Raw genomic sequence first — 115,343 nt, 5'->3', positions numbered from 1 at the left:
AAATTAATTAAGGTTAATTAATATTTTCTCATCTATATTAAAAAAAAATAGGCTGTCACATTGGTGACAGCCTATTTTTTTTACTTTATTTCCATTACACTAATGGCATATCCTCCACCGGGAGCCGATAACTGCGCTATTTTAGATTTGCTAGTTACCGTCATTTTTCGAATGGTATAGGCTTGCGGATTCGTTTTGTAATGCGCCTCTTTTGCGTCAGCATAAATGGTAGCAGTATATTTTTTTCCTTTGTCAAGGAAATCTAAAGTTATAGTTGAGGTACGAGGCGTTTCCCCATTTACATTTCCAATAAACCAACTGTTGGTTCCTTTTGCTTTTCTAGCCACAGTGATGTATTGTCCTGGCTCTGCTTCAAGATATTTACTGTCCGACCAATCAATAGCCACATCTTTGATAAATTGAAAAGCATCAGGAAATTGGTTGTAATGCTCAATTAAATCAGCTGCCATTTGCAAAGGACTGTACATGGTTACATATAACGCGAGTTGGTTAGCAAGTGTGCTGTTAACATGAGAATCATTATTTGGGCTGAATTTTTTAATATCCATTTCAAAAATTCCTGGGGTATAATCCATTGGTCCGCCAATTAATCGTGTAAAAGGTAAGATGGTAACATGGTTGGGTTTTGATCCACCAAAGGCTTGAAATTCGGTTCCTCTAGCTGATTCGTTACCAATCATATTAGGATAGGTTCTATAAATTCCAGTAGGACGCACCGCTTCATGTGCATTAATCATAATTTTATAGTCGGCAGCTTTTTCAACTACATATTGGTAATGATTAATGGTAGATTGACTGTAGTGATGCTCACCTATTGGTAAAATAGGTCCTACATAACCACTTTTCACCGCTTCATATCCATTGTCATTCATGAATTGAAACGCTTTGTCTAAATGGCGTTCGTAGTTTCGGGTAGATCCTGAGGTTTCGTGGTGCATAATCATTTTGACACCTTTGGATTTGGCATATTCGTGAATTCCCTTAACATCAAAATCAGGGTATGGCGTTACGAAATCAAAAACATAGTCTTTGGCATGGCCAAACCAATCTTCCCAACCTTCGTTCCAGCCTTCTACTAGCACGCCATCAAAACCATTAGCCGCTGCAAAGTCAATATATTCTTTAACGTGCTTGGTTGTAGCTCCATGCGTACCATTTGGTTTTGCCTCTGAATAATCAGTAATCCCAAGTTGTATCGATGGAAAATCATTAGTGTACGACCATGAGCTTTTACCAGTGATCATTTCCCACCAAACACCAACATATTTCACTGGTTTAATCCACGAAGTGTCTTCTATTTTACAAGGATCATTTAAGTTTAATGTCATTTTGGATGCTAAAATTTCTCTGGCATCATCACTAACAATAATTGTTCTCCATGGTGAGTGTGACGGAGCTTGCATATATCCTTTGTCTCCTTGCGCATCCGGGGTCAAATGCGACTCGAAAATCATGGTTTTATCATCTAAATTTAAACTCATGCAGGAATAATCGATCAAGGCTGCTTCATGTAAATTGATGTAAAGTCCGTCAGCAGTTTTCATCATTAGAGCTGTTTGCACTCCTGTATCCGAAAACCAAGTTTGTGAAGCGTTGTCACTTCTTGCTTGTCTAGATAAGTTTCTGATTTCAGATAATTTAGAGGTTGTGTAATCGTATTCCTGAGTATCGTAGTCCCCAGAAATCCAATACGCAGTATGATCTCCAGCCATTGCAAATTGTGTTCTTTCTTCTTTGATTACAAAGTAAATTAGATTTTTTTGAGTTGGAAATTCGTATCTAAAACCAAGACCGTCGTCAAATAAACGAAAACGAATCACAATTTGTCGGTCGGTTTCGTTTTGATTCAAAGTAACAGCCATTTCATTATAATGGTTTCTAATCTCAGCTACTTCTCCCCAAACAGGTTTCCAGTTTTCGTCGAATGTACTATTTTGAGTATTGACGATAGTGAAATTATTTAGCAAAGAGTTTTTGTCGAAGAGTAATTTTTTCTCCGTTTCAGCAGTACTGTACTTTAAATCATACTCCAATGTTTTTTTATCACTTTTTAGCTCGAGACCCAATTTACTTTGTTTTATTACGGCTTTGCCTTTGTAATTTAAACTGTAGGTAGGAGTACCGTCAGCGAGCAATTTAAACTCCATTTGGAATTGTTGGTTGGGCGATTTTAACTCTTGAGCTGATGCGTTGCCAAAGAATGCGACCGTGATCAGAACTGATAAAAGATACTTTTTCATTTTCTTAAAGGTAAATTACTAGTTATTTTATTGGTATGATAATCATGAAAAACTCAAAACGGTAGACCCTAGACTTTATCGCAATTAAGTACAAAGCAATGAATTTGATCATCGAGTTTTCGAACATTAAAAATAGGCGCTTTACGGCAGTAAGATTTTCTCCAATTTAAAAAAGTAGATAATAATCCAGATTTATAAAAGTAAATACCAAACAATCAAATAGTTATAAAAAATAGTAAATAGAAAAAAGTGGCGACTTTAAAAAGCAAAAAACCTGATTTGCATCAAATTTATTGCGAAATAATCATTTTTACTTCAATCTAGGTTTTGAAATTTGTGCCAATGCGCATTACTTTAGCCTCAAATTCCTCTCGTGGACCAGCTGCTTTATTTTTAAGTTGAGAGCGATAATTATAAATTGTAGAAATGGAATACCTCAAAAAAACAGCAATTTTAGCACTGTCTTTTATTCCTAATCGAATTAAAGCAAAAATCCTCATTTCGGTATTTAGCAACTCCTCATCTTTTAGTTGTGTTAATTCGGTATCGATGAGAAGTGCTTCAAATTGCGGAATGAAATCTGGAAATAATTGTAAAAAGGTTTGATCAAAATTCTGGTAAAATTCCTTTAATTCTGCTTCAATGAACTGTTCGGATTTAATAGCATCTAGTAGTTGATTCATTTTTCCTGCTGTTGCCATCACGTTCAATTTTTTGCGATAGCCTTCCAGTTTTCCAATATAATCCGAGCATTGATCCATATAGCGACCAATGTATATTTCTTTGACCAAATTAGTTTCGGCTAGGCTGTTGTTGGTTTCATTTAATGCGGCGTTAGCTGATTGCAAAGCCGTATTTAAATTGATCAACTGAACATTGGCGTCGTTCAATTCTTTTTGAGCTGTTTTTAATTTTTTCATTTGCTTGAAAAGCTGGAAAAGAACAAAGAGTAGGCCAAGAGTCAGAACACTAATACTACCTAAAAAAAGCAGTAACTGTTTTTGATTGGCTTTGTTTTGATGTTGATACGCACCACTAATAATGGGAAGCATTTTCGAAATTTCGTAGGTTCGTAGTCTAGCATTACAAAACAACGCATCCTCAAGAGAGCGTTGAATGTAGCGATAGGAACGATCGATATCGCCTTGTTCATAGAGTAGAAAAGCCAAATTACGCAAAGAAATATTTTCTTTCTTAGAAAGTTCCAAATCAGATATGGCCGAAAGAATAAGCCATTTTTTTTGTTCCTCGACTTTACCTTGTTTTTGATAAATTGTCGAGATGATGTAGGCAAAAACCGCACGGTTGGGATCGCTTGCTTTTAAATTTTTATACGGAATCGTTAACTCCTTCAGGGCTTGTTCGTATTTTCTTTTCTCAATTAAGGATTCAGCTAAATTAATAGTGTAGTCTGAAGAGGGCTTTTTGATATACACTAATGCGGAGTCACGGTATTTTTGAACCCAATCGAGGTACTGTTTTTTTTCGTAATCTGAGCTGGCATAGTCTGCCATATAGCTGTAAATGCTCCGGTTGTTGTTGTAGTAGATTCCTTTTAAAGCAGACTTGTTTTCTAATTTAATAGTTGAAAGCACATCCATAGCTTCCTTGTACATGCCTAAAGTTCCCATGATGGAGGTAAGGTCTAAATTAGCTTCTTGTACTTTTTGTAAATTATTCAACTTGTTCGCAATGGCGACCTTTTTTCGGGCGTATACCAAGGCCGAATCTGATTTATAAACACGGTATTCATCAAATAACTGATGATAAATAGCTTCTTTTTGCAGTTGAGACAAAGTAGGAGTAATTTGGTTTCTTAGAGAATGTATTTTTGATTCTTTTTGATTCGAATGGTACTCTTGTTGGTCAAGTACTTGATCCAGTTGTTTCAATAAGCGAGCTGTGCTTTCTTGGGAGAAAACAATTTTTGGTAAAAAAAACAGCAACAACAATAGGATGCGAAGCATTTCAGCAGACTTTTATTCCCGTAAAAATATACAAATTATCCTAATGGTTAGTTTTGATTGTGCTCTTTGGTGTCAAACCGGTACAGATATACTAGCGATTAGGGAATTGCGAGCAGGATTTAAATTGTCTTGATAGGAATCAGGACTAAGTTATGAGTGATGCTTATGGTATGCTATTTGTTAATAAAAACGCATAAATTATTTAAGTCGCCTACAAATCATTAAATTTGTAGCTTATTCAATACTATGTTAGAAAAAGAAGTAATAAATTTCGAAAAAACAGCCATTGTAGGTATTGTAACTCAAAATCAAAGCGAAGAGAAACTCAACGAGTATCTTGACGAACTAGAGTTTTTGACGTACACTGCTGGTGGGGAAGTTGTAAAGCGTTTTTCTCAAAAAATGGAACGACCAAACCCTAAGACCTTCGTTGGAACTGGAAAAATAGAAGAGATTCATCATTATGTGAAGGAAAACGGAATCTCTACTTTAATTTTTGATGACGAACTATCGCCTTCACAACAAAAAAATATTTCAAAAATAATTGTAGAATGTAAGATTCTAGATAGAACACACCTTATCCTAGATATTTTTGCACAACGCGCCGAAACTTCGTACGCAAGAACGCAAGTTGAGCTTGCGCAATGTATTTATATGTTGCCAAGATTATCTGGACTTTGGACGCACTTGGAACGCCAAAAGGGAGGAATTGGAATGCGTGGACCAGGAGAAACTGAGATTGAAACTGACCGTCGTATTGTAAGAGACCGTATTGCTTTATTGAAAGATAAAATCAAAGCAATCGATAAACAAATGGGCACCCAACGCGGAAACCGTGGATCCATGGTGCGTGTCGCTTTAGTAGGATATACCAATGTGGGGAAATCTACTTTGATGAACGCCGTTGGAAAAAGTGATGTTTTTGTAGAGAATAAATTGTTTGCTACACTAGACACCACGGTTCGAAAAGTAGTGATTAAAAACCTACCTTTCTTACTTTCAGACACCGTTGGATTCATTCGTAAATTGCCTACGCAGTTAGTTGATTCTTTCAAAAGCACACTAGATGAGGTTCGTGAAGCTGATTTGCTATTGCATGTGGTTGATATCTCGCATCCTGATTTTGAGGATCATATTGCCTCAGTAAATCAAACGTTGTTAGACATTAAAGCTAACGATAAACCGGTTATTATGGTCTTTAACAAGATCGATGCCTACAAACATCTAACCATCGATGAAGATGATTTGATGACAGAGAAAACTACCAAGCACTACACATTAAAAGAGTGGGAAACCACTTGGATGAGTCGCGTAGGCGAGGAAAATGCTCTGTTTATTTCGGCTACGAACAAAGAGAACTTCGAAGAGTTTAGAGAACGCGTTTACGAAGCCGTAAGACACATCCACATCACACGCTTCCCGTACAACAAATTCTTGTATCCTGATTACAAAGATGCTGTCGAGAAAGAAGTCGATGAAGACAATGAAGAGGAATAAAATGGTTCCTAAAATATAAAAGCTAGAAATCCCTTTTGATTCATCATTAGGGATTTTTTTTGGGCATGCCCCAACTTCCACTCCGTTACAGTTGGGTCGGGCTGTACGTTACAATCTTTTATTGCGCTACGCTCCATAAAAGGATTTTCACTGCCATCCCTCATGCGAGATCACAGAAACCAAAAATTGCTAAAAAAAAGGATGTAATAAAATTTAACTATCAGGATTTTCAATAAGATTCTCAAAAAGTAATCCGCCTTTGTACATACCTTTCAAAACAGGGTGTATGTCTTTTCCTAATTGAGTCAAGCTGTATTCCACTCGAGGGGGAACTTCTGGAAAAACCGTACGGTGAATTAAACAATCGCTCTCCAATTCCTTAAGTTGTTTCGACATCATGCGCTCGCTAATATCAGGCATTAAGCGTACGAGTTCGCTATATCTTTTATCCCCCTGAAAAAGATATAATATAATCGTACCCTTTCTTTTTCCTTTAATCGAATTTATAAAAGTATCTATAGGGCAATAACTTTTTTTCATTTTTTTTGGGTTTAAAAAGGCAGTAAAAATGCAAATCAGAACAAAATGTTCGTAGGTGCATACTTTGTAAGCTATTGTTTGCGACTGCTTTTTGTTCGAACTTTGTTATAAATGTAATACAATCATTTAAAATAACTACCATGAATTCAACAACAACATATAAAGCATTTAGAGTCGAAGAACAAGACGGAAAGTTTGTGTCAGCAATCCAAGAACTCGCTTTTGAGACTCTAGCACCCAACGAATTATTGATAAAAGTAGCGTATAGCTCCTTGAATTACAAGGACGCCTTATCTGCAAGCGGCAATAAAGGAGTAACAAGAAATTATCCGCATACTCCAGGAATTGATGCAGTGGGTGTAGTTGTAACATCAAATTCATCCAAGTTCAAAGTCGATGAAAAGGTAATTGTAACAAGTTACGATCTCGGTATGAATACCAATGGAGGTTTTGCTGAGTACATACAAGTACCAGCTGATTGGGCTGTTGCATTACCCGAAAATCTTTCGATGAAAGAAGCCATGATTATAGGTACAGCAGGATTAACCGCTGGAATGTCAGTTTACAAACTGAGTGAGATGGTAAAACCTAATGATGGTACTATTGTTGTTTCGGGCGCAAGTGGTGGAGTAGGTTCTTTAAGTATCGCGATTTTAAAAAAACTAGGGTATCAAATTACTGCGATAACAGGCAAAGAATCAGAAACTGATTATTTAAAAAAGTTAGGTGCTGATACGATTGTTACCCGAAAAGATTTTGAAGAATTAGACAAAAAACCACTTTTGAAACCCGCTTTTGCTGGAGCAATTGACACCGTAGGAGGGGTTATTCTTGAAAACATGATAAAATCGGTCTATCCAATGGGAGTGATTACCTGCTGCGGAAATGTCGCTTCGCCAAAACTTGATCTCACCGTTTTTCCCTTTATTCTAAGAGGAATAGCACTTGTTGGTATTGATTCTCAAAATTACCCTATGAAGTATAGAGAACAAGTGTGGAATAAATTAGCAAATGAATGGAAAACAGCTGCTTTCGCAGCAACTTGTAATGAAATAGCGTTGGACGAATTAAACGAAAAAATCGTACTTATGCTTGAAGGTAAATTAAAGGGAAGAACAGTTGTTAAAATACAATAACAATCTTACTTTAATAAACGGATAAAAAAATGCCCTTTTGATTTTATCAAAAGGGCATTTTAAATAAGTAGGGCTAAGGATTAAAAACCGTAGTTTACTCCTAAACCAAATAATTCGCGTACTTGAACTGCTTTCACGGAGTTGTCATCATATATCGCTTGCAGTGCTACGTTAGCGCTTAGGTATTTATTGATTTTCATCACCACATTCATTTGGTAATCGATATCTACGTTTTGCGGATTATCTAAATAGTTGGAATACATGTTTAATCTATTCTCAATAGATACATTCGTCATTAAATTAAATTTGTAGTAGGCAGTGATACTAGCTCCAAATTCAAATCGCGAACTATCTCCTTGCAATACACCAAACGAAGGTCCGAATTCTGTAAAATGGCGGTGTACAAAAATAGCTTTAGCCGCTGCTGGTGCGAAATTAACGCTCAAATTATCGCTTTTTTTCCACAACATACCCGGTCCCATTTGAAAATAGGCAGGTGAGAAAAAGTGCGAAATGCGCATCTCATTATTATCCAACCCAGTATCCATCTGACTTTTAAAGTTAAAGTAAGCTGAATAATACCAATTAGGAGCCTTAGATTTTTTCCCCCAAATAGAGTTTAATTCTAAACGGTCATCCGTTTTAGCTGTTTTCTCATCTCCTTTGATCTTACTTAAACCGTAGGCCAAGATAAATTTGTTGTCCCAAACCACATCGTCTTTCTTATAATTCAAATCATAATTCAGACCAAAATTCCCTGCAATATTTGAGGTTCCACCACCTAGCCATTGCTTGTTGTAGCTAGACTGGTTAAAAAGTAATGAAATAGTTCCTTTCGCTGTCCATAATTTTGTTGAGTCCTTCGCAACTTCTTGTGCCGTAACCGATGCTATGGTAAAAAGTAACACAAAAGTTAGTAGTAATTTTTTCATATAAATTGTTTTGAACCGCGAATATAATAAAAATAATTAGATGAAGTAAAGTCATTGTGTGTTGATATACAGCTGTTTGTAAAATAGTACTAAGCGATTTTCTTCCCTATTTTTTCTTAATATATCTATGAAATCCTTTTAGTGGAACTATCTTAAGATAGCTTATAAATAATTGAATATCAAATAATTGTTTGAAAAATAACGTAAAGTATTATCTCGTATTTGCATCCGAACTAAGATTTATTGTCCTAGTAAAGTAGGTAGGACTCAAACCAGTTGCTAGGCTGTGCAGTTTTTAGACCAATGGTTAATAATATCGATAATCAACCCTAGAAAAGTGTTTTTTTCCTTTTTTAAACTAAAAAAGCGCAACTCTAAAAGAGTCACGCTTTGTATATTTTATTTTTTTGAAGCTTTATACAATGGTACTGCAGAGCAAGCTTCACCATACATAATGCTTCGGGCAAAAGGTTGTAGGTGGTGCGCCGCTAGGATGTACGCCCTTGTAGGTACTGGTTTTTTAGAGCAACCTTTAATAATAGTTGCTTTATTTTGATATTGAGAAAAATCTACAGCAGGAAGTATAGCTTCATATAACGAAGCATTTAAATCTTCGATGGTGCCATTCACTATTTTTTTGGCATATGGTGCCAATTGTACAGCAACTAGTATGGATGCCCAAGCAGGAACAATAGCATCAGTACTGCAATTAATAGCCACATAATGATCTTGGTATTGCGACCAATCATGGTTTTTAAGGTGCTCTCTAAAGTCTTTTTCTCTTAAAAGAAATCCTTCAACCAGCCATTGCGCAATATCAATTTGTGTTCGAACGCCTGCAGGATAATAATCTTCAAGATCAAATACCTCCAAAGCACTCGCCGCCACTTTATTTATTATTTCTTCCATTTTTTTAAGTCTGAAAGTCTGAAAGACGAAAGTCATAAAGTAACTGGATAGCGACTTTATGACCTTTGACTTTATGACTAGTTTATAGCATTCCTAATTCTAGTTTTGCTTCTTCACTCATTAGGTCTTTACTCCATGGCGGATCAAAAGTAATTTCTACTTCTGCATCTTTCACGTTTTTGATTGATTTCACTTTGTCTTCCACTTCACGTGGTAAACTCTCGGCTACTGGGCAGTTAGGAGAAGTCAATGTCATTAAAATTTTAACTTCATAATCCGTATTTACCATCACATCGTAAATCAATCCTAATTCGTAGATGTCTACTGGAATCTCTGGATCGTATATCGTTTTTAATGTTTTTACAATTGCTTCGCCTAATGCGTTAGTGTCTATTTCTTGTTCCATTTTATTTTTTATTTATAATTTTAAAACATATAAGGCATATAAGTTTCTTTTTAGGAAAAATATAAGTCAATATAAGCTTTGCTTTATATTTATTTTTAGAACTATATAAGTCATTTAAGTTTCTTTTTAGGGAAATATTAATGAATAGGAGTTCTGCTTTTGGTTATTTTTTTAAAACATATAAGTCACATAAGCTCCTTTTTGAGGAAAATATTAGAGCATATAAGTTTTTTTTGTCATATTTTTTTAAACCATATAAGTCATATAAGTTTCTTTTTAAGGAAAATATAAGTGAATATGAGTTATGCTTTGTATTGTTTTTTGAGCTGTATAAGTCATTTAAGTTACTGTTTTAAGGTAAATGTGATGGAATATAAGTTGTATTGTTCTGTTGATGTTTATTCTTCTAGTTTATTGTATAATGCATTCACCAGAGTTTTTTGACCTTCATAAAATATGTTTTTTACATTAAAATTGATCATCAATCCGATTGGTGCCTTTAGTAAATTCATATAGGTCAGTAGTTGAGCATCAAATATGGGATGTATTTCAGCTACCGCTTTCAATTCAACAACTAAAATATTTTCTACAAATAAATCACATCTTAGTTTAGAATCTAATTCATGACCTTTGTAGTTTATAGGAACCTGTAATTCAGAAACAAAACTTATGTTCCGCAGTTCTAATTCCTTCCTGAGGCATTGATGGTAAATACTTTCCAAAAGACCTGGGCCAATATTTTTATGAACTTCAATAGCAGCACCGTTAACTTGGTAAACTAAGTCTGTTAGATAACTTCTGGTTATATGCACTTTAGTAAGATTTATTTATTCTTATAAAGTTAGTATAATTTGATTAAAAACTTATATGACTTATATGTTTAAACCAAAAATTAGTTTTTAGCATCAAATGCCAAAGCATACATTTTTATATTCTTAATCATCGATACCAATCCGTTGGCGCGAGTAGGAGATAAATGTTCTTTAAGGCCTATTTGATCAATAAATTCCATGTCGGCTGCAATGATGTCTTTAGGATTTTGGTTTGAAAAAACGCGGATCAATATTGCAATTATTCCTTTGGTCAAAATGGCATCACTATCGGCAGTAAAAACTACAGTATCGCTATTTTGCTCTCCTTGTAGCCACACTTTCGACTGACACCCTTTGATTAAATTGTTATCTGTTTTGAATTCTTCTTTGATCAAAGGTAAATTTTTACCTAGGTCTATAATGTATTCATAGCGTTGCATCCAGTCGTCAAACATGGAAAATTCTTCAACTATTTCGTCTTGTATATCTTTAATCTTCATCGTCTTGCTTTACAAATGTGTTAATCTTTGTTACTAATTTTTTTATTTCTACTGGTGGAAATCCATGATCAAAACCTTTAGTCTCATAAACAACATCTTTATATGTTATTTTTAAATTGGCAATAGCAGCGCCGTCATAAAATCGTTTTTCAGTAGGAGATTTTAGATCTTTAATTTCCTCTAAATTGATGTCATCAAATAGCTTAATCAAGGTTTTCCAATCGGCATTTGAGATTTTTGCGGGAGCCACTTTCTCTTTTCCACTTCTATCTTTTGATACAGTGACCATTTGTTTTTCAATGGTTACTTTCTGGTAAAAACCTCTTGTATTAGCAGTGTATTCAATCACTGCGGTATTGATATCTTGCTTGTCAGCACTATCGCAACCTTTACCTAAGAAAAGAGTAAGAAATAATAAAGAAAGTAGTTTCATAATTTGTTGTTTAGGATAGCATCATTTGTGCTTTTTTCAAGGCTTCAACTAAAGCGTCAATTTCTTCTTTGGTGTTGTAAAAAGAAAAAGAAGCACGAATTGTTCCCGGAATGTTAAAATAGGTCATAATAGGCTGTGCACAGTGGTGTCCTGTACGAACAGCTATTCCTAATTTGTCAATTATCGTACCAATGTCATACGGGTGAATTCCTTCGATGTTAAAAGAGATTACCGACGTTTTTTCTTTGGCAGTACCAAAGATTTTTAGGCCTTCGATTTCTAGCAAGCGTTTGGTTCCATATTCTAGCAACTCCAGTTCTTGTTGTTGTATGTTGTCAAAACCAACCTCGTTCATGTAATCTATAGCGGTTCCTAAAACAATTCCACCTGCAATATTGGGTGTTCCTGCTTCAAATTTATGAGGCAGTTCAGCATAAGTTGTTTTTTCGAAAGAGACTTCTTTAATCATTTCACCACCACCTTGGTAAGGAGGTAGCTTGTTAAGCCATTCTTCTTTACCATACAGAATTCCGATTCCTGTTGGTCCACATATTTTATGTCCAGAAAAAACGTAAAAATCACAATCCAATTCCTGTACATTTGGTTTTAAATGCGGAACTGCTTGCGCACCATCAATTAAAACGGCAGCACCTACTTCGTGTGCTTTATCAATTATGTATTTTATTGGGTTCACCGTTCCTAAAGCATTCGAAATATGGTTTACCGTAACTAGTTTGGTTTTGTCTGACAGTAATTTGTCATATTCTGACATGATTAGTTCTCCCTTATCGTTCATAGGGATTACTTTTAATATTGCTCCTGTTCTTTCACAAAGCATTTGCCATGGTACAATATTGCTATGGTGTTCTAAAGCCGAAACTAAAATTTCATCTCCTGGTTTTAAAATAGCCGTAAATCCGTTAGCTACTAGGTTTATTCCAAAGGTAGTGCCCGATGTAAAAAGCACTTCGTGTAAATGCTTAGCATTAAGATGATTTTTAATTTTACCACGAGAAATTTCATAAGCATCCGTAGCGAGTTGGCTCAGCGTATGAACGCCTCGATGGATATTGGCATTGATTTCTTGGTAATATTTAGAGATGGCATCAATGACTACTTGTGGCTTTTGAGAAGTAGCTCCGTTGTCAAAATACACTAATGGTTTTCCGTTTACTTTTTGAGAAAGGATTGGGAAATCGGTTCTTATTTTTTGGATATCTAGCATAATTATTTAGAATAAATTCTGATCACAAAAGTACGGAATATATACCATTTTGAAATTACGAAAGCCAAGTTTTTAATAGATTCTTATGATATAGCAATAGCTAAATTTAGATACAACTTCTAGCAATAGAATGCTTACAGCTGAGAAGTTTTTAATAAATTGCTTAAAAATTAGTGAGATGAAAAAAAGTGTGAAGATTATTGGTGTGGTTCTACTTATTGCCCTTTTCTATCTAGGTTTTACGACCTATCCAAAATTAGATTTAATCTCGGGCTTTTCAGCCAAAAGTGTAGCATCGGGACATTTTATTGATAATCGCTCTAAGGACATGATTGAGAAAGGTGATAATGACATTAACCTAATTGATTTAGCGACTAACACCATTGATGAGGCAGGAAAATTTACAACTGCATCTGTTTATGGATTGAAGGAGCGCAAAGCAATTTATCGTGAAGGTTTAGGAGCAACTTTGATTGATGACAGTTTTGACGCTAGCAAGCCGTACAATGTGCCTAAGCGAAGTAAAATCGCCAACAATTTAACCTATCCATATGGCGATGTAGAGCCAAAAGATACGGTTTTCACCAATGTTGATTATACTAAATTAAATGCAGCCGTTGAAAATGCTTTTGATGCAAAAGGTGTCATTAAAAAAAGAACTCGTTCCTTACTAGTAATTTATAAAGATAAAATCATTGCTGAAAAATACGATACCGGTTTTAACAAAGACAGCAAGTTACTTGGTTGGTCTATGACCAAAAGTATTACGGCAACTATTTTTGGGATCCTAGAGAAACAAGGGAAGTTTGATGTTAGTAAACCAGCTCCAATTCCAGAGTGGAAAAACGATGCTCGCAAAAAAATCACGACTAGTGATTTATTACACATGAACTCGGGCTTAGCCTGGGAGGAGAGTTATGATAAAATATGTGATGCTACGCAAATGCTGTTTCAATCCGCTAATATGGGTCGGGTTCAATTGGAAAAGGACGTGGCTTATGAACCGAACACGCATTGGAATTACTCCTCCGGTACTACTAATTTATTGTCGTACATTTTACGTAATCAGTTTAAGACGCATCAAGAGTATTTGGATTTTTGGTATGCGGAATTGATTGATAAAATAGGGATGAAGTCCATGCTTGTGGAAACGGATATGGCGGGTAATTTTGTGGGTTCGTCCTACGGATGGGCAACTACGCGTGATTGGGGAAAATTTGGTTTACTCTATTTACACAAAGGGAATTGGAATGGAGAACAGTTATTTAATGAGAGTTGGGCGAAATATGTTGCAACGCCTACAAATGATTCCAATGGTGGCTATGGTGCCCACTTTTGGTTGAATGCAGGAGGTCGTTATCCGGATGCACCTAAAGACATGTACTCTGCTAATGGTTTTCAGGGGCAGAAAGTTTTTATAATTCCGTCTAAAGATTTAGTGATCGTAAGGCTTGGGTTAACTGATGAAAGCCAATTTGATATAAACGAAGTGTTGGAAGGTATTTTGGGGAGTTTTAAAAAGTAGTTTTTAACCACGAAGACTCAAAGGATAACGTAGCGTAAACCAGGTTACAATTGGTAAACTGAGTATCAGGAAAAAAATTAGTTTGTAAACAACCATTTGTCAAATCGAGCGGAGTCGAGATTAACCAGGTATTGGTGATTGTTGTCAATTTCAGAAATGGTTCTCGACTCCGCTCGAACTGACAGTAGAGTCCGAAGGTTTATTAGAGATTCAGGAAAAATTTTCCGCTATTACCACGTTAAAGGGAAATAGTGTTTTTGTGAAAACTACTTTATGTCAAATCGAGCGGAGTCGAGATTGAGTAGTCGTTCTGGACTTTGCTAGAACTGGTAATCTTATTTTTTCTAGCCCCGATAGCAGTGGAAATCCTTTTATTGTTTTCCTTTAAAACAATAAAAGATTAAAACGAATAGCGGGATTAGCTCCTAAAAAAAATAACCCTTTCTAAGTTAAAACTCGGAAAGGGTTAGGTGTTTTATAAACGTGATTATTACAAATCGAATCCTATTTTCACGCCTAATTTGTTGGCGATGATCTTAGTGATTCGTTGTTTTAATTCTGGTATTTTGATGCTTTCGATTACGGCATTCGAGAAGGCGTACATTAATAATGCTTTGGCTTCTTTTTGCGGGATTCCGCGTTGTTGCATGTAAAACATAGCAGTTTCATCGAGTTGACCAATCGTACAACCATGTGAACATTTAACATCATCAGCAAAAATCTCCAACTGTGGTTTAGCGTTGATGGTTGCTTTGTCGCTTAAAAGGATGTTATTGCTTTTTTGGAATGCATTTGTTTTTTGAGCTTCGCGCTCAACAAATATTTTTCCGTTGAAAACTCCATTGGAGCGATCTGAGAAAATTCCTTTGTAATCTTGGTGACTTTCGCAGTTAGGCGTAGCGTGTTGCACAAGTGTGTAGTGGTCTACGTGTTGCTTTTCGCCAATAATTGTGATTCCGTTTAAGTAACTTACGATGTGCTCACCAAAATGGTAAAAATTCAAATTGTTTCTCGTTAGGTTTCCACCAAAACTAAAAGTGTTTACGGCAACGCTGCTTTCTTGCTGCTGAGAAACGTAGGTGTTATCGATTAAGTTAGCGGTAAGGTTGTCATTTTGGATTTTGTAAAAATCGACGATGGCATGTTTTTCAGCAAAAATCTCGGTCACTGAATTGGTCAGTACCGGGTTGTCGTTCAAACTTTGGTGACGCTCAATAATTTGTACTTGTGCATTTTCGCCAACAATTACTAAATTACGAGGTTGTGTCATTAAAGCGGCTTCGCTACCTGTTGAGAAATACATGATTTCGATAGGTTTGTCAGCTACTTTGCTTTTTGGAATATTGATGTACGCTCCTTCATTGGCAAAAGCGGTATTTAGAGAAGTCAAACTTTCCTCTTTATTCGCAATTTGGTTGAAATAGGTATCAATTACTTCTTTGTATTTTGGTTTGTTTAAAACCGAAGCCATTAAACATACGTCGATTCCTTCGTGGGTTGTTGCCGACAAATGGGAACTAAAAACGCCATCGATAAAAACTACTTTATAGGTATCTATTTCATGTAAAAAATATTTTTTTACATCGGAATATTGGATGTTATTTTCGGTTTTTGGAAAAACGGTAAAGTCATTTTTTAGGATGCTATTTAACGAAGTATATTTCCATGCTTCCTCTTTTTTGCTTGGGAAACCTTTATTTTCAAAGTTTTTTAGGGCAGCGGTGCGTACATCATGAAGTTCAGCGTGAACATCGATGCGCTCTTCGAATGCCATAAAAGACGATATTAATTTTTCTTTCAATTCCATTTTTGTGTAAGTCTTAAAGTCGTAAAGTTGAAAGTCGTAAAGTCGAATGCATTGAAGCTTTCAGATATTTAACTTTCGACTTTTGACTATTTTTTTATGCTTCTTGTTCCTGTTTGATCCAGTCGTATCCTTTTTCTTCAAGCTCTAAAGCTAAAGAGGCATCACCAGATTTTACAATTTTACCGTTTAATAAAACGTGTACAAAGTCAGGAACGATATAGTCTAATAAACGTTGGTAGTGCGTGATTACGACTACGGCATTTTTATCGCTTTTTAGTTTGTTAACTCCATTGGCAACAATTCGAAGTGCATCGATATCTAGTCCAGAATCGGTTTCATCAAGGATAGCGATTTTAGGTTCTAGCATTGCCATTTGAAAAATCTCATTACGTTTTTTCTCTCCACCAGAAAATCCTTCGTTTAAAGAACGTGATAAAAATTTACGGTCGATCTCTAGTAATTCTGATTTTTCACGGATTAATTTCAACATTTCGTTAGCTGGCATTTCGTCTTGCCCTTTTGCTTTACGAGTTTCGTTGATCGCTGTTCTAATGAAGTTCGTCACCGATACTCCCGGGATTTCAACAGGGTACTGAAAAGAAAGGAAAACACCTTGGTGCGCTCTTTCTTCGGGAGCTAATTCTGAAAGGTCTTCACCATCCAAAATAATCTCACCACTTGTTACTTCATAGTTTTCGTTTCCTGCTACGATTGAAGCTAAAGTACTTTTTCCGGCACCGTTAGGTCCCATTATAGCATGAACTTCTCCTGCTTTTACTTCAAGGTTGATTCCTTTTAGAATTTCTTTGTCCCCAATTGAGGCGTGTAAATTTTTTATACTTAACATCTGTTAGTTTTTGTTTATTCGTAATGACCTTTTAATGATAAAATGTCTAAAATTTCAATTGTATTTTCTTCGGTAACTTGATATATAATGCGATGTTCTTTATTTATTCTTCTGGACCATTTGCCAATAAGTTGATGTTTCAACTGTTCTGGTTTTCCGATTCCCTCAAAAGGATGAAGTTGAATGTCTTTAATTAGTGCAGTAATCTTATTCATTATTGCTTTATTACCTGACTTTTTCCAAAATTCTCTATCTTTTTGAGCTTTATGAGAATAAATTACTTCCATAAATCTTCCGTTCTAATGGCAATCCCTTTTCCGTCCTTGATACTTTGTTCTGCTTCCAAAATCTCTTGTACAAAGTCTGGGTTATAAGGTTTTTCTTTTTTCTCAATAATTTCAAAGCCAAGTGATTTCGCCAATGATTTCAATACTGGAAAATCTTTTTTCTTTACGTTTTTTAAAATAATATCCATAGCACTAAACTTTAAACTAATTCTTATCCTACACTTCCTTCAAGAGAAATTTCCAATAGTTTTTGTGCTTCAACAGCAAACTCCATGGGTAATTTATTTAAAACCTCTTTGCTGAAACCATTTACGATAAGCGCAATTGCTTTTTCGGTAGGAATTCCACGTTGGTTGCAATAGAAAACTTGGTCTTCACCAATTTTACTAGTTGTTGCCTCGTGTTCAATTTTTGCCGAAGGGTTTTTGCTTTCGATATAAGGGAATGTATGTGCACCACAATTATTACCCATTAACAACGAATCACACTGTGAAAAGTTACGTGCGTTTTCAGCACGCGGACTTATTTGTACTAAACCTCTATAGCTATTTTGTGATTTACCTGCTGAGATTCCTTTAGAGATAATAGTCGATTTAGTGTTTTTACCTAAATGGATCATTTTAGTCCCTGTATCTGCTTGTTGGAAATTATTGGTTACTGCAATCGAATAAAATTCCCCAACTGAGTTGTCTCCTTTTAGGATAACCGACGGGTATTTCCATGTTACTGCTGAACCGGTTTCTACTTGTGTCCAAGAGATTTTTGCGTTGTTCTCGCAAATTCCTCGTTTGGTAACAAAATTATAAACCCCACCTTTTCCTTCTTTATTTCCAGGGTACCAGTTTTGAACGGTAGAGTATTTAATTTCAGCATCTTCTAGCGCGATTAATTCCACAACTGCAGCATGCAATTGGTTTTCGTCACGGCTTGGTGCAGTACAGCCTTCAAGGTAACTTACATAACTTCCTGCATCAGCAACAAGTAAAGTTCTTTCAAACTGACCCGTTCCTGCTTGATTTATCCTAAAGTAAGTCGAAAGTTCCATTGGGCAACGTACTCCTTTTGGTATATAACAAAAAGATCCATCAGAGAATACCGCCGAATTTAATGCAGCATAAAAGTTATCTTTTTGAGGTACAACAGTTCCTAGATATTTACGAACTAATTCAGGATGCTCTTTGATAGCCTCCGAAATACTCATAAAAATGATTCCTTTTTCGCCTAATGTTTTCTTAAAAGTAGTCGCTACTGAAACCGAATCAACAACGATATCCATAGCAACATTATTCATCATTTTTTGCTCATCTACTGAGATACCTAACTTTTTGTACATCTCTAAAAGTTCAGGATCTACATCGTCTAGCGTCTTGTTTGGGTCAACTGCTTTTGGAGCTGAGTAATAAGAAATAGCTTGAAAATCAGGTTTGGCATAATGTACATTTGCCCATTCAGGCTCTGTCATTTCTTGCCACGCACGAAAAGCTTCAATACGCCAATCGGTCATCCATTGCGGCTCCTCTTTTCGTAATGAAATAGCGCGAACAATGTCTTCATTTAATCCAATAGGAAAAGTGTCCGATTCTAATTCGGTGTAAAATCCGTACTCGTATTCCTTGTTTTCGAGTTCGATTTTTAAGTCGTCTTCTGTGTATTTGCTCATTCTGATTTAAAGATTTAAAGATTTAAAGATTCAAAATTTGAACATTAAACTTTATTATTTGTGTAAAAAATTAAAGAGAGAAACTCTCGCCACAACCACATGTTCTTGTTGCATTTGGATTGTTAAAAACAAATCCTTTTCCGTTTATTCCACCTGAGAATTCTAAAATAGTTCCAGCTAAATAAAGGAATGATTTTTTTTCTACAGCAATAGTTATCTCGTTGTCTATAAATATTTTATCGTTTTCGTCTTTGGTTTTGTCAAATTTTAAATCATAGGACAAACCAGAGCATCCGCCACTTTTCACACCTACGCGTACGTAGTCTGTGGCAGCATCAAAACCATCTTCTTGCATCAAGTCGATAATTTTCTTTTTGGCAGTATCAGAAACTTGTATCATTGATAAATTGATTTTGTCTAAATTAACTGCAAAGATACTATATAAAAACCTTTTTCCATAATAGATAACATTTTTATAACTAATGTACAAATAGAAAAAGTCTATCTAAATCAATCTAAAGCAACTCAATTTTTATAAATTGCATTCGATTTGAGAAAATAAGGTTTTGGCCTGCCGGAGCATTATTTTTTAACAAAAAGGCAAGAAAATCAGTTTCTTGTTTCATTCTCAAATTTTAATCTTTCAATTCAAAAAAATGAAACTATATCCTATCGAAACCGGAAACTTTAAGCTAGATGGTGGTGCCATGTTTGGCGTAGTGCCAAAAACCATTTGGAATAAAACCAATCCCGCTGACGCCAATAATTTAATTGATATCGCTGCACGCTGTTTATTAATTGAGGACGATAAACGCCTAATATTAATTGACACTGGAATGGGAAATAAACAATCGGAAAAATTTTATGGTTACTATTCTCTTTGGGGATCGCATTCATTGGATAAATCTTTGGCAGAGCATGGTTTTCACCGTGACGATATCACTGATGTTTTTATGACGCATCTGCATTTTGATCATTGCGGTGGAAGTGTGCAATGGAATAAAGACAAAACGGGTTACGAACCTGCTTTTAAAAACGCCAAATTTTGGAGTAACGAAAATCATTGGGAATGGGCTACAAAACCTAATCCCAGAGAAAAAGCATCGTTCCTATCCGAAAATATTTTGCCAATGCAGGAAAGTGGACAGTTGAATTTTATCAAAAGACCTGATGGTGACTACTTGGAAGAATCGGAATTAGGTTTTGGGATTTTCTTTGCCGATGGTCATACTGAGAAGCAAATGATTCCGCACATCAAATACAAGGACAAAACAATTGTTTTTTGCGCTGATTTATTGGCTACAGCCGGACACATTCCCGTGGCGTACGTGATGGGTTATGATACGAGACCTTTGTTAACCATGCCTGAAAAAATTAAATTTTTGAACGCTGCCGCAGATAATAACCATTATTTATTTTTGGAGCACGATGCCCACAACCAGATTATTACAGTACAACATACTGAGAAAGGTGTTCGATTGAAGGATGTTTACTCTTGCGAACAAATCTTAACTTAGTGTTAATCGTGCTGTGATTGTAACAAAATCACTTATTTTAGACCAATATTTTAAATCTTATTAATACTATAAATAATGAATACCATTAAGCCTATTTGCCTTTCGGCTATTGCACTTGTCGTTTTAGCAGGTTGCGGAACACAAAAACAAGTGGCGAGCTACACTGCTATGACTGCTGTTTCGGCACCATTAAATGTTAAAAAGAAAAGCCCACTAAAAGAAATTGAGTTAAAACGTTGGAGTCATTTAGATATCGTAAATGATACTATCCCAGGAATGAGCGTTGACAAAGCCTACGCTGAATTATTGAAAGATAAAAAAGGCGTTCCTGTAATTGTAGGAATCGTTGATTCAGGTGTAGATATTGAGCATGAAGATCTAAAATCGGTGCTTTGGACTAATACAAAGGAAATTCCTGGAAACGGAATTGATGATGACAAAAACGGATACGTTGATGATATTCATGGTTGGAACTTTCTTGGTGATATCACTAAAGAAAATTTAGAATACGAAAGAATTATTAAAGATAAAAATCTTGTAGACGAAGCTACATATCAGGCAGCAAAAGCATTAAATGATAAAAAAGTTGCTGATGCAGTTGCCGTTAAAACACGTTCAGAAAACATGATTGCTTCCTTAACAAAAAATGACGCCATTTTGGTGAAGTTTTTAGGGAAACCAGTTTACACACTTGCTGATGTAAATGCGATTACTTCTGAAGATGAAACGATCAAGGAAAGTAAAAAAGTAATGCAACAAATGCTTTCTTATGGTTTACCAGTAGCAGATTTAAAAGAGGCAGTTCAAAAACAATTAGATGGTCAAATTGCTCTAGTAAATGGAGACAACCTAAAAACAGACTACAGAAAAGTTGTAGGTGATAACCCAAATGATATTACCGATACTAAATACGGGAATGCAAACGTAATGGGTCCAGACAAGGAGGAAATCCTTCATGGTACGCACGTAGCAGGAATCGTGGCTCAGGTAAGAGGAAACAATATAGGTGGCGATGGTGTTGCTAATAATGTGCAGATTTTAACGGTTCGTGCTGTGCCAGATGGTGATGAGTACGATAAAGATATTGCTCTTGGAATTCGTTACGCAGTAGACAACGGTGCTAAAGTAATCAACGGAAGTTTTGGAAAAAGTTTTTCCCCACACAGACAATGGGTTTATGATGCAATTAAATATGCTGAGAAAAAAGATGTTTTGATTGTTCATGCAGCAGGTAATGACGCAAAAGACATCGATTATGCTGAAAACTTCCCTAATGATTCAGAAGACAAGAAAACGGAATTTGCCGATAACATGATTACTATTGGAGCTCTGAATTTTGAATACAGTGATAAAGTAGTTGCTCGTTTCTCAAACATCGGGAAAGTAAATGTAGATGTTTTTGCTCCTGGAGTTCAAATCTATGCAACGACACCAAATAATAAATACCAATATTTAGCAGGAACTTCTATGGCAGCGCCTAATGTTGCTGGTGTAGCGGCTTTAATTCGTTCATACTATCCTAAATTAACAGCTTCACAAGTAAAACACATTTTGATGGATTCAGGTGTGGCAATTACAACTGATGTCGTTGTTGGTGGTAACCCTAAAGACAGCCGTTCTTTTTCTACTTTATCGCAATCAGGTAAAATTGTAAATGCTTACAATGCAATCTTGATGGCAGATAAAATGTCAGCAAAATAAATCCAAGACTATTAATTTAATGGGAGGGCCGCGGCTCTTCCATTTTTTATTTTAAACCAATGAAGAAAATACTATTACTTACCCTCGTTACTTTAAATTTTGGTTCAATAATGGCCCAAAGTACTACTTATTGGCAACAACATGTCGATTATAAGATGGACGTCGTTATGGATGTCAAAAATTATCAATACAAAGGAACACAAGAATTAGTGTACACGAATAATTCTAGTGATACTTTGCGTAAAGTATATTACCATTTATTCAACAATGCATTCCAACCGGGTAGCGAAATGGATGCACGATTGCATACCATCAAAGATCCTGATGCTCGAATGGTAAATAAAGTTACCGTTGATGGTAAAGATGCTAAGGTAAGCCGAATCGAAGGCTTGAAGCCAAATGAAATTGGTTTCTTAAAAATCGCTAACTTCAAACAAGACGGTCTTGTTGCCGAAGCTAAAACGGTAGGTACGATTCTAGAAGTGACTTTGGCTAAGCCAATTTTACCCAACACAAAATCGACTTTCACCTTGAATTTTGACGGTCAAGTGCCAGTTCAAATTCGTCGTTCAGGGCGAAACAATTCTGAAGGAGTAGAGTTATCAATGACACAATGGTATCCTAAATTAGCTGAATTTGATTTTGAAGGATGGCACGCTGATCCGTATATCGCAAGAGAATTTCACGGTGTTTGGGGTAGTTTTGATGTAAATATTACTATCGATAAAGACTATGTTTTAGGTGGTACGGGTTACTTACAAAATCCAAACGAAATTGGACATGGCTACCAAGAAGAAGGTGTAGTCATAAACACTCCAAAAAAGACAAAAACACTAACTTGGCATTTTGTGGCGCCTATGGTACACGATTTTGCTTGGGCTGCTGATAAAAATTACATGCACGATGTAGTAAAAGGACCTAACGATGTAGCGATTCACTTCCTATATAAAAACTATCCAAAAACAGTCGAAAACTGGAAAAAACTACAGCCAATGATGGTGAAAGTAATGGATTATTTCAATAAAAACGTTGGAAATTATCCGTACAAACAATACTCCTTTATACAAGGTGGTGATGGTGGTATGGAGTATGCCATGTGTACCTTAATGTTAGGAAATGGAACGCTTGAAGGAATTTTTGGTACTGCAACACATGAGTTAGGACACTCTTGGTTTCAGCATGTTTTAGCTTCAAACGAGTCTAAGCACCCTTGGATGGATGAAGGTTTTACTACTTACATTTCTGATTTGGCCGAAAATGAATTATCGGATAAAAAAGTAGCAAATCCTTTTGCGGGTAATTACAGAGCTTATTATAGCTTAGTAAACTCAGGAAAAGAGCAATCACAATCAACGCATGGTGATCGTTATGATGAAAACAGACCGTACAGTATTTCATCGTATACAAAAGGAAGTATATTTTTGTCTCAATTAATCTACGTGATTGGCGAAGATAAATTACAAGAAACGGTAAAACGATATTTCCATGATTTTAAATTCAAACACCCAACACCTAACGATATCAAAAGATCGGCAGAGCGTGTATCTGGCGCAAACTTAGATTGGTATTTAGTAGATTGGACCGAAACAACTAATACGATTGATTACGGTATCAAAGCCGTGACTGAAAACGGAAACCAAACAACGGTAAGCCTAGAGAGAATTGGTAGAATGCCAATGCCTATTGATTTATTAGTAGAATATACTGATGGAACGATGGAGAGTTTTTATGTGCCATTGCGAATGATGAATTATGAGAAAGCGAATCCTAATCCTGCGGTAAAACGCACTGTTTTGAATGACTGGACTTGGGCGCACTCGAATTATGATTTTACTATCGCTAAAGCAAAAGGGACAATCAAAAAAATCACTATTGATCCAAGCGGTTTAATGGCTGATGTGAAACAAGACAACAACGTTTTTAAACAATAAGCGTTTTTTAAAGTAAAGTATAAAAATGAGTGTTACCTACAACGAAGCTGCTAAAGCTATTGAGATAAAAGACGGATTAAAGAGTCATCAATTTTTAATGAAGGTTTTAATGATAATTCTCCTTATAAATGCAATCTTAAATTTGTCAAATGATAAAATTGCGTTTGGTTTCATGAAAGTATTGTGGCTAGTTCTAGGAATGTTTGCAGTAGTGATTCTTCATAAATATATTTTCAAAAAAACCGGTAGCGAGAAAATACCCGCTGATCAAATTAAAGGGCTAAGCGAAAGTGTTTTCTTAGGACGTAAAAAATACTTTATCGTATTGCAAAACGGAAAACAACGCGATTTGCTAGCTGTAAAATCAGATGCTGAAATGGCACAAGTTCGAAAGCTGTTCACGAAAAACGGATTACCAACATAAAAACGAAAAGGCTGCAATTTTTTGCAGCCTTTTTTTATGATTTAAAAAAGAGCCTATTGTCATAACAATAGGAAACACTAAATTTGTAACAAACGATTTTAGACTTAAAATATGAATCCAACGATAACGATTATTGGCGCAGGAATTTCGGGACTATCTGCAGGTTTGCATTTGCACCGCAAAGGTTTTAATGTAAATATTATTGAAGCTAGCGATAGAGTAGGAGGCCGAATCAAAACAGATATCGTTAATGGCTATAGACTCGATCGAGGGTTTCAGGTTTTGCTTACGGCTTACCCCGAAGCGAAACAATTGTTGGATTACGATGCCTTACAGCTTAAAACTTTTTTACCCGGAGCAACCGTATTGTATGATGGCGGACAGTTTGAAATTGCCGATCCCTTTAGGAGACCTTCGGCTTTATTAGCCACCGCTTTTGCACCCGTGGGTTCGCTCAAGGACAAATTCAATACGTTCATTTTAAAGAATAAATTAATCGCTAAATCCATAGAAGGAATCTTTGCACAACCTCAAAAATCGACTGTGGAGCAGTTAAAAGACTATGGTTTTAGCAGCAAGATGATCAATCGATTTTTCAAACCTTTTTTCTCGGGTATTTTTCTCGAAAACAATTTGTCGACACCTAACCGGATGTTTGATTTTGTGATGAAAATGTTTTCTGAAGGCGATGCTGCAATTCCCGCTTTGGGTATGGAAGAAATTCCAAAACAACTAGCAAGTCAATTGCCTGCAGCTTGTTTTACGTTTAACACTAAAGTAGAAGATATAAAAGGGAATACTATTTACACAATCTCAGGTGCCGAAATACAATCAGACATCATTATTATTGCTACCGAAGCTACTGAGTTGATTTCAAAATTTAAAAGCAGTGTAGAAACCAAACACCATTCGGTTACCAATGTTTATTTTGAAGCAACAGTAGCACCTACCAACAAAGCGGTGGTTATTTTGAACGCTTCCGCAAAAGATAAAATCGTTAACAATGTAACGGTAATGACAAATGTAAGCCAAGCCTATGCTCCCGCTGGCAAAGTACTGATTTCGGTTTCTTGCAATGGAATTCTGGATCTTAGTGATGAAGAACTAGCGCAAAATATTAAAACCGAATTACAACCTTGGTTTGGAAATCAAGTTGCAAATTGGTCACATTTAAAGACGTATAAGGTGAACTATGCCTTACCTAATTTAGCGGTTTTAAAAGACGATTTAACAGCAACCGATATGAAAATCAGCGATACTTTATACTGTTGTGGTGATCATTTAATGAATGGCTCCATTAACGCTGCTATGAAGTCAGGACGTTTATTGGCTGATTTGATTGTAAAGGAGCAAAGTAGTACTTAATGAATCAAAAATTTTTAATTAGGATTAAACTCAATTGCCAAAAGTGAAATACAAATGTGAAGATAGTGCAGACAGGAAACGTATAACGAGCAGACTATTCGCAGAGACAATTGGAGTATACTCTTCAATTACTGTTGGTAAACCATGTAAATAAACGGTACAGTTATGAAAGACACCTACTACATCATAGGTTTTATTTTCCTGCTAACATTGAACTGCAATGTGAAAAGTAATAGAAAAAGTTCAGCAATTGTCGCAAACAGTGTTGTAAGTAATGATACTTTAAATGATAAATACGAGGTTTTGAATGACTTTTTGACTAAAAGAATTAAAAACAAGTCAAAAGCTGTCATCATTTTTAGTGAAAAAATTAACACTAATACCACTTTAAAATGGTTGTTCCATAATGATATATATGCAGTCTCTTCCGAAAATTTTCAGTTTAAAAATAGAGATGTAGAAATTTTTAATGATTTTGATTGGGAAACGGCACGAAAGAAATACAGCAAAAATTTTACAGCAAACGATATAAAAACCAAAAAATATAATATTGGCTCTTGTTGTTGGTTGCCAGAAAATTTTAAATATAAAAATCTAATTTTTGAAGAGTTAAGTACTAATTCAATTGAATACATGAAAAAATACATGATTCAAACTGAAGACTATGAGTATTATAGTTTTTCGGAACCTATTTTTTATAAAAATAATACTTATCTTATCTTTTCATTCGATCATGGTTTTGTGAGGACTATAACTAGCTTAACTACAAATCTAATTATTTATAAGAAATACAACGGAAAATGGATTCTGACTCATATCGGTAATCCTGACTTTATAAGTTAATCTAATCAAAATTAAAAATTTTCCACTGAGTATGCAAAATCCCGCAAAAACTAAATTTTGCGGCATTTTGTGTTATTAGATATTTTTAATCAAATTCTCCAACATATCAGTAGTCATCGATTCGAAATCAAATTGATACTTTATACTGTTGTGGCGATCATTTAATGAATGGTTCGATTAACGCTGCTATGAAGTCAGGACGTTTATTGGCTGATTTGATATTTACAGAAAGCAAAAAAGAATAAAATGTGTGGACTTAAATACTGAATTAGACTTCACATTAAAATAATTAATCAATAAAAACTCGCTATATTGATCATATAGCGAGTAAGGAAGTAATTACTCGACTAACTAACACTTGAACTACCTCCCAAAGTCATCTTGGAGACGTACAATATCCTCTTCATCTGAGGGATTGTTTGGGTCAGTATGTTGCCATATTTCTGCTACAACTCCCCAAGACTCTAGTCCAATTAATCGATGTCTTTCTCCTATATCCATTTGTATAAATGCACCTGAACTAAGTTCTTGGATTTCGCCTTCTTCATCAGTCAAGCTGGTTTTTACGCCTACTTTTCCTCCAATGATTTTCCAAATTTCAGATCTTCTATAATGGTATTGCCAAGACAATCTTTTATTGGGTGCCACCACTAAAATTTTTGGACTCAGTTTATTGGTGATTTGTATTTCTGACATTTCAAGATTCGGAAAAAATAATGTAGCAAAAGCACTCGCTTGCTCTTCTTCTATTACAAAAAATCCTCCCCAAGGCCTTGTCACGTCTTGTTGAACAATCGTGAAGTTTTCTGATTTTATAATGGCAGCAACTTTTTCAAAGATTGCGTTTTTATCCATAGAACCGTCTAAGTTGAAATTCATTTTAGTTGTATTTTAAATTTTAGTATGCTCTTTTATTAGTCGATATCCTAATGCAGTTAAGTGTGTCGCGGCATTTTGCATGGCATCCTCCGTGGTCACTCCCGTTTCCATAATAGAATGAATACTGCTAGGATGTAGATTTTCTTGGATAAGTTTTTCATCTTTTACAATTCCTGATATAATTGAAAAGGGAATTTTATTTTTAAGTGCTCGTTCGCTAATTCCTTTGATTACTTTGCCTTCAATTGTTTGTTTGTCAACAGAACCTTCGCCGGTAATAATTAAGTCAATAGTGTCTTTTAATAGCGCATCAAAACCAGTTTGCTCCATTACAAAATCAATTCCGGATTTTATTTTGGCATCCAAAAAACAAACTGCTCCTGCGCCTAAACCACCAGCAGCTCCAGCTCCTTCAATTGTTGCAACTGATTTGTTGAGGTGTTTTAGAACTTGAGTGCTAAAATGTCGAAGTCCGCTATCTAATAATTGAATTTCTTCTTCTGATGCGCCTTTTTGACTCCCGTAAACATAAGCAGCACCATTTTTACCGAACAATGGGTTTTTGACATCACATACTACGGTGCAGTTGATTTCTTTTGGATCAAATAATAAATGACTGTCCGCAATAGTATCAATATTCAATAGTTCCTTGCCAATAGGATGAACCAACTCATTTTTTGAGTTATAAAGCTGATAACCCAAAGCGGTCGCCATCCCTATTCCTGCATCATTTGTTGCGCTTCCGCCAATGAATAAAACAATATTTTTATATCCTTTTTGAACAGCATCAAGGATGAGTTGTCCAGTACCAAAAGTAGAAGTGTAGTAGCAGTTTTTTTCATTTTCTTCCAATAGTTGTAGTCCGGAAGCATTTGCCATTTCAATATAAGCAGTGTTTGCAGATACTTTATAAGTAGCTTGAATTTTCTTAAACAAAGGATTCATTACAAATACGGAATTGGTTTCTAGTTTGAAATAATTCTGCAATATATCTAATGTTCCCTCGCCACCGTCAGCCAGTGGATGTTTTATAGTTTCAATTAGTGGATTCGCTTTTTTAATTCCATCTTCTATAGCGTTACAAACCTCCATAGCAGACAATGAGCCTTTGAATTTATCGGGTGCGATTAAAACTCTCATTTTGTAATTTTTTTAATTCGTGTATGTAGCAGTAAATAAGATTAAAAAAAGCAGCACAATTTGTTTCCTCCTCATGCTGCACCATTAACCACTCAATGTATTTTATGAATTGAAATACTTTAATTTCAATCTATTTTATAGATGCTAATATATCTGGTAAAGCAAAAGACAAAGCAAGAATTGCAAAGAAAAATATTGTTAATAGTAGTATCTCTTTGGTGAATAAATCTTCTTTGCGTACGGTAAAGACTATATTAGAATCCGTATTTTTTTCTGTTTTATAGATGGCACTTGTTACTAAAGCTAAGGCGAAAGTGATAACAAAACCGGTCAGGTTAAACCAAATCCAGAAAATATCATCAAAAAAGTATTTGATTGTAACGTTGATTAACACACCTCCTACGATTCCCACATTCATTCCAATATAATTCACTCTTTTAACCAAAATAGCGATAATGAAAGTAGCCAAAATAGGTCCGTAAAATTGGGATGAAATCATATTAATCAATTCGATCACAGTGCCTCCATTATTTCCAAAAAGATAGGCCGAAGCAATGCAAACAAAACCCCAAAATACGATGGCAATCTTGGAGAATTTCATGTACTTAACTTGGCTTAATTTTACTTTACCTCTGTTAAATAGATCTTCTACCGTTACCGCTCCTAGAGAATGAATCGTAGCACTCACTGAAGACATCGCAGCCGATAAAATTCCAACAATCAAAATTCCAATCAAACCGTGTGGTAAATATTTCATGATAAACACGGGCAGCATTAAATCTGGTTTGATTCCGTTTTTTAAGAATTCCTCAGGATAATGTTGTTTGGTTACCACAGCAATTTCGCTCATGAAATCAGGTGTTAAATGTACTAATGCCCCAATGATTAATCCCATGATACAATAAGTCAACACCACCGGAAAACGCAATAATCCATTTGTCAGTAATATTTTCTTTGACGAATTTTCATCTTTGGCGGATATTAATCGTTGTGCCTGAGTTTGGTCTGTTCCATAGTATGACATGTATAAAAACAAACCTCCTAGTACCATTGGCAATAGCCCGTAAGTACCTCCATCAAATCCTAGATTAGGAATATCAATTACTTGCAATCTTTCACTATCAAAACCTGTGAAATTTGGGTTTGCTTTTAATAAATCCCATCCGAAATAGATACAAATAAGCAACCCGCCAAAAAGGATTACCATTTGAATGGCGTCACCCCAAACGACTGCTTTCATACCGCCCATATAGGAATACACAATAGTAATAATGGTTATTAAAATAATGGTGTAGTGGAAACTAATGTTCAATACCGATTGCAAAATAATGGCAATGGTATACACTCCAACTCCCGTTGATAATGACCTACTTATTTGAAAAACAATACTGAGTATAATACGAGTAGAGGTTGAGAATCGTCTTTCGACAAATTCATAAATACTTACAATATTTGAGCGATAAAGTGGTGGAACTATAATCAAAATAATTCCAATCATCGCCAATGGCACCGCCAACTCAAAGGTCAACCATTTCATTCCGCCTCCTTGCGCTAAACCAACAAACGCTGGAGCCGAAATAAAACTAATGGCCGAAAGTTGGGTTGCCATTGCGGATAAACTCAACGGAAACCACCCCATGCTTTTTCCTCCAAGGAAATAATCCTTTGCATCTTTGTTCTCTTTAAACAAAAATCCTAATCCTAAAAAAGCAACTAAGTAAACAATAATAACAGTGTAGTCTAACCAGTTCATAATGATTGTTTTATTAATTAATTATTCAGTATATCTAGAAACAAGGCAGCGCTCCAAGAGAAATTCCCTCCTCCGTAACCTTTTGCTCCTTCTGTATATTCTGATTTTCTAGCGTCAAAATACTCGTAGAAACCTACTTTTGTTAGTATTTCAATACTATCTGCTTTTACTCTAGCGGCAATTTCATCATAGCCGTAATCCTTTAAACCATTGTATAAAATCCAGTTTAAGTTAATCCAAACGGGGCCTCTCCAATATTTTTTTGGATTAAAACGCTCACTTGTTGGGTCGAATGAAGCACATAAGTACATGTCGTCACCACCAAATTTAGTCATCATCGTATTAATTATTGTTGCCGCCTGTTCCTTGCTTGGAATTCCAGCAAACAAAGGCGAAAATGATGACGAACTTACAAAACGGATTGGTTTTTCGTTTCTTAAATCATAATGAATATAAGCACCTAATTCGGCATCGTATAGTTTTTCATTAAAAGTACGAATACTTTTTTCTTGCCATTTTTTTAGTTGTGCAACTTTATCGTCGTTCCCACCTATTAATTGATATAAGTTAATCAAAGCATCATTAGATTTAATTAACATGGCATTAAATAAGGGATCTTGAACCAAAAACGGAGATAATTCGGCAATTTTGGCATCGTCATAATTATGCTCTTTTGCAATTTCGATAATGTGCAAATAATGATCGTATTCTCTTTTTGAAGGTCTTTGTGATGCATCAACATGTGTGGTGTCTCTACGTTCAAAAGTATATTCTGGTGGGTTCATAGTCAACCAAATATCATCCCAGATTGGAGAATTATCGGTTCCTGATTCCCAATTGTGGTAGATGTATACTAAACCTTCGTTTTGAGGATCTCTTTTGGTATAAAAATAATGATGATTGTCGTAAACTTTATCAATATTTTCTTTGATGAAGCTTAATACGTCTGCTTTGTCTGTCCCAATTTCGTACATTTTTTCTAATGTAAAACCTAGAACGGGTGGTTGTGTCATTCCTGTCGAAGGATAGGCGTCATTGGACTCTGGATGTAATTTTGATAAATGAAAATCACGTCCTGGAAAGTAACTATCGGTTTCAACATGAAAAACAATATGCGGGATAAATCCATTTCCCCATTGAGAATCTAGAAGCGTTTTCATTTCTTTTTTGGCTTTAGCCATATCATAATGTGCAAAACCGATGGCTATAAAGCCTGAATCCCATTTCCATTGAAATGGATACAATCCTTTGCAAGGAATTGAATATCCTATTTCTTGAAAATTCTCATTTAATATATTTTTGGCTTCTTTAATTAAATCCTTTTCCATATTTTTTATTAAAATAAGAATGCCTTGATGAATGAATACCAAGGCATTCTAGATACTATTGTTTTAGAAAGTAAATGTCAAGTTCATCAAAGCAGTTCTAGGAATAATAGGTCTTCCTACAAAAAATTGCTCATCTGTTTGGTTGTCTCCAAGTCTTGGAGAACCTTCTGTAATTCCAGCAGAATTAAATAAGTTGAAAGATTGAACTCCTATTCTAAGCGTTTCGTTATCCGATCCAACATTGAAAGTATAGCCTAAACTTAAATCAACGATTCCAAAACCTTGCAATTTGATTGTGTTTGCATCATTTGTGAATTTATCACCAGCATAGTTATAATCAAGATTTGCGTCAAAGTTTGATTTATCATATGACAATCCTAGTTTTGTCATTACATTAGGTTGTCTAGCCAATTTGTTTCCTACGAATGTTGGATTGTTTTCAGATTTTGTTAATTCGTGTTTTTGGTAAGTTAAGGTTCCGTTGAAAGCGAATCCTTGGGCAAATCTCCAGTTCCAGGTACTTTCGACACCGTATGATTTGGTGTCTTGTAAATCTACCTTTTCAATAAATCCACCTGCATTGTTTGGGTCATTGATAAATTGAACATTTCTTCTATCAGATAAATTGGCTGAGTATAATGCTACAGTACCAGACAAAGTTCCTTTACCATATTTCAATCCTGCTTCGGCTTGAATGATTTTCTCAGGAGAGTATGTATTTGGATTACCTAGAGCATCAAATTTCACTGAACGTAATTCTGGGAAGAAATACCCTTTAGAAAAGTTACCATAAACGCTAGTACTTGTACTTATTTTGTACAATGCTGCTAATGAAACTGCATAATCACTTGTAGAAACATGCGCACGTTGGTATGCTCCACTTCCCCAAATTACTTTGTCAATTCCGGCAATTCCAGTAGCCGTTGGAGAACCAGCCATATTGTATTCTTTGGTTTTTTCATTTTCAATAGTACCCGAAGCTGTTTCGTGTCTGAATCCGATATCGAAATTCCATTTCTCTAATTTGATTTGATCTGTTAAGAAAAAAGCCAATTTATTACTTGTAATGTTTTTATTAGAATAAGATGTCGCAGTGTTTGTTACTCCGTTTACTGTATAACCAGAAAGGTTTACTAATCCTGGACGGTTGCTGTATTCACTTAAATAACTAGTAGTGATATTCAAATCGCCTGCTGATGATCGAGACATAAATGTTCCCGCTGTAACAGTATGAATTCCCATTTTGTTGATTACTTTAATCTCAGATACTAATTCGTCTAACGGACGAACTCTATCTACAATTCTGTTTTCGAATAAAAGCGCAGAAGCTGGTAAAGCAACACCATTTATAGTGGTGAAATTCCCTGTAGTTAAACCTCTAGTTGCTTTGTATTGATCTTGCGTTTCAACCACTTTTGCACCCGTAATACCGCTACCATCGGTGAAAAAGTTAAATTGATTCTGATATTGAGATTTTCTAATTTTTGCATCAATGCTAAAAGTATCTGAAAAATCATGTACAAAATTGGTCATGAAATAGCCGCCTTTTGTAGCAACACCATCTTTTATATTTGAGGTAAACATTCCGTTTGGAGTAGCATAGGAAATATCAGAAACAGCAGCTGTTTGCAAGGTCAAGATCTCTTTTCCATCATTTCCAATAGGTCTTGTTCTGCTTCCTCCTTGTAATGGGTAAGGCAAGAAGAATTGTACTTTGTCATCAATTACTTGTCCAGAAAATGTAATTGTACTTTTGTCAGTTACCTTTTTTACATTAGCACGTATTTGGTATCCTTCAGTTGGCAATCCTGTTTTGATTGGTCCTTCATCATAACGATAAAACCCTGTTACGGCATAGAATAAATTAGAATCTTTCCCGCCTAATTGACCGCTAGACAAGAAATCTGCTTTGTATCTAGAATTTGTCCCTATTTCGGTTTTCAAAATATTTTTTGGAGTAGCTGAACCTGTTTCACTTGTATAGTTAATAATACCCGCTACAGATCCTGCTCCATATAATACAGATGAACCACCACGAATAAATTCTAGGCTTTTCATACCAATGTCTGTTCTAAAATAAACATCATGAGCCGATGAATTTAGTCCAAAAGTCGCCAAAACTGGCATTCCATCTATTTGCAAAGGATTGAATTGAAATTGTCCTCCAGAAGGTAAACCTCTAACAAAAACATTGGATGCTACCTCACCACCACCATTTTCAGTAGTAATACCAGGTACGCTTCGCAAAATATTAGCTTGGCTACTTGTATTTAATTTTGTTAAATCTTTAGCACTAAAAGAAGTAATCGAAACTGGAGTTTCTTTTTGAGAGCGCTTAACTGATGTTGCTGTCAAAACAACTTCATCTAATGATTCAATACTTTCTTTGAGTATAAAATCAACAGTTGTATCTCCATTGAAATTGGCTGATTTAATTTGTGGAAAGTAGCCAATGTAAGCTATTTTTAATTTTTGCTCTCCAGTTAATTTAGTAGTAAAGGTGTAATTCCCATCCATGTCAGTTGTTGTGCCAACTGCGGCGCCTACAACGACAACATTAGCCATCGGAATTGGATTATTTTTTTCATCTTTTACTGTTCCTTTTACAGTGGTTTGAGAATAGGATATCGTCCCTATTAACAACAAGAAAATTTTTATAAATTTTTTCATTTTGGTTGGTGTTAAATTTTATAACTGGTTTTTTTTTGCTAAGCTATATCGTTTTCAATGATTTAAATACTGAAAAAGTACCGAAACTTACCGCAAACGTTTGCGGTAACGTTTGCAATGGAAAATAAATTTAATATATTTGTTATTATATTGCTAAAAAATGAGAAAGAAAAATATTGTTACTTTAAAAAAAATGGCTTTTGACTTAGGATTGTCTATTTCAACGGTTTCTAGGGCGCTGAATGATCACATCGATATTAGCGAAGAGACTAAGGAGCGAGTAAAAGCGCATGCTACAAAAGTAAAATATGCTCCTAATTTATTTGCAAAAGGTTTTCGCTCCCATAAGTCAAATATAATAGGTGTAATTATTCCCAATATTGAGCATCAATTTACGGCAACTTTATTAAAAGGAATTATTTACAATGCTGATTTAAACGGATATAAAGTTATTATTTGTGAGTCTTTTAATAATGAACAAAAACAAACAGCTCTGTTAGAAACGATGGTACAGTTTGGTGTTGATGGCGTTCTATTGTCACTAGTCAAAAAAAACACCAATGTTGACGATATTTTGGAGATGATGCAGCATATTCCGTTAATATTATTTGATAGAGTATCGGCAAAAGTACCTTGTACGCAAATTGTTATTGATGATGAAGAAGCCGCCTTTAAAGCGGTGGACCATTTAATTAATATTGGTAAAAAAAGAATTGCCATTATTAAGGAAACCGAAAGTTCTATTTTGTCCGAAAAACGATTTGCAGGATACCTGAAGGCTTTAAAAAAGCATCAAATAGAACTAGATGAAAGTTTAATTATGAGTTGCGACAGTGTCACTATCGAAGAAGGTAAAAAACTTGCGAAAGTGTTAGTAGGGTTACAGCACAAACCCGACGGAATATTTGCTATCACTGATGAAGCGGGAATAGGTGCGATGCAAGTATTAAAGAAAAATAAAATAAAAATCCCAGAGGACATTGCAGTTGTGGGATTTAGTAATTCGGTCTATTCCACAATAATAAGTCCTAAGCTGACAACGATCGATCAACCTGGAAATAGGATTGGAGAAGTAGCTATCAAATATTTAATAGATGAAATAAATAGTGATACCGTTATTAACTACAAAACAATTGAAATAAAAACAAACCTTATCGTTCGTGGATCTACTTTTAAATCTCCTAAACGAAAATTAAAATAAAAAAGAAATGAGGCAATGTGGTTAAAAGTCACATTGTTTAAAAAAGGAATTCCTAAAAATAAAACGCCGCAAAACCTAAATTTTGCGGCATTTTGAATTTTAAATACTTTTACTCAAATTCTCCAACATATCTTTAGTCATCGATTCGAGATCAAATTGATGTTTCCATCCCCAATCAGCTCTGGCGTTGCTATCATCAATACTTGCAGGCCAGCTATCAGCTATTTTTTGACGGAAGTCAGGCTCGTAAGTAATCGTAAATTCAGGAATGTGTTTTTTGATTTCGGCAGCAATCTCCGTTGGGGTAAAACTCATTGCCGCCAGGTTGTAGGACGAGTGAATTTTGATATCTTCAACTGGCGCCTGCATAATTTTTATGGTCGCCGCAATAGCATCGTCCATATACATCATTGGCATTTTAGTCTCGGATGACAAGAAGCATTCGTATTTTTTATCAGCCAAGGCTTTGTGAAAAATATCCACGGCATAATCTGTGGTTCCACCACCAGGAGGCGACGACCAGCTAATTAAACCAGGATATCTAATGCTGCGCACATCAACTCCAAATATATTATGGTAGTACTCACACCATCTTTCACCCGCTTGCTTACTGATTCCATAAACCGTAGACGGTTCCATGATGGTATATTGTTGGGTGTTTTCTTTAGGAGTTGTAGGTCCAAAAACAGCGATGCTTGAGGGCCAGAATATTTTTTTGATCTTTCCGGCTTTCGCCAAATTCAGAACGTGAAACAACGAATTCATATTTAAATCCCAAGCAAAAGCAGGGTTTTTCTCGGCAGTTGCTGATAATAATGCAGCCATTAAATACACATCGGTAATTTGATGTACTTCTACCAAATGCTCAATTTGATTGAAATCTAAAGCATTGATGACTTCAAAAGGTCCGGCATTAACCACGTCAATATTTAATTTGCGAATATCAGAAGCAATGACATTTTCAGTTCCGTAAATTTTTCTTAAGGACTGTGTTAACTCGGTGCCTATTTGTCCACAAGCACCAATAATTAGGATTTTTGTACTCATTTTTAGATTGATTTTTAAGGAGCTAAGATAACGTTTTCGTATTTATCTAAAGCACTCGGTCTGGAGTTTGTTAATTGTACAATCAAAGACTTAAAAACAGTGGTTTATTTTGCTTTTTTTACTTTTCAACTGCAAAATACGCATGGATTAGAAGGAAATGGTAATTACTGCCTTCCAATCTATAATTATAAATTTACTTCGTAACTTTGTACTTTAACGAAAACACAATGAAATTTAAATTCTCCTACCTCTTTTTACTTTTTGTTATTCTGGCTTCTTGTAAGGACGATAATCTTAAACGAGATGCCGAAAATGCCAAAGACGCCAAAAAGAAAGAGGTTATATTTTCGAACATCAATAAAGGTTGGGTTTTTTATGACACACCTATAAACGAGGTAGCCGAATCGAGTGTGGCCACCTGGTCACAACTGCGTTTGTTTATTGCTGAATTGGCTCAAAAACCTAAAAAAACCATTGGTGCTTTTCAGCAAAAGTCGACTGCAATTTCTAAAAAGGCAATGGCTCTTAAAGATAATATTCCAGTACAATTTGATGTGCCTCCCATTAAAAGTAGAATATCCGTATTGATTACTAAAGTGCGAATGCTAGATTTATACATGCATCTCGATAAAATTCCGGATGATAAAGTAGTATTTTCGATCACTGAAATCAATAAAGAATTAGCCTCCTTACAAAGGCAAATGGATAAGATAGTAGAGAAAAGTAAAATTCCTGTAGAACAGGGAGAATCTGAATTAATAAAAATGCTAGATCCCGCAAGAGCAATTCCTTCGAATCCAGCATTAGACCCAAACATTCCAAGAGTTGAGTAAAGCTGCCCTTTTTAAAATATTTGAGAGTTCCCCTAAAATCCAGCAAATTGCAGACCGTTTGCAGGAAACGAATCCGGTTAAATTACATTTGGACGGCTTGATTGGTTCGTCGATTTCAATTGTACTTCAATCGCTTTTTAAAAAAGCCGAACATCCCTTTTTGATTGTTTTGAACAACAAAGAGGAAGCGGCTTATTACCTCAATGATCTGGAACAATTGATTGGGGAACAAGACGTGTTGTTTTATCCTGGATCCTTTCGTCGTCCTTACCAAATAGAAGAAACGGATAACGCTAATGTTTTATTACGTGCCGAAGTACTCAATCGCATCAATTCGCGCAAAAAACCAGCCGTAATTGTAAGTTATCCTGAAGCCCTATTTGAAAAAGTGGTAACGCGAAAAGACTTAGATAAAAATACACTTAAAGTCGCGGTGGGTGATAAAGTGTCGATTGACTTTATCAACGAGGTGTTGTTTGAATACGAATTTAAGCGCGTTGATTTTATTACCGAGCCAGGAGAGTTTTCGGTTCGAGGCGGAATCGTAGATGTTTTTTCGTTTTCGAATGATAATCCCTACCGAATCGAGTTTTTTGGTGATGAGGTCGAAAGCATTCGTTCATTTGATGTGGCAACACAATTATCAATCGAAAAGCAAAAGAAGATTACCATTATACCAAATGTAGAAAACAAAATTTTTCAGGAAAACAGAGAGTCTTTCTTGGATTATATTTCTGAAAAAACGGTTTTGTTTATTCAAAATACCGAGGATTTTTTAGGACAACTCGACAAACAATTTGTCAAGGCCGAAGAAGCTTTTGAGAAACTGTCTAAAGATATCAAGCACGCTACACCTGAGCAATTGTTCTTAAACCAAGCGAGTTTTATCAAGCGAGCTTTGGATTTCTCAATCGTCGAATTGAGTTCGAAAGCCATTTTTAGAACTACGAAAAAGTTTGAATTTCATATTCAGCCGCAGCCGTCTTTCAACAAGCAATTTGATTTGTTATTGAATAATTTAAGTGAAAATCATTTTAATGGGTACAAAAACTACATATTTTGCTCGAATGAGGCACAAGCAAAGCGTTTTCACGATATTTTCGAAACTTTAGACGAAGCTAATTCTGAGAATGTCCGCAAACAATACCATACCATTGTTATGCCTTTGTACCAAGGTTTTATCGATGAGGAAAATCAAGTTATTTGCTACACCGATCATCAAATTTTTGAGCGTTACCATAAGTTCAACATTAAAAATGGCTATTCTAAAAAACAGAATATTACTTTAAAAGAGCTAACTACTCTCTCTGTAGGCGATTATGTAACGCATATCGATCACGGTATTGGTCGTTTTGGTGGATTGCAAAAAATCCAAGTCGAAAACAAAACGCAAGAAGCCATTAAGTTGGTTTACGCTGATAATGATATTGTGTACGTAAGCATTCATTCGCTACATAAAATCTCTAAATACAACGGTAAAGACGGCACACCGCCTAAAATATATAAGTTAGGATCGAATGCTTGGAAGGTTTTAAAGCAAAAGACCAAAGCGAGAGTCAAGCACATTGCCTTCAACTTGATTCAGTTGTACGCCAAGCGACGATTAGACAAGGGCTTCCAATTTGCACCTGACAGTTACTTACAAAATGAATTAGAAAGTTCGTTTATATACGAAGACACACCGGACCAAATGAAATCGACAGCGGAGGTTAAAGCCGATATGGAAAGCGACCGACCAATGGATCGATTGGTTTGTGGTGATGTAGGTTTTGGAAAAACCGAAGTAGCCATTCGTGCAGCCTTCAAAGCGGTAGATAACAGTAAACAGGTAGCAATATTAGTGCCTACTACGATTTTAGCTTACCAGCATTACCGCACTTTCACAGAGCGTTTAAAAGACATGCCGGTTTCTATTGGGTATTTGAACCGTTTTAGAACAGCCAAACAAAAAGCAGAAACACTTAAACTATTAGCCGAAGGGAAATTAGATATTGTAATTGGTACACACCAGTTAGTGAATAAAAATGTAGTTTTTAAGGACCTAGGATTGCTAATTGTGGACGAGGAGCAAAAATTTGGTGTGAACGTAAAGGATAAATTAAAAACGATCGCTGCCAATGTAGATACTTTGACATTGACTGCAACGCCTATTCCAAGAACATTACAGTTTTCGTTGATGGCGGCACGTGATTTGTCAGTAATTACAACACCTCCGCCCAATCGTTATCCTATTGAGACGAATGTGGTAGGTTTTAGTGAAGAGCTAATTCGCGATGCGATTTCGTATGAGATTCAGCGTAACGGACAAGTGTTTTTCATCAACAACCGTATCGAAAATATTAAGGAAATCGCGGGAATGATTCAACGTTTGGTTCCTAATGCACGCGTAGGTATTGGTCACGGTCAAATGGACGGAAAGAAACTAGAGGAATTAATGTTGGCTTTCATGAACGGCGAATTTGATGTTTTAATTGCTACCACAATTATCGAAAGTGGATTGGATGTACCCAATGCGAATACTATTTTCATCAACAATGCGAATAATTTCGGATTGTCTGATTTGCATCAGATGCGAGGACGTGTAGGTCGAAGCAACAAAAAAGCATTTTGTTATTTCATTTGTCCGCCCTATTCTGCGATGACCGAGGATGCTAGAAAACGAATTCAAGCCCTGGAGCAGTTTAGTGAATTAGGAAGTGGCTTTAACATCGCGATGAAGGATTTGGAGATTCGTGGTGCAGGAGATTTATTAGGTGGTGAGCAATCAGGGTTTATCAACGAGATTGGTTTTGATACCTATCAAAAAATCATGAACGAAGCCATTGAAGAATTAAAAGAGAACGAATTCAAAGATTTATATCCCGAAGAGAATAATATTGAGACTAAGGAATATGTAAAAGACTTGCAAATTGACACCGATTTCGAGTTGTTATTTTCTGATGAGTACATCAACAATATCAGCGAGCGATTGAGTTTGTACAATGAATTAGGCGCTGTTAAAAACGAAGAAGAATTAATTGTTTTCCAAAATAAATTAATTGACCGTTTTGGACCTATGCCACCGCGCGCTATTGCTTTGATGAACAGCATTCGAATTAAATGGATCGCTACGGGAATCGGAATCGAGAAGCTAGTGATGAAACAAGGCAAGATGATTTGTTATTTTGTTTCGGATCAACAATCTGATTATTACCAGTCCAAACGTTTTAGAAAGGTATTGGATTTTGTACAAAAACATACAGATATTTGTAAAATGAAAGAGAAACAAACGCCGAATGGATTGCGCTTGTTGCTCACTTTTGACGATGCAAAAACAACTAGAAAAGCATTAGAAAAGATGCAGATGTTAGGTGGGGAATAATATTTCAGTTTAAAAACAACAATTGTTCACGAAGCATAAGTCAAAACTGATAAAATCAAGTTAAAACATTAGACACGAGTAGGTTTGGGTCTTTCAATTTTATTATATTTGATAAAAAAAACACTGGACATGAATATTACAGCCGAAAAATCGTTTTTGATTGACTTGCTTCAGAACAGCACCGATATTGAATTTCTTAATAAAGTAAAACGTTTTATTTTGAAAGAAGTCGAAGCCAATGCGCCTTCGAATAAAGAGAATGATGTGTTTCAAATGGATCTCTCTACAGATATTAATAATGTCGAAAAAGAGAGTCCGCTAGAGGTTCAGAAAATGATTGAATTTTGGACGGATTATACGCAGTATTTTAGATCCGCACCCAAATTAGATTCTAAATAAAAGTATCCAATAATATGCAATAGTGGTGATTTTTCTACATTTCAGTATCTAAATTTGGTGTTATTGTGTAGTTGTGCGTCAGTTTACTGAACCGCGTAAAAAAGAAGAAATGAATTTTATAAAAAAATATTTTTTTAAATCAGAAAACACAAGAAAGGTAATTTTAACACTACAAATTTGTAAATTAGATTTAATTATTTCTGAATTTGAAAACTTTGAAATTATAAATTGTATTGAAGTTCTTGATGAATATAATTATGATTTATTGAAAGATTCAAATTTTAAGAGAATTGAATATATATTTGACAGAATTCTGCATTCCAAAACTAATATTCTAATTTGTGACACAAATTTTAGCATTCCTGATTTCCACAAAATCGATGAAATGCTTAAGCTGAAAAAAATGAATATTGATAAAATTTTAGTGCCGAATCAAACCAAAAGAAATAAATGGCTTGCTGAAGGACAAGAAATTTATAAAAATCATAGCCGTTGGATGGATGTTAGTCCAGGAAAACTTGAGGAAATATACGAAGAATTTGAGCAAAAAATTAAAAAGTTAAAATCAAGATATAAAAATACTGAAACTAAAATCTTAGAAATATAAAACCGAACCGATAACAGAGATTTGCAAAAATGGCGAGATATGTGGTAAATTCACGTTTATCGTTCGCAATAAATTTTATTTTAGCCGCAAATAATCGGTCACGAATTTCGCCACTTCATGAAGCCGCGAAACGTTAGATTTATTAACAAGAAAGCCGTTAGTTCTAAACTAACGGCTTTCTTGTTAACCAATTTTATTTTCTAATTCTTCAAATCCTTGATTACTTTAAAAGCAACATCAACTTGTTCTTCACTTACAAGAATAGTAAATTCATTTGAAGTCGAAATCACTTCGTTGATGATAATTCCTTCCCATGCTAAGCGTTGAAAAATAAAGTAATAAATCCCTGGAACAACAATATTTTCTTGAGGTAACTTAACGGTGATCGAAGCTAAATTTTCTAGTTTTTGAATTAGTTTTTCGTTTGTAAAATATTTTTCAACTAAGGCATTCACGCTATTGCTCAAAACGATATTGATTTCATTAACTCCTCTTGATGAGGTATAAAACACATCTGGAAAACCATTAATGTCTGCAATTAATTCTGCTTGTTTGTTTAGTACCGTTTCGGATACGGCAAAGGTGTAATCAGTCAATGCGGAACGCACCGTTATCTCACCAATATTTTTTATGACCTTGTTTATTTTATGATTCAGCCTAAAATCTAATTCTTCGGTTAGTCTCTTAAGCGCCATTACTACTGCACCTTGTTTCACTTCTTTACCAAATTCACTTTCTAGCTCTGACATAATATTCCGAGATAGAGAGGTCAAATTAATAATGCCTAAGGATAAAGCATTTAATAAAAAGGGTTTGGTTTTAATGTAATTTTCGACGATTGATGAAACAGTTTTCATGATACTTTTGTTATTTGTGGTGTTTTGTAGTGGTTGTTCTCCTTTACTTTTGTTTTAAATTATGGGTCAAAGATAGATAAAAAAACAATTTGTTACAAATATAACAATTAAAAAAAGCCTTTAAAAGTGATAAAAAGCATCGGTAAGGTGTTCAATTACAAAAGATTTGCCCTCTTTATGGATGGCGATAATGTCAAATCGCACGTCGAGATCAAGATTTTCTTGGTTGACATAAGCATCAATTGCCTTAGTGAGAAGTTGAATTTTCTTTGGTTTTACAAAGTCTTGCGGCAAACCAAATTCCAGTGATGATCTTGTTTTGACTTCGATTACCGCTAGGGTATTTTCTTTTTGAGCAACAATATCTACTTCGGCTTTTTGAAAAATCCAATTCGTAGCTAAGATAGTATAGCCGTCTTTTTCTAGAAATTCGACCGCCAATTCTTCGCCTAATTTACCTAAGTCGTTATGTTCAGCCATAAAAGTAAGGGTTAGCTAATTTGTAATGGAACGTTTCTAACACGCAACTAATCGTTAAATGATAAGCTACTTTTTGTGGGAGTTACCTCAATTGTCACCGTACTTCCTAAAATCAATGCTCTATTGTCTTGTATGTGTCCTGCTGGAAAATTATAGATCATCGGGATGTTGTAGTTTTTAGTGACTTCTTCCACGATTTGTAGTGCATTTTTCCCCCACGGGATATCGTTGTCTTTCATTTTGGTCATAGAACCAACCACAATTCCTTTAATGCTTTCAAGGCAGCCGTTGCGTTTTAAGTTCATCATCATGCGATCAATGTGATACAAGTACTCGTCTAAATCTTCAATGAAAAGAATTTTATCTTTACAATCAATAGCCGAAGGAGAACCAAGCAAGCTGTATAAAATAGAAAGATTTCCACCAACTAATTCTCCGGTCGCTTTCCCCATTTTGTTCATAGGTGCAGTGGTAATTTCGTAACGCAATCCCGTTCCAAAAAGAGACTGGCGCAAACTTTCAATCGCTTCTTTAGTCGCTCTTGGAACCGTTATAGGCATAACAGCGTGTAGGGTTTTAAACCCCATGGTGTTGAGGTGATTGTGTAAAACAGTAATATCGCTAAAACCAATAATCCATTTAGGATGCTTTTTGAAAGCAGTAAAATCAAGCAAGTCAATGATACGAACCGTACCGTAACCGCCTTTTACACACCAAATCGCTTTTATATTTGGATTGTCTAATTGTTTTTGAAAATCGGCAGCACGTTGTTCATCCGTTCCTGCCAGTTGGTTGTTATCCAGGCCAATAGTGCTACCTATTACAATCTCTAATCCCCAGCTGTGCGCCAAGTCAATTGCGGGTTTTAAATTATCGTCGATGTTTTTTCTGGCTGTGGCTAGAATGGCAATAGTATCTCCTTTTTGTAAAGTAGCAGGTGTGATCATGTGTGTTTGGGATTGACTGTTTGTGGAAAATAAGACTAGAATTAAAACAAATAATGTAGCAAGACTAAAACGCTGTGATAAATAGAAATAATAGAGTTTTTTAAAGATCATGCTACTTGTTTAAATGATTTTATGGGCTATACAGCCAATAAAACAAAGATAACTAATTTGAAAAATAATTGAAGCTTTCTGCGTTAAATGAAGTATTTTTACTTCAAAAGAAGGAATTAAATGCGGTCCAAATGATAAAACACAACATAATACTGGTTTTATTGCTCTTATTTATGCTGTCCAGTGGTTTTGGTCAGCAAAAAAACTACCGCATTCATACCGTTGCTTTTTATAACTTTGAAAATCTTTTTGATACTATTAATGATCCAAAAACGAAAGATGATGAATGGACACCAAGGGGAGCACAGCATTGGACTTCTAAAAAATACCATCAAAAACTAGAAAACTTATCTAGAGTGTTGCTCGAAATTGGATCCGGGGCAAACACCAATTCACCCACTTTTATCGCTTGTTCTGAAATCGAAAACCGAGGTGTTTTAGAAGATTTAATCAAACAGCCTAAACTGATTTCCAAAGAATACGGAATTATACATTTTGACTCCCCTGATAAAAGAGGAATTGATGTCGCTTTATTGTATCAGCGCAACTACTTCCGACCTACATCGTACACTAATATTCCGCTTTACGTCTATAAAAAGGAGCTGCCTAATCAGCAAGCGGTTACCATTGAACCAACTGAAAAAGCAGATGATGCCTTAGAAATCAACGACCAAAACAACCGTGTTTTTACCAGAGACCAACTTTTAGTAACTGGTTTTCTCGACGACGAAGAGATTCATATCATTGTAAATCATTGGCCTTCGCGGTCTGGCGGCGAAAAAAAATCGAGTCCGTTTCGAGAAGCCGCAGGTGCCTTAAACCGTAAAATCATTGATTCCTTGCAACGCCTTAATCCTAATGCCAAAGTAATAACCTTAGGTGATTTAAACGATGGACCTTTTAACAATAGTGTTAAAAAAGCATTGGGTGCCAAAGCTAAAAAAGCAGAGGTGCCACCCTTAGGTATCTACAATCCCTTTGAAGAAATGGCCAAAAAAGGGTTAGGAACAATTGCTTATAGAGATTCTTGGGATATTTTTGATCAAATTATGGTATCACAATCTTTGATAAGCAGTGATTTTTCGACCTACCAATATTGGAAAGCGGGAATCTATAATAAGCCTTTTTTAATCCAAACATCGGGGCAATATAAAGGCTATCCCAAGCGACATTCACCAACCGAAGTGGGTTTCAGCGACCATTTCCCCGTTTACATTTACTTGATTAAAGAAGTAAAATAAGCGAACACTTTGTGAATTTGTAAAGCCAGCATCACAAAGCTTTTTAGTAAATTAGCACTCAATATATAATTCAAAAAAATATGGCAATAGCTAAACCGTTCAACCTGACTAAATGGATCGAGGACAACCGCCAATTATTAAAACCACCGGTGGGGAACAAGAATTTGTACATTGAATCTGGTGATTACATCGTGATGGTCGTGGCAGGCCCAAATGCGCGTAAAGATTATCATTATAACGAAACCGAAGAGCTTTTTTACCAACTTGAAGGCAGTATAAAAGTGATCATTCAAGAGGATGGTGTCCGTAAAGAAATGGAGCTGAATGCTGGCGATATGTATTTGCATCCCGCCGAAACTCCGCATTCTCCTGTTCGCTCTGAGGGTTCTATCGGGCTGGTTATCGAGCGCAAACGTGCCGGTCAAGGTTTTGTCGATGGACTGCTTTGGTTTTGTGATAACTGCAATCATAAACTGCACGAAGTCTATTTTGAGTTAACGGATATCGAAAAAGATTTTTTGCCTCATTTCGAACATTTCTATAATTCAGAGGATTTACGTACGTGCACTTCATGCGGAACCGTTATGGAGGCCGACCCCCGATTTGTGGCTCAAAAATAAGTAGTTTTAGGAGCTATTTCCTGCTGTCCGTTCTATCTATTCCTTCTTAAAGAAAGAAGGAATAGGATGCCACTTCCATCAGGGCTAGGCGCTATAACTCAAATCGAACACCCTGCTCTGGAAAATAAAGATCCAATCCTAGATTGTTTTCTTGAATGAGCTGCTCCTTAATTTTTAGCATAGCGCTAGTAGGAGGCTTAAGGTGCGTTATAACAATTTTACAACTTCGCAAGTCTTTTTCTCCTGTTAAGTTGGCTAAAACCTGTAACTCTTCCAGTAAGAGTTTTGGTGTTAAGTGACCGTATAAAGAACCTTCAGCCTGCTCGTTTGGAAACGATACTTCAATAAATAATCCTTTGAGTTGTTTGTTTTTTATTAAAGGTGCAATGGCTTCCCATAAGGAAAATAAGTGGGTGCTTTTTTCTATACGATCGGCTCCCGTATCGCCTAAGTATAGCGCATAAGCGTCCTTGTCTTTTATTAAAAAAGCAGTGCTTTCATATGGATTTACATGACTTAAAGGGAAAGCCTTTACCGTCATTGTAGTATTGTTAATAGCAGTTGATGTAAGTGGTTGCAGTGTTTGAAAATGGTATTTCTTAAGCGGAAACCCCAGACCTTCATCACCAAAATTAGCCCAAGTTTCACCATTAAAATAGTGTTTTTGCATCAGTTGCATGCATTGATTCGTGGCATAAACTGTCTTCGCAGCATCTGCAGGTGAATTGATAATTAATCCTGATACATGATCTAGGTGAGCGTGGGAAATAAAATAGCCTTTAATGTACTCCTGTAAAACAGTGTTAGCGGATACCGTGAAAGTAGTATTTGCAATTGCTTTTTCTATTCCCGCATTGATCGTTCCTGCATCTAAACAGATGTAGTCCTGACTGTTTGTTGGCGCGAGTAGATAAGCTGATAAATTGGTTTCGTCACTACCACCTTTAACTCCCAAAGGCACCACTTGAAAACGGGACAGACTTGCCTTTTGAGCAAAACCGCAATAGGTAGTACCAAATAACAAAAGTGTAAAATAGAGGATGGCGCGCATAGGATGATTTTAAGTCTTATTTAAAAAAGTAAATTTAAGGTTCTTTATTTAAATCTAATTTATTGTCGATAGTATTTACTTGCTTCATATTTATTTTAACTTTACTCTAAGATGTTATTTTATAGTTTGATTCTGTAAATCCAACTTGAAATAGTATATTTGTAATAAGAATATAACAATTTTAACCAAAAAAGTTACAATGATAACAATAGCAAATCAATTCGGAATGAAAGAGGCTTTGACTCAATTGGGTATAAAGGACATAAATGAAGGAACTTCAACAGGATTAAATCACTTTTCAAATGGAGATCTACTCGAAAGTTTTTCACCTGTAGATGGTCAATTGATTGCCAAAGTTAAAACCACCACCGCTGCTGATTATGAAAAAGTAATGGAGTCAGCAACTGCTGCTTTTAAATCTTTTAGAACAATGCCAGCACCGCAACGTGGAGAAATTGTACGTCAGTTTGGAGAAAAATTACGTAAAAATAAAGAAGCATTAGGTAAGCTCGTTTCTTATGAAATGGGTAAATCCTTGCAAGAAGGATACGGTGAAGTCCAAGAAATGATTGATATCTGCGATTTCGCAGTAGGACTTTCTCGCCAGCTACATGGATTGACCATGCACTCGGAGCGTCCAGGACACCGTATGTATGAGCAATACCACCCAATGGGAGTGGTTGGAATCATTTCAGCATTTAACTTTCCAGTAGCCGTTTGGGCGTGGAATACCGCACTAGCTTGGATTTGTGGCGATGTGTGCGTTTGGAAACCATCTGAGAAAACGCCATTGTGTGGAATAGCCTGTCAAAATATTATAGCTGAGGTTATCAAAGAAAATAATTTACCTGAAGGGATCTCGTGTTTGATCAACGGTGATTACAAAGTGGGTGAAATGATGACAAGCGATAAACGCGTACCATTAATTTCAGCTACGGGTTCTACTCGCATGGGAAAAATTGTAGCACAAACTGTGGCGGGACGATTAGGGAAATCATTATTAGAATTAGGTGGAAACAATGCAATTATTGTAACACCCGATGCTGATATTAAGATGACTGTTATTGGAGCGGTATTTGGAGCAGTTGGTACGGCGGGACAACGTTGTACTTCAACACGTCGTTTAATAATTCATGAAAGTATCTATGAAACGGTTAAGGATGCTGTGGTTTCGGCTTACGGTCAATTGCGCATAGGAAACCCATTAGACGAAAACAATCACGTAGGTCCAGTTATTGATACGCATGCGGTACAAATGTACAACCATGCACTTGCTAAAGTTGTGGCTGAAGGTGGTAAAATTTTAGTTGAAGGTGGCGTACTCACGGGAGAAGGGTATGAAAGTGGTTGTTATGTTAAGCCAGCGATCGCTGAGGCGGATAACTCATTTGAAATCGTTCAACACGAAACTTTTGCACCCGTATTGTACTTGCTTAAATACTCCGGAACGGTTGAAGATGCTTTAGCGATTCAAAACGGTGTGGCGCAAGGTTTATCATCAGCGATTATGACTAATAATTTACGTGAAGCTGAGTTGTTCTTATCTGTTGTAGGATCTGATTGCGGAATTGCAAATGTAAACATTGGTACTTCGGGAGCAGAAATAGGTGGTGCTTTTGGTGGAGAAAAAGAAACGGGTGGCGGAAGAGAATCAGGATCGGATGCTTGGAAAGTGTACATGCGTCGTCAAACAAATACCATTAATTATACTACTAGTTTGCCTTTGGCACAAGGAATCAAATTTGATTTGTAGTAGGAACACACGATAAAAAAAAGGCAATTTTGAGTGAATCAAAATTGCCTTTTTTTATGCTTATTATCGGAATGCTATAAATTAAAAGAAGCGCCTATATTTAATGCAAATTGATTGTTTAATCGTCCAAAACCGGTTACAGTTTTGTCATATTTCGCAATTGGTACACTGGCCTCAGTAAATAAACCAAAACCATCTGACAAGAAATAACGAAATCCTAAATGGCCACCAAAATTTTTCAATCCTAAATCAATTCCAGGATATAGATCCATTTTTGATCCAAGTTCAAATACATCTCCCAAGTTGGCATTAAAACGTGCTTTTATATCAATACGATCTTGGAAAACTGGAATTTCACCCAAGGCGTTTGACCGAACAGAAAGTAAATAATTACCAGTAAATCCCACCGAAATATTTTCGCCTAGTCCAAAATCTGTAGAGAGGTAAATTCCTGTTCCACCATCTTGCAGGTTTGTTCCTATTTGTCCTTTAACGTCTCCTTTTCCTTTAAAGGCTTGTGCTTGTATCAAGCAAGCAGTAAAAAGAACTAAGACAGTCAGTACTTTTTTCATGATTTTTATTTAAAATTTGTAGGCTGTAAATGTAGCTATTTTTAGGCTAATTTCGGCCCTTTTCATCAAAATACAGCTGATGTAAGGGTTCGCTTTGCCAAAACTCTTTTGTGTCCACATCCATAATTGTAAGTGGTCCTTTGAAGGCTGCTCCTGTATCTACATTCCAAATACACGCTTTTTGTACAGGTACTGTCATTCCAATTCGGGTAACCGGAGTATGTCCTAGATACACTTCATCGTATAATGTCAATCTTTTTGGATACAATAAATCATTTGGCTTGATACTAGGGTCAAGTGATAGCGCCGTTTCCCATAGGGTACGATCCCAATAAAATAATTTAGGATAGAACTCATATTTAACACCATTCATATTGGTGAATCCTGCATGAACAAATAATCGGTTTTTTTCGTCCAGGTGATAGTCGTCTAACGAGGTTAAGAATTGAATATGTCGTTCCTTAGTCTCTGCTTGCACTTTGGCGTAAGCATTAACAGTCGCTTCTCCACCATGGTTGTACCATAATAAATTGTCCTTGCTGTCTTGAAGCCAATGCAATAAGAGTTCGTCGTGATTTCCTCTTATAAAAATACAATCATTAGTAGTATTTAACTCCATTAAATAATCAAGTACCTGAGGCGATTGGCTCCATCCGTCGACATAATCTCCTAAAAAAATTAGACGGTCTTTTGATGTAACCTGGGCTCTTTCTATAATTTGGTGTAGGGCGCGTAAACCGCCATGTATATCACCTATAACAAGTGTTCTCATTTTATATGTGGTCAATCGGGATTATACAAACAACGTAAGGGTTGTTTTTTCTAAAAAGATAAAAATAAACAAAAGAGTTAGGAAGCGATAATTTTTAACGGTTTTTATTTTTAATACCAGTTAATAAAGGTGTTTTACTTAATTTAAAAGAGATGAAATATCACTAAATTTAGTGATTGTTTAGTGTTAATTATTTTTTGTAACTTTACAAAAACATACAAACACGAAACAGATGAACACACTTATTACTTTGTCGATATTGATTATCAGAACGATACTAAGTTTACTTAATGATGTGTTATCTTTTTTTAACCTTCACCTTTAGTATCGTACTTCATTTTCCTGACTACTCTCATAGCTTCCTTGAAGGAAGAATAAACAGTAGGATATACCTTAAGGAGTGTTTTAGCGTCTATTAGTTTTTCTCTAGCTTCCGCAAATCCATTTAAATAACAAATAAGTAGTGCTGAGGGTAAGTTTTCTAAATCCTTAAGGGCTTTCTCATTTAATTGAAAACCTTTTTTTAGGGTAAGCAGCAAGGCCAAGTTGGCGTTGTAAATATGATAAAGTACTTTTTTATTGTATTCAGGTGGCTGAAAAAGCATTTCGCTTTCTATTTTATAATAGCCATTTTCATAAAAATAAATCGTTTTTTTCTCTAGCGGATAATAAGTTGTTTTATCATTTAACCCTAACGGGATGTATTCAACAATTGTAAAACTATCTTCGTCATAATTGATGGTGACCACATCTTGAGCGGAATAAAACAGTTTAATTTGCTCATTGATTAGCTCAATATCCACTCTTGACAAAAAAGTCTTGTCTCTAATTTTTTTTGGAATACCGGCCCAACAAATAACGAATAACTCCTTAAATACTTTGTACTTAGGCGACATGTCTTTGTGTCTAAAATTCATGAAATCAAAAACACCATCTAAAGTATATTGTATATTGTTTCGTGAATTATTTTCAATATCAATGACTGTTTCCGTATTTAGGTAATTTTTTTCAATAGGTTCTATAGTAGGAGTAGTGTTGCTTCCGCGTCGTATAAAGGTACTATTTGCAATAATGGTATGAATTCCTTTTTTAAAATGCGAAGGTTTGTTTTTAGGTTTAATGGTCACCAGTCCTACAACCTTGTCTTTGGGTAAATTAGGAAAAGGAACGTTTTCGTATTGAATTTTGGGAGGGTTTTCTAGATAAGCATTCACTAAATTCTGAATCCGACTATCGTCAAAAAAATCGTCCCCAATTATTTCATTGTCTTGGTCCTCAACGCCCACTACAATATAGGAATTGTTGGCCGGATTAGAGTTGGATAAGGCGCAAATGTGTTTTAGGAATTTGGCCTTACCTTCTCTAGTATGTAAGTTCAATTGGCGCTTTTTATCGTAAAAACTGCTCTCGTCATTATGAGCAAGTAAATTTTTGATTAAAAGGCGTTTATTGATCATAGCGCTTTTTTTTTTAATCTCTTTTCACAATAGTTGATGAAGCTTGTGCGGTACTCATCACGATCAAGTCAGCGATATTAACATGATAGGGTCTTGAGACTACAAAGTGTATAATATCGGCTATATCCGCTGCTTGCAGGGGCGTGAATCCTTTATATACATTTTCAGCGCGGTTGGAGTCGCCTTTAAATCGTACTTCACTAAACTCGGTTTCAACCATACCTGGATGAATGGCGCCTACGCGAATTCCAAACGGATTTAAGTCAATACGCATTCCCTGATTTAAGGCATCAACGGCGTGTTTAGAAGCACAATATACGTTTCCATTTGGGTACACTTCTTTGGCAGCCGTAGATCCAATATTGATAATATGGCCTGATTTTCTTTCGATCATTTGCGGGATCACCGCTTTAGAAACATATAAAAGCCCTTTTACGTTGATATCAATCATCGCGTCCCAGTCGTCAATGTCTCCTGTTTGAATAGGATCTAGACCATGCGCATTTCCAGCGTTGTTTATCAATACATCGATAGTTGAGAAATTTTCAGGCAAATTATGTATCGATTCGAACACACTATTTTTGTTCCTTACATCAAACTGCAGGCAGTGCACCTCGGTAAAAGCACTTAATTCTTGTTTGAGTTCTAGTAAACGATCTTCCCGTCTGCCGCATAAAATAACGCGGTAATTATTTTTGGCTAAAATTTGGGCTGTTGCTTTACCAATGCCACTGGTAGCACCAGTTATTAAGGCTGTTTTATTCATTTTTATTTATTTATGGTATTTCTCGTTTAATGGTCAATTTTTAAATCAAGGTACATCTTCTCCCATGCTTTCAGACCAAATGGCGAACCAATCTTCTTTTTCTAATTCTAAGGCTACGGCTTTGTGTAATGCTTGGATACGCGCGACATTCACGGTACCCGCTATCGGTATTACTTTAGCAGGATGTTTTAAAACCCACGATAATAAAAGTGTGTCGGATCCTAAACCATATTTAGAGACGAGTGTTGCTAATAATTTTTTCAAGCGGTGGGTTTGCGGCAAATCAGTTCTAAAAACAGATCCTAATGGATTCCATGACATGGGACGAATATTGTGGATTTGCATATAATCCAAACTGCCATCAAGCATCGGTTCGTAATTAGTAGCTGAAAATTGGATTTGGTTGTAATTTACGGCTGTTTTTTGACGAATTAAATCGGTTTGAGAAGTCGTAAAATTAGACAATCCAAAATCGATAATTTTACCATCTGATTTTAGCTTTTCAATTGCTTCGGCAATTTCATCTGATCGCATCAAAGGGCTCGGTCTGTGCAATAAAAAAACGTCTAAATAGTCTGTTTGTAAATTAGTTAAAGAGCGTTCAGCTGATGCAATTATATGTTCTTTAGAGTAATCGTAATGTTTGATTTTGTTATTGCGGTTTTCGGCAATCATCTGAATTCCACATTTCGAAATTAACTGCATTTTATCTCGTGCAATTTGGCTGGCTGCAAAAGCTTTTCCAAAGGCTTCTTCGGTCGTGTAGGAACCGTAAATATCGGCATGATCGAAAGTGGTAATTTTGTTTTCTAAGCAAATTTGAATCATGCTTTCCATTTCATTTATGGTCAGGTTTTTATCCCAAACACCCCAGTTCATGGTTCCAGCAATAATAGGTGATAATGTTGTTTTAGTCATGGCTTTTATTTTTATTCGAAATCACTAATAATCGGATTTCTAGGTATATTTTTTAAAGTTCTTAAAAATATAAAAATTGTATCATAATTCGTCCTTAAAATTAAGGGGTTGACGGAAGTTTTAACCATTTTTTAACATCTTACCTCTAAAAAAAAATTCAATTTGCACTCTCAAATATAAGGCATTAAATTCAAGGTTTTAAAAATAATAATATGGAAGAGAATACATCGACTTTAGACATTAGAGCAATCAATGAAAAGATAGAGAGAGAGAGCGCATTTATTGACCTTCTATCAATGGAAATGAACAAAGTGATTGTGGGTCAAAAGCACATGGTTGAACGATTATTGATTGGATTACTAGGACAAGGGCACATTTTATTAGAAGGAGTACCTGGATTAGCGAAGACTTTAGCAATAAACACTTTGTCGCAAGCAATTCATGGCTCTTTTAGTCGTATTCAGTTTACACCAGATTTATTACCTGCCGATGTTGTAGGTACAATGATTTACAATATTAAAGCAAATGAATTCTCGATCAAAAAGGGACCTATTTTTGCCAATTTTGTCCTTGCCGATGAGATTAACCGTGCGCCTGCCAAGGTACAATCAGCTTTGCTTGAAGCGATGCAAGAAAAGCAAGTAACTATTGGTGATACTACTTTTAAACTAGACAGACCGTTCCTAGTACTAGCAACTCAAAACCCTGTGGAGCAAGAAGGAACGTACCAATTGCCAGAAGCGCAAGTGGATCGTTTTATGCTAAAAACAGTTATTGATTATCCTAAAATGGATGAAGAACGCTTAGTAATTCGTCAGAATTTAAAAGGAAGCTACTCGAAAGTAAACCAAGTCGTTTCAGTAGAGCAAATTTTACGTGCTCAAGAGGCAGTTCGTGAGGTTTACATGGATGAGAAAATAGAAAAATACATTCTAGATATTGTTTTTGCAACGCGTTACCCTGAGAAATACAAACTAGCTGAATTGAAGCCTTTGATTAGTTTTGGTTCGTCTCCGCGTGGAAGTATCAATTTAGCTGTAGCGGCGAAATGTTATGCTTTTATCAAACGTCGTGGGTATGTTATTCCTGAGGATGTACGTGCCGTAGTGCATGATGTATTGCGTCATAGAATTGGAATTACGTATGAGGCAGAAGCAGAAAATATTACGTCAATAGATATCATTAATAAAATCGTAAACGAAGTAGAAGTTCCATAAAGTGCATAGTAATAAGTGAATCGTACGGAGCCTTGGCTTGTTACTATTCACTATTCACTAATTACTAATTACTAAAAAAATGGATACAAAAGACCTTTTAAAAAAAGTACGTAAAATAGAAATCAAAACCCGAAGATTGAGTGATCACATCTTTTCGGGGGAATACCATACGTCGTTCAAAGGCCGCGGAATGACATTTAGTGAAGTACGCCAATATCAATACGGAGATGATATTCGAAATATTGATTGGAATGTTACCGCACGTTACAACGAAGCACACGTAAAAGTTTTTGAGGAAGAGCGGGAGTTAACCATGATGCTAATGGTTGATATTTCGGGTTCAGAAAGTTTTGGATCTAAAAATCAATTCAAGAAAGATATTGTTACCGAGATAGCAGCAACAATGGCTTTTTCGGCAACGCAGAATAATGATAAGATAGGACTGATTTTGTTTTCAGACCAAATTGAATTGTATATCCCTCCTAAAAAAGGCCGTTCGCATGTACTGCGTATTATTCGAGAATTGATTGAATTCCATCCGCAAAGCAACAAAACGGATCTATCGCAAGCGTTAAAGTTTTTGTCCAGCACACAAAAAAAGAAAGCCATTGTATTTGTGATTTCTGATTTCATGTGTGATGGATACGACCAAACTTTAAAAATTGCTGCCAAGAAGCATGATATCACGGGTATTAGAGTGTACGATAGTAGAGAACAAAGTATGCCTAACCTAGGAATGGTGCCTATGCTTGACGCTGAAACGGGCACGGTCCAATTAGTTGATACAGGATCAAAATCCGTTCGCTTTAATTACGAAAAGTATTATAATGAACAGCTAAACTATTTTAAAGAAACGTTTAGTAAATCAGGTTCAGGAGTTGTAAATACAAGAGTTGATGAAAGCTATGTAACCAAGCTATTAGGTTATTTTAAATCGAGATAAAGCATTTTCCCAAATCCTCCTGATAGAGGTGTTGAAAACAACTGTTTCAAACAACATGAAAAAAAATAAATACCTACTTATACTACTACTATGTTCTACCGTTTTTGCACAACAAAAACGAGTAGTAACTAGCATAGATACTACAAGAAATAAAATAGGCGCCGAGTTTAAACTAACAGTCAAAACTTCAGTAGATACCTTATCTAAAGTGGTGTTTCCTAATTTAAAAAATATCGGTGCGCTGGAGGTTATTCAATCCTATCCTGTAGATACGGTTAAAAATAACGACCGTTATGAGTTAATCAAAAAGTATGGTTTAACACAATTCGACTCCGGGAAGTACACGATTCCAAGTATAAAGATTTTGATCAATAGCAAATCCTACATGACTGATTCTATCGCGGTAGAGGTAGCGAATGTGCAGGTAGATACATTAAAGCAAAAAATGTATGACATCAAGGACATTCAACCTGCAGCTGATGAAATTGGAAATTGGTGGAAGTATCTTTTAGTATTGGCACTAATTGCAGGTATTGGAGCCGCGATTTATTGGTACATCAAAAAATACCAAAAGAAAAAAATAGAAGCTGAAGTCTATAAAACACCAATTGAAAAAGCGACAAGTTTACTTAATGTTCTGGAACAAAAAGAACTTTGGCAAAAAGGAGAAGTAAAAGAATATTACAGTGAACTGACGGATATTGCTCGTAATTATATCGAAGAAGCGATTGAGATTCCGGCAATGGAAAGCACCACTTCTGAATTAATTGTAGCATTAAGAGCGGCTTCCCTAAAAAAGAAAATGAGTGTTTCGCAAGAAACCATCGAAAATTTAGAGCGTGTATTAAAACAAGCCGATTTAGTGAAGTTTGCCAAATCGAAACCACTTGACTTTGAAATTACGGAAGATAAAAACAAAATTCAAAAGGCAATTTTGACTTTAGACAATGCTATTCCTGTCGAGGTTCCTGAGGAAGAGGATACTTTATTAAACGAAGCGCAACGTCAAAAACAAGTACAAATTCAGCTCAAGAAAAAGCGAAACAAGCGAATTGTTTTAAGTATAGCGGCAGTTGTGGTTTTACTGACATTGGTTGCGGCTTACTTTATAGCGACTAAAGGGTTTACCTATGTAAAAGACAATATTATTGGGCATCCTACTAAGGAATTACTCGAATCAGAATGGGTAAAAAGTGAGTATGGAAATCCAAGTGTTTTGATCGAAACGCCTAAGGTTCTTAAACGAATCGATTTGACTAAGTCGCTACCTAAAGAAGGTTTGGCACTCATCAAGGATATGCAGTCTTTTGTGTACGGAAGCTTTGTCGACAATTTCTACTTGATGGTTTCTACCGTTAATTACAAGCAGGAGTCACAAATTGATCTAAAAAAGTCAATGGAGGTTACACTGCAAACGCTAGAATCGCAAGGAGCGAAAAATATGATCGTGAAACAGGAAGATTTCCAAACTGCTGAAGGTATTAGCGGACTTAAATCATACGGAACGTTTTCAAGAGTGAATGACGAAACGAATAGTAGAGAAGATTTGTATTATGAAATTGTTTTATTTAGTCAAAACGGTGGCTTGCAACAAATTCTAATTTTCCATGAGCAGGGAGATACCTATGCAGATCAAATTGCAGAACGCGTTTTAAGCTCTGTCGAATTAAAAATAGCAACTAAATAATGGGAAAATTAACATTTTTAAATCCTGAGTTTTTCTGGTTGTTTCTATTGATACCACTGGCCGTATTTTGGCTTTTTTATAAAAGAAACCAGCAAGTAGCTACACTAAAAATTAGTTCAATTAAAGGATTTCAAGGAAACACTTCACTATTAGTAAAGTTAAAGCCGTATCTAAGCGTATTGCGATTAGTTGCTTTGAGTTCATTAATTATTGCTTTGGCACGACCAAGAACAGTTGATATTAGTAATAAAACTAAAACGACTAAAGGGATCGATATCGTGATGGCAGTTGACGTTTCAGGAAGTATGTTGGCGAAAGATTTAAAGCCTAACCGAATGGAAGCCTTAAAAAGAGTAGCTGCTGATTTCGTCCAAGAACGACCTAACGACCGCATTGGACTGGTTGTTTATGCGTCTGAAGCCTACACGAAGACTCCGGTTACAAGTGATAAAGCGGTAGTTGAAGAAGCCATAAAAAGCATTAAATACGATAATGTTTTGCAAGACGGAACAGGAATTGGAATGGGTTTAGCAACTGCCGTAAACCGATTGAAGGATAGTAAAGCCAAGAGTAAAATCGTCATTTTGCTAACGGATGGAGTTAACAACGCCGGATTTATTGAGCCTGAAACAGCTGCTGATATCGCTAAGCAATATGGTATTAAAGTATACACAATAGGTTTAGGTAGTAACGGTATGGCCGAATCACCTTATGCAGTAGGACCGAACGGTCAATTGCTTTTCCAGATGATGAAAGTAGAAATAGACGAACAGTTGATGAAAAACATTGCTCGTAAAACCGATGGAAAATATTTTAGAGCAACCAGCAATGATAAATTGGCCGAAATATATAATGAGATTAATAAATTAGAAACAACCGAGATCGAAGAATTAAAGTTCTACGATTATGACGAAAAGTACAGAGCATTTGTGTGGATTGCAGGCCTTTTATTATTGCTTGAAATTGGATTAAGAAATACGGTTTATAAAAGTTTTATTTAAAAATGGAGTAAAGAGAGTTATAAATGGCTCTCTGTAACGTAAAATAATTTAGTGTACTTTGTGCTAAGCCTTAGTGCCCTTAGTGTTTATTAATTATATGGAATTAGACGAAATAAAATATTTATACTTACTTTTTTTACTACCGCTGATCGTAGCATTATTTCTTTTCAATATGTATTGGAAACGAAAAAAGCAACGCGAGTTTGGTGATTTAGAAGCGATTAAGTTATTAAGCCCTGATCGATCGGTTTTTAAACCGGTTTTGAAGATTGTTGTGGTTTTAGTAGCGTTGGCTGCCTTGATAATAGGTTTAGTGAATCCAAAGATTGGTACTAAGATGGAAACCGTGAAGCGTGAAGGAATAGACATTGTATTTGCAATGGACGTTTCTAAAAGTATGCTAGCCGAAGACGTTGCACCCAACCGTTTGGATAAAAGCAAGCAAATTGTGTCTCAAATCATCAATCAATTAGGAAATGACCGAATAGGAATTGTTGCTTATGCAGGAAATGCTTTTCCGGTTTTACCAATTACAAGCGACTATAGTGTTGCTAAGATGTTCTTGCAAAGTATGAATACGGACATCGTTTCTTCAAGAGGAACTTCTCTTGATGAGGCTATCAAATTGTCAGCTACTTATTTTGATGAAAAAAGTAAAACAAGCAAACTCTTGATCTTAATTTCGGATGGTGAAGACCATTCAGAAGGAGCACAAGCCGCAGCCGAGGAAGCCAATAAGTTGGGCATGCGAATTATAACGGTTGGTGTGGGTACTGAAAAAGGAGGTACGATACCTTTAAAAGTAAACGGAATTGTTCAAGGCTACCAACGGGATCAAAACGATGAGGTCGTTGTTACCAAATTAAACAAACCCGGTTTAGAGCTTATCGCCAAAGTAACCAAAGGAGGTTATGTAAGCGGAAATAATACGAAGGAAGTTTTGGAATATGTCAAAAAGACCTTAGATACCATTCAAAAAACAGAATTTGAATCGACTCAAATGGCCGATTTTCAATCGCAGTTTCAGTGGTTCATCGGTTTTGGTTTTGTATTGTTGCTGTTAGATCTTTTCTTATTAGAGAAAAAAACAAGCTGGGTTAAAAAGTTAGACCTATTTAACGAAGAAAAATAAATGTCAAGTCCGTCAGTATACCAACTGATTAGGAGTAAGATAACAAAATAAAAATGAAAGATTTTAAAACCTACTTATTTACTTTTTTTGCACTGTTCTTCATAGGAGCGGCGCCGCTTTTGGCGCAAGAAAAAGATAAAAGTTTGCCTGCAGCAAATGAGGAATACGTTGCCAAAAATTTTGCGGATGCGGAAGCTGATTACCGAATTTCGAATTCAAAATTTCCTAATCGTTCCGTAGCACCTTTTAATTTAGGAAATGCAATTTACAAGCAAAATCAAGCATCGGAGGCAAAGTACGCTTACGCAAAAGCACTAAAGAACGCAAAATCCAGACTGCAAAAACACAAGGCTTTCCATAACCTTGGAAATGCTTTCATGAAAGAGAAAAATTATACCGAAGCGGTTGAAGCCTATAAAAATGCTTTACGTAACGGTCCTTCTGATGAGGAAACAAGGTACAATTTTGCTTTAGCGAAGAAAATGCTAAAAGAAAATCCGCCAAAACAAAACAAGGACAAGGATAAAAAAGACAAGGACAAAGACAAAGACAAGAAGGATCAAGATAAAAAAGATCAGGACAAGAAAGACCAAGATAAAAAGGATCAAGACAAAGATAAAAAAGACGATAAAAACAAAGACGGCAAAAATAAAGAAGACAAAAAACCACAACCTAAACCGGGCGGGATTTCTAAAGACAGATTAAACAATCTTCTTGATGCTGTAAATAACGAAGAGAAAAAAGTACAAGACAAGGTAAATGCCAAAAAAGTAAAAGGGCAACCGACCAAGACCGAGAAAGATTGGTAGTCAAAAAAATGAAGTAAACAAGTCGACAAAAAGACGGTACATCCATAATGAATACAGGGATTGAATAAAGCAATGAAAAAATATTTATTTTTAGTTCTATTAAGTTTTCAAGGACTTTTAGCTCAAGTACAATTTGAGACCAAAGTCAGTAAAACAACACTTGGCCTTAATGAAAGACTTCGAGTTGATTTTGCTATGAATATTGACGGCGACAATTTTAATGAGCCTTCTTTTGATGGATTTAGAGTGATTGCAGGACCAAGCCAGCAGGTAAGTCAGTCTTGGATTAATGGTAGAAGCTCTTTTGAGAAAATCTACTCTTATTATTTGATTCCAAATCAAAAAGGAACCCTAACCATTAAATCGGCTACTATTGAATACAACGGACAAGTTTTTAAAACTAGTCCTGTCAAAATTACGGTAACCAATGCTATTGAGATACCCAAAGACCCAAGCGATGCAAGTATTTCAGCGGAAGATAATTTGCATTTAATTGCCGAAGTTTCTAAAACCAATCCGTATGTAAACGAGCCCATTACGGTAGTGTACAAATTGTATTTTAGCAATAATATTGGAATAGGTAATTTTAGAGAATTTGGAAAACCAAAGTACAATGATTTTTGGAGCCAAAACATTGATATTAAACAATTAATGGTGGAGGAAGGTACTTATAAAGGAGAACGATACCGCTATATTGTGCTTAAAAAAGTGGTTTTGTATCCTCAAAAGTCGGGTAAACTAAGTATCGAACCTTTGGCTTTAGATATTGATGTTCAACTACCGTCTAATCGTAGAGATATTTTTGGACGTCCATTGATAACCGAAGAAAGCAAGCGTGTCTCTGCCGGAGCTAAAACCATTGCAGTAAAAGCGTTGCCAGAAGCAGGAAAACCGGATAACTTTTCGGGAGCAGTGGGTACTTTCGATTTTAAAGTAACACCGTCTAAAAACAATTTAAAGAACGGCGAAAGCTTGGATTTAGTAGTTAGTGTGGTTGGAAAAGGGAATATGAAATTATTTTCTTTGCCTAAGCCAATAGTTCCAAATGCGCTAGAAATGTACGACCCTGTTCACAATGAGGCTGTCAATACATCACTTGCAGGTATGTCAGGAAAAATAAGCGATAGCTACACGATTATACCGCAATACCGTGGGAACTACCCAATAAAACCACTCAAATTCTCCTATTTTGACCTTAGCAGTGGTACGTATAAAACCATAAGTTCGCCTCAAATTGTAGTCAATGTTTTAGAAGGTCCTACGCCTGCTGACTCGACTAGTACGGCAGGGAAAAACGGAGGTACGGTAGAAGTACGTCAACAATTTAAATCAGTTAAGACAAAGACCAATTTAGTAGCGACTTCTAAAGAAGATTTCTTTGGGTCACGATTGTTTTACCTGCTGCTGTTATTGCCAGTTTTAATGGTGCCAGTAATTATATTGGGTAAAAACAAGAAGGACGCCATGGACGGCGATATTGTTGGAAACCGCATAAGAAGAAACAATAGATTAGCGAAGAAATACTTATCGCAAGCCAAAAAACAAATCAATAATAAAGAACTGTTTTATATCGCTCTGGAAAAAGCAATGCATAATTTCTTGAAAGCAAAACTAAATATTGAAACTACCGAAATGAGTAAGGCCAATATCCAAGATCTTTTGCTGTCTAGAAATGCGAATATCGAGCAAGTAAATGATTTTATTGCCCTGACAGAAAACTGCGAGATTGCAAGGTATGCGCCTTCGACAACCGCAACTATTCAAAATGATTATGATAAAGCGGTCTCTATCATCTCTGACCTCGAAAAACAGATATAACAATTGATTCTTGCTAATTTGCAATTGAAAATTAGAAAATGAAAAAACTAGTCTACTTATTTTTATTAATAACCCAAGCGTTCTTTGCCCAAAGTGGTTTTGAAGCCGGGAATAGTTTGTACAAAAAAGGACAATACCAGCAAGCTATCGATGCTTACGATGCTGTTTTGGCAAGCAAAAAGCAATCGGCTGAATTGTATTTTAATATTGGTAATTGCTACTACAAACTAAACAAAGTGGCGCCAGCGATTTATAATTACGAGAAAGCCTTGGTGCTAAGTCCTAACAATCAGGATGTACTTAATAATTTAAAATTTGCTCAAAAACGCACGGTTGATGAGGTAAAAGTGATTCCTAAAGTGGGTTTTGAAAAACTGTTACGCGATTTTACAGCTATTTATGATTACGATAAATGGGCTTGGTTGGCGATTGTGTTCTCTGCATTATTTTTGGTAGGTTTTATTGGGTATTATTTTTCAGCAGCATCTGTGCTAAAAAGAGTCTTTTTTGTAAGTATGTTTCTGATGTTAATTTTTGTACTAATAAGCGTTTCAGCAGCGATGTTCGAAAAAAATTATGCGGTAAACGAAAGACCAGCCATTGTTTTTGCTGACAAAACAGAGGTTAAAAGTGAAGCAAAAAACAGAGGAACTAAAGTAATTGACCTTCACGAAGGAACTAAAGTCTATGTTAAAAAAGTAGAAGGTCGCTGGAAAAAGATACAACTAACGGACGGAACCATAGGTTGGATCGAAAGTGAAGCGATTCGTGAAGTGAAGTAAATGCTCCGTTAGTGCTTATTTTCGGCTTCTTTTTTATCGCTAGCTTTACTTTTAAATTCACCGTACCATTTTTCTAAAGAAGGATAAAAAAACTGAGCGGTCTTTTGGATAGGATGGTAAAATAATGATTGGTCAAGCGTTTCTTTCTTAGCAAGGATATTATTGTAATTCATTTTTTCGAATACGGTAAAAAGAATACCCAAAATCAAAACCGTTTTCAAAACTCTAAAAAAGCCACCACCTAATTTATTGATCCATCCCAAAAAGGCTAAATCAGCGATGCCAGTTAATATTTTGGCCAGCAGCGTTACTCCAATTACAACGAGAATAAAAGTCAGGATAAAAGCGATAGTTTGGATGGTGTTGGGCTTCCAATGCAGGAATCCAGCTAATGAATCTCGCATTAAAAACGAAAATTTTATCGCAAAGTAAATTCCAAGTAGCAGTGAAATCAAAGAGGCGATTTCCACAAATAGGCCATTCATCACTCCTTTGTACAAAGAATACACTAGTAAAACGCCCAAAACAATATCTAAAAACCCCATAAGTAAGTAATAACAAGAAAAGAACAAAGATAAAAGAATATCTCAAAGTCAAAAAAGTACTGCTTATCTTTGCCAAAATTAATTTCATATAGAGCAGGAGTAAGTCCGTAGGCCTCAATCACAATACATAAAAATGTCAAGAGATACACAACTAAAAGAGCGATGGGAAAAGCTCGTTACCATACTATCAGATCAATTTTCGCAAGGTGAAGATTTAGATCTTGATGCCATAATTTACTTGATAGGAGTACAGGAACTAGGTCAAATTCACCGGGAATTTAAAAAGGATGAAAAATTAAATTTAATGCACATCGCCATTTGTCGATTATTGGAGCCTTACGGTTTTTATGAATTCGATTATTTTGATGATGAACGCTGGCCTCATTATAAAGTCAAGGAGGAGCTACCGCCGTTAAAAGCAGGAGAGCAATCGGTGTTAATGAAGGAAGCCATTGTGAACTACTTTATCGAAAGAGAACTGATTGATTAATCAATTTCGGGCAGAACAAAGTTATTAAATCGTGCGTTTTTGATTTTAGGAGCTAAACTTTAAATTTTAGACTTTAAACCTAAAACAAATTTTGTAAATTTGCGCACTCAATTACGGAATGAAAATGATAGATAAGATAAAAGAATATATTGGTGAAGCACAAGCTTTTTCCACTCAGGATGCAGGTGAATTAGAAGCGTTCAGAATCAAATTTCTTGGAAGTAAAGGACTTTTAAAAGCTGTTTTTGCGGAGTTTAAAAATGTTCCTAACGACCAAAAAAAGGAGTTTGGACAAGTAGTTAATTTGCTAAAAACATCTGCTGAGGAAAAGGTAAAAGCAATCCAAGAAGCTTTGGAAAGTAAAGAGGAGAGCAAAGGGATTTATGGCGACTTAACCCGTGCTGCTGAACCTGTTTTAATTGGTTCTCGACACCCAATTTCGATCGTAAAAAACCAAATTATCGATATCTTTTCAACTATTGGTTTCAACGTATCCGAAGGTCCAGAAATCGAAGACGACTGGCACAATTTCACCGCATTAAACCTGCCTGAATACCATCCGGCGCGTGACATGCAGGATACCTTTTTCATTCAAACTAATCCTGATATTTTGTTGCGTACCCACACATCATCTGTGCAAGTGCGCTACATGGAAAACAATAAACCACCTATTCGAACAATTTCTCCTGGGAGAGTTTTTCGTAATGAGGCGGTGTCATCCCGTTCACACTGCATCTTTCATCAAGTTGAAGGATTGTACGTTGATAAGGATGTTTCATTTGCTGATTTAAAACAAACCCTACTGTACTTTACCAAAGAGATGTTTGGGAAATCAAAAATTCGTTTGCGTCCGTCTTATTTTCCGTTTACGGAGCCTAGTGCTGAGATCGATATTTACTGGGGTTTAAAAACCGAAACCGATTACCGAATCACAAAAGGAACCGGTTGGTTAGAAATTGGTGGTTGCGGAATGGTAGATCCTAATGTTCTTAAAAACTGTGGCATCAACCCTGACGAGTACAACGGTTTTGCCTTTGGAATGGGAGTAGAGCGCATCGCGATGCTATTGTACCAAATTGGTGATATCCGTATGTTTTATGAAAACGACGTTCGCTTCTTGGAGCAATTCAAATCCATAATCTAATAATTAAACAGTAGTTTCTTTAGGAGCTATTCCAGCTGTACACTCTATCTATCGCCCCGAAACCCGGGGCAATAGGATGCCGTTCCCATCTGGGCTAGGGCATTTCGGTTCACAAGAAGCTTAAGTTTTTTGAATATTAAACATTAATTAATACTGAATGAAGAGATCACTTCATTCTTTGCAATAACATGAGAAAAGACATCATCATCCCCGAAGTAGAAAATGTATTTGTTGCAGCCGTTCAAGAATGGAGCGATGATTTCATGGAAAAAGTGTGGTACGTCTATCTTGTTAACGATAGTGACTTTCTAATCGAAAATGTGTTAGTGGTTTCAAAAGCCTTTGGAACCATCGATGGAGAAATGAAAAAAACCTCACTGTTGCGTCATGCTTTTGTCGAAGTACCTTCAGTTTCTGTAGTAAAAGTCGAAATGGTCGAAAAAAGTGTGCTTGCACTCAACAATGAGTTCATGGTTACCTTTTTTATGGGAAATAAACTGTACGACAAGAAATTTATTTTTAAAGCTAATAGCATCAACGAAACCGACACAGAAGAAGTGCCTATTTTATTTATTGAAGGCGTTATCGTGCGATAACTATGCTTTATTTTCCTCTTTAAGTTTTTTCTTCCAGCTGAAATAACCAACTATAAAAATTCCCGTTATTAGAAAAAATACTAGTTTAACAATAAATTTTTTGGACAAAAACTCTTCTTCAAAACTATTGTCGATTAAATTAAAAAGAGAAATTAGTGTTGCTGTTGCAATTCCCCACAATCCTCCTGTTTTAATCTGATATTTCCACCTGTCAGTCATAATGCTTTGATTTTAGCTTTATTTGAGCTCACTAACCTTTGTCAGCTTATCAGTAGCTAGGAATTTTTTATCCGTGTTTTGATACCAAGCTCTGTTTTTTGGGAATTTAATTCCTGAGAAAGTTTCTTCTTCAGTTAGTAAAATGTATTCGCCATCATTTTTTGCCTCGTCGTGGTAAAACTGGTAAATTTCCATGGCATAGGTTTTTGGATCAAAGTAAAAATACCACACATCTTTCCCTATTCCTTCTTCGTATTTCACTTGTAAAACCAAGTATTCTTTCCCCATAAACTCTTTACGAGTTACAGTTGGGTTTATAATAGTCCCAGCATCGCTTAGCTTCATGGGTAAACCGTACAAATAAGTGTAGTAGTTTTTCATGAATTTGGCTCGAGTTTCCGTCAAGCTGTATTTCTTAATCTCTTCTGCTGTAAAAGTACTTTTGTCATTTAAACCAAAACTAGCACTGTCCTTTGAAACAATATGAGTGACGGCCGTATTATTTCGTACCGATGTCAGTTTAAAGTATTGATCCGGTAAATTAATAGTCACCTCACTAAGGCGTTGGCCGCCATCCGGACTTACCATCTCAATCGCTAATTGCCCTTTAAATTGACTCCATTGATCTGATGGATCGTGATAGGCAATTGCTTTTTTTAGTAATTCTGGCCCTGATAATTCTTGTGCATAGCTTTGCATTCCACAAAGGAATAGACAAAGCAGCGATAAGTTAATAGTAACCTTTTTGTATGCTAAAGCTTTTAATAGGGACATCTTTGTTAGTTTAATAAGGATAGAATGAAGTGGCTTTAATCTAATTTGTCAGTAAGTTTTTTAAAGACAGTTTTAGCATCTTTTCCTTCATATAAAATTTCATGAACGGCATCGATAATAGGCGTTTTAGCACCATATCCTTGATTGAGTTTGTAAGCACTTTTAGTGGCATAATACCCTTCGGATACCATACTCATTTCCATCATGGCACTTTTTACGGTGTAGCCTTTTCCAATCATGTTTCCGAACATTCTATTTCTTGAAAAAATAGAATAGCCCGTAACCAATAAATCCCCCAGGTAGGCAGAGTCATTTATGTTACGTTTCATCTTATGCACTTTTTTGATGAATTTTTTCATCTCGCGAATACCATTACTCATCAAAACCGACTGGAAGTTGTCGCCATAACCTAAACCATGAGCAATACCGGCTGCGATAGCATAGATATTTTTAAGCATGGCAGCGTATTCTGTACCTATTATATCATCTGTGATCTTAGTTTTGATGTAATTTCCTGATAGGTGTTTGGCTACTACTTTAGCTTTATCGGCATCACCACAAGCTATCGTTAAGTAGGATAAGCGTTCAAGAGCAACCTCCTCAGCATGGCATGGTCCCGTAACAACACCAATGTTGTAATACGGAATATCATATTGAAAATGAAAATGTTCACCTACGATTAAACTCGTTTCAGGAACAATTCCTTTAATTGCCGAAAAAATAATTTTATCTTGTAAGGAAACGGTGAGTTTCGCTAATTCATCATGTAAAAATGCAGATGGAATGGCGAAAATAATATAATCAGCATAAGCAACTGCTTCGTTGATGTCAGCGGTTAGTAGTAGTTTTTTAGTATCAAATTCTACTGCACTTAAATAATTAGGATTGTGCTTATGTGTTTTAATGTGCTCAATAGCAGACTCGTTACGCATGTACCAAGAAACTTCAGAAAGATTAACGCACAACATTTTAGTAATTGCCGTCGCCCAACTTCCGCCGCCAATCACTGCGAATTTTATATTTTCAGTCATTTTTATATTAAGTTTAGTCAAAAGTACTTAAAAATGTAATAAGTAAATAAGAAAAGAATCATTGCAAAGCCTAGTGTTTACGGACTTATTGTGAAATTTAACGGAGCTAAAGTAGTTTTTTTTATAAAAAGACACAATAAAAATATAATTTTAACGTTCTAACCTATTATAAATTAATCTTTTATGAATTTGATAAAAGTTGAATTAGTTAGTTTTGTTTTAGAGTTATGAGAAAGGCGTCCATGAATCGAATTCAAGAACGCCTTTTTCTTTTTTAACTAGTTGCTATTGCTGTAAACTAGTAGCTCATTTCAACTATAGCTTTTACTTTATCTAAGGTGATATTTTGCTTTTCTCCCAAGCCTTTCCAGCCTCTTTCGTCAAAACGTTTTACAATAAAGTCAGCTGTGTGACTGTATTCTTTTGTGTAGTCTGATAATTTAGTATCCATTCCCATTTTGTGGAAAAATTCTACTGTCTTATTGATTGCTTCATTAGCCACTTCATCTTCCGTTCCTTCTAAATTAAAGATGCGTTTTCCGTATTGTGCTAATTTGGCTTTTTTAGTTTCGAACATAACTTTATATAAACTTGGCCCTATAATTGCCAAAGTTCTCGCATGATCAATTCCGTACATAGCTGTTAATTCATGACCTATCATGTGCGTTGCCCAGTCACTTGGAACTCCTTTTTGGATTAAACCATTAAGCGCCATAGTACAAGACCACATAAAGTTAGAAGCTAATTCGTAGTTAGCTGGATTTTCAACTACTTTAGGACCTACTTCAATCAAGGTATGCAAAATTCCTTCGGCAATACGATCTTGTAAATGTCCTTCGTGCGGATAGGTTAAATACTGCTCCATAACGTGTGTGTACGCATCTACAACACCGTTTTGTAATTGTCTTTTAGGTAATGACTGAATAACCGTAGGATCAGTTATTGAGAATTTAGGAAACAAGGCCGAACCACCAAAAGCTAATTTCTCTTTAGTTGATTCAATCGTAACCACCGCTCCAGAGTTCATTTCGCTTCCAGTTGCAGGTAACGTCAACACCGTTCCAAACGGAATAGCGTTTTCTTTGATTAAGATTCTTTTTTGTAAAATTTCAATCGGATCTCCTTTATAGTTAACCGCTCCCGAGATGAATTTTACTCCGTCAATTACGGATCCACCACCAACTGCTAAAATAAAGTCGATTTTTTGTTCTTTAACAATCGCAACCGCTTTCATCAAAGTTTCAAAATGTGGATTAGGCTCAATACCTGAAAACTCCACGATTTCGTGTCCTTTCAAGTTGTTGATTACTTGTTCGTGGATTCCGTTTTTAAAGATACTTCCACCACCGTAAGCCAATAATATTTTAGCTCCAGCAGGTACAAGAGTTCCTAATTTTTCCATTTGTCCTTTACCAAAAACTAAATTGGTAGGATTATATAATTCGAAGTTTAACATAATGTTCTATTTTTTAAAATTTAAAAAGGCTCTTAATTACAACAATTTCCTAAACCGAATTATTGCAACTAAGAGCCTGTAAAAAGGGTAACTTATTTTTTAGCGTTCAATTGACCTAACAATTTTTCTGCTACTAATTTAGATGATGCTGGGTTTTGACCTGTGATCAATAAACCATCTTCAACTGCGTATGGATTCCAGTCTGCTCCTTTAGAATAGGTGGCTCCGTTTGCTTGTAAAGCATCTTCTAATAAAAAGGGAACAACATCAGTTAAGCCTACTGCTGCTTCTTCTGTATTAGAAAAACCAGTTACTTTTTTTCCTTTAACTAAAAATTCTCCATTTACTTTTACGTTTTTCAACACTGCTGGTGAGTGACATACAAAAGCTACTGGTTTGTTATTAGCATAAAAAGAAGTAATTAATTTACTAGAATCTTCACTTGATGCTAAATCCCATAATGGTCCGTGACCTCCTGGGTAAAATACTGCATCATAATCAGCTTCTTTTACATCAGCTAATTTATGTGTTTTGCTTAATTTAGTTTTAAGCTCGGTGTCTTTGTCAAAACGTTTCGTGTCTTCTGTTGCAAATGATGCATCAGCACTTTTTGGATCAATTGGTGGCTGTCCCCCTAGTGGAGTTGCAATATCAATTTGCACTCCTTTGTCTGCTAACTCATAATAAGGTGCTGCAAATTCTTCTACCCAAAATCCTGTTTTTTCTCCTGTGTTTCCTAATTCTGAATGACTAGTTAAAACGAATAATACTTTTTTCATCTCAGTTTTTTTTGATTTTTGTGCAGCAGCCGAAAAGCTACCCACAGTTAATAATACTATTGCAAATAATGCTACTTTTTTCATTTTGTTATTTTATGATACAAATTTACGGCTATTATGCTATCAGTAAAAATAATTTAAATTATGTTTGTGATAAATATATTTATAACATGGTCAACTTAGAATGGTATCGAACATTTAAATCGGTTTATAAAAACGGAAACTTTTCGCTGGCGGCAAAGGAGCTTTTTATAAGCCAGCCAGCAGTGAGTCAGCAAATGTCCATGCTCGAGGCACATGTAGGATATAAGTTGTTTAACAGGAAATCCAAAGGTGTAGAACCAACAGAATATGCTAAGTTACTTAATAATTTAATCATTGAAGCCCTTGACCGTCTAGAAAATGTTGAAAGCGGTTTCAGGTCCAAAGCCTTAGATGCTAATCGATTAATTACTATTGGAGTTTCACAGCATTTGTTCACTAGCTTAGCGAGCAAGTTGATTGCTGCTTTCGATTACATTGATTTTAGTTTCCATGAAAACGATACTTTATTTGATTTAGTGAATACCAAGAAAATTGATTTTGCTATTGTCACTGTTAAGTACGATACTTTTGATACGATTCAAAAACAAATTGGCGAAATGGTACAAATAGTGGTGGGTTCACCAAAAATTGATGCTAGCGAATTACAATTTCAAATCAAAAATAACAATGCAGATGCCATTGAGGATTGGTTAAACGGGCAAAAATGGTATAGCCATGACTCCGGAATTCCGCATATAAAATTATTTTGGTTGCATGTTTTTAATAAAAAGCGTCCGTCGATGGTGCCTAATTACATCATTCCTTCTGAATATGAGATGCTAGAGGTACTGACCCAAAATGAAGGGATTGGCATTAGTTGGGATATAAATGCAAAACATTTTATTGCTGAAAACAGGTTGCAGTTGCTATGGAAAAGCGCTGAAATGCCAAGTACGGCAGTGTATCTACTTTCAGCTAAAAATACTAATTTTAATACTATTGCTCAAGATGTTGAAGCAGCATTAACAGCCGTTTTTAGGTAATTACTTCTTGTAAAATAAATTATGGTCGATGTACTCCCAAACTTTTGCGGAAAGTAATGGCTGAATATTTTTACCTTCCTTAATATTGTTCCGAATAAAAGTTGATGAAATTTCTACTACCGGAGCATCAATAATATGAATGCGAGGATGGTTTTTAAGTTCTAAATTTTCAGCTTCAGATGATATTCTTGGATAAACATAGATGTCATAATTTTGCAAAAGGACTTCGTAGTTCTTCCATTTGTGCAAAGATTTCAAGTTATCTTCTCCCATAATCAATGAAAATTCATGTTGGGGATATTTTTCTTCTAAATGCACCAACGTATTTACGGTATAATTAGGCTGCGCTAATTTAAATTCAATATCGGATGGTTTGATTTTAGGAAACGCTTCGGTGGCTAAATGGACCATCTGTAAGCGATGGTGGTCATCGAGTAAAGTACTTTTCTTTTTATGCGGATTATGGGGCGTAACTACCATCCAAATCTGATCCAAATCAGAATGTTCCGCCATGTGATTGGCAATGATTAAGTGCCCAACATGTATGGGATTAAAAGTTCCGAAGTAAAGTCCGATTTTCATTTCTTTAGTGACTAGTAATTAGTGACTAGTAAATAGTAACTAGTGATTAATAGATAGGATGCATTAAATATTGATTAGTAACCATCGATAAGCTTTTAGGTATGGGTGAAAAGTAATTAGTTTTGGAGCGTTTTTGAAAATGCATTAATCATTTTTGATTCTTCTAGAATTTGTGATAATATTTCATTGTACAAGGAGTAATCTGTGATAAAACCAAGTTCGTTTGCAATAATAAGCTGTGTTTCAATTTCGAGTAAAGAACCTCGGGAAATATCCAGAAAGTGACTAAATGATTTTTTAGTATTTCTTCCATAGCCTTCGGCAATATTAGAAGGAATAGACACTGAAGCTCTTTTTAATTGACTTGTAAGAGCGTAAAGCTCCTCTTTAGGGAATAGTTGAACTAATTTATAAACTAAAGTAACAATTTTAATTCCTTTTTGCCAAATCAATAAATCTTTATACGATTTTATCTCTCCCATTTCTAATCTAATTAAAAGTTACTTTAGCTGCTAACCAGCCGCTAATTACTATTTACTAGTCACAAATCACTAGTCACAAATCACTATTTACCAATCACTATTTACCAATCACTATTCACTAATCACTAGTTACTAATCACTAGTTACTAATCACTGACTAACAAAATCCTTCACCAACTGATACGCTTCTTCAAGTGCCACCGGTAAATCATAATTTTTAATAATCACGTCAAATTGAGGCGCAGTAGCCAGCTCAACAGAAGCTTTGGCAATGCGCATATTGATTTTGTCCTCGCTTTCAGTGGAGCGTTCTTTCAAGCGTCTTTTAAGTTCGTCCACGCTAGGAGGTTTTACAAAAACGGCCAAGGTTTCCTCAGGGAATTTCGATTTGATACGCAATCCTCCGGCAACGTCAATATCAAAGATCACATTTTTGCCTAGAGCCCAAATGCGTTCGACTTCGCTTTTAAGTGTTCCGTAAAAGTTATCACGATAGACCTCTTCCCACTCCACAAAATCTTCATTTTTGATGTGGCCTTTAAAGTCTTTCAAGGACATAAAATAATAGTCTTTACCGCTAACTTCCTCTCCACGAGCTTCGCGAGTAGCTGCTGAGATTGAAAACTCTAGATCTAAATCTGCTTGTTTAAGTAAATGCCTAACTATGGTTGTTTTCCCCGATCCTGATGGTGCCGAGAATACGATTAATTTTCCTTTTTTCATCTATATAAGTGATTAGTGAATAGTAATTAGTGAGTAGTTTGTTAGGATCTAATTACTATTCACTAGTTACTAATTACTTTATAAAACATTCAAAACTTGCTCCTTAATTTTCTCTAGTTCGTCTTTCATTTGAACGACTAATTTCTGCATTTGTGCATGATTGGATTTAGAGCCCATAGTATTGATTTCTCTTCCCATTTCTTGGGTGATGAAACCTAATTTTCTACCATTAGCTTCCGTTCCATTAATCGTTTCCAAGAAATAATCAAGGTGATTCGTTAAACGAACTTTCTCTTCAGTGATATCTAGTTTTTCTAGGTAGTAAATCAATTCTTGTTCAAAACGGTTTTCATCTACATTCACTTTCAATTCTTCGATAGCAGTTTGTAAACGGTCTTTGATTGCTTGCACGCGTTCCGGATCAAGTGCTAGTGCGGCATTCATGTATTGACGAATATTACCTATGCGCAACTGAAATTCTTTTTCAAGTGACATTCCTTCATCTCTCCTAAAAGTTAGGATATTGGTTAAGCTTTCTTCGATAACCTCTTTGATTTTGTCCCATTCGGTAGCGTCAATTTCCTCACGCTCTACTTTCATAGTATCAGGCATGCGGATCGCCATTTTCATCAACTCAGTTTCATCAGCCTCAGCATAAACTTCTCTTAATTGCTTGATGTAAGCTCTAACAATAGGTGCATTCACCTTAGTCGATGTTTGCTCAGCGGTGCTTTCGATATAAATAGAAAAATCTACTTTCCCTCTTTCTAATCTGGAAGCGATTTGCGTACGCAAGCCTAGTTCCATTTCGCGGTACAGTGAAGGCATTCTTACGTTTAGGTCTAAACCTTTACTGTTTAAAGATTTTACCTCTACTGTTATTTTTTTGGTTGGTAATTGCAAAGTAGCTTTACCAAAACCAGTCATTGATTGTATCATATTATTTTCTAAAAGTGTTCAAAGATAAGAAAAAGGAGTGAAGCGGTCGTTTTATTCGGTTTTTGCTTCCTCCATTGACTTGGATGCATCATTTTTGCTAGGCATTGTAACGAGGTACACGCCGCTAAAGATTAAAACAGCCGAAACGATTTTAACTAGGTTCAGTTCGTCTTTACCCAAACCAATAGCAAATACGGTTGCGAAAACGGGTTGTAAATAAATAAAAACAGCTACTGTAGTTGGTTTGAGTTCTCTCATTGAAAGTAAATTCAATAAGTAGGTCAAAAATGTAGAAAACACCACTACAAATCCTATTTTCCAGAGGATGTCAATAGGAACTGCGGTCCAGGTTACGGTACTGAATTCGCTCCATCCAAAGGGAATTACCATCAAAAATCCAAACAAATAAATCCATTTTACAAAAGTAAAAGCATTGTATTGATTCATCAATTTCTTAACAATAATCAAATAGAAACCGTAGGAAATCGCATTCAGTAATACTAAAAAGTTACCCAACCCAGCTTGTGGAGCATTAGCAATTGATTTACCATACAGTATTAAAAATCCTGTTCCTATGAGCCCAAGTAGTATACCACTGACCATTCTTTTTTTCATCCGCTCTTTCATGATGATCGCTGAGAGTACCAAGACGATCATGGGCGTAGAGACCATAAGTACGGAAGCCGAAATGGGCGAAGTAAGACTCAATCCCTTAAAAAAGGTAAGCATGTTAAAAGCTACTCCAAAAAATGCAGCAGCGATAATTCTAGGAAAATCACCAAGATCTATTTTTTCTTTGGGCATAAACAACCACGCCAGCCAAAACAAAATAGTCGAACCTCCCACACGCAAAAAGATAAAACCGTAAGCATCGATATATGCCGGCATAACATCCTTAGCGATCGTAAAAGTGAGTCCGTAAATTATGGAGACAAGGGTAGCGCCTACTAGAGCCAAATTCCGTTTTGACATTATCCTATGGCTTTCATTACTTGCAGCATGTTTTGCTGTGTGTTGCCTATGTAAATTTTGTTATCGATCACAAAAACAGGACGACTCAAAAAGGTGTAATGTTCTAAAATGTATTTTTTATAGTCTTCTTCGCCTAGGTTTTTATCTTTCAATCCCATCGATTTGTACAATTGGGCTTTTTTGCTAAACAGTGCTTCGTAACTGCCCGCCATTGCATGCATTTCCTCTAATTGCTCTAGTGTAATAGGATCTTGTTTGATATCGTGATAAGCAAGATTCAAGCCTTTGGGTAACGTTTTAATGATTTTTCGGCACGTATCGCAAGAGGCAAGGTAAAATATAGTATCAATCATAAGTTGTGTTTTCTTTATGCAAAGAAAAATCATTTCCAACGGAAAATGCTTAATTTTAGGCAAAAATTACAAAATCAGTCCTATGCAAGAAATTCTAACCCTTACTAAAGCAAGCCGAAATATGGTTTCTAAATTGATCGACGGTTACAACTTAGAACAATTAAATAAAGTACCAGCTGGTTTCAATAACAATATCATTTGGAATATCGCACATGTTGTGGTTACCCAACAATTATTAGTGTATAATTTATCAGGATTGCACATGTTAGTCTCAGATGAGATGGTTACCAAATATAGAAAAGGCACTAAAACCGAACATTTTGCGAGCCAAGACGAAGTCGATGAAGTGCTATCACTTTTGATAAAAACTATCGAGCAAACAGAGAAAGATATCCAAAATAACGTATTCCAAAATTTCACCGAATATCCTACTTCTGCAGGTTACGTTCTCACGAGCGCTCAGGACGCGATGACCTTCAATAATTTCCATGAGGGAATTCACTTGGGAGTAATCTTAGCACTTCGTAAATTAGTGTAATCTTTTTTAGGAGCCATTTCCTGCTTTTGTTACAACCACTTTCGCTAAATGCTTTTTTTTCAATAGCAGCTTAGGAGCTTCCGCTGGTCGCTCTAACCTACTAGAAAAAAATAGCCTTTAACTCAGTGGGTTTCCACGACAATCAGGGCTAGGATTAGCGATGATAAACACGAATTGTTTTTCTTTTGATCCTTATAAGAGGAATAAACCCTTTAAATCGGGCATTAGAAATCCAATAAAAAAATAGATCTAATACTACAATATATTCATAGCTATGAAATTCAATACTAAAGCAATTCACGGTGGCCAAAAGCACGATCCTTCAACTGGTGCTGTAATGCCTCCTGTTTTTCAAACAACCACTTATGCACAAACCAGTCCAGGGCAACCCGTAGGAGATTATGGGTACAGCAGGTCCGCGAATCCCACTAGATCAGCGCTCGAGGAAGCACTAGCAAGCATTGAAAACGGAGCAAGAGGTCTGGCTTTTTCGTCGGGATTAGCCGCTACTGATTGCTTGATGCGTTCGTTTAAAGCAGGTGACGAAATTATAACCATGGATGATTTATACGGAGGAACCTACCGCATGTTTACCCAAATCTATCACAATTCAGGGATTAAGTTTCACTATGTCGATATGGATAATTTGGACAATATCACAGCGGTATTAAACGAAAACACTAAAATGATTTGGGTCGAAACACCCACCAATCCGTTAATGAAATTAGCCGATATTGCAGCAATTGCAAAAATTACGACTGCCAATACTATACTCTTGGCGGTCGATAATACCTTCGCTTCGCCTTATTTACAAAGACCACTGGATTTAGGTGCTGATGTAGTTATGCACTCTGCCACTAAATACCTTGCAGGACATTCGGATGTTATTGCAGGAGCATTGATCACTAAATCAGCGGAGCTAGGCAAGCAACTGCATTTTCAGCAATTTGCTACCGGAGCTACATTGGGACCAATGGATAGTTTTTTAGTACTACGCGGAATCAAAACCCTGCATTTGCGAATGCAAAGGCATTGCGAAAATGGCGAAAAAGTAGCTGCTTACTTGAACGAGCATCCTAAAGTAAAAACAGTCTATTTCCCGGGTTTAGCTACACATCCGTTTCACGAAATTGCTAAAAAGCAAATGAGTGCTTTTGGCGGAATGGTCTCTTTTAATTTTGTTTCAGGAGCTAAGCAAGACGCGATCCGTTTTCTAGAAAAATTACAGCTCTTCACTTTAGCAGAATCCTTGGGTGGAGTCGAATCCTTAGCCAATCATCCGGCATTGATGACGCACGCTTCCATTCCCGAGCATAAAAGATTGGCCGTAGGAATTACGGATGATTTAGTTCGCTTAAGCGTTGGTGTGGAGGATATTGAGGATTTACTTGAAGATTTGGCGCAAGCTTTAGCATAAGTTAAGGTTGTTTGCTTCAAACATAAAAAAGCCCAATTTCTAATTGATTAGAAATTGGGCTTTTTTACACTAGTATGTTAGGGCTATTGTAAGTAGTAAATGTATCCTACATTAAACCATACTAACCAATCATTGGCTTTGTTTTCTTTATAAATATCGGGATTGGGGCTTAAACCATCCACCCAGTTAGAGAAGTAATATTGAAATCGAAGGTCTACCATTAAATCACTAAGTGGACTTAATTTGTAGCGCGTTCCTACACTCGACACAATAGACCAAACGGTACCCGATTCAGTAGAAAAACCATAAGGGCGTCCCTCGCTAGGAGTTAAATATTTTGGAAACGTAGTCAAAGGAGTTCCTAATGGTCCTAAAGTCGAAGATGCTTTGGCATTGTAATAGCTAAATTGGCCACCTAAACTTACGAATGGCCCAAGACTTCCCATCGTTGCCGTAAACCTCCTAATACTTAAAGGAAAATATTCGAGTTGCATTCCAATATTGGTAACTGCAGTACTTCCTCTCATTGCCTTTAGTTGCTCCTTACCCAAGGAAGGTTTGCCTTCCGTATATTGACCAAATTGTCTTAAGTTGGTTGTGTTATAGGATAATTCACTTCTAAGTTTAAAGTGATCATTAAAGTAAGTATCCGGTGTGTAACAGTTACATTCAGCAGTGTACGAAAAGTTTAAATAATGAATTATACCAATTCCTAAACCCGTATTTCCGGCATTAGTTGATAAGTTGTAACGCTCTCCATAATCTGACTGAAAGGCCACTGGACCTGCTATTATTCCAACCTCATGAGAGAAACCAAACTGTGCGTACGAGCCGTGGAAGAGTCCCATGCTAAGCACTAAAGTGAGGTAGATTAATTTTCGCATCAAGATTTGAGGTTTCTTATCTGGACAAATATATAAAAAAGGTGTCATTCCTGCTTAAAAAGAAAAATTAAAAATAACTAATTAAATACATATTTACTTAAGAAAACAGCAAGGAATTTCTCTAAACGGTCATTTTAAAAGCGTACTTACCAAGGAATACTTAGCGAAAAGGTAATTCTATTGAGTATAATCAAATAATTATCAAAAAATATTTTTTAAGATGTATCTTTGTGGTGAATAACGAAAACGTTTTCTTAAACGTTAATAATCTATTAATCATGTCACAAAGTATAAACGCTTTCATCGCAGAGGTTACTAAGAAAAACCCAAATGAGCCAGAATTTTTACAGGCAGTACTAGAAGTTGCTGAAACTGTAATTCCTTTTATAGAAGAAAATAAAAAATACCAAAACAAAATGCTTTTAGAGCGTATGGTTGAATCTGACCGTATTATCATGTTTAGAGTAGCTTGGATTGATGACAAAGGACAAACACAAGTAAATAGAGGATACCGTATTCAAATGAACTCGGCTATCGGACCTTACAAAGGAGGACTTCGTTTTCACCCATCTGTAAACTTAAGTATTTTGAAATTTCTTGCTTTTGAGCAAACGTTCAAAAACAGTTTGACTACATTGCCAATGGGTGGTGGTAAAGGTGGAGCTGATTTTGACCCTAAAGGAAAATCAGATAATGAAGTAATGCGTTTTTGCCAAAGCTTCATGACTGAATTGTCTAAACACATTGGTGCTAACACTGACGTTCCTGCAGGAGATATCGGAGTTGGAGGAAGAGAAGTTGGATACATGTTTGGTCAATACAAAAGATTAAGAAACGAATTTACTGGAGTTTTAACTGGTAAAGGAATTTCTTTTGGAGGTTCATTAATCAGACCAGAAGCAACAGGATACGGAGCAGTTTATTTTGCACAAAGTATGTTGGAGACTAAAGGAGATTCTTTCAAAGGTAAAACAGTTGTGGTTTCTGGATCAGGAAACGTTGCACAATATGCTACTGAAAAAGCAACTCAATTAGGTGGTAAAGTGGTGACTATGTCGGATTCTGCTGGATACATCTACGATGCTGATGGAATTGATGCTGACAAATTAGCTTTCGTAATGGAGCTTAAAAACGAATTAAGAGGAAGAATTAGCGAGTATGTTGAAAAATATCCTAATGCTAAATATTTTGAAGGAAAACGTCCTTGGGAAGTAAAATGTGATATTGCATTGCCTTGCGCAACTCAAAATGAGTTAAACGAAGACGAAGCTAAAGCACTTGTAGCTAATGGATGTATCTGTGTTGCTGAAGGAGCTAACATGCCAACAACTCCAGAAGCAGTTATTGTTTTCCAAAACGCTAAATTATTATTCGCTCCAGGAAAAGCATCTAATGCTGGTGGAGTAGCAACTTCAGGTCTTGAAATGTCTCAAAACTCTTTGAGATTAAGCTGGTCAGCTGAAGAAGTTGATGAAAAATTAAAAGGAATTATGCTTGCTATTCACGCTTCATGTGTGGAGTATGGTAAGGATGCTTCAGGATATGTTGACTACGTAAAAGGAGCTAACATCGCTGGATTCGTTAAAGTAGCTGATGCTATGCTAGCGCAAGGAGTGGTTTAATCTTCTTTTTTTAAATACTTTAAAGAGCCTTCTGCCGTTTACGGATAGAAGGCTTTTTTTATTTTGGTAACAACCAAAAACCAATACTTTCGATTGTAGTATCTTTGTTTTTCTATAGCTTTATCACCAATGAAAAAAGGATTTTTTAGTTTCATATTAGTAGTTGTCTTTCAGATGAGTTTTTCACAAAACAATTTGTCGTGGCAAGGCTATTTCTCTTACAATGAAATTAAGGCTATTTCAAGCTCTCCTACTGCTGTTTTTGGAGCCTCCGAGAACGCTTTGTTTTCAAAGAACATACTAGACAATCAGGTAAAAACTACTACTACTATAGACGGTCTTTCAGGGGAAACGATCAGCTCTTTATATTATAGTACCACAGCTAAGAAAACGTTGATTGGATACGAAAACGGATTATTGATCGTCGTGGATGCCGCCTCAGGCAAAATAACTCCTGTCGTGGATATCATCAATAAACAATTATCGCCACGCATTAAAAAAATCAACCATTTTACGGAGTTTGAAGGATTTGTTTATGTGTCCTGTGATTTCGGAATCGTACAATTTAATTTGCAAACCCTACTTTTTGGTGACACCTATTTTATAGGAGATAATGGAGCAGAGATAATCGTAAACCAAACCACACTTTTTAATGGCTTTATTTACGCTGCCACAAATGCGGGTATTCGTAGAGCAGCTATAACAAACGCCAATTTAAATGATTTTAGACAATGGGAAGTAATAACAACCGGCAATTGGGTAGGTGTTGCTGCGTTTGACTCCTTTTTAGTCGCTGTTAATAGTGACGGCGTCATTCATAGGTACAATGCTACTACTAACTCGTTTTCAGGTTTTATAACTTTACCACAACAGCCGTTAAACGCTCGAATTGTAGGGCTTAATTTAGTAGTTACGACGGCAAATAGCGTTTATATCTACAATGATCAACTCAGTTTAGTACGGCAAATTGCTAGTAGTCAAATAGGGGTAAACGGCTTACTATTTTCGTGCGCCACCATCATAAATGATGTGGTTTATTTGGGTACCAAAGAAAATGGACTTTTTGCTACGGCCTTAATTGCTAGTACCGTATTCGAAAATTTATCGCCGGCAGGTCCTTTGCGAAATGCTGTTTTTGCATTGCAAACTACGTCGACCTCTCTTTGGACTGTTTTTGGGGACTATGATGTACGGTATAATCCGTACGACCTTGACAGTTATGGCATTAGTAAATATGCTAAGGAGGGTTGGCTTACTATTCCTTATGACAAAGTACTAGGTGCAAAGTCAATGGTGCGACTTACCATCAATCCTGCAGATGAAAATGAAGTATATGCAAGTTCTTTTTTTTCCGGTTTGCTGAAGATCGTAAATGATGTTCCTACTCTTTTATACAATCAAAATAATAGCGGATTAGAAACCATAACGTATTTAGGTCCTAATTATTTTGACGTAAGAATAAACGGCGCTGCCTTCGATAAATCAGGTGATTTATGGGTCACTAACAGTCGTGTTAATAACGGAATAAAAGTGCTTCGCGCCAATGGGCAATGGCAAAAATACGCCACTGATAAAATTTTGTCCGCAAGTGAAGACAATAGCTTTTCACGAATGGTTATTGATAGAAACGGTGTAAAATGGATGGGAACGAATCGCGATGGACTCTTAGGATTCAATGACAACGGCTTAGTTTTCAAAAAAATTACAGCCGGACCTGATACGGGAAATTTACCCATTTCGGATGTGCGAGCCTTAGCAATAGATACTAAAAACCAGCTTTGGATAGGAACTACGAAGGGTTTACGTGTTTTAATTAATGTAGGAAGCTTTCAAACTGATGAGCAACCCGCTACAAGAGCGATTATTATCGAGGATGATGGTCTAGCGCAAGAGTTGTTGTTTGAACAGTTTATAACTGATATTGTTGTAGATGGCGCCAATAATAAATGGATAGGCACTGCGGATTCAGGGGTTTTTATGGTGTCGCCTAACGGGCAAGAAACCATCTATCATTTTACAACAAATAATTCTCCTTTGCCAAGTAATGTCATTAATGATATTGATATTAATGGTATTACGGGCGAAGTTTTTATCGCTACTGCCAAAGGGTTAGTTTCTTTTAAAGGGGTTGCGACTAAGGCTAATGATGATTTATCCAATGTGTACGCTTATCCCAATCCCGTGCGACCGGGTTATGTAGGAACAGTAAAAATTGCGGGCTTGATTGATAAGGCAACAATAAAAATCACAGATATCCAAGGGAACCTTGTCTTTGAAACTACTTCCGAAGGAGGTACAATCGAGTGGGATACCACCGCTTTTGGCAAATACAAAGTAGCATCAGGAGTGTATATGATCTTTATATCCGCTCAAGACGGCATCGAAACTACAGTCAAAAAAGTAATGATAATAAGATAAATTAAAGGGTGAGATTCTATTTTTCAAGCTTTAAATTTCTCAATATTTAAATTAAAATCGTGCAAGTTAAAACCAAAGCAATCGTTATTTCATCTATTAAATACCAAGAAAAAAGCTTGATTGTAAAGTGTTTTACGTTGTCTCATGGTGTAAAATCCTATTTTGTACGGAATGCTTTTGCAGGGCGGAAATCAAACCAAAAAATCGCCTATTTCCAGCCGCTTACCATTTTAGAAATCGAAGCAGTCCATAAAAACAAAGGTACTTTAGAGCATTTCAAGGAGATTAAAATTAGTACGCCCTTTCAGTCTATTCACTCGGATATCTATAAAAGTACCATCGTGATGTTTGTATCCGAGATATTACACCATTCCATTCATGAGGAAGAAGAAAATGAAGCGCTATTTAGTTTTTTAGAAGTCGCTTTATTTTGGCTCGATGCGCATGACGAAATCGCTAATTTTCACTTAATTCTGCTATTAGAAGTCTCAAAATATTTGGGTTTTTATCCTGATACGTCGGATATTGACATGCCTTTTTTTGAAATGACCGAAGGTGTTTTCACTCCCTTTAGTGCCATGAGTTCCCTTAGTGCTCATGAGACCGGTTTGTTCAAAAAGCTCCTAGATTTAAAATTAGACAACGACCAAAAAGTGTTTCATGTGATTGAAAGACAATTGCTGTTGAAAATTTTGATCGATTACTACAGCTACCATCTTGACGGTTTTAGAAAACCAAAATCATTGGATGTTTTAAAAGAGGTTTTTTCATAAGCAAACATGTAATTTGTCGTTCTGCTAGATTATTTTTCCTCTTTTCTACTATTTCCCATCTATAGAATGAGGCTTTCTAGCCTTAAAATCGACTCATTTATCTATTGCTCTTTACTAGATGATGTATTATAAGGAAGTTTGATAAAAATTAATATCAAATGAAACTATATCAAATCATCGGGATGCTTCTTTTTTCCATTTTTTCTTTTGCGCAAACGGCAAATGATGATAAATTATGGACTTTAGAAGATTGTATAATCTACGCTAAGGAAAACAGTATTACAGTAAAGTCAGTAGCACTAACACTTCAATCAGCAGAGGTAAATTACGATAAGTCAAAATCAATGCGTCTGCCTAATTTATTTGGGAACATTTCTCAAAACTTTTCTAGTGGAACGACAATTGACCCTATTACTAGTAGTTATGTGTCACAGCAAATAAATTCGACTAGTCCGGTTTTAACATCGTCTGTTACATTATTTCAAGGGAATCAATTAAGTAATCAGATTAAGAAAAACCAATTGTTGGTAGAACAAAATTCTCTTTATTTAGAAGAAGCTAAGAATAATGTGGCACTGAGTATTACCGAAGCTTATCTGCAAGCTTTGTACAATAAAGAGGCAATAAGTATTGCGCAAAACAATTTAACATCTTCAGAAAAGGAAGTAGCTAGATCCAAAGCTAGACTAGATGCTGGAACAATTGCTACAAAAGATTATACAGATGCGATTTCGCAGGCGGCTACCAATAAATACACGCTTGTTGCTGCCAAGAACGGTTATGCACAACAGCTTATTATTTTAAAACAATTATTAGAGCTAGGTCCTGAAGACAGTTTTGAAATTGCGAACCTAGAAACTCAAAATACGCTAATTGGAGCGATACCAAATAAGATAACTGTTTACAATCAAGCCCTGAGTAATTTACCAGAGATAAAAGCGGCTGCATTAAGTAAATCTGTTTCAGAGACAGGTTTGGATATTGCCAAAGGAGCTTATTTGCCTACGTTATCACTTTCAGGAAGTTTAGGGTCGGGTTATACGAGTGTTCAAGAGGCCAATTTTACCGATCAGTTAAACCTAAACTTTAATCAAAGAGTAGGATTGTCATTATCGATTCCGATTTTTAATAAAAATCAAACCAAAGCACAGGTTCAATTAGCAAAAATTGAAATAGAAAAAGCAGATATCGAAGCACAAGCATCTCAAAAAGAATTGTACAGAAAAATTGAAACCTCTTGGCAAAATGCTACTGCTTCGGTAGAGCAATTAGAAGCTTCAAAAATGGCAACCGATGCGACAGCTGAATCGTACAAATTGGCTCAGAAAAAATACGAGCTGAACGATTTAAGTACAACGGATTTAGTGGTTAGTCAAAACATTTATACCAATGCGCAACAAAATTACATTCAAGCCAAGTATTTAAACATACTATACTTTCAATTATTACAATTTTATCAAGGAAACGAAATTAAACTTTAAGAACATGAACAAGAATAAAATAATCAAAGCGTCCATTATTATAGCGATTGTAGCCATTGCCTATCTAGGATATAACTTTGTTTCGGCTCCAGAAACGGCTGCTATAAAAGTAGAGACAATAAAAGCTAAATCTGGCGATGTAGTGACAACAGTTACTGCAACGGGAACGCTACAGCCAATTACTGAGGTTAGTGTGGGAACGCAAGTTTCGGGTGTGGTAGAAAAAATTTATGTTGATTACAATTCGGTTGTAAAGCAAGGACAGTTATTGGCAGAATTGGATAAAACGACTTTAAATTCGGCAGTAGTTTTGGCACAAGCAGCCTATAATGGTGCAACCAACGAACAGCGTTATTTACAAACGGTTTTTGATCGCCAAAAGACATTGTTTGAAAACAAAGTAATCAGTAAGTCGGATTATGATGAGTCTTTATATAAATTAAATAATGCGAAAAGCGTTGTTTCTCAAAGACAATCAGATTTAGCGAAAGCCAAAACAAATTTGAGTTATGCTAATATTTACTCTCCTATTGATGGTGTGGTTTTATCAAGAGCGGTAGACGAAGGGCAAACTGTAGCGGCTAGTTTAAGTACGCCAACTTTGTTTACCATTGCCAAAGATTTGAGCGAAATGCAAGTAGAAGCTAACGTGGATGAAGCAGATATAGGTCAAGTAAAACAAGGACAAAGAGTCTCTTTTACAGTAGATGCGTATCAAGGAGAAGAGTTTGCTGGGGTAATTACCCAAGTGAGATTAAACCCGACAACAACTTCAAATGTTGTGACTTATACAGTGGTTATAAAGGCAGAAAATCCAGATTTGAAATTAAAACCAGGATTAACGGCAACAATTACAATTTATACGTTAGAATTAAAAAATGTGTTAACGCTTGAAGCAAAAGGAGTGAAGTTTGAACCAGACATGAAAGTTTTGAACAACTATCAAAAAGCGAATGGATTTTCATCAGTTGCTGAGGTTGCTAAATCAGAAACAGCTACAATTTGGGTGATGACAAGCAAAGGAATCGCATCCAAATCTATTAAAACGGGTATTAGTGACGGTGTAAATGTTGAAATTCTTAGCGGATTGTCAGCGGGTGAAGAAGTGGTTTATAATCTAAAAGCTTTGACAAAAACCGAAGTGAGATCGGAACATGGAGACAATGAGAGTCCGTTCATGACAAAACCACGTGGGAAAAAATAAGAATTATGTCAAAAACAATCATTAAAATAGAAGATTTGAAACGCTCTTTTACCATGGGTGAAGAGACGGTTCATGCTTTAAAAGGAATTTCGTTCAGTATTCAAGAAGGAGAATTTGTAACCATTATGGGAACGAGTGGGTCTGGAAAAAGTACGCTCCTGAATGTTTTGGGATGTTTAGACCAACCCAATTCTGGTTTGTATCAAATAGATGGTGTTTCGATAAAAGAATTGACTAAAAACGAGTTGGCTCGAATTAGAAACGAGAAAATTGGTTTTATTTTTCAATCTTATAATTTATTAGCTAGAACTACCGCAATAGAAAATGTGGAGTTGCCTTTGCTTTATAGTACTAAAAAACTATCGCCAGAGGAAATTCATGATAAGGCATTCAAAGCTTTGGAACAAGTGAATCTATCAGCAAGACTTGATCATACGCCTTCGCAGCTTTCAGGAGGGCAACAACAAAGAGTGGCGATTGCAAGATCTCTTGTAAATGAGCCGGTAGTGATTCTTGCTGATGAAGCTACAGGAAATCTAGATACGAGAACTTCATACGAAATCATGGCTTTGTTTCAAGAATTGAACAAGCAAGGAAAAACCATTCTGTTTGTAACCCACGAGCCAGATATTGCCACATTTACAGGGAGAACTATCGTGTTGAAAGACGGGCATATCATCCAAGATTACATTAACAACAATGTTCAATCGGCAGCTGAAGCACTTTTAGCTTTGCCAGTAGAAGAAGACTAATATGAGAACGCAAAATTTATTAAAAATATCCTGGAAAGCAATTGTGCTTAACAAGATGCGCACCTTTCTTACCATGCTCGGAATTATTATTGGGGTAGCCTCTGTAATTGCCATGCTGGCCATTGGGGAAGGATCGAAAGAGAGTATTAAAACACAAATTTCGAGTATGGGTTCCAATATGATTACTATAAAACCGGGTAGTGATGTGCGTGGTGGCGTAAGCCAAGGAAGTAGCGCCATGGAAACCTTGACTTTAAACGACTATGAAGCCATTAAGAAGGAAACCACCTTGCTAACCTCTTTTTCGCCATTGGTAAATAGTGGAGGTCAATCCATTTATGGAGCGAATAACTGGCCAACTTCAATTTATGGAGTGGCGCCAGATTATTTGAAAATTAAAATATGGGATGTAGCCGAAGGAAGTAACTTTACGGAAAAAGAAGTAAGTTCAGCAGCAAAAGTGGCAGTTATTGGGCAAACAGTTGCTGAAAATTTATTTGAAGAAGGTGTAAGTCCTATTGGTAAAATGATCCGCTTTAATAGTATTCCGCTTAAAATTATTGGAGTTCTAGAAAGTAAAGGGGAAAGTACTGGTGGTCAAGACCAAGATGATGTTATCCTTGCGCCTTACACAACAGTACAAAAAAGAATTTTGGCAATCACGCATTTACAATCTATCGTGGTTTCGTCTATAAGTGAGGAAGATGTGCCAAATGCAGTACTTGAAATTAATGCTTTATTGAGAAAAAATCATAGTTTAACGACAAATCAAGCAGACGATTTTTATGTTATTTCAATGGAAGAAATGATCAAAACATTTAGTTCTACCAGTGAGATGCTAACGGTTTTGTTAGTAGCAATTGCGAGTATTTCATTATTAGTGGGTGGAATTGGGATTATGAACATCATGTATGTTTCGGTAAAAGAGCGTACCCGAGAAATTGGTTTGCGTATGGCAGTAGGAGGTAGAGGATCTGATATTTTGATGCAATTTCTTATCGAAGCCATGTTGATCAGTATTACTGGTGGTATAATTGGTGTATCTTTGGGACTTGGAGCTACTTATTTTATAGAAAATGTGTTGCATTGGCCAGTGTCAGTGACTAGTTCTTCCATTGTGATTTCGTTTGTTGTATGTGCTATCACAGGAATATTTTTTGGTTGGTATCCAGCTAAAAAAGCATCAAGTTTAGATCCTATAACAGCACTTCGTTACGAATAATACCTTTAGAAAATGAATATTACAAAAAGTAAATCGGCGACAGTATTTTTCCATATAATGGTTTGGCTTGTGTTGTTTAGCCTGCCTTATTTGTTGTCATACGGGCAAAATCAAGAGATTACCAAAGTGGTCGTGAATTCTTGGATTCCACTATTTTTTTATGCAACTCTTTTTTATTTAAATTTCTTTATCGTAATTGATCATTTCTTTTTTACCAAAAAGGAGTGGGTTTACATCCTGATTAACGTGGCATTGGTTTCGTTTTTTGTGGGTGTAAATACGACTATCAGGCAATATTTTTTAGATAATTATTTTTCTAAAAATAAAGTTGCTTTAAAGCGACCGCCAAGAAATTTTTTCATTTACGTTGATTTCATTTCTTTTGCGGTACCTGTAATTTTTTCATTGGCATTAAAAGTAATCGAAAAATGGATGAAAACGGAAGCTGAACGTGCGGAAGCTTCAAATATTAGGCTAGAATCAGAGTTACAGCATTTAAAATACCAGTTGCAACCTCATTTTTTCTTTAATTCATTGAATAATATTTATTCGCTAGTAGATATAGCGCCAGAAATGGCAAAACAAACCATCCATAGTTTGGGAAAACTGATGCGTTATTTATTGTATGAAACCAACAATGAAAAAGTGAGTTTGATAAAAGAAATCAACTTTATGACTAATTATATTGAGTTAATGAAGTTGAGATTACACGACGCTACCAAAGTGCAGTATGAGTTTCCAGATCTAAAACAAGATTTACAAATTTCGCCGTTACTGTTTATTTCCTTAATCGAAAATGCCTTTAAACACGGAGTTTCGGCCGATAAGACATCAGATATTATTTTTAAAATGAAAATAGAAGGGAAGCAATTATCCTTTTATTCTGAGAATCATAACTTTCCAAAAACAGAAACCGACAAAAGCGGATCTGGAATAGGATTAGATAATTTGGAGAAACGCCTGTCTTTACTTTATCCAGAAAAACATTCTTTTACAGAAAAAGTAGAAAATGATACCTTTTCGGTAAATTTACAAATCGAAATATAAAAGTATGCTCATTCCAAATGTTTGATTTTGAGTAAAGACAAATAAAAAGTACGCATAAAATGGCCGATAAAATATCTTGTTTGATTGTTGATGATGAACCAATGGCGCTAAATTTGGTCGAAAGTTATGTACTCAAAACTCCCTTTTTACACTTAGTAAAAAAATGCAGCAGCGGGATACAAGCTCTTTCTTACTTAGACGAAGAAAAAGTAGATTTGATTTTTCTAGACATACAAATGCCAGATTTAACGGGTTTGCAATTGGCCAAAGTACTTCCAAAATCAACAAGAATAATATTTACTACCGCTTTTGATCAATACGCCATTGAAGGTTTCAAAGCCGAAGCATTGGATTATTTGCTAAAACCATTCGATTATTCAGAGTTTTTAATGGCAGTCACTAAAGCCAAAGAATGGTTTGAATTGGTTAAAAACCAAGAAAAAAAGAGTCCAGAAACGACTGATTTTCTTTTTGTGAAATCAGAATACAAACAATTAAAGATCAATCTTAAAGAGGTTTTGTATTTTGAAAGTCTAAAGGATTATGTCAAAATTTGGATTAAGAATAATCCTAAGCCCATTTTGACTTTAATGAGTTTGAAAACCCTTGAGGAAGAACTTGCTGGAGATCAATTTATGCGGGTACACCGTTCTTTTATCGTTTCCTTAAACAATATTGATGTGATAGAACGTAGTCAAATCGTGATCAATAAGCAACGCATTACTGTTTCAGATCAATACAAAAGCAATTTCCTTGATTTCGTGTCCAAAAATTCATTGGATTAGGTTTTAAAAGAATAAATATAATCAAACTTAAATTTTCAATTTACATTTAAGCTTGGATAGATTTGCAGGTGGAATAACGGTATTGCTTTTCCAAGTATTTTATTTTTAAAATAATTTAAAATTTATTTTTTTATTTTTAAAAGTAAAGTATATTTGTCTTTTAATCAAGTATGTTGTTCTTTATGGAAAACAAACTGTAACCGCTAAACTTTATGGAATCAAAAATGAAACAAGAAGGAATTATTAGAAAAATTGATAAATACACAAATTTTCTGATCCCTTACAAATTTAAAAGAATTGGGTTGGTACTTTTTTTACTTGCATGTATTTCATATTTTACTGCTGTCTTTTTCGTTGAAAACATTTTGTATTATGCTTTATCTCTAAATTTAGCAGAAACAATTGCTATTGTTGGTTTGCTTTTGGTGGCCATTTCTAAGGAAAAAACAGAAGACGAATTGATTTCTAAAATTAGAATGCAGTCGTATCACTATGCGGTAATTGGTACAGTAATTGTGCAGTTCTTTATCTCGTTTTTTCCTTTTATTTTTGTTTTTCCATTCCCTGCTGAAACTTTGAAAATTACAAAGAGCATAGATGTTTCTGTATTATTGTATTTGTTATTAATTAAAGTTATCATTTTCAAAAAATTAAAGACGGCTTATTATGAAGAATAGACTAAAAGTAGAACGAGCCATTTTAAATTTAACGCAAGAGGAATTGTCAGAGAAAATAGGCGTTTCTAGACAAACCATTAACTCTATCGAAACGAATCGTTTTGTGCCTTCAACCGTTTTAGCTTTAAAGCTTTCTAAATTATTTGGAAAACCTGTAAATGAGTTTTTCGAGTTAGAAGGAGATGAATAACATTTTCTTGATGTTCGGCTAAAAAACCATTTTTCGCTGTAATCATTAATCTGAAAGCGCAGATTTGTAATCCGTTCCCACAACAATAAATATAGCTATCCATTAAAGCGAAGTTCAAATTCAGATTAGACTCGTTATGTAACTTTCGACTTTCAACTTTCGACTTGTGACATAATTTTATTACTTTCGCAAATCGATTAAAGAAAAGGATAAAATGAGCACAAAATTTACTGAATACAAAGGACTTGACTTGCCTACAGTGGCGTCAGAAGTACTGGATTTTTGGAAGAAAGAAAATATATTTGAGAAGAGTGTAACCACTCGCGAAGGCAACCAACCGTTTGTGTTTTTTGAAGGCCCTCCTTCAGCAAATGGATTACCAGGAATTCACCACGTAATGGCTCGTGCTATTAAAGATATTTTTTGTAGATATAAAACTCAAAAAGGATTTCAAGTTAAACGTAAAGCCGGTTGGGATACACACGGTTTGCCAGTAGAATTAGGTACTGAGAAGGAACTTGGAATCACCAAAGAAGATATTGGTACAAAGATTTCTATTGAAGAATATAACGAAGCCTGTAAAAAAACAGTGATGCGTTATACGGATGTATGGAATGATTTGACTGAAAAAATGGGGTATTGGGTAGATATGGAAGATCCATATGTTACCTACAAACCTAAATATATGGAAACGGTTTGGTGGATTTTGAAACAAATCTATAACAAAAATTTGATGTACAAAGGCTACACTATTCAGCCATATTCTCCAAAAGCAGGAACAGGATTATCGTCTCACGAAGTGAATCAACCGGGTTCGTATCGTGATGTTACGGATACTACGGTGGTAGCTCAATTTAAAGCGATTGAAGCTACTTTACCAGCTGCCTTTAAAGGGTTTGGTGCAGTAGACATCCTAGCTTGGACCACAACACCTTGGACTTTACCATCAAATACAGCACTTACGGTAGGGCCAAAAATTGATTATGCTTTAGTAAAAACATTCAATCAATATACCTTTTTACCATCTAATGTAGTTTTAGCTAAAAACTTAGTAGGAAAGCAATTTTCAAAAGGATTTTTTGCAACTGAAGACCCTGCCGATTTTGCGAATTTCAAAGAAGGAGATAAAAAGATTCCGTTTCAAGTAATTGCTGAAGCAAAAGGAGCAGATTTAGTTGGTATCAAGTACGAACAATTAATGCCATTAGTAGTACCATATCAAAATGCTGAAAATGCGTTTAGGGTAATATCTGGTGATTTTGTAACGACAGAAGACGGAACTGGAATTGTACACACATCACCAACTTTTGGTGCTGATGATGCAAAAGTGGCGAAAGAAGCTACGCCAGAAGTACCGCCAATGTTAGTGTTAGACGAAAATGGTACTCCAGTGCCTTTAGTTGATTTACAAGGAAAATTTGTTCACGGACTTGGAGATTTGTCGGGTAAATATGTTAAAAACGAATATTATAATGATGGTGAAGCTCCAGAACGCTCTGTAGATGTTGAAATTGCCATCAGACTTAAAGAAGAAAATAAAGCATTCAAGGTAGAGAAATACGTGCACAGTTACCCACATTGTTGGAGAACAGATAAGCCTATTTTGTATTATCCTCTAGATTCTTGGTTTATCAAAATCACGGAAGTTAGAGACAGAATGTTCGACTTGAACGAAACGATCAATTGGAAACCAAAATCAACTGGTGAAGGACGTTTTGGTAACTGGATAAAAAATGCCAATGACTGGAACTTATCACGTTCAAGATATTGGGGAATCCCATTGCCAATTTGGAGAACTGAAGATAAGCAAGAAGAAATTCTGATTGGCTCTGTTGAAGAATTGTACAATGAAATCGAAAAATCGATTGCAGCAGGTGTTCAAAAAGAAAATCCTTTTAAAGGGTTTGAAATTGGAAACATGGCGGATAGTAACTACGATTTAATTGACCTGCATAAAAATGTGGTGGATGAAATTACCTTAGTTTCTGCCTCAGGAAAACCAATGGTACGTGAAGCTGATTTGATCGATGTATGGTTTGACTCTGGTTCAATGCCTTATGCGCAGTGGCATTATCCATTTGAAAACAAAGACAAAATCGACCAGAACAAAGATTTCCCGGCTGATTTCATCGCTGAGGGTGTCGATCAAACACGTGGGTGGTTTTATACCTTACACGCAATTGGAACTTTGGTTTTTGATAAAGTAGCCTATAAAAATGTTGTTTCGAATGGTTTAGTATTAGACAAAAACGGACAAAAAATGTCTAAACGTCTTGGTAATGCAGCGGACCCTTTTGAAACACTTTCCGAGTATGGACCTGATGCTACGCGCTGGTACATGATTTCGAACGCAAACCCATGGGACAACCTTAAGTTTGACTTAGAAGGAATTGCTGAGGTACGTCGTAAGTTCTTTGGAACATTATACAACACTTATTCGTTCTTTAGTTTGTATGCGAATATCGATGGGTTCAAATACGAAGAAGCGGAGATTCCGGTAAACGAAAGACCTGAAATTGATCAATGGATCATCTCGGAGTTGAATACTTTGGTTAAGGAAGTGGATACTTTTTATGCTGATTATGAACCTACAAAAGCGGCTCGTGCCATCTCTGAATTTGTTCAAGAAAACTTGAGTAATTGGTACGTACGTTTGTGCAGAAGACGCTTCTGGAAAGGGGAATATGCACAAGATAAAATTGCTGCTTACCAAACACTTTATACCTGTTTATTAACCATCAGTAAGTTGGGAGCGCCTATCGCACCTTTCTTCATGGATAAACTTTACAGAGACTTAACGGTAGCAACACAGACAGAAGAATTCGAGAGTGTACATTTGGCACAGTTCCCAATTTCGGTTGAAAACTATGTTAATAAAATGTTAGAGAGCAAAATGCAGAAAGCACAGACGATCTCATCATTGGTTTTATCACTAAGAAAGAAGGAAATGATCAAGGTACGTCAACCCTTGCAAAAGGTAATGATTCCGGTACTTGACGAGGCGCAAAGAGCGCAAATTGAGGCAGTTTCTGACCTGATAAAAGCAGAGGTAAACGTTAAAGAAATCGTTCTTTTAGATGATGCATCTGGAGTTTTAGTGAAGCAAATAAAACCTAATTTCAAAGCACTTGGACCTCGCTTTGGAAAAGATATGGGCTTGATTTCTAAAGAGATACAAGGTTTTACAGCAGACCAAATTAATGCTTTGGATAAGGATGGAAGTCTAGAAATTGTTATTGCAGGAAATACCGTAACTTTATCAATAGAAGATGTAGAGATTACATCACAAGATATTGAAGGCTGGTTGGTTGCAAATGCTAACGGAATTACGGTTGCGCTAGACATTACAATCTCAGAAGAATTGAAACAAGAAGGGATTGCAAGAGAATTAGTAAACAGAATTCAGAATATCCGTAAAGATTCAGGATTCGAAGTTACAGATAAGATTAAAGTTCAATTACAAAGAGACGGGCTTTTAGAAGAGGCAATTCTTAAAAACGAAGACTATATTAAGTCAGAAACATTGACCAGCGAATTGGTTTTTATGGATGAAGTAAATAATGGTACGGAAATTGAATTTGATGACATAAAAACAATGATTTTAATTTCAAAATAATTTAAAGATGGTAGATGAAGCTACAAGATACTCTGACGCTGACTTAGCTGAGTTCAAAGAAATAATTCAAAAAAAAATAGAGAAAGCGCAATCAGATTTAGATTTGATAAAAAGCGCCTATATGAATGATTTGAATAACGGGACGGATGATACCTCTCCTACATTCAAAGCATTTGAAGAAGGTAGCGAAACCATGTCTAAAGAAGCAAACTCACAATTGGCGATTCGCCAAGAAAAATTCATACGTGATTTGAAGAACGCACTTTTCCGTGTTGAAAATAAAACCTACGGACTTTGTAAAGTAACGGGTAAGTTAATTAGCAAAGAAAGATTGAAAATTGTACCTCATGCTACTATGAGTATCGAAGCTAAAAACTTGCAACGATAAACGGCAATTAGTTAGAAAAATATTAACGCTCCTTTCGGGGCGTTTTTTTTGATAAAATTATTACTTTTACGCACTTAAAATTTAAAAAATGTCATTACGAAAAGCGTATCTACTTATCTTCATTATCTTATTAGTGGATCAAGTTTCTAAATTATATGTAAAAACTAATTTTATATTAGGAGAAGAAGTTGAGGTCTTTCGATGGTTTAAAATACTTTTTATCGAAAACGAAGGAATGGCATGGGGTACAAAAATACCTGGAGCGTACGGTAAATTAATCCTGACTTTGTTCCGATTGTTTGCAGTAGGAGGAATTGGCTACTGGCTTTGGGATGCTACAGAACGAAAAAAGAGCTCTAATTTCCTGATTGTTTCTATTGCTTTAATATTTGCGGGAGCCGTTGGAAATATTATTGATTCTGTTTTTTACGGAGTAATCTTTGACGGAAGTCAAGGACAATTGGCTACATTGTTTTCTGATCAGCCGTATGGCACTTGGTTTCATGGTCAGGTGGTAGATATGTTTTATTTCCCTATTTGGCATGGAAGTTTACCCGAATGGTTGCCAGTTTGGGGAGGTAGAGATTTCACTTTTTTTAATGCTATTTTCAATATTGCTGATATGGCAATTTCAACAGGAGTGGGGATATTAATCTTTTTTAATAAAAAAGCTTTTCATCAAACGGCTTCATAAAGTCGAAAAATAAACGAATACAAAAGGCCTGTTTCAATTTTGAAACAGGCCTTTTGTATTGTGAAAAAATAGTATTTAAAACGATTGAATGCCATTAGGTGTTACACAGTAATCGAGTTGTACATCGCCTTCAAAAATATCGGATATCTCTTCTTCGGGATCAAAAAACGAAAGTCCAATTTTAATGATATCAGGTTGGCAGTCTAATAAAAACTTGTCATAAAATCCTTTTCCGTAGCCCACTCGGTTTCCTTTTTTGTCATAGGCGAGAAGCGGAACAAAAACGACTTCTATTTTTTTGGTAGGTACTTCGATACCGTCAACTGGCTCAGGAATATTGTACTCGTTTTTCTTGATTTTTGTATTGTCAGTCAATAAAAAATGAGTCATCTCGCGGGTTTCAAAGTTAGATTTCGAAATTAAAATCTCCTTGTCTTTTCCAGAGAGAAGATGCAAAATCAATTCGGTGTCCACTTCTTTTTGCTCCGTTATCGGTAAAAAAACGTGAAAGTAGGTCTTGTCCCAAATAGGGAGTTGCAGCACCTTATTGGCAATAGCCAAATTCATTTCTTCGAGTTCAACTTCAGTAAGGGATTGCCTGAGTGATTTATACTTTTTTCGTAATGTGCTCTTACTGTTTTGCATTCATCAGTGTTTTAGAAATATGAAAAATAGCATCTCCCTGATAGATTATTGGCGAATGGTTGGCGTTAATAATGTATCCGTCATTGGGTGCTTTAACAATATGTTCAAATTTCCCAAAAGGATCTGTGATTGTTGCTAAAACACTGCCTTTTTTGACAAAAGCACCAATAGTATTATGGTCATGAAGTAATCCTGAATATTTGGCTCTGATCCAAGATGATTTTTCGATATAAATAGTTTCATTTGCAGGATGTTCTACAATATGTCTTGTTTCTAACATGTTCAAATGAGATAAAAAACGCTTGGTTCCCGCTACGCCTGCATTAGCAACCGACTCATTAATATCGAGTGATTTACCACCTTCAAAAAGCAGCATTTTTACACCAAGTTTTTGACTAGCATTTCTAAACGAACCGGCAATATTTTTAGAAAACAAGGTATAAGGTGCATTAAAAACATCAGCTAACTGCTTTAATTCAGGACTATTGGGTGCCAACCGAATTTGCGGAGCATTAAAACGGCTCGCGCCACCGGCATGAAAATCTACGGCATAATCAACATGTGGCATGATTTCAGTTAAAATATGATAGGCAAATCGACCCGCTAGTGAACCTTTTTTAGATCCAGGAAATACACGGTTTAAGTCTCTTCCATCAGGAAATTGGCGTGACATATTGATAAAACCAAACATATTAATGATCGGAATACATATTATTGTTCCTCTTTTAGGCTTGTTGATTTTTTTAGCTATCAGTTGGCGAACGATTTCTATACCATTAATTTCATCTCCATGAATTCCTGCCGAAAATAAAACTACAGGTCCTTCAATTTTAGAGCGCGATACGATTATCGGGATTTTTAGTTTGGCAGTATTATGTAATTTTGCAATCTCCATGTCAATGGTTTTGCTTTCTCCGGGTAGGATCGATTCTCCAAGTATGCTAATTGCTTTCGTATTTTTCATAGGTAATTAAAAGGCTAAATGTAAAGATTATTATTTGGAATTCGTAAATTTGGAATGATTTCAAGAAATAACCTCATTAAAATTTAATCGCATCAGAGCACTGAAACTGAGCGACACAATACTACAATGCAAAACCCAACTCTAGAGCTTCAAATACAAACTTTACCAGATGGTCCCGGTGTTTATCAGTATTATGATAAGGACGGGAAGATTTTATATGTGGGAAAAGCAAAGAATCTAAAAAAGCGAGTTTCCTCTTATTTTAATAAAATTCATGATGCTGCCAAAACAAATGTATTGGTCAAGAAAATTGTAACCATTAAGCATATTGTTGTCCCTACTGAAACAGATGCTTTATTGTTAGAGAATAATTTAATAAAAACACTTCAGCCGCGGTACAATGTACTCTTGCGTGATGATAAAAGCTATCCGTGGCTGTGTATTAAGAAGGAGCCTTTTTCACGAATTTTTGCAACACGCAGAATGGTAAAAGATGGGTCTGAATATTTTGGGCCGTACACTAGTTTTAAAACAGTTAATACTATTTTAGAATTGATCAAGGAGTTATATCCGTTACGAACGTGTAACTATGATTTGAGCCAATCCAATATCAACAGCGGAAAATTTAAGGTGTGTTTAGAATACCACATAGGCAATTGCAAAGGTCCGTGTGAAGGTCATGAATCGCTCGAGAATTATCAAAAGCAAGTAGATGCAATTCGAGAAATTTTAAAAGGAAATTTCAAAGAAAGCATGAAAGACTTTAAACGCGTTATGATCGAATTAGCGCAAGACATGCATTTTGAGGAAGCCCAAAAAATTAAAGAAAAAATAGAGGTTTTAGAAAACTATCAGTCACGTTCGACTATTGTAAACCCAAAGATTACTAATATTGATGTTTTCTCGATTGTTTCAGATGAAAGCGCAGCGTATATCAATTTTTTACAAATTTCGCATGGTTCGATTATTCGTTCGCATACCATGGAAATCAAGAAAAAACTAGAGGAGACTGACGAAGAGTTGCTGGAACTGGCTATTATTGAACTTAGAGAACGATTTCAATTATTGTCCAGAGAAATTATCGTTCCTTTTGCAGTTGACCTTGGCGAGACGATTAAAGTAACCGTGCCTCAATTAGGGGATAAAAAGCAAATCTTAGATTTATCTATTCGCAATGCAAAGTTTTACCGTATCGAACAACTCAAGCAATTGCAAATTGTTGATCCAGATAGACACACAAACCGAATTATGGCACAAATGCAAAAAGATTTGCGTCTGCCGGTAGAGCCAAGACATATCGAATGTTTTGATAACTCGAATATTCAGGGAACGAATCCAGTTGCCGCTTGTGTAGTGTTTAAAGATGGTAAACCAAGTAAAAAAGATTACCGACATTTTAATATTAAAACCGTTGAAGGACCTGATGATTTTGCTTCGATGGAAGAAGTTGTATACCGCCGTTACAAGCGTCTTTTAGATGAAAAAGAACCATTGCCTAATTTAATTATTATCGATGGTGGTAAAGGACAATTGTCCTCTGCACTAAAAAGTTTAGATGCACTTGATTTAAGAGGGAAAATTGCGATTATTGGAATTGCAAAACGATTGGAAGAACTTTTTTATCCCGGAGATTCGGTGCCGTTATATCTGGATAAGAAGTCGGAGACTTTAAAAGTAATTCAGCAATTACGAAACGAAGCCCATCGATTTGGTATAACACATCACAGAGACAAACGCAGTAAAGCAGCTTTGAATTCCTCAATAGAATCTATCCCAGGTATTGGTGAAAAAACAATGCTAACGTTAATTCAGCATTTCAAAAGTGTTAAAAGATTGAAGTTAGCTTCCGAAAAAGAAATAACGGAGGTCATTGGACTGTCAAAAGCGAAAAAAATTGTCGACTTTTACAATGCATTGCCTAAATAACACTAATTCGTATTTTTTTTAATGCTTGAACTTTTAGAAAGCAATCACTATTTATGAAAAAATATATCCTGTTACTATTCACTTTTTTTGTTTGTTGTAGTTCTTTTGCTCAAGAACAAAACAGACCCAAGGTAGGTTTGGTCCTAAGTGGTGGAGGTGCTAAAGGATTTGCACATATTGGTGTTTTAAAAGTATTAGAAGAAGCAGGTGTTAAAATTGATTATATTGGAGGAACAAGTATGGGATCCGTAATTGGAGGGCTGTATGCAACCGGTTACAATGCAGCTCAAATTGATTCTATCTTTCAGTCCACTAATTTTAATGAGCTGATCACAGATTTTATCCCAAGATCCTCTAAGAATTTCTACGAAAAAAGAAATGATGAACTATATGCTTTAGTGCTACCTTTTAATAAATTCAGGGTAGGTATTCCTGAAGCGCTTTCTAAAGGAATGTACAATTTTAACTTGCTAAGTAGTGTAACGAGAAGCGTGCGATACCAGCGCGATTTCCTGCAATTACCAACCCCTTTTTTATGCATAGGAACGGATATTGAGACGGGTAAACAAGTGATTTTCAATAAAGGGAATTTAGCACAAGCCATTATAGCGAGTTCCGCTTTTCCTTCTCTTTTTTCTCCTGTGCAAATTGACGGAAAGCTGATAGTCGACGGTGGAGTGACGAACAACTACCCTATTGATGAGGTTAAAATGTTAGGCGCTGATATTATAATAGGTGTCGATGTTCAAGATGATCTATTAAAAAGAACGTCTTTGAAGGATGCTACTAAGATTTTGGTTCAAATTAATAACCTTCATACCATCGAAAAGATGAAGGAAAATATTAAAAAAACCGATATTTACATTAAGCCTGATATTAGAGATTACGGAGTGATTTCCTTTGATAAAGGAAAAGAAATCATCAAGAAGGGAGAGGAAGCAACATTTGCAGTATTTGAAAAAATAAAAGTGCTTGGAGAAGGAGCCAATAAGTATGAAAAGCCTAAATTAAAACTACCGATTGATAGTTTGCAAATTGATAAAATTAATCTTGGATCACTTACGAACTATACTAAAGAATATGTAACAGGTAAATTGCGATTTAAGCCCGGGACAAAAATAGCCTATACACAGCTAATTAAGGGTATAAATAATCTGAATGCTACTCAAAATTTTAGTGCCATTGATTATTCCTTGGATAAAGGAAACGACGGTAAAGACAATCTAAACTTAAACTTAGTTGAAAACCCTACTCAAACGTACTTGAAGTTTGGTTTACATTACGATGGCTTATTTAAAAGTGGGGTGTTAGTTAATTTAACACGCAAAAAAACATTGTTTAAAAATGATATTGCATCATTAGACATTGTTTTAGGGGATAATTTCAGGTATAATTTTGATTATTATGTTGAAAACGGTTATAACTTAAGTTTAGGATTTAAATCACAATTCAACCAGTTTAACCGTAATGTAGCTGCGGAATTAAGTGGATTGAATTTAGTTGATCTTGGGGTTACGTCTATCAATATGGATTACTCTGACCTTACCAATCAGTTGTATTTTCAATCCTTATTCGTGCAAAAATTTTTATTAGGTGCGGGAATAGAATATAAAAATTTAAGAATCAAATCACCAACACTCGATAACTCTAATCAATTTATTGAAAAAAGTAGCTACGGTAGTGTATTTGGTTATCTAAAGTACGACTCCTTTGATGATAAATACTTTCCAACCAAAGGCTGGTCTTTCTCTGGCGATATACAATCGTACTTGCTTTCCTCTAATTACACTAAAAACTTCAGCCCTTTTACTATAGCTAAAGCTAATTTTGGAATTGCGGCGACCGTATTTCACCATGCCACTATTAAGGTAGAAACTGAGGGAGGTTTTTCTTTTGGAAGTGATAGTGTGCCTTATCTTAATTTTGTTTTAGGAGGCTATGGCTTTAATACGATCAATAATTTCAGGCATTTTTATGGGTATGATTTTTTAAGCTTAGCCGGAAATAGTTATATCAAATCTTCTTTGAGCTTTGATTATGAAATATTCAAAAAGAATCATTTAAATGTTACGGCAAATTTTGCCAACATAGGAGATCGTATATTTGAAAGCGTTGATTGGATTTCAATCCCTAAATACTCGGGCTATGCGTTGGGGTACGGGTTAGAAACCGCTATTGGTCCTATTGAAATTAAGCACAGTTGGTCGCCTGAAAATTCTAAAGGTTACACTTGGTTTAGTATAGGATTTATATTTTAAATTTATTTTTTATAAATAAAAATTCCGATATTTGTTATAATGAAAACGAAATGGACCGGTTTATTAGAATATCTGCAATTCCTTATCAAGAGAAATCCTGAATAGGTTACTTTTTTTTGATTTAGAATAGCAAAGTACAAAGCAATCTTGCTTGATTTAGTTACACTTAAAACAAAAAAAAACATGCCATTATATCATAAACTAGGGACATTCCCTCAAAAAAGACATACACAGTTTGAAAAGCCCAATGGGGGTTTTTACTACGAACAACTGTTTGGTACTGAAGGTTTCCACGGACATGCCTCGCTATCGTACCACGTTCATAGACCCACTCAGGTCAAAGAAATTTTAAATTCCTATTCAGTCGAGCCTAAAATAGCTATTGGTAAAAACATCAAGTCTTTGTTATTAAAAGGATTTGAATTAAAACCAGCCGACGATTTCCTGGAAAGTCGCAAACCCATGTTAGTCAATAAAGACTGTACAATAGGACTTGCAGCACCACGAAAATCACTAACCGAATATTTTTATAAAAATGCCGATGCTGATGAAATGATTTTCATTCACAAAGGAAAAGGGAAATTGCGTACCATGCTAGGGAATATTCCTTTCGAGTACGGAGATTACCTGATTATTCCACGCGGAATCATTTACCAAATTCAGTTTGATACTGAGGATAATCGCTTATTTTACGTCGAGTCGTTTGCACCTTTTTATACTCCAAAACGCTATAAAAATGAGTCGGGACAGCATTTAGAACATTCCCCTTTTTGCGAACGCGATTTTATTTTACCTACAGAGTTAGAAACACATGACGAAAAAGGAGACTTTCTAATCAAAATCAAAAAAGAAGGCATGATGCATGAAGTAGTTTATGCCACGCATCCTTTTGACGTGATTGGTTGGGATGGCTATAATTTCCCCTACGGATTTAGCATTCACAATTTCGAACCAATAACAGGGCGCGTACACCAACCGCCACCGGTGCATCAAACATTTGAAACGGCGACTTTTGTTGTTTGTTCGTTTGTGCCAAGGTTGTACGACTACCACCCAAAATCAGTTCCTGCGCCGTATAATCACAGTAATATTGACAGCGACGAAGTGTTGTATTATGTCGATGGTGATTTTATGAGCCGCAACAATATCGAGCAAGGACACATCACTTTACACCCAAAAGGAATTCCACACGGACCAGCACCAGGAGCAATGGAACGCAGTATAGGTCACACAGGTACTGAGGAATTGGCTGTTATGGTCGATACCTTCCGCCCGCTAATGGTTACTGAGGAAGCCATGGGATTGGACGATGGGCAGTACTATAAATCTTGGGTGGAGTAATTTCCTTCTGAGCGAATTTGCAGTGGGAGCTATTTCCCGCTGTTCGCTATATCTTTATGTTTTTAAAGAAAAAACATAAAGGATGCCGCTACCATCAGGGCTAAAAATCAAATTTCAAAAAATCAATTCGGTTGCAACGATTAAACGATGCAACGATTAAACAAATAAATATCATGGCAAAAGAAGTAAAATCAGTAGAATACGGATTAGAAAAAATATTTGAAGGAGCACAAGATTTCCTTCCGTTATTAGGAACAGACTACGTAGAATTCTACGTAGGAAACGCAAAACAGTCCGCTCATTATTACAAAACGGCTTTTGGTTACCAATCTTTGGCGTATGCCGGATTAGAAACAGGAGTAAAGGACAGAACATCCTATGTATTGAAGCAAGATAAAATTCGTATTGTTTTAACCACACCCTTAACGCAAGATTCTCCAATTCACGAACATCTTAAAAAACACGGTGACGGAGTTAAAGTAGCCGCTTTATGGGTTGAAGATGCAACATCAGCGTACGAAGAGACTATGAAACGTGGCGCACGCTCGTTCATGGAACCAACAGTTGAGAAAGACGAACACGGCGAAGTAGTTCGTTCTGGAATCTATACCTATGGAGAAACAGTACATATTTTTGTAGAGCGTAAAAACTACAATGGAATCTTTTTACCGGGTTATAAAGAGTGGAAATCTGATTACAATCCTGAAGCAACAGGTTTAAAATACATAGACCACATGGTTGGAAATGTAGGTTGGAACGAGATGAATACTTGGGTAAAGTTCTATGAAGAGGTTATGGGGTTTGTAAACTTCCTGTCTTTTGATGACAAGCAAATCACGACGGAGTATTCTGCCTTGATGAGTAAAGTAATGTCTAACGGAAACGGAAGAATTAAATTCCCAATCAACGAGCCAGCCGAAGGAAAGAAAAAATCACAAATCGAAGAATATTTAGACTTTTACGGAGGTCCAGGAATACAACACATCGCTATTGCTACAGATGACATTATAAAAACCGTAAGTCAGTTAAGAGCAAGAGGTGTGGAGTTTTTATCAGCACCGCCACATACCTACTACCAAGCTATTCCAGAACGATTGGGAGCGCACATGGGTATGATGAAAGAAGATATTAACGAAATAGAAAAATTAGCCATCATGGTAGATGCTGATGAAGATGGGTATTTATTGCAAATATTCACTAAACCAGTACAAGATAGACCAACCTTATTTTTTGAAATAATCCAAAGAATGGGTGCTAAAGGCTTTGGTGCCGGTAATTTTAAAGCTCTTTTTGAATCTATTGAGAGAGAACAGGAATTGCGAGGAACGCTATAAAAGACGCTTTTTTTTACATTATGTGAAAAAATAACCATTCAATTAGTTCGGAATTTATCAATGATTTGTTAAACTTTTTTTTTAGTTTTTAAATCTTGATTTGTTAGCTACCTTTGCACTCGCAAAATGGAAGGGGTGGTTTCCTTCCGATTTGATATAAATTTCATAATTTATAGTTTTTTGGTTAGTTAATAGCATAAAAACTCAGTCATTATTTGACTGAGTTTTTTTGTTTTAATATATTTGGAACAAAATTTGCAACTTCCATCAATAAATAGAAAAAGTAAGTTATGAAAAAGATAATACTGTTCTTGTTATTGATAGTAACCGTTAGTTTTGACTCTCAAAATGATGATGCATACGACACAGGTGAGTGGTTTAAATTTAGAATCCATTATGGCTTTGTAAATGCAGGCTATGCCACCCTTGAAGTTAAGGATGCGGTTGTAAATAATAAAAAAGCTTTTCACGTTATTGGTAAAGGATACACTACGGGTATGTCTCGTTTTTTCTTTAAAGTAGATGATCTCTATGAAAGTTATATCGAGAAAGAATCAGGGAACCCAGCTCAATTTGTCCGAAAAATAAATGAAGGTGGTTATACTAAAAATCAAGAAGGTTTTTTTAACCAGTCAGCTAATAAGATTGTAGTAAAGGATTATAAAAACAACTCTGAGAAAGCATTCGTTATCCCTAAAGACACCCAAGATATTTTATCGGCATTTTATTACCTCAGGAATTATCCTACCATCGATAAAATTAATCCTGGAGAGTCTATTGTCATCGATATGTTTTTTGATGATGAAACCACAAAATTTAAGTTAAAGTTTATAGGTAGAGAGAATATTACAACTAAATTTGGAGTTGTATCTGCTATGGTATTCCGACCACTAGTGCAATCAGGTCGTGTTTTTAAAGAGCAAGAGAGTTTAACCGTTTGGGTTTCAGATGATGACAATAGGTTGCCTATTCGAATCAAAGCAGAGCTGGCAGTTGGATCGATCAAAGCAGATTTAGATGGCTTTAAAGGATTGAAACATCCGTTTAAAATAAAAAAATAATGAACATTACCGAAAATGGAGCGGCTATTTTAAAAGAAATAGAACAAAAATACGAGGCAATAAACCAAAAAACGGACACACAGTTAGAAGGGTTGCTTTGGTCCAAACCAATCACGTATTGGGACTATATCCAAACTGACGCCCTCTTGAGTTTACAAACCCAAAGAACGACCTTACCTGACGAAATGGTTTTTATCATGTACCATCAGGTTAATGAGTTGATTTTTAAAATGATTCTTTGGGAAATCAATCAAATTTCACACGCTGCAGAATTAAAAGCGGATTTTTTTACCGAAAGGTTAATGCGCATTAGTCGCTATTTCGATATGCTTACCACCTCCTTTAGTATTATGGAGAACGGCATGGAAGTAGAGCAGTACATGAAATTTAGGAATACTTTGACGCCCGCAAGTGGTTTTCAAAGTGCGCAATACAGACTAATTGAGTTTTGTTGTACTGATTTAATCAATCTAATTGATCACCGTTTTAGAGCCACCATCGATCGAACTACTCCATACGAACATGCTTTCGAACACCTATATTGGCAAGCAGCGGGCAAAGATTATACGACAGGAAAAAAATCCTATTTGCTAGCGCAATTTGAGCTAAAATACAAAGACCTTTTTTTGCGACATATGAAGGAGTACAATACAATTAATATTTGGCAAAAATTCAAGCAGCTCCCGCTTAATGAGCAACAAAATGAATCCTTGCGTACTGCTATGCGTCATTTAGATCATACCATCAATATAACTTGGGTCATGCAACATCTAAACGTTGCTTTTAAATATATAGATCAAAGTGGTATGGGCGATGGCGAGGCAACTGGCGGTAGTGATTGGAAAAAATACATGCATCCTAAATACCAACGACGTATTTTTTTTCCTGACCTATGGACTGAGGAAGAACTGGCAAATTGGGGAAAATAAAACAAAGTAAAATTCGAAAAAAAACAGCTAAGGTTTGAAACAATTATTTATAATCATCATTATCTTTTTTACTATAGTATCTTGTAATAAATCTAAAGAGGATTCTGAAAAAAAGGTTGCAGTAAAAGCGGTTAAAAAAATAGCTAAGGACTCTGATTTTGGTTTTAATTTCACCAATTTTAATGTGGTTCAAGATACTATTCAAAACGGAGATACCTTTGGTACTATAATCAGCAAACAAAATATTGGCGACAAAAGAGTATACGATATTGTCGAGCAAATAAAGGATACTTTTAATGTACGATCAATCCGCCCAAACAAGGCGTTTACCATGTTGCGCTCTAAGGATAAAAAAAACAAATTACAGTATTTGATTTATCAACCCAATTCTTTGAGTTATTATGTAATTGATTTTAGAGACTCGGTTGCAACCGCTCACGCAAAAGTACGTCCGGTAACTATTCGACGCCGAATGATTGGTGGTGTTTTAAAAGGATCTTTGTCTGAAACTCTTGTGAATGCGGGTGTTCAAGCTGCTTTGGCAAGTAAGATGACTAAAGTGTATTCCTGGTCCATTGACTTTTTTAAACTAAAAAAAGGAGACCGTTTTGGTCTTGTTTTTACGGAGCGTTATATAAATGACTCTATCTATGATGGGGTTGAGGATTTGGAAGCTTCCTTTTTTGAATACAAAGGTAAAATCATCTACGCTTTTCCTTTTTCTAAAAATCCTTCATCAGGAAAAGTAGAGTATTATGATGAAGAAGGGAAAACACTTAAAAACTTCTTTCTCAAAACACCTATTAAGTTTAGTAGAATAACCTCTCGATTTACCATGCAGCGTTTTCATCCCGTACAACACAGATGGAAAGCACATAAAGGAACTGATTATGCAGCGCCAACAGGAACTCCTATAACCACTACAGCTTCAGGAGTCGTAGAAAGAACAGGCTACACTGCTGGAAACGGGAATTATGTTAAGGTAAAACACAATGGCACCTACTCAACTCAGTACCTTCATATGTCTAAAATTTTAGTGCGTCAAGGACAACGTGTGAATCAAGGGGATGTAATTGGTAGAGTAGGAAGTACAGGATTAGCAACAGGGCCACATGTTTGCTATCGTTTTTGGAAAAATGGTGTTCAAGTAGATGCACTGCGGTTAAATTTACCTACGGGTGAGGCGATGCAAGGAAAAGACAAACAGCGATTTTTAACAGCAACAGCTCCTTTAAAAAGAGAGCTTGACAGCATAGGGAATTTGTAAATCCTCCCGATCAGCTAATTAGTTTAATACGATCTTCAATAAAGGAGTTACTGCTTATAAAGTAGTAACTCCTTTTTATTTTGCAGCAAATAAATCTCCACATAGTATATCTACACAATCCATTTAACATTTAAAAGTAATTTGAGTATTTTTGTGACGAACAAAACTAAAACAAAGAATTAGAAATAATGAGTTTAAATACAAACAATCCAACAGCGACTATTGCCTGGAAAAAATTAGAAGAACATTTCGCTTCAATGAAAAATGCATCTATGCAAGAAATGTTTAGTAATGACACAAATAGGACGGACAACTTTAATTTAAAATGGAATGATTTTTTAATAGATTATTCTAAAAATATAATAAGTCAAGAAACGATTGCTATTTTAGTTGAACTAGCAAACGAAATGGGACTAGAAGCAGCTATTAAAGACTATTTTGAAGGTGGGATAATTAACCAAACCGAAAATAGAGCAGTGCTTCATACGGCCTTAAGAGCGAAAGCCGATGCGGTGATAGCTGTAAATGGTCAAAACGTTATTCCTGAAATCTATGCTGTGAAAGAAAAGATGAAAGCATTTTCATCAGCAATTATTTCAGGAAGTAAAAAAGGATACACAGGCAAGCCCTTTACGGATGTTGTAAATATTGGTATTGGTGGATCCGATTTAGGGCCAGCAATGGCAGTAGAAGCTTTGCAGTATTATAGTAACCATTTACAAGTACATTTTGTATCCAATGTTGATGGTGACCATGTAAATGAAGTAATTAAAAAATTAGATCCAGAGACGACATTATTCGTGATTGTATCTAAAACATTTACAACCCAAGAAACCTTAAGCAATTCAGAGACCATCAAAAAATGGTTTTTACAAACGGCAACGCAGCAAGATATTGCTAATCATTTTGTTGCTGTTTCTACTAATATCGAAAAAGTAACTGCTTTTGGAATTGATCCTTCAACTATTTTCCCAATGTGGGATTGGGTAGGCGGACGATTTTCTCTTTGGAGCGCCGTAGGTCTTACCATCAGCTTAGCGGTTGGCTATGACAAGTTCGAAGAGTTGTTAGCTGGTGCAAATGAAATGGATGAACATTTCAAAGCGACTGATTTTGATAAAAATATGCCTGTTATATTGGCTTTATTAAGTGTTTGGTATAATAATTTCTTTGGAGCCGAAAGCGAAGCCTTGATACCATATACACAGTACTTGCAAAAATTAGCTCCCTATTTGCAACAAGGAACTATGGAGAGCAACGGGAAAAGCGTTGGTCGAGATGGAAAACCTGTAAATTATGAAACCGGAACTATTATTTGGGGAGAACCTGGAACTAATGCGCAGCATGCCTTTTTTCAATTGATTCATCAAGGAACTAAGTTGATTCCTACTGATTTCATTGGGTTTGTTAAGCCACTACATGGCAACATAGAACAGCACAATAAGCTTATGTCTAACTTTTTTGCTCAAACCGAAGCACTTTTGCATGGTAAATCAGAAGAGAAAGTAGCAGCGGAATTTGAAAAGCAAGGGGTAGATGCTCAAAAGGCGAAGCAACTGCTACCTTTTAAAGTTTTTTCGGGAAACAAACCAACAAATACCATTTTGATCGACAAGTTAACTCCAAGTGCTTTAGGATCCTTAATTGCTTTATACGAACACAAGATTTTTGTTCAAGGAATTATTTGGAACATTTTTAGCTTTGATCAATGGGGAGTGGAGCTAGGCAAGCAATTGGCTAATTCAATTTTAGATGAAATAGATTCTAAAGAGATCAATCAGCACGATAGTTCTACCTCATTTCTTTTAGAGTATTATTTGAATAAAAAATAAATCCATTACTGAAAGTTAGAAAAACCCCTTTTTTACTTTCTTAATTATTTCAGAATAAGCCCTTGCTGTAAAGCAAGGGCTTATTTTTTACAACACTGTTTTATCCCTAACCCAATGCTCAATTTTAATGGATAATTAATCAAAGAAGCGAACTGTTTTTTCGATCGCTACAATAGTCAATTTGTAAGAAGTTTGTGTTTTAAAAAATGGATCTTTTTTAGGTAATTAGGGGTTGTTTTAGGCTCTTTTTCCATCCATTAAAACCGTTCTTTTTGCTGACAATAATAGCTTAAAATGTCCCGTTTATGTCAAAAAAGACGTTTTTTGTAAAAGATCAGCTTCTTGCTTGATCATAGATTGGTTAGGAGGTCACTTTTTGGAGATTCTGATTTTTTTTGTATTTATTAATAAAAATTAACATTTAGCAGTAAAAACGGCTGATAATATGCTTTTTTTTAAGGAAATATTATTAATTATTCAAAATTCGATTCTAGGAGCGTGAGGGTTTCTTAACATTGCCTTAACATCCTTGGTCGATATTGTTATAATTTTGGCAAAAAACAATAAAAAACAAAAAATGAAGACAATGAAAAATTGGTTATTCTCTGGAGTACTTTTTTTAATGGTTGCAACAGTATTTTCGCAAGGGAAAATTGTAGGAACTATTAGCGACGGACAAGGATCATTACCAGGTGCTAATGTTGCCATCAAAGGAGCGAAAATTAACGTTTCGACCGATATTGACGGTAAGTTCTCTATCAACACAGTAGGTGAAGCAGGAGAATTAGTTATTTCTTACATTGGTTTTGTATCCAAAACAGTAAGATTTACAGTAGCAAAAGGAACTACAAAAAATGTAGGTACCATTATTCTAGCCTCAAATTCAAATGAATTAGATGAAATCGTTGTAACAACGAGTATCATGGATTATGCTAAAGATAGGAAAACACCTGTTGCTGTCTCAACTATAAAAGCAGCTGAAATTGTAGAGAAGTTAGGTTCTCAGGAATTTCCTGAAATCTTAGCCAATACACCTTCTGTTTACGTTACCAAGCAAGGTGGTGGTTTTGGGGATGCGAGAATTAACATTCGTGGTTTTGACCAAAGAAATGTTGCTGTAATGATCAACGGTGTACCTGTAAATGATATGGAAAACGGTTCTGTTTACTGGAGCAACTGGGCTGGACTTTCGGATGTAACCTCTGCTATGCAAGTACAAAGAGGTTTAGGGTCTTCGAAATTAGCGATATCATCTGTAGGGGGAACAATAAATGTAATTACTAGAACTTCTGATATGAAAGAAGGTGGTAATGTTTCAACAACATCGGGTAACGATGATTACTTTAAAGCACAGGCATCTTATTCGACAGGTTTAATGGATAACGGCTTATCGGCATCGGTATTATTGAGCTCTACAACAGGAAGTGGGTATGTTGACGGAACAAAATTTGAGGGGAAAAATTATTTTATTGCATTTGGTTATAAACCAAATGAGAAACATGATTTTCAATTTACGTTTACTGGAGCTCCGCAATGGCATCACCAAAGAAGTTTTGCTAATCCATTATCGGATTATTTAAAATACGGTTCAGATGGAAAGCCGAATACCAAATATAATTCAGGTTGGGGTTATAGAAATGGAGAAGAGTATTCTTTCGCAAGAAACTTCTATCACAAGCCAGTAGCTTCTATTAATTGGGATTTTAAAATCAATGATAAAACCACTTTGACATCTGTAGTTTACGGTTCATGGGGACGTGGTGGTGGAACTGGAAATGTTGGTAAGAATCCATATTCTTCTGCTTATAAAACGGCTGATGGATTACTTCCTATTGATGAGTTTATTAAATATAATACCGGGCAACCTAATACTATAGGAACCCCATTAACTGCAAATTCTGATGGTAATTTTATTGCAAACAGTGGAGATGGTTTCATCAGAAGGTCTGGCGTAAACTCTCACAACTGGTACGGAGCGGTAATTAATTTAAATAACAAACTAACAGAAGAGTTAACACTTGATTTTGGTGTTGATGCTAGAACTTATACAGGATTTCATTTTAGAAATCTTAGTGATTTGTTAGGTGCTGATGGATATCTTGATACTAGGGATATTAATAATCCAAGTAGAACTTTGTTTCAAACGTATTCTTCTAGTCCAAGTTTGAATCCTTTTACAAATGTAAAAGATCAAGAAAAAATTGTTTTTAACAACACAGGATATGTAAACTGGATAGGAGCTTTTACACAGTTAGAGTATTCAAAAGACAATCTTTCTGTTTTCTTCCAAGGAGCAGTTTCTCAACAAGGGTATAAAAGAGAAGACCCATTTACTTATTTGAAATCAGATCCATTGTATAAAACTGGATTCGAAAATAGATTGGGTGGTAATATTAAAGGAGGAGCTAATTACAATATTGATGAGCAAAACAATGTTTTTGTTAATTCAGGATTTTATTCAAAACAACCTTTCTTTAATGCAGTTTACCCAAACAATGCTTCCATTGTAGCTGAGAACTTAGTTAATGAAAAAGTATTAGGTTTTGAAGCGGGTTACGGTTTTCGTTCTTCTAAATTTACAGCTAATTTAAATGTGTACTATACGTCATGGAAAGATCAAAATTTAAGAAGATCAGATCGTTCAGCTGATAATGTTGGTGGGTATTTTGATTTTGTGGGAATTACTGAAATTCACTCAGGTGTAGAACTAGAGATGACGGCAAAACCATTGCCTAAATTAAGTTTAAATGCTATGATTTCAGTTGGTGATTGGAAGTATAAAGGAAATGCATTAAGTAATAAATACGATCAAGATAATAATCCTGTAGCAGGTGGATCTGATCAAGTATTGTACCTTGATAAAGTGAATGTAGGTGATGCAGCGCAAACTACTGCTAGTTTAGGAGCTAAATATGAAGTTTTTGAAAGATTTAATGTAGATGCTAATTATAGAGTAGCGAATAGATTGTTTGCTGCGATTTCGCCAGACGCTTTTGGATCAGCGAATAATAATGGAGCATTACAATTGCCTTCTTATGGTTTAATGGATGCGGGTATCTCATACAAGATATTAGTAGGTAATTCTTCAAAAAATTCAGTAAGCTTTAGATTCAATATGAATAATGTTTTAGATGAAACATATATTTCTGATTCAACAACTAACCGATTTGTAACTGATAATATCGATTCAAGAGACCCATCAAAAGGGACTTATGCTTCAAATAATATGGTTTATGACGGTATAGCAACTGGAAATCAAGTATACTTCGGTTTTGGTAGAACTTGGAACTTTAGTGTTCGTTATAATTTTTAAACAAGTGGTAGTGGTGAAGGATAGGGCATTATGATCGAGAAGTAATTAAAGTGCTACTTAATATAATGATTCATTACCAAAGGTTGATTTCAGTCTTCCTATTAATAGAAGAAAAAAAGCAGATGACTCGTCATCTGCTTTTTTTGTTTGTAGCATTATTGACGGATCTTTTGTTTCGATGATCTTACATCTACTTACTCCATTGGTACTAAATCTTTGAAAAACAAGCTAGTCCGGGATCAAATAAGCGCTGTTAAAATTTAACAAATTTATTATATGGTCAAAATCATTATTTTTTAACATAATTTATGAATAATTTTGATATAATCTCTAAGAATGACTTATTTAATCCCCAAAATGGGAAACTATGTTAAAATAGACAAATTCAATTGTTTTTCTTAACAAAGAATTAACATTGAATTGCTAAAAATGTTAGATTTTTGCCAAAAATTTTTTAAACTAAACTAAACACAGAAATGAAAAGAATTATTTTTATTTTGATTACGTTTTTATCCGTTGTAGGTCATGCTCAGGTTACGAGTTCTGCAATGTCTGGAACTGTCAAATCGAGTACAGGTGAATTTTTGCCTGGAGCTACGGTAGAAGTTCTTCACAAGCCTACGGGAACGAAGTATTATTCTACAACTGATGGCAAAGGTAACTATGCTGTTCAGGGTCTTAGACCAGGTGGGCCTTACACGGTTAAGGTAACTTATGTAGGATTTCAAACTACTGAAATTACAGAAATCAATGCTCCTCTTGGAAGTAATTTGTCTGTGAATGTAGTTGTAAAAGAAGAAGCAAATACTTTGAAAGAGGTTGTTGTGGTTTCTACAAAATCTAATGGAGCGTTCAATAAAGGTAAAACAGGTGCTTCTCAACAGTTTTCGAATAGAGAATTGACGGCTATTCCTATTACTGGAGCACGTTCTATAAACTCAATCACTAAATACAATGCTAATGCAGGTGGTGGTGGTTCTTTTGGTGGTCAAGATTCAAGATTAAACAACTTTACAATTGATGGTTCTGTGTTTAATAATGGTTTTGGATTAGGTTCAGATGCGCAAGCAGGAGGACGTACAGGTTCAACAGCTATATCTCTAGATGCAATCGAACAATTACAAATCAGTATTGCTCCTTTTGATGTGCGTCAATCAGGATTTACTGGTACAGGTATCAACGGTGTTACTAGAAGTGGTACAAACGAAGTTGAAGGTTCTCTTTATACTTCAATGAGAAGTAACAAAAAAGAATTCATTGGAACTAAAGCAGGTCAAACAGTTATTGCGCCAGCTACTTTCGAAGAAAAAATATACGGTGGTAGAATAGGATTTCCAATCATCAAAAACAAAGTGTTTTTCTTTGGAAATATTGAATCAGTAGATAACACAAGCCCTGCTACAACATGGACCTCTACAGGTTCACCTACACCAAGTGGTCAGGTTTCAGCACCTACATTCCAACAAATGCAAGATCTTTCTACTTTTATGCAAGATAAGTTTGGATATACAACAGGTCCATGGGAAAATTATGATGCTAAAAAACTTTCTAAAAAGTACCTTGGTAAAATAGATTGGAACATTAATGATAATAACAAATTATCGATTCGTTACGTTCACCATGATTCATCTTCTGATGAGATAATTTCTAATTCAAATTCATTAGGATTTGGAAACAGAAGAGCAAACGTAAACTCAATGTCATACAAAAACAGTGGGTATACAATCCTTGATAATACAAGATCGATTGTATTGCAATTAGATAGTAAATTATCTAATTCATGGAGTAATAACTTTATTGCAGGTTATGACAAGCAAATCGAAGATAGAGGTTTACAAGGTGGTGGATTATTCCCTACTATTGATATTAAAAATGGTCAGCCTAACGCTTCTGGTCCTGGATTTACAACAGGTAACTTGAACTTTATTTCAGTTGGTTTAGATCCTTTTACACAAGGAAATAAATTAAGCTATTCGACATTACACTTTACAGATAATGTTACTAAAACTATTGGTAACCATACTTTGGTTTTTGGTGCAAATTATGAGCATTTTGAATCTAGTAACTTATTCTTCTCAGGTTCTAATGGGGTGTTTATCTTTAACTCATTACAAGAGTTTTATAATGCTGCTAATGAGTCTATAGCATTAAATGGTGCGCCATCAGTAACTAATTTACCGGTTAGATCGCAATTTAGATATTCTGCTTTGCCAGGTGCTGTTGAGCCATTACAAGAATTAAAATCAGATAAAATTGACCTTTATTTTCAAGATGAGTTCAAGGTCAATGATAATTTAAAAATTACTTACGGTTTAAGAGGTTCTAGAATTTCATTCGTAGATACTGCTTTGGAGAACCCAGTAGTAAATGGATTGACTTTTGCTAATGGGCAAAAATTTAACACAGGTGATATGCCAAATACACAGTATCTTTTTGAGCCAAGATTTGGTTTCAATTTAGATGTTGCTGGTGACGGAAAAACAATCGTTAGAGGGGGTTCAGGTATATTCTCTGGAAGACCACCATTAGTATTTTTATCTAACGCAATTGGTAACAACGGAGTTTTAACAGGGTTTATTGATGCATCTGATGCTGACTCTGGTTTAGGACGATACGGATTTACATCTGACCCAAACAAGTATTTTACTCCTTCTACGCCTACGTTACCATCAACAATTGATTTAGCGGTTACGGATAAAAACTATAAGTTTCCACAAACTTGGAAAACAACAATCGCTTTAGATCAAAAACTTCCATTTGGATTCACAGGTACAATTGAAGGGATTTTCAGTAAGAACATCAATGAAACAGCTTACTCAAATGCCAATTTTGAAAATCCAGTAGGGACAATTAATGGACCGGATAACAGACCTTATTTTGGTGCAAGTGCAAACATTACACGTATCAATAATAATGTGATTAACAACATCTTGTTAACTAATACTGACCAAGGTTATTTTTACTCTACTACATTTAAATTAGAGTACCCATACAAAAAAGGATTATGGGGTTCATTTGCTTACACGCATTCACAAGCTAATGACTTATTGTCTCCAGGATCAACTGCTTCAGGAAGCTGGACAGGTGTACGTTCAGTTAACGGAAATAACGATCAAAAATTAAGTTTGTCAAACAACAATACACCACACAGAATGGTAGGTATCGTTGGGTATAAAATCACTTATGGTGATAAAACCGGAGCAGCAACATCAATTAACTTAGGGTATATTGGTGAGCAAGGAAGTTCATTTACCTATGTTTATGGTGGTGATTTAAATGGTGACCTAATCAATGGTAACGATTTATTATTTGTACCTATGAAAGCTAGTGATCTTCGTTTTGTTCCAATTTCACAAAACTTTGGTGGTTCATCAATCGTATTGTATACTGAAGCACAACAGCAAGAAGCTTTTGATAAGTTTATTGACCAAGATCCTTACCTTTCTACAAAAAGAGGTCAGTATGTGGATAGAAACCAAAATCTATTACCAATGTTACACAGAGTGGATTTATCGGTTACTCAAGATTTTTTCCTTAAAATTGGTGGAAAAAAGAACAGTTTTCAATTTAGAGCTGATATCTTAAACTTCACAAATTTACTTAACCGTTCTTGGGGAATTTCACAAAGAGCAACTGCTGCAAGTATTTTAAATGTATCACAAGCACCAAGTAGTTCTAACAACTTTATCCCAGGATATACTTTAGCATATCAAACAGACAATGCAGGAGTAAGAACTTTGGTTAAGGACAGTGTTCAGAAAAATGCTTCAACATTTGATGTTTGGCAAGCGCAATTCACACTTAGATATACTTTCGGAAATTAATTAGTATTAAAAATAAAAAGTTCAAAAAACATAAAATAAAACGTCATGAAAATAAAAAATCAAATTCTGTCTTTCATTGCAATCTTAGCTGTTGCTCTTACGACTTTTTCTT

103 protein-coding genes (2 of these 103 cut by a window edge) are annotated in these 115,343 nt (G+C 35.6%); 57 read left to right on the top strand and 46 right to left on the bottom strand.

Translation table 11 applies throughout. The features are described from left to right. Window positions 1-21, top strand: partial view of an FKBP-type peptidyl-prolyl cis-trans isomerase gene (locus tag ACZ2G0_RS03225; protein ID WP_470308980.1) — the 3' end only. It extends 438 nt beyond the left edge of the window; only the last 21 of its 459 coding nucleotides appear in the window; the start codon falls outside the window, past its left edge; the stop codon is at window positions 19-21. Between the two features lie 59 nt (window positions 22-80). On the opposite strand, the gene ACZ2G0_RS03220 is transcribed toward ACZ2G0_RS03225, so the two are convergent. Both ACZ2G0_RS03220 and ACZ2G0_RS03215 read right to left on the bottom strand, forming a co-directional pair. Continuing rightward, entirely contained in the window at window positions 81-2,261 is a 2,181-nt protein-coding gene (locus ACZ2G0_RS03220) for a glycoside hydrolase family 97 protein (RefSeq protein ID WP_470308979.1), read from the bottom strand. 320 nt (window positions 2,262-2,581) lie between these two features. After that, a complete protein-coding gene (locus tag ACZ2G0_RS03215; RefSeq protein ID WP_470308978.1) occupies window positions 2,582-4,228 on the bottom strand; it encodes a DUF6377 domain-containing protein in 1,647 nt (548 codons plus the stop codon). 246 nt (window positions 4,229-4,474) lie between these two features. Here ACZ2G0_RS03215 and hflX point away from each other — a divergent pair, with 246 nt between their 5' ends. After that, window positions 4,475-5,725 carry a GTPase HflX gene (gene hflX, locus ACZ2G0_RS03210; RefSeq protein WP_470308977.1) on the top strand — a complete coding sequence of 417 codons (1,251 nt, stop codon included), beginning with the start codon at window positions 4,475-4,477 and terminating at the stop codon, window positions 5,723-5,725. Window positions 5,726-5,938: 213 nt separating this feature from the next. Here hflX and ACZ2G0_RS03205 read toward each other — a convergent pair whose 3' ends face one another. Beyond that, the gene (locus ACZ2G0_RS03205) at window positions 5,939-6,265 is read right to left on the bottom strand and encodes a winged helix-turn-helix transcriptional regulator (protein WP_470308976.1); all 327 of its coding nucleotides are present in this window, start codon (window positions 6,263-6,265) and stop codon (window positions 5,939-5,941) included. A gap of 140 nt (window positions 6,266-6,405) precedes the next feature. Here ACZ2G0_RS03205 and ACZ2G0_RS03200 point away from each other — a divergent pair, with 140 nt between their 5' ends. Next, window positions 6,406-7,401 (top strand): YhdH/YhfP family quinone oxidoreductase, encoded by a 996-nt coding sequence (locus tag ACZ2G0_RS03200; protein WP_470308975.1) that lies wholly within the window; start codon window positions 6,406-6,408, stop codon window positions 7,399-7,401. Window positions 7,402-7,481: 80 nt separating this feature from the next. Here ACZ2G0_RS03200 and ACZ2G0_RS03195 read toward each other — a convergent pair whose 3' ends face one another. The 7 genes from ACZ2G0_RS03195 to ACZ2G0_RS03165 form a co-directional block, all read right to left on the bottom strand. Then, window positions 7,482-8,333, bottom strand: coding sequence for a DUF3078 domain-containing protein (locus ACZ2G0_RS03195; RefSeq protein ID WP_470308974.1), 852 nt, complete (start codon window positions 8,331-8,333; stop codon window positions 7,482-7,484). Between the two features lie 399 nt (window positions 8,334-8,732). Further along, window positions 8,733-9,242: a DUF2480 family protein gene (locus ACZ2G0_RS03190; protein WP_470308973.1), complete on the bottom strand. Its 510-nt coding sequence runs from the start codon at window positions 9,240-9,242 to the stop codon at window positions 8,733-8,735. An 82-nt stretch (window positions 9,243-9,324) separates the two neighbouring features. After that, a complete protein-coding gene (locus tag ACZ2G0_RS03185) occupies window positions 9,325-9,648 on the bottom strand; it encodes an SUF system Fe-S cluster assembly protein (protein ID WP_300287334.1) in 324 nt (107 codons plus the stop codon). Between the two features lie 398 nt (window positions 9,649-10,046). Beyond that, window positions 10,047-10,460, bottom strand: coding sequence for a GxxExxY protein (locus tag ACZ2G0_RS03180; RefSeq protein ID WP_300287330.1), 414 nt, complete (start codon window positions 10,458-10,460; stop codon window positions 10,047-10,049). An 80-nt stretch (window positions 10,461-10,540) separates the two neighbouring features. After that, window positions 10,541-10,960: a SufE family protein gene (locus ACZ2G0_RS03175; RefSeq protein ID WP_470308972.1), complete on the bottom strand. Its 420-nt coding sequence runs from the start codon at window positions 10,958-10,960 to the stop codon at window positions 10,541-10,543. After that, window positions 10,950-11,393 (bottom strand): hypothetical protein, encoded by a 444-nt coding sequence (locus tag ACZ2G0_RS03170; protein WP_470308971.1) that lies wholly within the window; start codon window positions 11,391-11,393, stop codon window positions 10,950-10,952. Before ACZ2G0_RS03170 ends, ACZ2G0_RS03175 begins: the two co-directional genes overlap by 11 nt. Before the next feature lie 10 nt (window positions 11,394-11,403). After that, window positions 11,404-12,618: an aminotransferase class V-fold PLP-dependent enzyme gene (locus ACZ2G0_RS03165; RefSeq protein ID WP_470308970.1), complete on the bottom strand. Its 1,215-nt coding sequence runs from the start codon at window positions 12,616-12,618 to the stop codon at window positions 11,404-11,406. 178 nt (window positions 12,619-12,796) lie between these two features. On the opposite strand from ACZ2G0_RS03165, the gene ACZ2G0_RS03160 reads away from it, so the two are divergent. After that, window positions 12,797-14,143: a serine hydrolase domain-containing protein gene (locus ACZ2G0_RS03160; protein WP_470308969.1), complete on the top strand. Its 1,347-nt coding sequence runs from the start codon at window positions 12,797-12,799 to the stop codon at window positions 14,141-14,143. 490 nt (window positions 14,144-14,633) lie between these two features. Here ACZ2G0_RS03160 and sufD read toward each other — a convergent pair whose 3' ends face one another. From sufD to ACZ2G0_RS03130, 6 genes are all read right to left on the bottom strand, one after another. Next, on the bottom strand, window positions 14,634-15,950 hold the full coding sequence (gene sufD, locus ACZ2G0_RS03155) for a Fe-S cluster assembly protein SufD (protein ID WP_470308968.1): 1,317 nt from the start codon (window positions 15,948-15,950) through the stop codon (window positions 14,634-14,636). A 94-nt stretch (window positions 15,951-16,044) separates the two neighbouring features. Beyond that, the gene (gene sufC, locus ACZ2G0_RS03150) at window positions 16,045-16,797 is read right to left on the bottom strand and encodes a Fe-S cluster assembly ATPase SufC (RefSeq protein WP_470308967.1); all 753 of its coding nucleotides are present in this window, start codon (window positions 16,795-16,797) and stop codon (window positions 16,045-16,047) included. Window positions 16,798-16,811: 14 nt separating this feature from the next. Then, on the bottom strand, window positions 16,812-17,084 hold the full coding sequence (locus tag ACZ2G0_RS03145) for a Txe/YoeB family addiction module toxin (protein WP_470308966.1): 273 nt from the start codon (window positions 17,082-17,084) through the stop codon (window positions 16,812-16,814). After that, on the bottom strand, window positions 17,075-17,272 hold the full coding sequence (locus ACZ2G0_RS03140) for a DUF2683 family protein (RefSeq protein ID WP_470308965.1): 198 nt from the start codon (window positions 17,270-17,272) through the stop codon (window positions 17,075-17,077). Before ACZ2G0_RS03140 ends, ACZ2G0_RS03145 begins: the two co-directional genes overlap by 10 nt. A gap of 23 nt (window positions 17,273-17,295) precedes the next feature. Next, on the bottom strand, window positions 17,296-18,744 hold the full coding sequence (gene sufB / locus ACZ2G0_RS03135) for a Fe-S cluster assembly protein SufB (protein ID WP_470308964.1): 1,449 nt from the start codon (window positions 18,742-18,744) through the stop codon (window positions 17,296-17,298). Window positions 18,745-18,814: 70 nt separating this feature from the next. Beyond that, window positions 18,815-19,144 carry a HesB/IscA family protein gene (locus ACZ2G0_RS03130; protein ID WP_300287300.1) on the bottom strand — a complete coding sequence of 110 codons (330 nt, stop codon included), beginning with the start codon at window positions 19,142-19,144 and terminating at the stop codon, window positions 18,815-18,817. A 256-nt stretch (window positions 19,145-19,400) separates the two neighbouring features. Between ACZ2G0_RS03130 and ACZ2G0_RS03125 the strand changes: the two genes are divergently transcribed. From ACZ2G0_RS03125 to ACZ2G0_RS03100, 6 genes are all read left to right on the top strand, one after another. After that, complete coding sequence (locus ACZ2G0_RS03125; RefSeq protein ID WP_470308963.1) at window positions 19,401-20,261, top strand: MBL fold metallo-hydrolase; 861 nt, start codon at window positions 19,401-19,403, stop codon at window positions 20,259-20,261. Window positions 20,262-20,336: 75 nt separating this feature from the next. Then, window positions 20,337-21,962 carry a S8 family peptidase gene (locus tag ACZ2G0_RS03120; protein WP_470308962.1) on the top strand — a complete coding sequence of 542 codons (1,626 nt, stop codon included), beginning with the start codon at window positions 20,337-20,339 and terminating at the stop codon, window positions 21,960-21,962. Window positions 21,963-22,021: 59 nt separating this feature from the next. After that, on the top strand, window positions 22,022-23,893 hold the full coding sequence (locus tag ACZ2G0_RS03115) for a M1 family metallopeptidase (RefSeq protein WP_470308961.1): 1,872 nt from the start codon (window positions 22,022-22,024) through the stop codon (window positions 23,891-23,893). Window positions 23,894-23,918: 25 nt separating this feature from the next. Next, complete coding sequence (locus tag ACZ2G0_RS03110; protein ID WP_470308960.1) at window positions 23,919-24,317, top strand: hypothetical protein; 399 nt, start codon at window positions 23,919-23,921, stop codon at window positions 24,315-24,317. 111 nt (window positions 24,318-24,428) lie between these two features. Next, on the top strand, window positions 24,429-25,682 hold the full coding sequence (locus ACZ2G0_RS03105) for a protoporphyrinogen/coproporphyrinogen oxidase (protein WP_470308959.1): 1,254 nt from the start codon (window positions 24,429-24,431) through the stop codon (window positions 25,680-25,682). A 165-nt stretch (window positions 25,683-25,847) separates the two neighbouring features. Beyond that, a complete protein-coding gene (locus ACZ2G0_RS03100) occupies window positions 25,848-26,525 on the top strand; it encodes a hypothetical protein (protein ID WP_470308958.1) in 678 nt (225 codons plus the stop codon). Between the two features lie 363 nt (window positions 26,526-26,888). Here the strand turns inward: ACZ2G0_RS03100 and ACZ2G0_RS03095 are convergent, their stop codons facing one another. From ACZ2G0_RS03095 to ACZ2G0_RS03075, 5 genes are all read right to left on the bottom strand, one after another. Continuing rightward, window positions 26,889-27,404 (bottom strand): cupin domain-containing protein, encoded by a 516-nt coding sequence (locus ACZ2G0_RS03095; RefSeq protein WP_470308957.1) that lies wholly within the window; start codon window positions 27,402-27,404, stop codon window positions 26,889-26,891. A 12-nt stretch (window positions 27,405-27,416) separates the two neighbouring features. Next, the gene (locus tag ACZ2G0_RS03090; RefSeq protein WP_470308956.1) at window positions 27,417-28,544 is read right to left on the bottom strand and encodes a glycerate kinase; all 1,128 of its coding nucleotides are present in this window, start codon (window positions 28,542-28,544) and stop codon (window positions 27,417-27,419) included. A gap of 130 nt (window positions 28,545-28,674) precedes the next feature. Further along, complete coding sequence (locus ACZ2G0_RS03085) at window positions 28,675-30,297, bottom strand: sodium:solute symporter family transporter (RefSeq protein ID WP_470308955.1); 1,623 nt, start codon at window positions 30,295-30,297, stop codon at window positions 28,675-28,677. A gap of 17 nt (window positions 30,298-30,314) precedes the next feature. After that, window positions 30,315-31,625, bottom strand: a complete 1,311-nt coding sequence (locus ACZ2G0_RS03080) for an amylo-alpha-1,6-glucosidase (RefSeq protein WP_470308954.1) — start codon at window positions 31,623-31,625, stop codon at window positions 30,315-30,317. Between the two features lie 63 nt (window positions 31,626-31,688). Beyond that, complete coding sequence (locus tag ACZ2G0_RS03075; RefSeq protein ID WP_470308953.1) at window positions 31,689-34,295, bottom strand: TonB-dependent receptor; 2,607 nt, start codon at window positions 34,293-34,295, stop codon at window positions 31,689-31,691. A 160-nt stretch (window positions 34,296-34,455) separates the two neighbouring features. On the opposite strand from ACZ2G0_RS03075, the gene ACZ2G0_RS03070 reads away from it, so the two are divergent. Then, window positions 34,456-35,496 (top strand): LacI family DNA-binding transcriptional regulator, encoded by a 1,041-nt coding sequence (locus ACZ2G0_RS03070; protein ID WP_470308952.1) that lies wholly within the window; start codon window positions 34,456-34,458, stop codon window positions 35,494-35,496. A gap of 99 nt (window positions 35,497-35,595) precedes the next feature. Here the strand turns inward: ACZ2G0_RS03070 and ACZ2G0_RS03065 are convergent, their stop codons facing one another. Then, window positions 35,596-36,543 carry an L-threonine 3-dehydrogenase gene (locus tag ACZ2G0_RS03065; protein ID WP_470308951.1) on the bottom strand — a complete coding sequence of 316 codons (948 nt, stop codon included), beginning with the start codon at window positions 36,541-36,543 and terminating at the stop codon, window positions 35,596-35,598. 227 nt (window positions 36,544-36,770) lie between these two features. Here ACZ2G0_RS03065 and ACZ2G0_RS03060 point away from each other — a divergent pair, with 227 nt between their 5' ends. The 4 genes from ACZ2G0_RS03060 to ACZ2G0_RS03045 all read left to right on the top strand — a co-directional run bounded on the left by ACZ2G0_RS03060 (window position 36,771) and on the right by ACZ2G0_RS03045 (window position 41,743). Beyond that, window positions 36,771-37,376: a hypothetical protein gene (locus tag ACZ2G0_RS03060; RefSeq protein ID WP_300288566.1), complete on the top strand. Its 606-nt coding sequence runs from the start codon at window positions 36,771-36,773 to the stop codon at window positions 37,374-37,376. Beyond that, window positions 37,369-40,737 (top strand): transcription-repair coupling factor, encoded by a 3,369-nt coding sequence (mfd, locus tag ACZ2G0_RS03055; protein ID WP_470308950.1) that lies wholly within the window; start codon window positions 37,369-37,371, stop codon window positions 40,735-40,737. Before ACZ2G0_RS03060 ends, mfd begins: the two co-directional genes overlap by 8 nt. 129 nt (window positions 40,738-40,866) lie before the next feature. Further along, window positions 40,867-41,136, top strand: a complete 270-nt coding sequence (locus ACZ2G0_RS03050) for a hypothetical protein (RefSeq protein ID WP_470308949.1) — start codon at window positions 40,867-40,869, stop codon at window positions 41,134-41,136. 109 nt (window positions 41,137-41,245) lie between these two features. After that, window positions 41,246-41,743, top strand: coding sequence for a hypothetical protein (locus ACZ2G0_RS03045; RefSeq protein WP_470308948.1), 498 nt, complete (start codon window positions 41,246-41,248; stop codon window positions 41,741-41,743). 200 nt (window positions 41,744-41,943) lie between these two features. Here the strand turns inward: ACZ2G0_RS03045 and ACZ2G0_RS03040 are convergent, their stop codons facing one another. From ACZ2G0_RS03040 to ACZ2G0_RS03030, 3 genes are all read right to left on the bottom strand, one after another. Continuing rightward, window positions 41,944-42,600: an aspartate kinase gene (locus tag ACZ2G0_RS03040; RefSeq protein WP_470308947.1), complete on the bottom strand. Its 657-nt coding sequence runs from the start codon at window positions 42,598-42,600 to the stop codon at window positions 41,944-41,946. Between the two features lie 120 nt (window positions 42,601-42,720). Continuing rightward, window positions 42,721-43,080: a YraN family protein gene (locus tag ACZ2G0_RS03035; protein WP_470308946.1), complete on the bottom strand. Its 360-nt coding sequence runs from the start codon at window positions 43,078-43,080 to the stop codon at window positions 42,721-42,723. Window positions 43,081-43,127: 47 nt separating this feature from the next. Next, a complete protein-coding gene (locus ACZ2G0_RS03030; protein ID WP_470309809.1) occupies window positions 43,128-44,027 on the bottom strand; it encodes a S66 peptidase family protein in 900 nt (299 codons plus the stop codon). 242 nt (window positions 44,028-44,269) lie between these two features. On the opposite strand from ACZ2G0_RS03030, the gene ACZ2G0_RS03025 reads away from it, so the two are divergent. Both ACZ2G0_RS03025 and ACZ2G0_RS03020 read left to right on the top strand, forming a co-directional pair. Further along, window positions 44,270-45,379 carry an endonuclease/exonuclease/phosphatase family protein gene (locus ACZ2G0_RS03025; protein ID WP_470308945.1) on the top strand — a complete coding sequence of 370 codons (1,110 nt, stop codon included), beginning with the start codon at window positions 44,270-44,272 and terminating at the stop codon, window positions 45,377-45,379. A gap of 80 nt (window positions 45,380-45,459) precedes the next feature. Beyond that, on the top strand, window positions 45,460-45,999 hold the full coding sequence (locus ACZ2G0_RS03020) for a 3-hydroxyanthranilate 3,4-dioxygenase (RefSeq protein ID WP_470308944.1): 540 nt from the start codon (window positions 45,460-45,462) through the stop codon (window positions 45,997-45,999). A gap of 91 nt (window positions 46,000-46,090) precedes the next feature. Here ACZ2G0_RS03020 and ACZ2G0_RS03015 read toward each other — a convergent pair whose 3' ends face one another. Then, window positions 46,091-47,050: an MBL fold metallo-hydrolase gene (locus ACZ2G0_RS03015; RefSeq protein WP_470308943.1), complete on the bottom strand. Its 960-nt coding sequence runs from the start codon at window positions 47,048-47,050 to the stop codon at window positions 46,091-46,093. Between the two features lie 199 nt (window positions 47,051-47,249). On the opposite strand from ACZ2G0_RS03015, the gene amaB reads away from it, so the two are divergent. Then, on the top strand, window positions 47,250-48,803 hold the full coding sequence (amaB, locus tag ACZ2G0_RS03010; protein ID WP_470308942.1) for an L-piperidine-6-carboxylate dehydrogenase: 1,554 nt from the start codon (window positions 47,250-47,252) through the stop codon (window positions 48,801-48,803). Between the two features lie 74 nt (window positions 48,804-48,877). On the opposite strand, the gene ACZ2G0_RS03005 is transcribed toward amaB, so the two are convergent. The 5 genes from ACZ2G0_RS03005 to ACZ2G0_RS02985 all read right to left on the bottom strand — a co-directional run bounded on the left by ACZ2G0_RS03005 (window position 48,878) and on the right by ACZ2G0_RS02985 (window position 53,288). Beyond that, the gene (locus ACZ2G0_RS03005; RefSeq protein ID WP_470308941.1) at window positions 48,878-49,375 is read right to left on the bottom strand and encodes a DUF6646 family protein; all 498 of its coding nucleotides are present in this window, start codon (window positions 49,373-49,375) and stop codon (window positions 48,878-48,880) included. A 46-nt stretch (window positions 49,376-49,421) separates the two neighbouring features. Next, window positions 49,422-50,147 (bottom strand): metallophosphoesterase, encoded by a 726-nt coding sequence (locus ACZ2G0_RS03000; RefSeq protein ID WP_470308940.1) that lies wholly within the window; start codon window positions 50,145-50,147, stop codon window positions 49,422-49,424. Window positions 50,148-50,455: 308 nt separating this feature from the next. Continuing rightward, window positions 50,456-51,604, bottom strand: coding sequence for a DUF5929 domain-containing protein (locus tag ACZ2G0_RS02995; protein ID WP_470308939.1), 1,149 nt, complete (start codon window positions 51,602-51,604; stop codon window positions 50,456-50,458). 13 nt (window positions 51,605-51,617) lie between these two features. Further along, the gene (locus ACZ2G0_RS02990; RefSeq protein ID WP_470308938.1) at window positions 51,618-52,370 is read right to left on the bottom strand and encodes an SDR family NAD(P)-dependent oxidoreductase; all 753 of its coding nucleotides are present in this window, start codon (window positions 52,368-52,370) and stop codon (window positions 51,618-51,620) included. Between the two features lie 45 nt (window positions 52,371-52,415). Further along, on the bottom strand, window positions 52,416-53,288 hold the full coding sequence (locus tag ACZ2G0_RS02985; RefSeq protein ID WP_470308937.1) for an aldo/keto reductase: 873 nt from the start codon (window positions 53,286-53,288) through the stop codon (window positions 52,416-52,418). 212 nt (window positions 53,289-53,500) lie between these two features. Here ACZ2G0_RS02985 and ACZ2G0_RS02980 point away from each other — a divergent pair, with 212 nt between their 5' ends. The 8 genes from ACZ2G0_RS02980 to ACZ2G0_RS02945 all read left to right on the top strand — a co-directional run bounded on the left by ACZ2G0_RS02980 (window position 53,501) and on the right by ACZ2G0_RS02945 (window position 62,677). Further along, entirely contained in the window at window positions 53,501-54,505 is a 1,005-nt protein-coding gene (locus ACZ2G0_RS02980; RefSeq protein WP_470308936.1) for an AAA family ATPase, read from the top strand. A 79-nt stretch (window positions 54,506-54,584) separates the two neighbouring features. Continuing rightward, complete coding sequence (locus ACZ2G0_RS02975) at window positions 54,585-55,448, top strand: DUF58 domain-containing protein (RefSeq protein ID WP_300284416.1); 864 nt, start codon at window positions 54,585-54,587, stop codon at window positions 55,446-55,448. A gap of 55 nt (window positions 55,449-55,503) precedes the next feature. Next, window positions 55,504-57,135 carry a hypothetical protein gene (locus ACZ2G0_RS02970; protein WP_470308935.1) on the top strand — a complete coding sequence of 544 codons (1,632 nt, stop codon included), beginning with the start codon at window positions 55,504-55,506 and terminating at the stop codon, window positions 57,133-57,135. Next, window positions 57,135-58,136 carry a vWA domain-containing protein gene (locus ACZ2G0_RS02965; RefSeq protein ID WP_470308934.1) on the top strand — a complete coding sequence of 334 codons (1,002 nt, stop codon included), beginning with the start codon at window positions 57,135-57,137 and terminating at the stop codon, window positions 58,134-58,136. Before ACZ2G0_RS02970 ends, ACZ2G0_RS02965 begins: the two co-directional genes overlap by 1 nt. A 97-nt stretch (window positions 58,137-58,233) precedes the next feature. Then, entirely contained in the window at window positions 58,234-59,268 is a 1,035-nt protein-coding gene (locus ACZ2G0_RS02960; RefSeq protein ID WP_470308933.1) for a VWA domain-containing protein, read from the top strand. Between the two features lie 53 nt (window positions 59,269-59,321). After that, window positions 59,322-60,077: a tetratricopeptide repeat protein gene (locus ACZ2G0_RS02955; RefSeq protein ID WP_470308932.1), complete on the top strand. Its 756-nt coding sequence runs from the start codon at window positions 59,322-59,324 to the stop codon at window positions 60,075-60,077. 72 nt (window positions 60,078-60,149) lie between these two features. Beyond that, a complete protein-coding gene (locus ACZ2G0_RS02950; RefSeq protein ID WP_470308931.1) occupies window positions 60,150-61,895 on the top strand; it encodes a BatD family protein in 1,746 nt (581 codons plus the stop codon). A 38-nt stretch (window positions 61,896-61,933) separates the two neighbouring features. Continuing rightward, on the top strand, window positions 61,934-62,677 hold the full coding sequence (locus tag ACZ2G0_RS02945; protein WP_470308930.1) for a tetratricopeptide repeat protein: 744 nt from the start codon (window positions 61,934-61,936) through the stop codon (window positions 62,675-62,677). 8 nt (window positions 62,678-62,685) lie between these two features. On the opposite strand, the gene ACZ2G0_RS02940 is transcribed toward ACZ2G0_RS02945, so the two are convergent. Next, window positions 62,686-63,222: a CvpA family protein gene (locus ACZ2G0_RS02940; RefSeq protein WP_470308929.1), complete on the bottom strand. Its 537-nt coding sequence runs from the start codon at window positions 63,220-63,222 to the stop codon at window positions 62,686-62,688. Between the two features lie 133 nt (window positions 63,223-63,355). Here ACZ2G0_RS02940 and ACZ2G0_RS02935 point away from each other — a divergent pair, with 133 nt between their 5' ends. The 3 genes from ACZ2G0_RS02935 to ACZ2G0_RS02925 all read left to right on the top strand — a co-directional run bounded on the left by ACZ2G0_RS02935 (window position 63,356) and on the right by ACZ2G0_RS02925 (window position 65,452). Further along, the gene (locus ACZ2G0_RS02935; RefSeq protein ID WP_300284396.1) at window positions 63,356-63,712 is read left to right on the top strand and encodes a hypothetical protein; all 357 of its coding nucleotides are present in this window, start codon (window positions 63,356-63,358) and stop codon (window positions 63,710-63,712) included. 124 nt (window positions 63,713-63,836) lie between these two features. After that, window positions 63,837-64,856 carry a phenylalanine--tRNA ligase subunit alpha gene (locus tag ACZ2G0_RS02930; protein WP_300284393.1) on the top strand — a complete coding sequence of 340 codons (1,020 nt, stop codon included), beginning with the start codon at window positions 63,837-63,839 and terminating at the stop codon, window positions 64,854-64,856. A gap of 188 nt (window positions 64,857-65,044) precedes the next feature. Beyond that, a complete protein-coding gene (locus tag ACZ2G0_RS02925) occupies window positions 65,045-65,452 on the top strand; it encodes a hypothetical protein (protein ID WP_470308928.1) in 408 nt (135 codons plus the stop codon). On the opposite strand, the gene ACZ2G0_RS02920 is transcribed toward ACZ2G0_RS02925, so the two are convergent. From ACZ2G0_RS02920 to ACZ2G0_RS02900, 5 genes are all read right to left on the bottom strand, one after another. Continuing rightward, window positions 65,453-65,671: a hypothetical protein gene (locus tag ACZ2G0_RS02920; RefSeq protein ID WP_300284388.1), complete on the bottom strand. Its 219-nt coding sequence runs from the start codon at window positions 65,669-65,671 to the stop codon at window positions 65,453-65,455. Between the two features lie 18 nt (window positions 65,672-65,689). Continuing rightward, entirely contained in the window at window positions 65,690-66,445 is a 756-nt protein-coding gene (locus ACZ2G0_RS02915; RefSeq protein WP_470308927.1) for a DUF6503 family protein, read from the bottom strand. 35 nt (window positions 66,446-66,480) lie between these two features. After that, window positions 66,481-67,476, bottom strand: coding sequence for an NAD(P)H-dependent glycerol-3-phosphate dehydrogenase (locus ACZ2G0_RS02910; protein ID WP_470308926.1), 996 nt, complete (start codon window positions 67,474-67,476; stop codon window positions 66,481-66,483). A gap of 298 nt (window positions 67,477-67,774) precedes the next feature. Then, entirely contained in the window at window positions 67,775-68,932 is a 1,158-nt protein-coding gene (locus ACZ2G0_RS02905) for an iron-containing alcohol dehydrogenase (RefSeq protein ID WP_470308925.1), read from the bottom strand. A 92-nt stretch (window positions 68,933-69,024) separates the two neighbouring features. Next, window positions 69,025-69,795 (bottom strand): type 1 glutamine amidotransferase domain-containing protein, encoded by a 771-nt coding sequence (locus ACZ2G0_RS02900; protein ID WP_470308924.1) that lies wholly within the window; start codon window positions 69,793-69,795, stop codon window positions 69,025-69,027. An 86-nt stretch (window positions 69,796-69,881) separates the two neighbouring features. Here ACZ2G0_RS02900 and ACZ2G0_RS02895 point away from each other — a divergent pair, with 86 nt between their 5' ends. Further along, entirely contained in the window at window positions 69,882-70,778 is an 897-nt protein-coding gene (locus tag ACZ2G0_RS02895) for a LysR family transcriptional regulator (RefSeq protein WP_470309808.1), read from the top strand. On the opposite strand, the gene nadD is transcribed toward ACZ2G0_RS02895, so the two are convergent. The 6 genes from nadD to ACZ2G0_RS02865 all read right to left on the bottom strand — a co-directional run bounded on the left by nadD (window position 70,779) and on the right by ACZ2G0_RS02865 (window position 74,826). After that, entirely contained in the window at window positions 70,779-71,360 is a 582-nt protein-coding gene (gene nadD / locus ACZ2G0_RS02890; protein WP_470308923.1) for a nicotinate (nicotinamide) nucleotide adenylyltransferase, read from the bottom strand. 116 nt (window positions 71,361-71,476) lie between these two features. Next, a complete protein-coding gene (locus tag ACZ2G0_RS02885) occupies window positions 71,477-71,842 on the bottom strand; it encodes a four helix bundle protein (protein ID WP_470308922.1) in 366 nt (121 codons plus the stop codon). A gap of 150 nt (window positions 71,843-71,992) precedes the next feature. Then, a complete protein-coding gene (gene gmk / locus ACZ2G0_RS02880; protein WP_470308921.1) occupies window positions 71,993-72,565 on the bottom strand; it encodes a guanylate kinase in 573 nt (190 codons plus the stop codon). Window positions 72,566-72,643: 78 nt separating this feature from the next. Further along, window positions 72,644-73,504, bottom strand: a complete 861-nt coding sequence (locus tag ACZ2G0_RS02875) for a YicC/YloC family endoribonuclease (RefSeq protein WP_470308920.1) — start codon at window positions 73,502-73,504, stop codon at window positions 72,644-72,646. A gap of 51 nt (window positions 73,505-73,555) precedes the next feature. After that, window positions 73,556-74,476, bottom strand: a complete 921-nt coding sequence (locus ACZ2G0_RS02870; RefSeq protein ID WP_470308919.1) for a DMT family transporter — start codon at window positions 74,474-74,476, stop codon at window positions 73,556-73,558. Then, window positions 74,476-74,826 carry an arsenate reductase family protein gene (locus ACZ2G0_RS02865; RefSeq protein ID WP_470309807.1) on the bottom strand — a complete coding sequence of 117 codons (351 nt, stop codon included), beginning with the start codon at window positions 74,824-74,826 and terminating at the stop codon, window positions 74,476-74,478. The genes ACZ2G0_RS02870 and ACZ2G0_RS02865 overlap by 1 nt, the downstream gene beginning before the upstream one ends. Before the next feature lie 85 nt (window positions 74,827-74,911). Here ACZ2G0_RS02865 and ACZ2G0_RS02860 point away from each other — a divergent pair, with 85 nt between their 5' ends. Beyond that, window positions 74,912-75,367 (top strand): DinB family protein, encoded by a 456-nt coding sequence (locus ACZ2G0_RS02860; protein ID WP_470308918.1) that lies wholly within the window; start codon window positions 74,912-74,914, stop codon window positions 75,365-75,367. A gap of 274 nt (window positions 75,368-75,641) precedes the next feature. Next, window positions 75,642-76,784 carry a cystathionine gamma-synthase gene (locus ACZ2G0_RS02855; RefSeq protein ID WP_470308917.1) on the top strand — a complete coding sequence of 381 codons (1,143 nt, stop codon included), beginning with the start codon at window positions 75,642-75,644 and terminating at the stop codon, window positions 76,782-76,784. A gap of 83 nt (window positions 76,785-76,867) precedes the next feature. On the opposite strand, the gene ACZ2G0_RS02850 is transcribed toward ACZ2G0_RS02855, so the two are convergent. Beyond that, window positions 76,868-77,668 (bottom strand): THC0290_0291 family protein, encoded by an 801-nt coding sequence (locus tag ACZ2G0_RS02850; RefSeq protein ID WP_470309806.1) that lies wholly within the window; start codon window positions 77,666-77,668, stop codon window positions 76,868-76,870. A 278-nt stretch (window positions 77,669-77,946) separates the two neighbouring features. Between ACZ2G0_RS02850 and gdhA the strand changes: the two genes are divergently transcribed. From gdhA to ACZ2G0_RS02780, 14 genes are all read left to right on the top strand, one after another. Then, on the top strand, window positions 77,947-79,290 hold the full coding sequence (gdhA, locus tag ACZ2G0_RS02845; RefSeq protein WP_470308916.1) for an NADP-specific glutamate dehydrogenase: 1,344 nt from the start codon (window positions 77,947-77,949) through the stop codon (window positions 79,288-79,290). A gap of 129 nt (window positions 79,291-79,419) precedes the next feature. Next, a complete protein-coding gene (porZ, locus tag ACZ2G0_RS02840; RefSeq protein ID WP_470308915.1) occupies window positions 79,420-81,708 on the top strand; it encodes a type IX secretion system anionic LPS delivery protein PorZ in 2,289 nt (762 codons plus the stop codon). A 59-nt stretch (window positions 81,709-81,767) separates the two neighbouring features. Next, window positions 81,768-82,481: a DNA repair protein RecO gene (recO, locus tag ACZ2G0_RS02835; protein ID WP_470308914.1), complete on the top strand. Its 714-nt coding sequence runs from the start codon at window positions 81,768-81,770 to the stop codon at window positions 82,479-82,481. A gap of 158 nt (window positions 82,482-82,639) precedes the next feature. Then, a complete protein-coding gene (locus tag ACZ2G0_RS02830) occupies window positions 82,640-83,962 on the top strand; it encodes a TolC family protein (protein ID WP_470308913.1) in 1,323 nt (440 codons plus the stop codon). A 4-nt stretch (window positions 83,963-83,966) separates the two neighbouring features. Further along, window positions 83,967-85,166, top strand: a complete 1,200-nt coding sequence (locus tag ACZ2G0_RS02825) for an efflux RND transporter periplasmic adaptor subunit (protein ID WP_470308912.1) — start codon at window positions 83,967-83,969, stop codon at window positions 85,164-85,166. 5 nt (window positions 85,167-85,171) lie between these two features. Continuing rightward, entirely contained in the window at window positions 85,172-85,918 is a 747-nt protein-coding gene (locus tag ACZ2G0_RS02820; RefSeq protein WP_366185474.1) for an ABC transporter ATP-binding protein, read from the top strand. A 1-nt stretch (window position 85,919) separates the two neighbouring features. Continuing rightward, the gene (locus ACZ2G0_RS02815; RefSeq protein WP_470308911.1) at window positions 85,920-87,140 is read left to right on the top strand and encodes an ABC transporter permease; all 1,221 of its coding nucleotides are present in this window, start codon (window positions 85,920-85,922) and stop codon (window positions 87,138-87,140) included. Between the two features lie 12 nt (window positions 87,141-87,152). Further along, window positions 87,153-88,187: a sensor histidine kinase gene (locus ACZ2G0_RS02810; protein ID WP_470308910.1), complete on the top strand. Its 1,035-nt coding sequence runs from the start codon at window positions 87,153-87,155 to the stop codon at window positions 88,185-88,187. A 59-nt stretch (window positions 88,188-88,246) separates the two neighbouring features. After that, window positions 88,247-88,972, top strand: coding sequence for a LytR/AlgR family response regulator transcription factor (locus tag ACZ2G0_RS02805; RefSeq protein ID WP_470308909.1), 726 nt, complete (start codon window positions 88,247-88,249; stop codon window positions 88,970-88,972). Between the two features lie 224 nt (window positions 88,973-89,196). Continuing rightward, window positions 89,197-89,649 carry a hypothetical protein gene (locus ACZ2G0_RS02800; RefSeq protein ID WP_470308908.1) on the top strand — a complete coding sequence of 151 codons (453 nt, stop codon included), beginning with the start codon at window positions 89,197-89,199 and terminating at the stop codon, window positions 89,647-89,649. Continuing rightward, a complete protein-coding gene (locus ACZ2G0_RS02795; RefSeq protein WP_470308907.1) occupies window positions 89,639-89,839 on the top strand; it encodes a helix-turn-helix transcriptional regulator in 201 nt (66 codons plus the stop codon). The genes ACZ2G0_RS02800 and ACZ2G0_RS02795 overlap by 11 nt, the downstream gene beginning before the upstream one ends. 214 nt (window positions 89,840-90,053) lie before the next feature. After that, entirely contained in the window at window positions 90,054-93,455 is a 3,402-nt protein-coding gene (gene ileS / locus ACZ2G0_RS02790) for an isoleucine--tRNA ligase (RefSeq protein ID WP_470308906.1), read from the top strand. Between the two features lie 7 nt (window positions 93,456-93,462). Beyond that, the gene (locus ACZ2G0_RS02785) at window positions 93,463-93,843 is read left to right on the top strand and encodes a TraR/DksA family transcriptional regulator (RefSeq protein ID WP_470308905.1); all 381 of its coding nucleotides are present in this window, start codon (window positions 93,463-93,465) and stop codon (window positions 93,841-93,843) included. Window positions 93,844-93,931: 88 nt separating this feature from the next. Then, window positions 93,932-94,537, top strand: coding sequence for a lipoprotein signal peptidase (locus ACZ2G0_RS02780; RefSeq protein WP_470308904.1), 606 nt, complete (start codon window positions 93,932-93,934; stop codon window positions 94,535-94,537). Window positions 94,538-94,612: 75 nt separating this feature from the next. Here the strand turns inward: ACZ2G0_RS02780 and ACZ2G0_RS02775 are convergent, their stop codons facing one another. Both ACZ2G0_RS02775 and ACZ2G0_RS02770 read right to left on the bottom strand, forming a co-directional pair. Next, window positions 94,613-95,182 carry a 5-formyltetrahydrofolate cyclo-ligase gene (locus tag ACZ2G0_RS02775; RefSeq protein WP_470308903.1) on the bottom strand — a complete coding sequence of 190 codons (570 nt, stop codon included), beginning with the start codon at window positions 95,180-95,182 and terminating at the stop codon, window positions 94,613-94,615. Then, window positions 95,169-96,146, bottom strand: a complete 978-nt coding sequence (locus tag ACZ2G0_RS02770) for a succinylglutamate desuccinylase/aspartoacylase family protein (RefSeq protein WP_470308902.1) — start codon at window positions 96,144-96,146, stop codon at window positions 95,169-95,171. The genes ACZ2G0_RS02775 and ACZ2G0_RS02770 overlap by 14 nt, the downstream gene beginning before the upstream one ends. Window positions 96,147-96,272: 126 nt before the next feature. Here ACZ2G0_RS02770 and uvrC point away from each other — a divergent pair, with 126 nt between their 5' ends. From uvrC to ACZ2G0_RS02715, 11 genes are all read left to right on the top strand, one after another. Beyond that, the gene (gene uvrC / locus ACZ2G0_RS02765; protein WP_470308901.1) at window positions 96,273-98,072 is read left to right on the top strand and encodes an excinuclease ABC subunit UvrC; all 1,800 of its coding nucleotides are present in this window, start codon (window positions 96,273-96,275) and stop codon (window positions 98,070-98,072) included. A 53-nt stretch (window positions 98,073-98,125) separates the two neighbouring features. After that, a complete protein-coding gene (locus ACZ2G0_RS02760; protein WP_470308900.1) occupies window positions 98,126-100,330 on the top strand; it encodes a patatin-like phospholipase family protein in 2,205 nt (734 codons plus the stop codon). A gap of 183 nt (window positions 100,331-100,513) precedes the next feature. Further along, a complete protein-coding gene (locus ACZ2G0_RS02755; protein WP_470308899.1) occupies window positions 100,514-101,671 on the top strand; it encodes a homogentisate 1,2-dioxygenase in 1,158 nt (385 codons plus the stop codon). A 173-nt stretch (window positions 101,672-101,844) separates the two neighbouring features. Beyond that, on the top strand, window positions 101,845-103,005 hold the full coding sequence (gene hppD, locus ACZ2G0_RS02750) for a 4-hydroxyphenylpyruvate dioxygenase (protein ID WP_300288487.1): 1,161 nt from the start codon (window positions 101,845-101,847) through the stop codon (window positions 103,003-103,005). Window positions 103,006-103,295: 290 nt separating this feature from the next. Further along, the gene (locus tag ACZ2G0_RS02745) at window positions 103,296-104,066 is read left to right on the top strand and encodes a DUF3108 domain-containing protein (protein ID WP_470308898.1); all 771 of its coding nucleotides are present in this window, start codon (window positions 103,296-103,298) and stop codon (window positions 104,064-104,066) included. Continuing rightward, window positions 104,066-104,995, top strand: coding sequence for a tryptophan 2,3-dioxygenase family protein (locus tag ACZ2G0_RS02740; protein ID WP_470308897.1), 930 nt, complete (start codon window positions 104,066-104,068; stop codon window positions 104,993-104,995). Before ACZ2G0_RS02745 ends, ACZ2G0_RS02740 begins: the two co-directional genes overlap by 1 nt. 34 nt (window positions 104,996-105,029) lie before the next feature. Further along, entirely contained in the window at window positions 105,030-106,262 is a 1,233-nt protein-coding gene (locus ACZ2G0_RS02735; protein WP_470308896.1) for a peptidoglycan DD-metalloendopeptidase family protein, read from the top strand. Between the two features lie 188 nt (window positions 106,263-106,450). After that, the gene (pgi, locus tag ACZ2G0_RS02730) at window positions 106,451-108,094 is read left to right on the top strand and encodes a glucose-6-phosphate isomerase (protein ID WP_470308895.1); all 1,644 of its coding nucleotides are present in this window, start codon (window positions 106,451-106,453) and stop codon (window positions 108,092-108,094) included. A 586-nt stretch (window positions 108,095-108,680) separates the two neighbouring features. After that, window positions 108,681-111,407, top strand: coding sequence for a TonB-dependent receptor (locus ACZ2G0_RS02725; RefSeq protein ID WP_470308894.1), 2,727 nt, complete (start codon window positions 108,681-108,683; stop codon window positions 111,405-111,407). Between the two features lie 476 nt (window positions 111,408-111,883). Continuing rightward, entirely contained in the window at window positions 111,884-115,231 is a 3,348-nt protein-coding gene (locus ACZ2G0_RS02720; protein WP_470308893.1) for a TonB-dependent receptor, read from the top strand. A 45-nt stretch (window positions 115,232-115,276) separates the two neighbouring features. Then, on the top strand, window positions 115,277-115,343 hold the start of the coding sequence (locus tag ACZ2G0_RS02715) for a fasciclin domain-containing protein (protein WP_470308892.1). It continues 959 nt past the right edge of the window; only the first 67 of its 1,026 coding nucleotides appear in the window; the start codon lies at window positions 115,277-115,279; its stop codon lies beyond the right edge, outside the window.

It is taken from the genome of Flavobacterium sp. KKT103 (assembly GCF_055640565.1).
The sequence above is the reverse complement of the archived record's forward strand: the minus strand, read 5'-3'. Positions and strand labels throughout refer to the sequence as shown.

What these genes read in the sequence shown, in the direction of transcription:
- ACZ2G0_RS03220 (WP_470308979.1), bottom strand. Translation starts at nt 2,261, where the DNA reads ATGAAAAAGTATCTTTTATCAGTTCTGATCACGGTCGCATTCTTTGGC.
- ACZ2G0_RS03215 (WP_470308978.1), bottom strand. Translation starts at nt 4,228, where the DNA reads ATGCTTCGCATCCTATTGTTGTTGCTGTTTTTTTTACCAAAAATTGTT.
- hflX (WP_470308977.1), top strand. Translation starts at nt 4,475, where the DNA reads ATGTTAGAAAAAGAAGTAATAAATTTCGAAAAAACAGCCATTGTAGGT.
- ACZ2G0_RS03205 (WP_470308976.1), bottom strand. Translation starts at nt 6,265, where the DNA reads ATGAAAAAAAGTTATTGCCCTATAGATACTTTTATAAATTCGATTAAA.
- ACZ2G0_RS03200 (WP_470308975.1), top strand. Translation starts at nt 6,406, where the DNA reads ATGAATTCAACAACAACATATAAAGCATTTAGAGTCGAAGAACAAGAC.
- ACZ2G0_RS03195 (WP_470308974.1), bottom strand. Translation starts at nt 8,333, where the DNA reads ATGAAAAAATTACTACTAACTTTTGTGTTACTTTTTACCATAGCATCG.
- ACZ2G0_RS03190 (WP_470308973.1), bottom strand. Translation starts at nt 9,242, where the DNA reads ATGGAAGAAATAATAAATAAAGTGGCGGCGAGTGCTTTGGAGGTATTT.
- ACZ2G0_RS03185 (WP_300287334.1), bottom strand. Translation starts at nt 9,648, where the DNA reads ATGGAACAAGAAATAGACACTAACGCATTAGGCGAAGCAATTGTAAAA.
- ACZ2G0_RS03175 (WP_470308972.1), bottom strand. Translation starts at nt 10,960, where the DNA reads ATGAAGATTAAAGATATACAAGACGAAATAGTTGAAGAATTTTCCATG.
- ACZ2G0_RS03170 (WP_470308971.1), bottom strand. Translation starts at nt 11,393, where the DNA reads ATGAAACTACTTTCTTTATTATTTCTTACTCTTTTCTTAGGTAAAGGT.
- ACZ2G0_RS03165 (WP_470308970.1), bottom strand. Translation starts at nt 12,618, where the DNA reads ATGCTAGATATCCAAAAAATAAGAACCGATTTCCCAATCCTTTCTCAA.
- ACZ2G0_RS03160 (WP_470308969.1), top strand. Translation starts at nt 12,797, where the DNA reads ATGAAAAAAAGTGTGAAGATTATTGGTGTGGTTCTACTTATTGCCCTT.
- sufD (WP_470308968.1), bottom strand. Translation starts at nt 15,950, where the DNA reads ATGGAATTGAAAGAAAAATTAATATCGTCTTTTATGGCATTCGAAGAG.
- sufC (WP_470308967.1), bottom strand. Translation starts at nt 16,797, where the DNA reads ATGTTAAGTATAAAAAATTTACACGCCTCAATTGGGGACAAAGAAATT.
- ACZ2G0_RS03145 (WP_470308966.1), bottom strand. Translation starts at nt 17,084, where the DNA reads ATGGAAGTAATTTATTCTCATAAAGCTCAAAAAGATAGAGAATTTTGG.
- ACZ2G0_RS03140 (WP_470308965.1), bottom strand. Translation starts at nt 17,272, where the DNA reads ATGGATATTATTTTAAAAAACGTAAAGAAAAAAGATTTTCCAGTATTG.
- sufB (WP_470308964.1), bottom strand. Translation starts at nt 18,744, where the DNA reads ATGAGCAAATACACAGAAGACGACTTAAAAATCGAACTCGAAAACAAG.
- ACZ2G0_RS03130 (WP_300287300.1), bottom strand. Translation starts at nt 19,144, where the DNA reads ATGATACAAGTTTCTGATACTGCCAAAAAGAAAATTATCGACTTGATG.
- ACZ2G0_RS03125 (WP_470308963.1), top strand. Translation starts at nt 19,401, where the DNA reads ATGAAACTATATCCTATCGAAACCGGAAACTTTAAGCTAGATGGTGGT.
- ACZ2G0_RS03120 (WP_470308962.1), top strand. Translation starts at nt 20,337, where the DNA reads ATGAATACCATTAAGCCTATTTGCCTTTCGGCTATTGCACTTGTCGTT.
- ACZ2G0_RS03115 (WP_470308961.1), top strand. Translation starts at nt 22,022, where the DNA reads ATGAAGAAAATACTATTACTTACCCTCGTTACTTTAAATTTTGGTTCA.
- ACZ2G0_RS03110 (WP_470308960.1), top strand. Translation starts at nt 23,919, where the DNA reads ATGAGTGTTACCTACAACGAAGCTGCTAAAGCTATTGAGATAAAAGAC.
- ACZ2G0_RS03105 (WP_470308959.1), top strand. Translation starts at nt 24,429, where the DNA reads ATGAATCCAACGATAACGATTATTGGCGCAGGAATTTCGGGACTATCT.
- ACZ2G0_RS03100 (WP_470308958.1), top strand. Translation starts at nt 25,848, where the DNA reads ATGAAAGACACCTACTACATCATAGGTTTTATTTTCCTGCTAACATTG.
- ACZ2G0_RS03095 (WP_470308957.1), bottom strand. Translation starts at nt 27,404, where the DNA reads ATGAATTTCAACTTAGACGGTTCTATGGATAAAAACGCAATCTTTGAA.
- ACZ2G0_RS03090 (WP_470308956.1), bottom strand. Translation starts at nt 28,544, where the DNA reads ATGAGAGTTTTAATCGCACCCGATAAATTCAAAGGCTCATTGTCTGCT.
- ACZ2G0_RS03085 (WP_470308955.1), bottom strand. Translation starts at nt 30,297, where the DNA reads ATGAACTGGTTAGACTACACTGTTATTATTGTTTACTTAGTTGCTTTT.
- ACZ2G0_RS03080 (WP_470308954.1), bottom strand. Translation starts at nt 31,625, where the DNA reads ATGGAAAAGGATTTAATTAAAGAAGCCAAAAATATATTAAATGAGAAT.
- ACZ2G0_RS03075 (WP_470308953.1), bottom strand. Translation starts at nt 34,295, where the DNA reads ATGAAAAAATTTATAAAAATTTTCTTGTTGTTAATAGGGACGATATCC.
- ACZ2G0_RS03070 (WP_470308952.1), top strand. Translation starts at nt 34,456, where the DNA reads ATGAGAAAGAAAAATATTGTTACTTTAAAAAAAATGGCTTTTGACTTA.
- ACZ2G0_RS03065 (WP_470308951.1), bottom strand. Translation starts at nt 36,543, where the DNA reads ATGAGTACAAAAATCCTAATTATTGGTGCTTGTGGACAAATAGGCACC.
- ACZ2G0_RS03060 (WP_300288566.1), top strand. Translation starts at nt 36,771, where the DNA reads ATGAAATTTAAATTCTCCTACCTCTTTTTACTTTTTGTTATTCTGGCT.
- ACZ2G0_RS03050 (WP_470308949.1), top strand. Translation starts at nt 40,867, where the DNA reads ATGAATATTACAGCCGAAAAATCGTTTTTGATTGACTTGCTTCAGAAC.
- ACZ2G0_RS03045 (WP_470308948.1), top strand. Translation starts at nt 41,246, where the DNA reads ATGAATTTTATAAAAAAATATTTTTTTAAATCAGAAAACACAAGAAAG.
- ACZ2G0_RS03040 (WP_470308947.1), bottom strand. Translation starts at nt 42,600, where the DNA reads ATGAAAACTGTTTCATCAATCGTCGAAAATTACATTAAAACCAAACCC.
- ACZ2G0_RS03035 (WP_470308946.1), bottom strand. Translation starts at nt 43,080, where the DNA reads ATGGCTGAACATAACGACTTAGGTAAATTAGGCGAAGAATTGGCGGTC.
- ACZ2G0_RS03030 (WP_470309809.1), bottom strand. Translation starts at nt 44,027, where the DNA reads ATGATCACACCTGCTACTTTACAAAAAGGAGATACTATTGCCATTCTA.
- ACZ2G0_RS03025 (WP_470308945.1), top strand. Translation starts at nt 44,270, where the DNA reads ATGATAAAACACAACATAATACTGGTTTTATTGCTCTTATTTATGCTG.
- ACZ2G0_RS03020 (WP_470308944.1), top strand. Translation starts at nt 45,460, where the DNA reads ATGGCAATAGCTAAACCGTTCAACCTGACTAAATGGATCGAGGACAAC.
- ACZ2G0_RS03015 (WP_470308943.1), bottom strand. Translation starts at nt 47,050, where the DNA reads ATGCGCGCCATCCTCTATTTTACACTTTTGTTATTTGGTACTACCTAT.
- amaB (WP_470308942.1), top strand. Translation starts at nt 47,250, where the DNA reads ATGATAACAATAGCAAATCAATTCGGAATGAAAGAGGCTTTGACTCAA.
- ACZ2G0_RS03005 (WP_470308941.1), bottom strand. Translation starts at nt 49,375, where the DNA reads ATGAAAAAAGTACTGACTGTCTTAGTTCTTTTTACTGCTTGCTTGATA.
- ACZ2G0_RS03000 (WP_470308940.1), bottom strand. Translation starts at nt 50,147, where the DNA reads ATGAGAACACTTGTTATAGGTGATATACATGGCGGTTTACGCGCCCTA.
- ACZ2G0_RS02995 (WP_470308939.1), bottom strand. Translation starts at nt 51,604, where the DNA reads ATGATCAATAAACGCCTTTTAATCAAAAATTTACTTGCTCATAATGAC.
- ACZ2G0_RS02990 (WP_470308938.1), bottom strand. Translation starts at nt 52,370, where the DNA reads ATGAATAAAACAGCCTTAATAACTGGTGCTACCAGTGGCATTGGTAAA.
- ACZ2G0_RS02985 (WP_470308937.1), bottom strand. Translation starts at nt 53,288, where the DNA reads ATGACTAAAACAACATTATCACCTATTATTGCTGGAACCATGAACTGG.
- ACZ2G0_RS02980 (WP_470308936.1), top strand. Translation starts at nt 53,501, where the DNA reads ATGGAAGAGAATACATCGACTTTAGACATTAGAGCAATCAATGAAAAG.
- ACZ2G0_RS02975 (WP_300284416.1), top strand. Translation starts at nt 54,585, where the DNA reads ATGGATACAAAAGACCTTTTAAAAAAAGTACGTAAAATAGAAATCAAA.
- ACZ2G0_RS02970 (WP_470308935.1), top strand. Translation starts at nt 55,504, where the DNA reads ATGAAAAAAAATAAATACCTACTTATACTACTACTATGTTCTACCGTT.
- ACZ2G0_RS02965 (WP_470308934.1), top strand. Translation starts at nt 57,135, where the DNA reads ATGGGAAAATTAACATTTTTAAATCCTGAGTTTTTCTGGTTGTTTCTA.
- ACZ2G0_RS02960 (WP_470308933.1), top strand. Translation starts at nt 58,234, where the DNA reads ATGGAATTAGACGAAATAAAATATTTATACTTACTTTTTTTACTACCG.
- ACZ2G0_RS02955 (WP_470308932.1), top strand. Translation starts at nt 59,322, where the DNA reads ATGAAAGATTTTAAAACCTACTTATTTACTTTTTTTGCACTGTTCTTC.
- ACZ2G0_RS02950 (WP_470308931.1), top strand. Translation starts at nt 60,150, where the DNA reads ATGAAAAAATATTTATTTTTAGTTCTATTAAGTTTTCAAGGACTTTTA.
- ACZ2G0_RS02945 (WP_470308930.1), top strand. Translation starts at nt 61,934, where the DNA reads ATGAAAAAACTAGTCTACTTATTTTTATTAATAACCCAAGCGTTCTTT.
- ACZ2G0_RS02940 (WP_470308929.1), bottom strand. Translation starts at nt 63,222, where the DNA reads ATGGGGTTTTTAGATATTGTTTTGGGCGTTTTACTAGTGTATTCTTTG.
- ACZ2G0_RS02935 (WP_300284396.1), top strand. Translation starts at nt 63,356, where the DNA reads ATGTCAAGAGATACACAACTAAAAGAGCGATGGGAAAAGCTCGTTACC.
- ACZ2G0_RS02930 (WP_300284393.1), top strand. Translation starts at nt 63,837, where the DNA reads ATGATAGATAAGATAAAAGAATATATTGGTGAAGCACAAGCTTTTTCC.
- ACZ2G0_RS02925 (WP_470308928.1), top strand. Translation starts at nt 65,045, where the DNA reads ATGAGAAAAGACATCATCATCCCCGAAGTAGAAAATGTATTTGTTGCA.
- ACZ2G0_RS02920 (WP_300284388.1), bottom strand. Translation starts at nt 65,671, where the DNA reads ATGACTGACAGGTGGAAATATCAGATTAAAACAGGAGGATTGTGGGGA.
- ACZ2G0_RS02915 (WP_470308927.1), bottom strand. Translation starts at nt 66,445, where the DNA reads ATGTCCCTATTAAAAGCTTTAGCATACAAAAAGGTTACTATTAACTTA.
- ACZ2G0_RS02910 (WP_470308926.1), bottom strand. Translation starts at nt 67,476, where the DNA reads ATGACTGAAAATATAAAATTCGCAGTGATTGGCGGCGGAAGTTGGGCG.
- ACZ2G0_RS02905 (WP_470308925.1), bottom strand. Translation starts at nt 68,932, where the DNA reads ATGTTAAACTTCGAATTATATAATCCTACCAATTTAGTTTTTGGTAAA.
- ACZ2G0_RS02900 (WP_470308924.1), bottom strand. Translation starts at nt 69,795, where the DNA reads ATGAAAAAAGTAGCATTATTTGCAATAGTATTATTAACTGTGGGTAGC.
- ACZ2G0_RS02895 (WP_470309808.1), top strand. Translation starts at nt 69,882, where the DNA reads ATGGTCAACTTAGAATGGTATCGAACATTTAAATCGGTTTATAAAAAC.
- nadD (WP_470308923.1), bottom strand. Translation starts at nt 71,360, where the DNA reads ATGAAAATCGGACTTTACTTCGGAACTTTTAATCCCATACATGTTGGG.
- ACZ2G0_RS02885 (WP_470308922.1), bottom strand. Translation starts at nt 71,842, where the DNA reads ATGGGAGAGATAAAATCGTATAAAGATTTATTGATTTGGCAAAAAGGA.
- gmk (WP_470308921.1), bottom strand. Translation starts at nt 72,565, where the DNA reads ATGAAAAAAGGAAAATTAATCGTATTCTCGGCACCATCAGGATCGGGG.
- ACZ2G0_RS02875 (WP_470308920.1), bottom strand. Translation starts at nt 73,504, where the DNA reads ATGATACAATCAATGACTGGTTTTGGTAAAGCTACTTTGCAATTACCA.
- ACZ2G0_RS02870 (WP_470308919.1), bottom strand. Translation starts at nt 74,476, where the DNA reads ATGTCAAAACGGAATTTGGCTCTAGTAGGCGCTACCCTTGTCTCCATA.
- ACZ2G0_RS02860 (WP_470308918.1), top strand. Translation starts at nt 74,912, where the DNA reads ATGCAAGAAATTCTAACCCTTACTAAAGCAAGCCGAAATATGGTTTCT.
- ACZ2G0_RS02855 (WP_470308917.1), top strand. Translation starts at nt 75,642, where the DNA reads ATGAAATTCAATACTAAAGCAATTCACGGTGGCCAAAAGCACGATCCT.
- ACZ2G0_RS02850 (WP_470309806.1), bottom strand. Translation starts at nt 77,668, where the DNA reads ATGCGAAAATTAATCTACCTCACTTTAGTGCTTAGCATGGGACTCTTC.
- gdhA (WP_470308916.1), top strand. Translation starts at nt 77,947, where the DNA reads ATGTCACAAAGTATAAACGCTTTCATCGCAGAGGTTACTAAGAAAAAC.
- porZ (WP_470308915.1), top strand. Translation starts at nt 79,420, where the DNA reads ATGAAAAAAGGATTTTTTAGTTTCATATTAGTAGTTGTCTTTCAGATG.
- ACZ2G0_RS02830 (WP_470308913.1), top strand. Translation starts at nt 82,640, where the DNA reads ATGAAACTATATCAAATCATCGGGATGCTTCTTTTTTCCATTTTTTCT.
- ACZ2G0_RS02825 (WP_470308912.1), top strand. Translation starts at nt 83,967, where the DNA reads ATGAACAAGAATAAAATAATCAAAGCGTCCATTATTATAGCGATTGTA.
- ACZ2G0_RS02820 (WP_366185474.1), top strand. Translation starts at nt 85,172, where the DNA reads ATGTCAAAAACAATCATTAAAATAGAAGATTTGAAACGCTCTTTTACC.
- ACZ2G0_RS02815 (WP_470308911.1), top strand. Translation starts at nt 85,920, where the DNA reads ATGAGAACGCAAAATTTATTAAAAATATCCTGGAAAGCAATTGTGCTT.
- ACZ2G0_RS02810 (WP_470308910.1), top strand. Translation starts at nt 87,153, where the DNA reads ATGAATATTACAAAAAGTAAATCGGCGACAGTATTTTTCCATATAATG.
- ACZ2G0_RS02805 (WP_470308909.1), top strand. Translation starts at nt 88,247, where the DNA reads ATGGCCGATAAAATATCTTGTTTGATTGTTGATGATGAACCAATGGCG.
- ACZ2G0_RS02800 (WP_470308908.1), top strand. Translation starts at nt 89,197, where the DNA reads ATGAAACAAGAAGGAATTATTAGAAAAATTGATAAATACACAAATTTT.
- ACZ2G0_RS02795 (WP_470308907.1), top strand. Translation starts at nt 89,639, where the DNA reads ATGAAGAATAGACTAAAAGTAGAACGAGCCATTTTAAATTTAACGCAA.
- ileS (WP_470308906.1), top strand. Translation starts at nt 90,054, where the DNA reads ATGAGCACAAAATTTACTGAATACAAAGGACTTGACTTGCCTACAGTG.
- ACZ2G0_RS02785 (WP_470308905.1), top strand. Translation starts at nt 93,463, where the DNA reads ATGGTAGATGAAGCTACAAGATACTCTGACGCTGACTTAGCTGAGTTC.
- ACZ2G0_RS02780 (WP_470308904.1), top strand. Translation starts at nt 93,932, where the DNA reads ATGTCATTACGAAAAGCGTATCTACTTATCTTCATTATCTTATTAGTG.
- ACZ2G0_RS02775 (WP_470308903.1), bottom strand. Translation starts at nt 95,182, where the DNA reads ATGCAAAACAGTAAGAGCACATTACGAAAAAAGTATAAATCACTCAGG.
- ACZ2G0_RS02770 (WP_470308902.1), bottom strand. Translation starts at nt 96,146, where the DNA reads ATGAAAAATACGAAAGCAATTAGCATACTTGGAGAATCGATCCTACCC.
- uvrC (WP_470308901.1), top strand. Translation starts at nt 96,273, where the DNA reads ATGCAAAACCCAACTCTAGAGCTTCAAATACAAACTTTACCAGATGGT.
- ACZ2G0_RS02760 (WP_470308900.1), top strand. Translation starts at nt 98,126, where the DNA reads ATGAAAAAATATATCCTGTTACTATTCACTTTTTTTGTTTGTTGTAGT.
- ACZ2G0_RS02755 (WP_470308899.1), top strand. Translation starts at nt 100,514, where the DNA reads ATGCCATTATATCATAAACTAGGGACATTCCCTCAAAAAAGACATACA.
- hppD (WP_300288487.1), top strand. Translation starts at nt 101,845, where the DNA reads ATGGCAAAAGAAGTAAAATCAGTAGAATACGGATTAGAAAAAATATTT.
- ACZ2G0_RS02745 (WP_470308898.1), top strand. Translation starts at nt 103,296, where the DNA reads ATGAAAAAGATAATACTGTTCTTGTTATTGATAGTAACCGTTAGTTTT.
- ACZ2G0_RS02740 (WP_470308897.1), top strand. Translation starts at nt 104,066, where the DNA reads ATGAACATTACCGAAAATGGAGCGGCTATTTTAAAAGAAATAGAACAA.
- pgi (WP_470308895.1), top strand. Translation starts at nt 106,451, where the DNA reads ATGAGTTTAAATACAAACAATCCAACAGCGACTATTGCCTGGAAAAAA.
- ACZ2G0_RS02725 (WP_470308894.1), top strand. Translation starts at nt 108,681, where the DNA reads ATGAAAAATTGGTTATTCTCTGGAGTACTTTTTTTAATGGTTGCAACA.
- ACZ2G0_RS02720 (WP_470308893.1), top strand. Translation starts at nt 111,884, where the DNA reads ATGAAAAGAATTATTTTTATTTTGATTACGTTTTTATCCGTTGTAGGT.